The following is a 115,343-nucleotide window of genomic DNA, read 5'->3' as shown; positions in this document are numbered from 1 at the left end:
TTGATAGACAGGGGACCATCAAATTGCTCCACACCTTCGGTTAACAGGCAGATGCCGCAAGGAAGATCATCTTTCAAGGCGACCGCGAAAGAGTAGGGGACCAAATCTCCAAAATGTTCCAGCCAGGTAGACGTCCAGATAAATGAACTCATCAACGGAACATCTTCGAATTGTGCTTCCAAAGATTTCCACAACTTCAAGCAGTCCTCTTTCTGGTGGCTATCATACAGTCTGAGCGACAGCGAGTGAGCTGCATCAGGTGCGATGTTAACATCAGGGGTCATCTTCGTTTGTTGTTTCAGGTAGTCGATAGTTGTCATCAAATTACTCATGAATTTAAAAGTTCATCAGAAAAAGTTAAGTACTTAAAGATTTTGATCCAGCCCGGTTGAGAAGCATGGTTCCTTTTGCAAAGACAAACCAGGTGCCGATCAGGAATATACCCCCACCTGCGGCCACTCCCACTAATGTGTACCAGGAGTTTCGAATTTCGAAAAAATGGGGCAAGTAATAGGAGTATCCCAGTAGAACCAGCAACGGTGCCACGGTAGGTCCAATGGCAGTGCGTAGCAGTTGACTTGTAGTAATATTCAGCTTTTTCATGGCATAAGGCAGGATGATTCCCATCTCTGCAATCAGAATCGGAATCGCTGTTCCGAGTGCCACACCAACCAGCCCTAAGGATTGAATCAGGATCAATGATAAAATCAGGTTGGCAGCTGCTTCCCCCATATAGATCAATGAAGGGACTTTAACATTACCCATGCCATACAGGACTGATCGAAAAGTTGAAACTGGAAGAGCGATAATACGAGCTCCCAGCAGGATCATTAAAATTAAATGGCTTTGAGGATAACCGGGGCCGATCCAGGTCGTGATCAGTGTATTTCCAAAGAAATAGACACCAATGAAGAAACCGGTGACTAAAAGAAATGACAGGGAGACTCCGTTTAACACCAGTTTTTGTAGTGCGTGATGGTTGCCGTTTGCATGTAATTCGCCTGCGCGAGGCATGAAGACTTTACCGATTTGGGCAATGGGCATATTAATGAACTGTGTTAGACGCAATGCGATATAGTAGGGGACAATGGCTGCCGGGCTGAAGAAGATACCGATAAGAATAGAGTCGGTCGCTTCAATAAGAGTCCAGGCAATCGCATCGATAAAGGCATAGCCGCTGAAGGAGCCACATTCTTTGAGAATCGACCAGTCCATGTACTTGGGGCCGATGCGAAATGTTTTGACCTGACGAAAGGCAAAAAAGAGGTTCCCCAGATTCTCAACCAGCGTGACTGCGAAGAAAATCACGGCAATCGTAAGCAGTCCCCATTGTGCTTTCAGGAAGAGGACCGTCAGAATTAACCGCAGGATACCACCGGTCAGATTAACGCTGCGTTCGATGTCGAAGCGTTGAATTCCCATCAACACGCCACCAAATACACTACCCGCCAGACCCACGAAGACATTCAGGCCGAGAATAAGAATCACCATCCGTATTTCAAACAGCGAGATGGAACCCCAGTCGGATAGGTGGGGGGCCAGCCACGCGATAATTCCTGCTGTGATTATCGCCAGTAATCCCATTCCGAGATAGATCGCAAAGATGACATTGGAAACATGATTCAGCCGTTTCCAATCTTGTTTCGCATGATAATGGGCAACATATCGACTGATTGTCTGGCCAAAACCGAGATAGAGTAAGCCGGAGTAGCCGGCAATGGCGTTGATGAAAATCCAGCTTCCATATTGCGCATCACCCAGGATGTGCAAGACGTAAGGCATTAGAAATACGCCGATTAACAGGCTCACCCCATGGTTGAGCCAGTTAGCGATTAGATTCGTTTTAACCGATCGGCGTTGATTCATTTTCGGACTTTCAGACGTTCATTTCTCTGAGGGGTTAATGGGCAAAAATTCGGACAAATACAAACAGAGCCACTAATAATCCCAGACTGACGCCCACAAGGCGTAGCACATGTTGTTTGTTCCAGTAAATTAGCGGAGTCGGTTTTGCCAGACTGGCCCCTGCCAGATTCAAGTAGGCTGCGGATACCCCGACAATCATATAGGTCGGAACAACGTAGCAGCGTGATAAGGACATCATTCCGCCACACCAGGCAGCCAGAATGGCGCCAGCATAAGGCAGATAACGTTCCAGTTCTGAATTTCTGAAAATGGGTCTGCCATTGTTAGAACTCTGGTATCGTGCCAGACGATAGATCCCCAGGCCGGCAAAGAAAAAGCAACCGATAAACAGGGTGCCACCAAAGATTCCCAGTTCAGTAAAGGCATGTACGAAGGAGTTGTGAGCTGCCAGGCCTGCCAGATCGGAATACTCACCTTGACCGATCCCAAAGAACAAGTCGGGCGATTTCAATGCGGACAACCCCTCTCGCCAGAGTAGAATCCGGTCGTGTCCCGTTCCCGAGTTAAGATCAATATTTCCCTGACGTCCTGCGAGGACCGTCAGACCTGCCATGCCAACTACAGCGCAGGCAATGGCCGCTTTTTTCCCATATTTGGGGAGCACGAATACCATGCCGGCAATTCCCAATGTCAGCAATCCCCCTCGTGATCGCGTATAGATCAAGCCAATTCCCAGAACGATCATGCTCAAAATCCAGAAGAACCGGAGTGGACTGGCGGAGGGATCATTGAAAAAGTACAGGCAGAGAATGCCTGTGGTGACAATCAGGACCGATAAATCATTCGGGTCCTGGAAGATACCAGTGCCCCGCATACGGAAGACGCGCAGGGTTTCACCGGCATCGGAAACTCCATCACGGTCGCTGACGTGCTTAATGAATTCAAAATCAAAAAGACCCGAGTAATCGATTACGCAGAGCAGAACCATGAGGGAAGACGCGATAGCGACGGCTTTCAACAGGCCTTTTAAGCGTTGGGGTGAGTCGATAATCGAAACCAACAGCATGTAGTAGACTAATGTTTTTAGAAAGGCGATCGTAGATGTGCGGATTCCGTAAAAGTACATGTGCGAGGCATGTGAGAGTGCTACTGCGACCAAGATCCCAATCACGCATAACGTGATCGGCTGGCGTTTTAACATGGGCATTTGCAGTGTGCGTTTAATTTGATCGAGCGCAAGGAAAAATGAAGACACGATCAACACTTCATAAATCGGTAAATTGGCAAGGCCCGGGACCAGTTCTGCTGGTCGCAGAAACAGGGTGATATTAACTAATAAGAACAGGTAATAAGCGTTGTTCGGGGCCGAGGTACCGCCGATGATGGATGTCGGGGCTTGAGAACGACGTCTTGGAGAGCGGACGGCAGCAGGGGCGCGCAAAGTCTGACTGTGTGCCATCATCTGTTGATGATTGGCTTCACCGGCAGGACCTTGAGTCAGATTCGCTTCATTTGCCATTTAAATTTCAGTACTGTGAAAACAGTCTTTCTACGCTAAACGCGGGACAGTCCGGTTCCTGAGGCCGTATTCCCCGAATTTGTTTCAAAAAGTGCACTCTATTAAAAGATAGATCAGGAAACGGGGGCATGAGGGGCGAATTGAAGGTTTCCCATTCATTCCAGGCTGTAATAATTGCTATAACCGGCACGATGTATTGAGAACGGGGCAAAAGAAATGTATCCAGATCAAACGCAGCACGTTTGATCAATTGAATCCTCTTCGCTATCCCGTTATCTTCTCTGTCCTCGTGTATACGGTTTGCTTGAGGAAATTCTGGTTTAACTATTGAGAAGTGTGATGGCGACGCTGATTGAAATATCAAATGTGACAAAGAGTTATGGCGCTCAGGAATTGTTGAAAGAGGCATCCATTGCGCTCGCCGATGAGCAAAAAATCGGTTTTATTGGGCGAAATGGTGCCGGAAAATCGACATTATTGCGGATTCTGCTGGAACAAGAGACTGTCGATAGTGGCCAGATTATTCGGCATCCGAATCTACGGGTGGGTTACCTGCGTCAGCATGATCCGTTTCAACCTGGGGAAAGTGCCTTGGATTTTTTGATGCGGGACAGCGGTCAGCCGGACTGGAAATGCGGCACAGTGGCAGGGCAGTTCGAACTGAAAGGCCGCTTTCTGAATGGACCGGTCAAAGAACTGTCTGGTGGATGGCAGACGCGTGTCAAGCTGGCGGCTCTGCTGCTTCATGAACCGAATTTTCTGATGCTGGACGAACCGACAAACTTTTTGGATTTGAGAACTCAGTTGCTGCTGGAAGACTTCTTGAAAGATTATCGAGGGGCCTGTCTGGTCGTGTCTCACGACCGTTCATTCCTCAAAGCAATTTGCACGCAAACACTCGAACTCAGTCAAGGTAAGCTGACGTTGTATAATGGGAACGTGGATCAGTATCTTGAAAATCAGGAAATTCTCAAGGAACGCGATTCACGAACGAATGCGACGGTGATTGCGAAACGCCGGCAGCTCGAAACCTTCATTGCCAAAAATAAAGCGGGGGCAAATACGGCTTCACAGGCTCGGAGCAAAGAAAAACAGTTAGCACGTTTGACTCTAACTGAGATCGAAGGTGCGGAGTCCACGGTCAATATCATGATACCCCAAACAGAGAAACGCCAGGGGATCGCTTTAGGCTGCGAGAATCTGGCGATTGGGTATCCCGATTTACGCGTTGCCGAGAATATCACGCTCGAAATTGAGCATGGGGCACGCGCTGCGATTGTCGGGGATAATGGACAGGGAAAAACAACCTTCCTGCGTACGATCACGGATTCACTGCCCCCTTTAGATGGGAATCTGAAGTGGGGCTATCACTGCAATGTTGCCTGTTACGCGCAGCACGTCTATTCGTCTTTGCCAGATAATCAGACGATTCGCGATTATCTCGAACTGGAGTCCGCTCCCGGTACAACAACTCAGCAAATTCTCGCGGTTGCGGGCAGCTTTCTGTTTAAGGAACAGGCACTGGACAAAGCAATCAAAGTATTGAGCGGGGGCGAACGAGCCCGTTTGTGTCTGGCTGGGATTTTATTGGGTAAACATTCGATTTTGATTCTGGACGAGCCTGGTAACCACCTGGATGTCGAAACCGTGGAAGCATTAGGTAATGCGTTGGTGAAATTTCAGGGAACTGTGATTTTTACCAGCCACGATCGTCACTTTATGAGTAAAGTGGCCACCGATGTGATTGAGGTCGCCAATGGTAGCGTGAAAAGCTATGAAGGCGATTATGATGCGTATCTTTATCGTGTGAAAAAAGAAGTTGCCGACGGCCATCGCGAACAAAACCGGGCCTCAGTTGCAAAGCAGGAAGTGACGAGTTCCGGTCCCCGTGAAAAGGGGCTAGGGGGCAAAATCAAAAATGCGCGTAAAGAACTCTCTGCGATTGAACGCAAAATTGCGCAGCTGGATGAGAAACGCAACGGAATCAATGAGAAGTTCCTGAAAGCTACCAGCCCGGAAAATGCAGAAAAACTTCATGCGGAAATGCAGCCTCTGGTTGATGAAATCGGCGAACTGGAAATCCGCTGGATGGAGCTCTACGAGTTTCTGGAACAATAAACCGAAATTGGATTATGTGTTTTTCGGCGGTTTCCCATTGATCCAGGGGCCAGCCAGTTTCTGGTACTTGGGAGGTACCAGGGTGCTGCCTTTATCTCCGGCTGTCCAACCGGGAACGTGCCGCGGTTTACTGTGTGCTTGGGACATCTTTTCCCAATTCGCCGCCCAGCTTTGGTCTCCCTCGTTGACTTGTTTTGAGTCGCGATTGATCTGAAAGACTTTCCCGTTTCGATAGCTGAGGACTCCCAAATTGACCACCATGATAGCAGCCGCTCCTAACTCGGGAGAGTTATTGACCATCGAAGGATCACCGGCTTTGACGGCATCCAGGAAATTCTGGAAGTGCAGTAGATCCTGGTTGGGGACGCGTTCTGAAACGACTGCTTCTCGCTTCAAGGTACTGTCCTGAGTGACCTGGGAACGCTCTGGGATTAACTCATATGCCTGGTGACTTCCAAAAACGTTTTCATCAAATAAAACGGTGCCGTGATGTCCTCTGATCAGATGGCGAATAGGGACTGCAGTCGAAACCATGGTACTGGAAACGAGCCCTTGGACTCCTTCATGGAAGTCGGCAATAATCGATGCGACATCTGTTACTTCACGGTCGTCATATTCCAGAAAGATTCCACCTCCCCCGACAACACGTCCCGGGTACAATAAGCCGGTGGCTTTGAGCATGGCAGTTACGCGATGGACGAATAGATCGGAGTACATTCCGTAACCAAAGGGCCAATAACAGCGCCATTGACCGAACGTGGCCCGATCAAAGGGGAGATCAGGGGCGAGCCCTTCTTCGACACCCAGCCAACGTTTCCAGTCGACTGTCTTTGGCGTCATTTCTTTGGTGATCACATTATGACGAGACATCCCTCCCAGAGAATTACGAAAATATTCTGTTTGAAACTGGACAATTTTCCCGAGCTTTCCTTCATTCACTAGCGCCCGTACTTCATTCCAGATCGGCATGCTGGTGGATTGCACGCCCACCTGTACGACCAATCCCGATTTCTTCCAGGCATCGACAACATCCATCGCCTCAGAGATATGGTGCGTCATCGGTTTTTCACAATAGACGTGCTTGCCAGCTTTCAGGGAATCCAGAACCTGTTTGGCGTGCCAGTGATCGGGGGTGGCGATGCAGACCGCATCAATGTCTTTATCGTTTAACAAATCACGATAGTCTTGATACGCCTTTGGTGTCTGGCCGGTTTCTTGTTTGATGTAATCGACAGCTCGATCCCGGTGCACGGAATAGACATCATTGATCGCGGTGATGTCGAGATTCGCACCGTACTCTTTGCGAAGTTTCATTAGAGTCTTCACGTGCGATCCGAAACCGCGCCGGCCGGGACCTATCACACCGATGCGAATGCGTTCGTTTGACCGATAGGCTGAAGCGGGAGCGATTGCTGCTAATTGGCTGGCTGTGACAGTAGCGGCGGCTGAATGTTTGAGAAAAGTGCGGCGGCTTTCTTTTTTCTGGCTCATTTCTGCTCCTGCGTGAAATCTAAAATCAATGATTCAAAATTCTTTGATTTGAATGTTTTTATACTCCACATGACTGCCATGTCCCAGCAGGCCGATATGGCCGCGTTTGTTATGCAAACCGGGGTGTTTGGCAAGGACTTTTTCATCTTTGATGTCTGATAAGTCGGTTTTTAAAATTATGATTCCATTTACAATCACAGTGATCTCTGAACCGCGATAAATGATTTCTTCATGATTCCATTCGCCGACCGGTTTAAGTGCTCCTTTTTTCGCAGGGATCACATCGTAGACAGAGCCATGGTATTGTGTCGGCTTGAGTTTCTTAGGGTAGCCAACGTTGTCCAGTACTTGGATTTCGATCCCTTCATAAGCAGGACGCTGATCAACCAAAGGGCAGCGAATGGCGATTCCATTATTCGCTGCTTTTGTCAGCTTGAAATCGAATTGGAGACTGAAATCACCAAATTGCTTCTCTGTAAACAGGAATCCGCCACCATCTGCCGGACAGACGAGTTTGCCATCTTTAACATGATAGCCTTTCCGGTTGGCGCGTTTGAGCGTCCAGCCGGTCAGGTCCTGACCGTTGAACAAGGGGGTATATCCTGCCTGCGGTTGCTCTGCAAAAAGAGAATTGGCGTTAAACATTAGGCTGAAAACAACGGCGGAATAAAAAAGCGATCGCATGCGAACTTCCTCAATCGTCTGTTTTTGCAGGATATTTGGTACTTCCGGTCCTGATTAAGAGTCGTTGATGATGAAATTACTTCTTCTTACCGGTGGCCTGATTAATCAACACTCGCTGTCGGACTTTTTCCGAAACCGGTTTTCCTGCAAGAGCGTCTGCTTCCGTGAAGGTTGCCATCAGGATCTTTTTATCACCGGTACGAGAGTAATCGTAAATGATATAAATGGTGCCATCATCACTCTGAACACCATCTGGATAAGAGACTCCCGGTCGCTCGTCCAGAAGTAAGCCACCTTGCCAGGTTTTTCCATCATCGGTAGAAACATACGCGGTCAGGTCCCGGCGTGTTTTTCCATTTTTAGGATTGTGGCGTACCAACAATAAATTCCCTGAGTTCAATCTGCGAATGAAGAATCGGGCATTGATGTGAGGGATGGACGACTCTTTGCCCGTCGACCAGGTTTTCCCACCATCGGTGGAAATGGATTCGCCGATTCCATAACTGGTTCTGACCAGAGTCCAGAGACTGTTGTCTTTTCGTTCCACGACCATGTGCTCGTCAAAGGTGCGATGCGGTACATCAGTTTGGCCCAGCAGTTGAAACGATTTGCCTTTGTCTTTTGAGATGAAAATATTCCCGCCGCGTTCTTCCGGTAAGTCAAACTTATGCTCAATCGAATCTTTGGCCTTTTGTTTCCAAATCGCGACAGGCAGCAGCCAGTCTCCATTTGCAAGCACGGTTGGTTTATTCATCATGATGCCATTACATAGGCGTCGTGGTTCACTCCACTTGGGATTTTCTTTGTCTGGTTCATCGGTTGTAATCGCCCAGACACCACTGCGACCATCCCACCAGCGATAAGACTGTGCCCAGAAGACCCACAGCCGACCGCTGGGATCAAGCCAGGTCGCCGGGTCATATGCTCTGACAGGACCAGGGGGATCAATGACGAGTTTGGGGCCTGACCAGGTATTGCCATCATCGCCGCTGGTGACCAGCGTGACGTAGTTCAATTCCCCTTCGCCGGTGCCACCTGCATACCAGAGTGCCCAGAGGCGTCCGTTGGATGAACGTTCTAGCCCAGGAATGCCCTGGAACAACCGGGTGTCGTCCGCATATTCTTTACCGGGATTCGTGTTCACTGGAGGGGCGACCAGAGCCGGGTCTTTGTCTTCGGCGGAACAGAAATTCGTGTATCCGGGAAGTAGAGTGATTGTGATCAGTGAGAAAAATATCAGCGAGAGTGAGCGCACGGTGTAACCTCTTCGAAGATGCAATAATTTATATGGGTAAAAATAAGCTGGGGTGTTTGAGGGTCTCTTTGAGAAATGCTAACAAAAATCGAGATCTGAGGCGAGTATTTCCCATAAACTAAAAGAAATATGAAAATGTTTTCAGAATGACCGCGAATAGTAATCTAGCGCGCGGAAAGAACGGCTGGACAGACTGCCATTTCTGACCTAGAGTATTTTGTGTAGATTGATCAGCGGCGTAATTAACGAATATTTATCAAATCACCTGGATACAGTTCTTTTCTGAGACAGTACAGGTAACCACGAGGCAAGTCATGACGATACCAGAATTAATTATCTTACTGATTGTTGCCGGGCTTTGCGGAAGCATTGCACGGGGGCTGGCTGGAAATACGCGTGGAGGCTGCCTGGTTTCAATCGCATTGGGGTTCATAGGAGCACTCCTGGGAAGCAAAATTGCCGGGATGTTGGGACTCCCTGAAATATTTGCAATTTCTTTTGGTGGGAGAGATTATCCGATCCTCTGGTCCATCATTGGCGCAGCAATATTTGTCGCTGTGTTGGGGCTGCTGACAGGTCGTTCACGTTCTTAAATCCTGTAAGAGTTCAGTTTTAAGAAACGAGAAATACAACCTGAGACAGACAGCGACCGGCATTGCAGATTTCTGCTCTGTTGAACATACTATGGCACTGTTCGAATCATTCCCGACTAATACAGTCGGGTTTTTTTATATGAGTGTGATCGGAAGTCCTGTCGTATGTCGCTGATGAGTCTGAATGAAATTTCGTTTTCCTGGAGTGGTCCGCCGTTATTGGATGATCTCAGCCTGGAAATCAACGCAGGGGAGCGGATTGGTCTTTTAGGAAGAAATGGTGCCGGAAAATCCACGCTGATGAAAATCATCGCCGGCGAGCTTGACCCCGATGATGGTGAGATCAGACGTGATAAAGATCTGCGGATCGCCCGACTGGTCCAGGAAGTCCCTTCCGGTGGTGCACAGCGAATTCATGATATTGTCGCAGAGGCGGCGAAGCCTTATTTTGAGCATGATTGGGAAATTGATCATGCCGTCGAACGCATTATCTCGCGCATGAATTTAGACGGGGATACTACGTTCGAATCCTTGTCGTCAGGTATGAAACGTCGTGTGTTACTGGCACAATCGATTGTACAGTCTCCCGATATTCTATTACTGGACGAACCAACGAACCATCTGGATATTCCCGCGATCAAATGGCTGGAACAGTTTCTGCAATCCTATGAAGGCACTTTATTGTTTGTGACACACGACCGTATGTTTTTACAGACGCTGGCGACGCGTATCATCGAAATAGATCGCGGCCACATCTATGACTGGACCTGTGATTATGAAACATTTCTCAAACGTAAAGAAGCTTTTTTAGAATCGGAAGAAAAACAGAATGCGTTGTTTGATAAAAAATTAGCAGAGGAAGAGGTCTGGATCCGGCAGGGGATCAAAGCCAGACGGACTCGTAATGAGGGGCGAGTTCGTGCTCTGGAGAAAATGCGTAATGAACGGAGCCAGCGGCAAAGTAAAGTTGGCAATGTGCGTATGGCAGTTTCCAGTGCAGATCGATCAGGGCAACTGGTCATAGAAGCCAAGAATGTTTCATTTTCCTATGATCAGAAACCTGTGATTAAAGACTTTTCTACGTTGATTACTCGTGGCGACAAGATTGGGATCATCGGTCGAAACGGAGCTGGAAAAACCACGTTGCTCAAACTGCTACTGGGAGAACTCAAGCCAGATACAGGCACGATACGATTGGGGACCAATCTGGAAACCCTGTACTTCGATCAACTCAGAGAGCAGATAGATGAAGAAAAAACAGTCGTCGAAAATGTAGGAGAAGGGCTGGAGACACTGACGATTAATGGGAACCCGAAAAGTATCTATGGGTATCTACAAGATTTTCTATTCACGCCGGAACGTGCCCGCAGGCCAGCACGTTATCTTTCCGGTGGAGAACGGAATCGACTGTTGCTGGCAAAACTCTTCAAGCGGCCGACCAACTTAATGGTGCTCGACGAACCAACGAATGATCTGGATGCAGAAACACTGGAATTGCTGGAAGAATTAATCTGCAATCATACGGGAACACTATTGCTGGTAAGCCACGACCGGGCATTTCTGAATAATGTGGTGTCGGCGACTCTGGTGATTGAAGAGGGAGGGCATGTCAAAGAATATGCGGGCGGATATGATGATTATCTAATACAGTCAGCAAACAATCAGGATGCTCAAAAAAAAACGGTGGAATCAAACGCAAAGACAGACCAAGCATCCGAAATTAAAATAACAACAGTCAAGCTCACCTATAAAGAAGAGCGTGAGCTAGAGCAGATTCCGCAGCAAATCGAGAAACTGGAGCAGGAACAAACCGAATTGCATTCGACGATGGCGGCTCCTGAATTCTTTAAACAGCCCACTGAGGTGATTGCGGCATCAACCACGCGTAGCGAGGCGATTCAGAAGGAACTGGAAACATTGCTGGAACGCTGGGAAGAACTGGAAGCACGCGTCTCGTAAGAAGGAACCCGTCATGCGATTATTTGAAGGGACGCCCTTTGATCGTCCGCCTCGTTGTGAAAAATGTGATCAACTGGAAGAAGAATGCATCTGTCCTCCTGAGCCTCCTTTTCGGATACCGCCCGAACAGCAGACAGCTCGACTTTCTATTGAAAAACGTAAAAAGGGAAAACGAGTTACAGTGGTCCGCGGTTTACCGCTCGAAGGTAACGACCTTCCTGAATTATTGAAACAACTCAAATCCCAATGTGGTGCCGGTGGTTCGCTGCAGGGCGAGGAACTGGAAATTCAGGGAGAACAGTTAGACCGCGTACGTGAAGCACTGAAGACGATGGGTTTTCAGGTCAAAGGTTAAGTCTGGTTTGCACGACGACTTCTAAATCTCTGGTGCACTCTCGTAGGGAATTTCGACCGGATAGAAACCCTGCTTTCGTCGTTGATGATTGAGTTTTGCGAAATCATGTGTATGGATCGCGCGGGCTTCCACATTAAAAATGGAACCGGCAAAGGGTTCAAAGCTGGCACGAAAATGTGCCGAAGATTTGACCGCGATATAATTCATGGATTCGCATTCAATGCCCAGCGTTTTAGAGAAGGCAGGCCCGAAAGGTTGTTCTCGCGCAGTCACAACAACGACGGAAATGCCGCCTTGTTGAATCCAGGCAGAAGGGCCCATGTTTCCTGTCAGACCAGCGTACATCGGGCCGTCGTATTTGAATTTTCCTTCTGAGACCGCTTTGACTTCTGCTTTCATTTTGACTGGTGGACCTTGAATGGGATCAGACTTGCCTCCAACTTCGGCTTCAATGATTCCTCCGACCCCCGCCTTTTGTGCCAAAGCGACCACTTCAGGGTCAACAATGTATAAAATCAGCGCCTTGTCTAATTTCTGATCAAGGAATGTTTGTAGGATTTCTGTGGAATCGCCGGCGGTGCCGCCCCCGGTATTGTCGGCATGGTCGGCGAGAATAATAGGATGCTTACCGATTTCTTGACCTTTTTGAATCGCATCTTTGACGGAAAACGGAAGCTTGTACCAGCGTCGCCGTCGTTCCCAGATCCAAGTGCCGAATTCCTCGGCTGTTTTGTCTGCCAATTCCTGATCATTGTCGGCGACTACAATCAGGGAGGGCCCCACATCAGGGACGTCGGCCCAGGGAAAACCGGTTGAAACTGTTACACCCAGAATGCCGGGACGAGTTTCAATTTCATGCGCGTAATCCATGACCTCTTTCATCGGTTGATGTGCAGTCACCTGACAGGCCGTACTCCAGAAGAGCGGGATTTGGTATAGGGACATCACCGGTTTGACCTCACCATTGATAATCCGTACGATCAGTTCAGCTGCTTCCTGTCCCCGTTCATTCATGTCGATATGCGGGTAGGTATCGTATCCTAAAATTGCCGTTGCCTGTTCGACTCGAAGTTGTGAATGGTTTCCGTGCATGTCCGGCGTGACCAATATTGGGCGGTCATCCCCCAGGTATTCACGCACTTTGGAGATAAAATGTCCGTCTCCGTCTTCAATGCCATCGATGACCATCGCCCCGTGAAGATCAAGTAACACTCCGTCAACAGGACCACCTTTGTCTTCTGCCTGTTTGAGTCGTTGCAGGAATTCTTCCAGCAATCCATCGTAGGCCTTTCGCTCTATCAAGCCGCTTGGAAACGCAAAAGTCCAGAGTAAAGGAATCAATTCGAAACCATGTTTTTGGGCGCCATCGATAAAGCCACCGATACAGACATTCGCTCCTGGAAATGTTTCCATGATTTCCTGCCCACGGTATAAGCCTCGGTCATTGATAAAATCGTCAAGGGTTGTGGGAAGAGAAGAATAAGTGCTTGTTTCGTGAAGCACGCCGCCCGTTGCAATTCTCATGGTTGAAACTCCAGGAAAGTAATGTTGCCTATGAGCACAGGATTTCGCAGATCAGCATAGTAAGAATTAAGATAGGCAATCATTGTCAGAAAAGAAAGTCTTATTAAGAAATCGGATTCAGACTTCTCAGTGAGGCACTCATCCGCTATGTAAAGGGTTCTGCCCTTTTAAAATGATTACGTGCTGTCTGCCAACTCAAATTGGAATTGTTGATGAAAATTGCTATTGCGGGATGTGGAATTGCGGGTGCTGCCGCAGGGTATCTACTCGCCAGCCAAGGGCATGATATTACGATTTTTGAGCAGGCGGCGCAATGTGGCCCTATAGGCGCAGGGATACTCATTCAACCCATCGGACAAACGGTATTAAAGTCACTGGGAATATTCGAAGACATTGACAAGAAATCAGCCCGGTTAAATTGGATCGAAGCGCGAAAGCACAACGGAAAACGACTGATTCAACTGGAGTATCAACGCTTAGGCTGTGATTTATATGGACTGGGAGTCCATCGTGGTTTGTTATTTAGTGCGTTGCTGTCTTTGGCGAGACAGGCTGGAGCCGTGATTCAGGAAAACAGACGCATTACAGGTTATCAGGTTTTGCAGTCCGGAGTTTCTCTGGAACTGGAGTCAAAGGAGCCTACCGAAGTCTTTGATTTCATTATTGCAACAGACGGAGCCCGTTCCGGCTTACGAAATGCTTCTGGGATCAAACACCGTGGAGCAGAATACGAATACGGGGCTTTGTGGACGACCGGTGCCTGTAATGCTGTCCAAGATCGATTATTTCAGGTGGTTGATGGAACTAAAAAACTGGCGGGACTATTGCCGATAGGAAATGGTGAGTGCAGTTTCTTCTGGGGTCTGACTGCAGCTCAGTTTATGAAGTTTCAACAACAGGGGCTCGACGTCTGGAAAAAAGAAGTCTTGCAGCTTTGTCCACAGGCTGAAGAAATCGTTGCCCCAATTGCTTCGTTTAAGGACCTGACGTTTACCAATTATCGCAATGTGTCGATGCGGACCTTCTGGGCAGATCGCATTCTGTTTCTAGGAGATGCCGCTCATCCGACAAGCCCGCATCTGGGGCAGGGGGCTAATCTGGCACTGGAAGATGTGTGGACCTTCTCAGAATGTCTGAAAAAGGATCCCGATTTTCGTTCCGCCTGTATTGCTTACGAGAAGATGCGGAAAAATAAAATCCGCTATTATCAACGGATCACGGGTTGGTTGACGCCCTTCTTTCAATCTGAGGGAGTCGTGAAAGGTTGGGGCCGTGATCTATTCTTACCTGTGATGAGCCAGACTCCCATGCTGCGTGAGCAAATGCTGAAAACGTTATGTGGATTTAAAAGTGGTTGGCTCAGCAGCAAGATTGAATGAGGAGTATCATTGCTTTTATTTTCCAGACGCTCGTTTCAAGAACAGGTGAATTACGAAACCTAACGCGAGTCCGGTGCCAATCATGATCCAGAAGGGGTAGGGAGTCTGATACTTTTCGTAACCGTGACGAAAATTCGAGCCAAAAATGGTGCTTAAGGTGGCAATCGGGAAAAAGTAGGCAATCAATAAATTCAAACGATGGGACGAGAGTTCAATCCGAGCTGAAACCTTTGCCTGCTCTTCAGCCTGCTTTGCAACAACGTATTCCAGCGCATTCTTTGCATCCTGAATCAAGAGTTCTGCGATTCTTTCCAGGCGGTATGCGTTGTCACGAAAGTCGATCAGAAGTTTGTCTTTGGGAATTGCCTCGCGTGCGACTTGTAAAGCTTGTGTCATATGGCATAACGACCGATAAACTGGGCCAAGATGATTTAGCACTTCCAGATAATCGAGCGAGCTGGTTGCCTGGTCTACTTTTTCGTCAAATTCTTCCAGGATTTGCTGATGTTCATCCAGGTGTCGATTCAGCGCATCCGATCCCCCTTTGAATTCAGACGCGTGCCAGATAGCATTAGGTTCGCGCCAGAAAATACGGCCTTTGCGATACATGTCTTCCGGTTGTGGAGGTGCATGTAGAATAATGAGTAGATGTCCCTCCGCGACCATCGTACGTTGCCGACCAACCTGTTTGCCAAGACGATCGGTGAATTCTGTGGGAACATTCCAGGTGGCAGGCAATAGTGAAGATTCATGCATCTTTCGATCCAATTTCTTTTTCCATTAAATGGGAATTGCAATTCAGAGGTTTTTATTTGTAGTATGCCTCTTAAGCAAACGAAAGTGAATCGGGAGTTGACCAGATTCGCAGATTCTTCAAGACCTGCTTGTCTTGAATGAGACTGATATCTTAAAGGGAGAGCTGTGAGCGAATTAACTATGAGATGGATATGTCGAAAATATCTGATTTTGCTTTGTCCCGTAATCATCATTTCTGGTTGTAATTCGCCGCCCCCTCCTCCGAAGATGAAGCCACCATCGGTTACCGTCGCGGAACCTGTTCAAAAAACTGTGATTTTCAATCAGGATTTTACCGGAACCCTGGCTTCGGTAGCCTCAGTGGATATTCGGGCACGCGTCGATGGTATCTTGGAAAAAGTAGATTTTGCCCCCTCGGCTACTGTCAAGAAAGGTCAGCTGCTGTTTGAACTCCAGCGTGATCAATATCAAGCGGTTCTGGATAAAGCCAATGCGCAACTGGCGGCCAGCAATGCGCAGTTGAAAGATGCTCAAGTGACTCTGGAACGCAATGAGATCTTATTGAAAAAACAAGCGGTGACTCCCCAGGATGTGGATGATGCCGAAGCCGCGCGTGACAAAGCACAAGCGGCAGTGATGGGGGCGAAAGCCGAAATCGAACAGGCCATGATCAATCTGAATTACACTCGAATTCATGCACCGATTGCGGGAGAGATCAGTCGAACTCTGGTTGATGCAGGGAACCTGGTTGGTTCAAGCGAAAATACATTGCTGACCACAATCGTGACCATGGACCCGATTTACGTTTACTTTGATGCCAGCGAACGGCTGCTTTTGAATGCTCTCAAAAATAGAAAGAAACCTGACGAGAGGATTTCGCTTAAAGTTTACGTGGGGCTTTCTAATGAAGAAGGGTATCCTCATAAAGGTGTGTTAGATTATGCAGACAACAAGGTTGATCCGGGGACAGGTACGATTCAGCTACGAGCAATATTTAAAAACCCCAAGGGGCTGCTTTATCCCGGCGTGTATGTGCGCGTGCGAGTGCCCGGTAATCCGATCCCAGGGGCTCTGCTGGTGCATGATGTGGCTATCGGTACTGATCTGGCTGGCAAATATCTGCTGATTGTTGGCAAAGATAATATCGTGGAAAAACGCCAAGTTGAAATTGGTCAGGTACAAGATAACCTGCGTGTCGTGTTGAAAGGACTCAAGCCCGGCGAGAAATACATCTATGAAGGGCTGCAGCGAGCCCGTCCCGATCGTCCGGTTGTGATTAAGAATCAACCACCGAAGGGAGCAGCTCAACCGCAAAAACAAACTGGTCCTGCAACATCAGCCGGTGCCTCGAAACCTGAGAAAGCAAAGCTGAAACCGGTATCCACTTCCAAATAGCGGATGATTCCTTTGACGTTTCAACTGATTTCGATTTGTGTTTCTGATATTTTTTAACGAAACGGACGACGATGTTTTCCCGGTTTTTTATCTATCATCCGATCTTTGCCAGTGTCATTTCCATTGTGATTGCGATTGTCGGTGCGATAGCACTGCCTCTGTTACCGATAGAATTATATCCGGACATTACCCCGCCTACGGTTGCTGTGACTGCAACATATCGTGGTGCCGATGCGCAAGTGGTTGCGGATACGGTGGCAACCCCGATTGAAGAACAGGTTAACGGCGTCGAGAACATGCTCTACATGTCTTCGAGCAGTACAAGTGACGGCAATATGACATTGACGGTCACCTTTGATGTCGGCACCGATCTGGATATGGCGAACGTGCTGGTCCAGAACCGGGTAGCAATTGCGAATCCCACACTGCCAGAAGATGTGAAACGCGAAGGGGTGACGACCAAGAAGAAGTCCACCAATATGACTTTGGTGATCGCCTTAAATTCACCTGATGAAACCTTTGATGGCTTGTACCTCAGTAATTATGCATCAATCTACATCAACGATGAACTGAAGCGAATTAATGGCGTCAGTGATGTGAATGTGGTCAATGCGCTGGATTTCGGAATGCGAATCTGGCTGGATCCCAATCAGCTCGATACCCGCAACATCACTACAACCGATGTCGTGAACGCACTCCGGCAGCAGAACGTGCAGGTGGCTGCAGGACAAATTGGGCAGGAGCCGAGTCCTGTTGATCAGGACTTTCAATTGACTGTGACAACCCTGGGGCGTTTATCTGACCCTAAAGAATTTGCTGATATTATTATTAAGACCGGTGAAGAAGGGCAGATTACACAAATCAAAGATGTGGCCCGGGTCGAGCTGGGAGCCCAGAGTTATAATGGTTATTCACAGCTCGATGAAAAACCGGCTGCTCTGGTTGCCGTTTATCAGTTACCAGGGGCCAATGCGCTGAGTGTAGCTGATGAATGTCGAAAGGTATTGAAGCGACTGGAAGCGGATTTTCCCCAAGGGCTTGAATATTCAATTCCGTACGATTCCACAGAGTTCGTCACTGCCTCCATCGATGAGGTCGAGACTACTTTATATATCGCACTGTTTCTGGTCTTTGTCACGATTTTTGTCTTTTTGCAGGATTTCAGAGCGACACTGATTCCTGCAGTGACGATTCCCGTATCCCTTTTGGGAACCATGGCGGTCATGCTGGCGATGGGGTATACGATCAATACGCTCTCATTATTTGGGATTGTGCTGGTGATCGGGATCGTGGTTGATGATGCGATTGTGGTAGTCGAAAACGTGACCCGAATTCTGGATACGCAAAAATGTTCTCCTAAAAAGGCGACGGAACTTGCGATGCTTGAAATCACCGGCCCCGTGGTCGCAACCACACTCGTGTTGCTGGCCGTGTTTGTGCCTACGATGGTTTTACCGGGAATCACAGGTCGGCTGTATCGTCAGTTTGCTTTGACGATTTCGATTGCCACACTCTTTTCTTCCGTGTGTGCGTTGACGCTGAGCCCCGCGATGTGCGGAATATTGCTCCGACCGACGCAAGAAAGACGGGGGCTTTTCTTTCGTGGCTTCAACTGGTGCTTTGATCGTTCACTCAACATGTATATTAGTATGGTCAAGGTTTTTGTAAGACGCGCGTTTTTCATGATAATCCCGTTGCTTGTCATATTCGGAGCAACGGGCGTGGGGTTCGTGTCGGTACCAGGGGGCTTTTTACCCAATGAAGACCAGGGATATATTTTCATTAATACCCAGTTACCCGACGGGGCTTCATTAAGTCGGACCCGGGAAGTTCAAAACCGGATCAATAAAATTGCTGCAGCAACACCTGCCGTCACCCATGTGATTACGATGGGCGGCTTTTCAATGTTGAATAACTCAAATGCTTCTAATTATTCCACCACAATCATTGCTTTGGAAAACTGGGATAAACGGCAATCCCCGGAACTGCATGTCTTTGCTTTAGTCAAGCGCCTGCACGTGGAACTGGCACAGATCCAAGAGTCGATTGCCTTCCCGTTCATTCCTCCGGCGATTCAGGGGCTGGGCAATGCGGGGGGGTTCCAGATCCAGATTCAGGACAAGGATTCTGCTGGTTCTGATGTCCTGCAGATGGCGGTAACAGATGTAATGGATCAGGGAAATGCTGATCCGCTGCTGACAGGATTAAATACCAGTTTCAGTGCCACTGTGCCTCAAATTTATCTGGATATTGATCGTGAAAAAGCGATCAAAATGGGCGTCCCTCTCGATTCGATTTTTAATACGCTGCAAGCCGAACTAGGCTCCGCATATGTGAATGATTTCAACTTATTCAACCGTGTTTTCAAAGTGATGGTACAGGCCGAGGAAGACTATCGCAGTAAGGTTGATGATATCACCCGGCTCAAGGTACGTGATCGTCGGGGGAACATGGTACCTTTGCATACTCTGATCAAAGTCAATAATTCAGCGGGGCCACAGGAAGTCAATCATTATAACATGTACCCCACCGCTGCAGTCACCGGGAATCCAGCCGCGGGTTATAGTTCGGGACAAGCAATTACACGGATGGAGCAACTATCAGATGAAGTATTGCCGGAGGGCTTCGGTTATGAGTGGACGGGAATTGCGTATCAGCAGATAGCGGCCGGAAATATGGCGCCTTACATTTTTGCGATGGCGCTGATTTTCGTATATCTGTTTTTATGTGCTCAGTATGAAAGCTGGTCGATTCCACTGTCCGTGATTCTGTCTGTACCCTTGGGAATCTTCGGTGCGATCTTCGCCACAATGTTGCGCGGCTTTGACAATAATATCTATACACAGGTTGGATTTGTTCTGCTGATAGCACTGGCTAGTAAAAATGCGATTTTGATTGTCGAATTTGCCAAACTGCAACGCGAAGCAGGCAAATCGATTACGGATGCCGCGGTGGAAGCCTGTTTTCTGCGCTTCCGTCCGATTTTAATGACCGCCTTCAGTGCGATTTTAGGCGCAGTTCCATTAGCAGTTGCTTCTGGTGCGGGCGCTGCCAGCCGACAGGCACTGGGGACAGCGGTCGTTGCAGGATTGTCTGCAGCCACGTTTTTTGGTGTGGTCATGGTGCCGGTGATGTATGTGATCGTTCAGAAAATCAGTGAGTGGGTCTCAGGGAGTAAACCAGTAGTTCCTGATGAAGAGGGGACGGCCAGTTCCGCAACGCCAACAGCTTAAAGAATTAAAACAGAATCGTTCCTTAAGTGAAATTGCGCTGGCGACTGGCTTCATACAGCAGGATGCCTGCGGAAATCGCGACATTGAGTGATTCTGTGTTTCCCTGTTGTGGAATCCGGACCAGGTGAGAGCATTCATTAAGAAGCGTCTGACTGATTCCGCTGCCTTCATTACCAACGATGATCGCTGTTGGTTGTTGGAAATCATGACTTGGAAGAATCTCTGGCGCCTGCATTGCTGTGCCCACGATTGAAATGTTTGCTTCTTTCAAGTTACGACAAAATTGAACAAGGTCAGAGAGTTTTGCGATCGGGATACGGTTCACTGCACCAGCCGAGGTGCGGCAGACGAGGCTAGTGACTTCACATTGTTCATCTGTTCCGACGAAAATTCCATTTGCCCCCAAGACTTCGGCAGAGCGAACGATGGCACCAAAATTATAGGGGTCCTGAATTCGGTCCAAGATCAGAAACAGCGGCGCTGCGGTTTTTTGTTGAATCACTTCGGATGCAGAGGAATAGGGAAATGGTGCCATTTTTGCAATCATGCCTTGATGATCGCTGGCACGGCAATTTTGGCTGAGATCTTTGTCTGAAGCAATCACAACTGGAATTGAGAGTTGTTGTGCTCGTTCTTCAGCGGCCTGTTTTTCATCGGCTTGTAATCGTTCCGACAGGTGTAATTCCCAGATTTGCCAGAACCCGGCAGATAAGGTTTCCATCACTGCATTTCGACCCCAGATCCAGCATTTCTGATGGTTTCCCAATAAGGGCTTGCTTTTCTTTACTTTAGAAGGCTTTCCGACCATAGGAATTCTTTTAAAAGTTGATTATTCTATGAATGAGGTCTTACTCAACAAAAACAAGAGTGACTAATGTTGAGCAAGAGAGCCATTTCGTCTAGAAGTGGTTTTGTAAAATGGTGCGGTGCATTCAACTCGAATATCAGTATCAAACCGCTCCTGATACGTAATAGTGAATTAGTAACAGTTTATTACTGAAAATGACATAGAGGCGTTTATTTTGTCCGGAAATGAAGTCATATATAAACCATTCGAATGGGAACGATTGAGAATTGCGTCCCAGTTTAATGCACAATTGATGGATCATCTGCGTTCGTTTGTGAAAGCAGGAATTTCAACAGAAGAGATCAATCAAATTGTACACGATTATACCGTTTCGCATGGGCATACACCGGCAACCCTGGGGTATATGGGGTTCCCAAAAAGTTGCTGTATCAGCATCAATGAAGTGGTGTGTCATGGGATTCCTGATGATACCGTTCTCAAAGAGGGAGACATCGTCAATGTCGACATTACCAGCATCGTTGATGGCTGGTATGGAGATCAGTCGGAAACTTTTTTGATTGGCGATGTATCAGACGAGGCACGCAAGCTGGTGCAAGTGACATTTGATTCGCTGTTTCTGGCCATCAATGCACTTCACCCTGGATCCAGTGTGATCGAGATTGGTGAAGTAATCTACAACTACGCTACAGAATTGGGTTATGGCGTGGTTCGACAATATCAGGGGCATGGGATTGGCCGGGAATTTCATACCGATCCCGGTATCCCACATTATCCGGTTTCAGGATCAGAGCGAGATCTTCTGCTACCAGGCATGTGTTTTACGATTGAACCAATGCTGAATGCAGGCACTTGGAAGACTGTGGAAGATCGTAACGACGGATGGACTGTTCGCTCTAAAGACAACAAATTGTCGGCGCAGTTCGAACATACCCTTCTGATGACGGAAGCAGGTCCTGAAATATTGACATTGACCAAAGAGGGGCCTCAGCCCGGTCATCAATTTTAAGCCATCAGATTTTGGTGTGCTTGATCTTCCACTGCGTCCCAGAATTTGTCACATTGGTGAATTTTGCTTCTAAGCGAAATTTATATTTATTGTTGTTCTCTAGATCTTGTTGGCAGCACTGGCTTGCAACGACGCGAAAAAAACGGGTATCGTAGAAGATACGCAGACTCTTTCATTGCGCCTCGCATGTTTCTTTCCTCCAGAGAATCCAGTACGTGGAGCCAGCATGATTCGACAAGCCCTCCTGATAACACTCTCATTCCTGTTTCTTACCAGTTCACTCTTTGCCGAAGAAAAAAAGCTGGACTGGGTTCAAGTCACCGAAAAAGCGGGTTGGCAGGCGCGTGATTCCCAAGGCGAACTTGTCTTCAAGAATCAACTGTGGATATTTGGCGGCTGGTTCAATTCTTTTGAAGCGCCGCCACGTGATGTCTGGAATTCATCAGACGGGAAGAACTGGAAGCTTGTGACGAAACAGGCGCCGTGGATTCACAGCGATCTGCCGATGACGATCACCTTTAAAGACAAGATGTGGCTGATGGGAGGCTGGTATAACGGCCGGCTCAAAGGGCACTCGGCTGGAAATCAGGTCTGGTCTTCAGTGGATGGAAAACAATGGGGTCTAGTGACAAAGCAGGCTGCCTGGACGCCTCGCGCAGCAGCGGCACTTGTGGAATTTAAAGGGAAAATGTGGCTGCTGGGGGGGACCGAAAATTATTATTTTGGCGATGAAAAAAGTCTGAAGAATGATGTCTGGTCTTCTGCCGATGGGAAAACTTGGACGCGGGCGACAGAGAACGCCGGATGGTCACCGCGGGCCTATCATCAGGCCGCGGTGTTGAATGGAAAAATCTATGTCTTTGGAGGCGGTAATTATACGCCGGAATATCATGCGACCAATGATGTCTGGAGTTCTGAAGATGGCATTCACTGGAAGCAGGAAACAGCCAAAGCTCCCTGGCAGGAGCGCTTATGGTTTTCAACGGTGGTTTATCGAGACCGGATGTGGGTCATCGGAGGCTGGTCCAATAATCCTGCGAAAAATAAAAATGATGCCTGGTATTCACAGGACGGGAAGAACTGGACACAACTGAAATCGAATGTGGTCTGGAAAGCCCGTCATGAGCACTCGGCTTTTGTGTTCCAAGACAAGATTTGGTTAGCAGGCGGACATGCTCAGCCTCTCAATAGCGAAGTCTGGACGCTGGATGTTCCTAAGGATTGGTTCACAGACTCGAACAAAAAAGTCTCTTTACAGACGGGGCTGCCGAAAACGCTGGAAAAACTGAATTCGGCGAAACCCGTGAAGATTGTCTGTTTTGGAGATAGTGTCACCGGAGTTTATTACCACACAGGCAGCCGACGTGCTTACACCGATATGTTGGGGATTGCATTAAAGCAAGCGGTTCCTGTGGCAGACCTGACAATGGTCAATGCCGGTATCAGCGGGCATACGACGGTCAATGCGTTGGCACGGATTGACCGAGATGTCTTGAAGCAGCACTCCGATCTGGTCACGGTGATGTTTGGATTGAATGATATGACCCGAGTTCCATTGAAACAATTTAGAGAGAATTTGCACAAGATTATTCAACAATGCCGTGGGATCGGGGCAGAGGTGTTACTCTGCACGCCGAATGCTGTGATTACGACAAAGAGCCGTCCTGCAGAAAAGTTGGCTCAATATTGCAAAGTGATTAGAGAGGTCGGCCGGGAAATGCAGGTGCCGGTTTGCGACAATAACAAAGAACTCAATGCATTACGGGATCAAGATGCATTGGCGTGGCGGTTGATGATGAGTGATGAAATTCATCCGAATATGGCTGGCCACAAAAAAATGGCAGAGTTGATTGCCGAATCAATCACCGGAAAAGAGATTACTCTGGCTGAGGTCGAGCCACCAGTGTCAGCCATTCCACGTACGAAATCACTACTCAAACACAATCAGCCCATCCAAATCATCGCGATGCCACCATTAGACCAGATGATTCAATCGGCGATCAAAAAAATCGCTCCTCAAGCACAACTGCAAGTGACGAGTTGGAAGACGGAAGGAAAGACACGTCGACAAATCGAAGCCGATGCCAAAGCAATGATTCGTTCCCAAAGACCTGACTTGGTGCTTTTGGCGATTCCGCGAACAGCGAAAGCCGATTCACAGGAAGAATTCATTCACAGTTCTATCTGGACGATGAACTACTCGCTTAATTTCGGAAAGGGAGGCTGGGATTGTGTGGTCTTTCATCCAGACGTTTTTGACAGTGAAAATTCTGATGCCGTGTATGATCGACTCACGCGACAACTGGTCCGAGGGCAAGATTTGACACTTGTCGACCGGAAACCGAAGCAAACAGCAAACGCAGAAGCGATACTATTACAATGGTTGCATTCACAACTGGATTAAGAACATCACCAAGGGATGTTTGATGTGGATCTTGCAGCAATCTGATATATCTTTAGCAAGGCTTACCGGTGATGCAACAACTTTCGCTTGACTCATTCAACTATGAATTCAATCGTCTGCAGGAACCTCGATTAAGGATCGAATCGGGTGAAACGATTCGGGTCGAAACCGAAGATGCACTTTCGGGGCAGATTCGTAAGGCCGGCGATCATAGAGATAGAGCCAAAGTGCCGTTCAGTAACCCAGTGACCGGGCCTGTCTATGTAGCAGAGGCTGAGCCCGGTGATATGCTGGCGATCAGAATCGAAGCAATTGAGTCTCGCGATGGGCAATGTGCAACTTACACGGGCAATCCCAAACAACTCTGTCAATGGCTGGGGACGGATGTGCCGAGTGGGGCACACGTCTGCCCGATACACGACGGGTTTGTTTACTGGAGTGAGAACATCAAGATTCCGTATGTACCGATGCTGGGGTGTATTGGGACAACGCCTGCATATGGGATGCCCAGCACGATGCCAGCAGGCCCCCATGGCGGTAATATGGACATCAGAGAAGTGACTGTGGGAAACACGCTGTATCTACCGGTGTATGTAACTGGTGGCTTGCTCTATCTGGGGGATGCGCATGCGGCAATGGGGCAGGGAGAGCTGTCTGCGACGGGACTGGAGATGGCGGCTCAAACGACCTTGACCATTGACTTGGTGAAAGGGAACAAGATAGCCGGGCCACGAATTGAATCACCTGAAGAGATCATTACCGTCGCCAGTGGAACTCCAATGGAACGTGCTACCGCGGAGGCCTTTGCCCAGATGATTCTCTGGATGGAAGCCGATTATGGCTGGGATCGCTGGCGGGCCTATGATTTGCTGACCCATGTGGCGGAAATCTCAATGGGCTATTATGAAGGCGGTGGTCTGGCCGTTAAAATTGCAAAACAATATGTTGCGCATCCTTCCTGAGTTTCTCCTATAGCTCGTTTTCTTATTATGTATATTGCGGCTCACAGCATGATTTCTCATCAGTCACCGGAACCGGTTTAATGCTCATTGGATATGTCAGCGACGAAGATTATCGGGCTCTCTACGATGTGGCCATCGAGTTTCAAGCGGATGGTCAATTTTTCAGTACACGATCTACCGCTTCTGGAGCCGTGATTCTTGATCTTCCCGCCGGCGTGTATGAGGTGATCCTGCAGCACCGGGATTATTGCGCCAAACGAGTTCAAATTCAGGTTGAACCGGGGCAGGTTTATCAGTTTCGATTACTGTCAACAAAATTATATGGATTTGCCTGGCCTCGGTGTGTGAGCGCGGGGGAGTCTTCGGAGTTCCGCGTGCACTCGACTTCAGAATACAGTCTGGAATTGTGGCGGTATGGGAAAGAAAAAGAATACGTCCGGCGGATTGGCACGTTCAACGATCATGCACCGTTGGCGAATCTGCAGATTACACCTGACGGCGATTACACACGGAATGGCGTTGACTGGAACAACGTTGGTTATCGAACAGTTACTCAGAAACAAACCGTAGCCGCACCAGAACAGTCTGGCTTGTATATGTTCCATCTAAGTAATCAATCGGGAGATGTTTTCACCTATCCCTGGGTCGTTGCGCCAAAAACACCACAGTCTGATGTGGCAATTCTTGCCAGCGATCTCACCTGGAATGCGTACAACAGTTTCGGTGGGCGCAGTAATTATCTCAACCCGGAAGGACTGCCACCGACTCCCATCGTCAATAGTCGGCAGGAATTGAGGAGATACCTCAAACCTTCTTTCGGAGCCTATTATGTTGAAGAATATCCCCCTTTGTCACTGGAACGGCCTCAGCCATATTTACACATTGATCTGAACGAGCAACTCCGCGATCCCATTTACAGCCGGATGGGATGTGGTATGCTGCATTCGGAGTGGCGACTACTGGGTTGGATGGAAGAGCAGGGTGTTGCTTACGATTATTACAGTGAGTCCCAGTTTCATTTTGGCCAGCTTCCACTTGATGAGTACAAAGTCCTGATTCTGAGTTCGCATCCGGAATATTGGTCGAAACAGATGTATGACTGGCTAAAAACCTGGGTGTTTGAATCAGGAGGACGGTTGATTTATCTGGGAGGCAATGGCTTGAATTGTGAAGTCGAATTTCTAGACGACCATCGGGTCGTCTATCACAACACCGATTGCACTCAATGGTGCGGTTTGGCGATGGATCCGCCGATTCCGGAATCGGAGTCGACCTATGAAAGTCGTTATCACGCGCGACAGGAGTCCGAGGCCAATCTACTGGGTGTCGCATTCTCTTTCGCTGGTATTATGACTGGGGCGCCTTATAAGGTCATCGATGATCAGCACTGGTGTTTTGAGAGAACAGACTTAAAACAAGATGATCTGTTTGGCACGGAAAGCCAACATATGCGGATTCCGGGGGGCGCTTCCGGACATGAGACCGATAAAATCTCAGCCAGTTCACCGCCCGAAGTCCATCTGGTCGCGCAAGGAACGAACCCGGATCAGGGAGGCGCGGATATGGTTCATTTTGAGACCCCCTCGGGAGGAGAAGTCTTTTCTGTGGGCTCCATCTGCTGGATCACGTCGATGTTGGTGGATGAGAAGGTCTCACGCATTACTCGCAATGTCATCGACCGATTCTCAAATTCCTAAATCAACCACCGAAAACTAATCTACATTGAAATAAGAAGGCCTACCATGAATTCGATTCACCATTTGAGTGTAACACATTTGTTTATTTTATTTTCAATGTCACTGATCAGTGGTCCGGGGCTCGCAGGCATTGCTATGGCGGGGGAAAACAAAAAGGGGGCTACAGAAAGTTCTCCCCGTTCCATCCTCTGGGTTAAGCAGGCAGGAGGCAGTAAGCACGATAAAATTCGCGGCATCGCAGTTGATGGGGAAGGGAATTGCTTTGTGACAGGTGAGTTCACCGATCAGGCACAATTCGCTGACCAAAGTGTGATCAGTCAGGGAAAGATGGATTTTGTTCTTGCAAAATATAATCCCGAGGGGGAACTGCTCTGGCTGCAGACGGCGGGGGGAGCTGAGATTGATCGAGGGTATGCGGTAGCCGTCGATCAGGCGGGGAATTCTTATGTGACAGGTCACTTTCAGAGTCCTACATTGCAGATTGGAAATCAAACACTCAAAAATCGGGGAGACTATGATTATTTCATCGCAAAGTATGATCCAGCAGGAAAACTGCTCTGGGCGCATAGCGCAGGAGGGGCCGGATATGATTATGGACACGGCATTGCAGTGACACCAGAAGGAGACTGTTATGTCGCCGGTTCTTTTGCTGGCGAAGTCACATTTGGTGATTCCCAATCAAAAAATAAGCAGGGGCGTTCGCTGTTCGTTGCCAAATATGATACCGATGGAAAAGTGCTCTGGAGTAAGTTGGCCGGAGACGGACGCAGTCAGAGTGGGCATCAGATCGCTGTGGATCAAACTGGGAATTGTTATGTCTGCGGTTTTATCACAGGGCTAGTGGAACTGGACGGCCAAATGGTGGGGACGAATACCAAAGTGCAGGATATTGCACTGATAAAGTTGTCGCCGACCGGCAAGTTGGTCTGGTCCACTAACTCGGGGGGACAGGCGAATGGATTGAGCACGGGCGTCGCCGTTGATGCGCAGGGGAACTGCTATCTGACGGGGATGTTTAAAAATGAGGCAAAGTTTGGCAAAGTAACTCTTAAGAGCAAGGGGGCCTATGATATTTTTGTCGCCCGGATCAACGCCAATGGTACTCCCGCCTGGGCGTATTCCGGGGGAGGCGAAAAAATCGATTATGGCCTGGGTATCGCTGTCGATCGAGTTGGCAACTGTTATGTGACGGGGGAGTTTACCGATGATGTGAACTTCGTGGGAAAACACCTGACTCAGCTGGGAGGCCGGGATATTTTTGTCACGCGTTTCTCGCCAGAAGGAAAACTTGACTGGCTGGAAATGCTGGGAGGTGTTAAAAGTGATTTAAGTTATGCGATTGCCGTCGATCAAAATAACCATTGTTTCATTTCCGGGGCCTTTTCTCCAGCAACTCAGTTTCAGAGTCATCAGTTGAAAAGCCGTGGCAGCAACGACATCTTTTTAATTAAATTGAGCCAGTAATGATGAGAGTTCGTGTTTTAATATTTCTTTGTATTGTTACAGCCAATTTCTCGTCTGGTTTTGCACAATCCGTCGTTGAAAAACCAGTGATACAGCAATCACTGCGGGCGGGTGCACCTCTGGCCGAGACGCGGCGCAAGGCAATTAATGTGTTGCCGTTTCAGCGTCCATTGGATGCAAAGAAACTCAATAAATGGCTGAAGATCAGTTCTCAATGCACGATGGCAGAATTTGAACTGTTTCTATCGCCGTTCTCTGCAGCAGAACAAGAATTGCTGAAAGTGATTGAAGAAAAGCCAGCTCCGATTATCAATCGCTTACACTTTGAAAATCTGCGGCATGTGTTGAAAGAGAAGGCACTCGTCTCATTAAAAATTGAAGAAAGATTACAGCACGATCCCTTAAGCCATACAACGCCGGCCATTGAAAATATGCTGTACGGTGCTTTTGATGCGGTCTTTGCCAGCGTTGGGCCGCCGCATGGTTCACCCCGGTATGGTGATGTGATAATCCGCCTGAAAGATTCCGTGCGGGAAAATGGTTGGGCGACCCCATTCAGTGGTATGCACTTCATGTATGCGGTTCGCCATAAAGATGCTCGTAAAATGCAAGATATGCTGGCTGCTGGAAAGAAGTTGCCAGCTTCACCATATAATCCCCTGCATCTGGGGTTTGATGACCGTTTGCATTTTTCTCATTATGTGGTTACAGAAAAAAGTTGGAACAAGATGCTGGCCTATCAGGCAATTCTCGTGCATCGAAACCTTGATGATTCTCCCGCCAGTCAGAACGTTAAACAGCGATTTACCGATTTACTGACTGAGAAGGACCCACAAAAATTCTGGAGCCTGTATATTCCTACTCGGATCAAAAACGGAACACCAGAACAGGATGCCGAAAATATTCCGTTTGGATATCTGGAAGGCAAGTTCGACGATCAGATATCGATCGATTATTTCACGTCGATTGAAGTTCCGGCGGACAAACTGGCTGAAGTTCGCAGCTGGCCTGAAGCAAAACCATTTTTGCATTTGATTCGTGCCAAACCTGCAGGGACTCCCTAACTGTATCAGAATTGATTGCTACTATGATTAGAGTTACATTCTGTATGTAAGTTTAATATTAGTAAGAGGATAAGGGTGTCTGGTCAGTGCGCTAATTACATTTTCTTGCGCACATCATTCGACGATTTCGGCGAAAAGAACTTGCAACCTTGACAGTCCTGTCGACAGTCGACATTATTGCGGGCAGGCGATAATATCACTTTTTCTTTATGTAATGAGTTCCCATAATTGAAATCTCAGGCGGAGATGCTCATGAATGATGGCTTGCGATTGCTTTTAATCCCCGTGCTGCTGGTCTCAGCGTCCGTATACTCTCCCGCTGAGGAGTCAACTGATTTAATTCAAGCACGCTTTGCTTCGTTGCAGACTCAATTTCAAACCAGACAACAGGCGGTTCTTCAAAAGTATTGTAACCAATGCCATAGCGCATCCGAAAAGCAGGGAGAACTGGACCTTGCGCGATTTCAGACGGTGAATCAAATCCGGCAGGATGTTGTCCCCTGGCAGCGCGTGATGGAGATGCTGGATGATGGTGAAATGCCGCCGAAGGACGCAAAATCACAACCAACGCAGACAGAACTGCAATCGCTACGCAGTTGGGTCCAGTCCGTATTAGATACTGAAGCCAAAGCCAACGCCGGTGATCCAGGCCCTGTTGTATTACGGCGTTTAAACAATGCCGAGTATACCTATACGATTCAAGATTTAACTGGTGTTTCTCTGCAGCCTGCCAAAGAATTTCCGGTGGACAGTGCTGCCGGCGAGGGATTTACAAATGTGGGAAATTCGTTGGTGATGTCTCCGGCACTGGTTCAAAAATATCTTGAAGCAGCAAAGGGGATTGCAAAACACGCCGTGTTATTGCCCGATGGAATTGAGTTTTCCAATCAGACATCCCGTCAAGACTGGACGAATGAAAAACTGGCCGCGATTCGCAAATTTTATGCGCGGTTTACGGAGAGTCACAGTGGTACTGCGGTCAATTTGCAGGGAATCCGATTCGAAACAAATGGAGGCGGGGGGCTGCCTCTCGAAAAATATTTACGAGCGACGCTGCTAGAACGTGAAGCACTGCAGTCGGGAAAGAAAACAATTAGTGATGTCGCGCGCGAGCTTTCTTTGAACGAAAAATATTTACGTACACTTTGGACTTCGCTCAATGACACGGCTCCTTCACGTGTGCTCGATCTCATTCGGGCACAGTGGAAGACAGCGACACCTGATGATGTTTCCGCACTTGTAACAGCCATTGCACAGTGGCAGCAGGCACTCTGGCGATTAACAACGGTCGGACACATTGGTAAGCGTAATGGCCCTGTTGCCTGGCAGGTTCCCGTGCAACCCGTTGCCACGCAACAGGAGTTTCGCATCAAAATACCCGCAGGGAAAGTGAAAGAAGATCTTTCATTGTATCTGGTAACATCGACTGCCGGGGATGGAAACAAAGACGACTTTGCCGTCTGGGAAAAGGCACGATTTGTTGCGTCCGGCCAGCCCGATTTGCCTCTTCGCGATGTGAGGAAGGTTGTATCTGTTCTTTCGACTTACCGTGACAAGCTTCTGGAGAATACAGCAGCGAGCCTAAATGCAGCTATTGAAGCAGGGGAGTCGACAGATGAACGTCAACTGGATCTCCTGGCGCAGAAGCATGGAATGGATCGCGTGGTATTGAAAGCCTGGCTTTCCTATCTTGGAATGCATCAACAACCGGTTCGCATTGATTCCTATATTACCGGAAAAATAGAGCGGGCTCAAAATTACGATTTCATCCAAGGCTGGGTTGGTGAGAATGCGTTGAGTGTCGTTGGAAATTCTTCAGATCAGAGTGCACGAATTCCGGGCGAAGTCCAGCCGCACAGCATTGCCGTTCATCCCACTCCAAAATTACGCGTTGCGGTAGGTTGGAAAAGTCCCATTGCTGGTGCCGTTACGGTGACAGGACATGTGAAACGGGCGCATATTGGCTGTGGGAATGGGGTGACGTGGCGCCTCGTGCTTCATCGCGGCGGAACCCGTCAGTTACTTGCGTCCGGAACTGCTGATTCTGCAAAAGCAGCGGCGCTGGGACCATTTAAGAAGCTTGTCGTCCGACAGGGAGACCTGCTTTCTTTGAGCATTGGGCCACGTGATGGAAATCATTCTTGTGATTTAACTGCCATTGATTTAACAATCCTTTCTGAAAGCAATAGCAAAGCGAAATGGAACTTGGCTAAAGATGTGTCCCCCAAAATATTAGAGGGCAATCCTCACCCCGATCAGCAGGGAAATCAGGCTGTCTGGCATTTTTATAGTGAACCGGACGACGGCAAGTCGGAGGCCAGCATTCCCGTCGGTTCTTTACTGGCTCGATGGCAGGTAGCTCCCAGTGTTGAACTCAAGAAACAGTTGGCTAATCAGTTGCAGTCTCTCATTTCAAAAGGTCCGGGAGATTTGCCCGCTGATTCACCCGATGTCAAACTCTATCGGCAACTGACGTCACTGAATGGCCCGTTCTTTTCATCGGTCCGCGAACAATTACTGACGGATCCCCAAGCAGCCGCTGTTTCCGATTCGACTTCAAAGTATGGTCTGGATCCGTCTCTATTTGGAAAGCACCCACTTGGTCTGACAATCCCGCCTTCGGATCTGTGTGTACAGGCCCCCTCTATGCTGGAACTGGTTATTCCTGCTGACCTGGTAGAAGGTTACGAATTTGTCGTTACAGGAAGACTGCATGCGAAAACGAGTTCCCAAGGCACCGTTCAGCTGAAAGTTATGCAGGACAAGCCAGAGCAACTGGCGAGTCTGACTGCGGGTTCCATTAAACGAGCCGGTCGCAAATCAACCTGGTCCGATGGTGAGAAAGCGGTCATTCCTGTTTCACCAATCCTGGTTTCCGAAAACAGTAAAGTGAAACAACTGGTGCTGGCACAGTTTGATGAATTTCGTCAGTTGTTTCCAGTGGCGTTGTGTTACACAAAGATTGTACCCGTCGATGAAGTGGTGACGTTGACGTTATTCTATCGTGAGGATGATCATCTGCAGCGACTGATGTTGAATGAAGATCAAGTCGCGGAACTGAATAAGCTGTGGAATGACCTCCACTATGTCAGTCGTTCCCCACTCATTCAGGTTGATGCCTATGAACAGTTATGGCAGTTTGCGACACAGGATGCAGATCCCAGTGCATTCACACCGATGCGGAAAGGGATTCTGCAGCGTGCAAACGAGTTTAAAACGCTTCAATTAAAAACAGAACCTGTGCATGTGAATGCGGTGTTGGATTTTGCCGAGCAAGCGTGGAGACGTCCTTTGCTTTCTGTAGAGAGAGAGCAATTATCAGCGCTTTATAATCATTTTCGGGAGCTGGATCTTTCCCACGAAGAGGCGGTACAAATGCTGCTGGCGCGAGTGCTGGTTTCGCCAACGTTTCTGTACCGTAGCGAACAGGTTTCGCCGGGGACAAAACCGACATCGATCAGTGACTGGGAATTGGCATCGCGGTTGAGTTATTTTCTCTGGTCATCGTTACCAGACCTGGAACTAAGAAGTCTGGCTGCCCAGAACAAACTGCATCAACCCGAGATATTGCAGGCACAGGTACTGCGTATGCTGCATGATCCGAAGATGCGCCGCATGGCGATTGAGTTTGGCTGTCAGTGGTTACACATTCGAGACTTTGATCAGTTTGATGAAAAAAGTCAGCGGCATTTTCCGGAATTCAAAGATTTGCGAAGCGACATGTACGAAGAAGTGATTCGCTTCTTTACAAACATGTTTCAGCAGGATCGTTCCGTAATGGAAATTCTGGATGCCGATTACACCTTTGTGAATGAACGATTGGCAGGTTTTTATGGTCTGTCTGGCATGAAGCAAAAAAAGAAGTGGGAGCGGATCGAAGGAGTCAAGAAACAGTCGCGCGGTGGAATACTTGCGATGGCTGCGACACTATCGAAACAATCAGGTGCCTCGCGAACTAGTCCAATTTTACGCGGGAACTGGGTCTCGGAATTCCTGCTTGGTGAGAAACTCCCTCGACCTCCCAAGGATGTTCCTGTGCTTCCTGAAGAAGTCCCCAAGAACCTGACTGAGCGGCAATTGATTGAGCAGCACAGTTCTAACCCCGGTTGTGCGAAGTGCCATCAACGCATCGATGGGTTTGGATTTACTTTGGAGCAATTTGACAGTATTGGTCGGTTAAGAACTAAAGATACCGGCGGTCATAAGATTAATGTCTCGTCAGTGCTTCCCGATGGCACCAAGGTGAGTGGTGTTGACGGGTTGCGTGATTATCTGCTGACGACTCGCCGAGACGATTTTCTACGAACGTTTCATCGTCGACTGTTGGGCTATTCACTGGGCCGCTCGGTCCAACTTTCAGACGAACCGTTATTAGATGATGTTTTACAAAAAATGACTGAAAACGAGTATCGAATTTCGACAGCCATCCAGACGATCGTGTTGAGCCCACAGTTTCGCATGATTCGAGGTGCAGACCAAAAATATCTGAGCAGTATTTCTGGAACTGAATAACTCTTCCACGTCGGAAAGAATTCAGCTCTTTAGAATGATTAAAGAACATTTTACAAAACAATAACCTGTTTTCTAAAACCAAGGAGTAATTCCATGTCTGCTTATTTGACAACCAGGCGTACTATGCTGCGTGGACTCGGTGTTGCCATGTCTCTGCCCTGGTTGGAGTCACTACGGGTTTGGGGAGAAGAGGCAGGCACGACCTCCGTGAAGGGAGAGGCTCCTGTTCGTTTTGCTGCTCTTTTCTCTGGTAACGGATTTCATCGAGAACATTGGTGGGCCAAGGGGGCAGGGAAGTCGATGGAGCTTGGTCCTGTTTTGGAGCCGCTCACTGAGTTTCGTGAAAAGCTACTTTTCATTCGTGGTTTGTATAATGAACAAGCACTTAAAGGTAATATTCACAGTTCTCAAACCGGAAACATCCTGAGCGGGGCACCACTGGAATCAGGCGGGGGGATTCGAAGTGGCATCAGCATTGATCAACTGTTGGCGAAACATTACGGCCAGACAACAAAAGTACCCAGTCTGGTGTTGGGGTGTGAAAAATCGAATCCGTCCGTTCACAAAAATTATTCGATGTTGTATAGCAGTCATATTTCTTGGAGTTCGCCAACGTCGCCAACTCCACTGGAAGTCTATCCGGCACTCGCCTTTGATCGCCTGTTTCGACAGGATGCCAGCAAAAGCGATCAGAGTGTTCTGGATGCCGTGTTAACTGACGCTAAAGACCTGCGGCGTGGAATCAGCCGAAGCGATCGCCAGAAGCTCGATGAATATCTCAATTCCGTACGCGAAGTGGAACAACGCATCGAGCGTGCCGGCCAGCGGGGAGAACTGCAAGGCTGGCGGCCTGCACTCGAGAAACCAAATATTCCGCGCCCCGCTGATGGCATTCCACAGGATATTGCCGATCATATGCGGCTGATGTGTGATATTCTGGTACTCGCATTTCAAACTGATTCCACACGACTCTGTACATTGAAACTCAATAACGATCACTCCTCTCTGCGATTTCCTAACCTGGGTGTTGACTATATGATTCATCACCTGCTGTCGCATCAGGAGTCCGACGATTGGCTCAAGGTCAATCAGTTTTTCTTGAAGCAAGTTGCTTATGTGGCACGCAAGCTGGATGCAATTCAGGAAGGAAGCCGAACCGCATTAGATAACTCTATCATCATGTATTGCAGCAGCATGCTCACAGGCAGTCATGATGCAACCAAGTTGCCGGTTGTGATTCTCGGTCGGGGAGGCGGCAAACTGGAAACCGGTCGTGTGCTCGACTATCTCGACAAACCCAACCGCAAAATGTGTAGCTTGTATTTGTCGCTGATGGATAAGTGTGGCTTACATCTCGATCAGTTCGGCGATTCGACTGAACGACTCGCAGAAATATAAACAGGACATTTTAAATATGGAATCGAATGATTTGTCGAAGGGACGATCACCGCTCAAGACAAAGTTAAAACGTCAGACTTTAACACAAGCAGTCGAGACGCGGTTGCGCACGGAAATTATCCAGGGGCTTTATGAACCGGGGGCTATGTTAACGGAACCCGTTTTGGCGGCCGAGATGGGGGTGAGCCGATCACCCGTACGCGAGGCGCTGCTGATTCTAGAGCGAGACGGAATCGTTGAGTTTGACGATCGGGGGAGAACACATGTTACTTCGATGACGGCTGCCGACTTTGAAGATCTTTATTTTCTGCGGTTAGCGGTGGAACCCATGCTGGCGGTTCATGCAGCAGCGCGTGCGACGGAATCCGATTATGCTGCCTGGGAAGCGAATGTGGCAGCGATGGAAAACACGAACAGTGTTGCCGAAATCAGCCAGCTCGACATGGAATTTCATTCACTGATCGTCGAAGCCAGTCGACGGCCCCGGTTGATCGCGGCCTGGCGATCGTTACGTCCCTCTTTAGAATTATGGTTGGCTGCATTACATCGGAAACACGAACAATTGACGGGACGCGTAAGAGAGATTACGATCGAGAGTCATTTAGAGCTCATCAAAACCCTGCGTGCTGGAAAGGGTGAAGCGATTCGAGAAATGATTCAGAATCATATTCAAGGCTGGTATAAGTGGTTGCCGGAAATGGACGACCTGGCTTGAATGGATCGTTATGAAATTGGTTAGAGTGCGCTGTTTCTCTGTGGCGGAGATGTTTTCTTTTACGTCAGCAACTGTTTGACCACATTTCCGGAAACGTCGGTGAGACGGAAGTCGCGGCCCTGGAAGCGATAGGTCAGTTTCTCATGATCCAGGCCGAACAGGTGCAGGATGGTGGCGTGCAGATCGTGGACGTGGACGGGATCTTTTGTGACGCCCCAACCGATTTCATCGGTTTCGCCGATGACCTGGCCTCCTTTGATGCCGCCGCCTGCGAGCCACATACTAAAGGAATAGGGGTGATGGTCGCGCCCCGTGACGGTTTTGAGGTTGGCGCGGTTTTCTCCCAACGGCGTCCGTCCGAATTCGCCGCCCCAGACGACCAGTGTTTCATCGAGCAAACCCCGTCGCTTGAGATCTTTGAGTAACGCCGCGATCGGTTGATCGGAGATCTTCGTGTAACGATTCAAACCGCTGTCCAGCGAACTATGATGGTCCCAGGTTGATAAAAAGAGCGTGACAAACCGGACGCCGCGTTCGACCATGCGCCGGGCGAGCAGGCAATTTCGTGCATACGAACCTAGAAAACCGGATTGATTACTTTTCGCGGATTCCTCGCGTGTGACGCCGTATTCTTCTAAAGTTGCTTTGGTTTCGCCAGAGAGATCGAGTAACTCCGGTGCTGTCTGTTGCATTCGGAAGGCGAGCTCATAGGCTTTGATTCTGCTGGCGACTTCCGGGTTGCCAATCTGCTCAAATCGCAGGCCATTTAATTTGTTGATGGTCTCAAGGCTTCGCATCTGTGCTTCCGGCGTAATTTCCGGTGGATTGGCCAAATTCAGTACCGGGCTTCCCTGATTACGAAACAACGTGCCCGCGTATTGAGAAGGCAGAAAACCACTTGACCAACTGGATGCGCCGCCGGGCAAGCCGCGACCCAACGTTGCGAGGACCACATAGCCAGGTAAATTCTGTGATTCACTGCCTAGACCGTAGTTGAGCCACGAACCCAGTGTCGGTCGTCCCTGCAGGTCCGAACCACTGAGCATCATGAGTTGGCCGGGCAAGTGATTAAATTGTTCACAGTGCATCGAACGAATCAACGCGATGTCATCGACGCAGGTGCTGAGGTGAGGCAGCAGGTCTGATAGCTCCATGCCACATTCGCCATAACGTTTGAATGTGCGCGGGCTGCCCATGAGCCGTGCCGCTTCTTTCTGGATGAAGGCGAATTTAATGTCTTTCAGTAAAGACTCTGGCATCGGCTGACCGTCGAGTTCGTTCAACTTTGGTTTGGGGTCGAACAAGTCCATCTGGCTCGGTCCCCCTTCCATGAAGAGGTAGATGCAGCGTTTTGCACGTGGTGCAATATGCGCCAGTTGCTTCGGCACTTCGCCGGCGAGTAAGCCGTTGTCCTGCATCAGCGCAGCGAGCGCCACAGTTCCCAGACCGCTGGCACCGGTAGCAAAGAACCGTCGTCGGTTCAAAGCCGCATGCTCATTCTTATTGTTAGATGATGGGGGCAACATATTCAGTCTCGCGTGATAAATTCATCCAGATTCATGACGATCCGTGCGATTTGAATCAGGGCGGTAAGTTGGGGGTTCTCAGTTTGTTTTGTATCTTTATTTCTCTTGTCGGCTAATTGAAGCAGATCGGAATAGGCAGCGCTGAGATGGTTCTGTTCCTGTTCGCTGGCTGGCCTAGCAAGGCAGCGCATGAACATTTCCCGAACGGCCGCGGGGAAATTATCGGAATACCGTTCATACATCTGTTGTCCCAGTACCTGCGCGCTTTCAAAAAATAGGGGGCCGTTCAATAGTGTGAGTGCCTGAAGCGGTGTGTTAGAGCGTTCGCGGCGGCTGCAGGAAACGGTGGCATCGGGAGCGTCAAACGTCATCAGCATCGGATAGGGGACCGTTCGTTTAAAGACAATGTACATTCCACGCCGATAACGCGCGCTCCCCTGGGTGGCGGGCCATTTTACACTCCGTCCGACATCAGTGACGAATGCCGGCAGTGGCGGCCTGATCCCACGCCGTCCAATGGTTCGGTCCATTAACCCGCTGGCTGTCAGATGAATGTCGCGCACGATTTCGGCTTCGAGCCGATAGCTATTTTGTCTCCACAACAGCTGATTATTGATGTCTTGGGGGTTGGAACTGGCATTTGACGCTGAAGACATACGGTATGTAGTTGACATCACGATCAGACGTATCATCGCTTTGCGGCTCCATTCACGACTTTTATATTCCGAGGCGAGCCAGTCCAGAAGCAGTGGATGAGTGGGGGCTTCGCCTTTCGTTCCGAAATCGTTGGGAGTCGAAACAAGGCCTTGGCCAACTAAGTGTTGCCAGATGCGATTGACGGCCACTCGGGGTGTCAACGGATTATTATCCTGAAAGAGCCATTGGGCGAGATCAAGTCGATCGGGCGCCTGGTTTCGCGATGATAGATCGGGAAGCACGAAGGGCGTGCCAGGATTCACTTTTTCGCCGGGACGATTGTAAATGCCGCGAACATGGATAAAGGTGTCCCGCCTGTCCTTTGTTCGTTCCGTGAAAATGGGCGCCTTCGTCGCGGGGGGAGACGGCTTTGTCTGCAGGTGTTGATCCAGTTTGGAAGAGAGGTCTTTCCAACCTGCTTTTTTGATTTGATAAAAAGGAGAGAGGCGTTTCAGTTCGGACGATTTTTTGTGTTTGTTCAGGATACCGGTGATTTCGGTTTTTTGTTTCTCTGTAATACTGGTGTTTTCATACGCTGTTAATTCCGACAGAAGTTTTTGATACGCCGGTTCCCACTTTTGACGGGCCTGTTCGTATTCTAGGTCCTCCCAGGAATTCTTGACTTTGGCTGTGGTTTCATTAGCGTTATTGAAGAAGGCATAAATCTGGTAGAATTCTTTCTGAGAAATCGGATCGTGTTTATGATCGTGACATTCGGCACACCCAAATGTAAAACCGAGCCAGACCATGCCCGTCGTATTCACGCGGTCGACAATTTCTTTGGTGCGATACAATTCGAGATCGACGCCGGCTTCTGTGTTACTCAGTGTGTTTCGGTGAAAACCAGTCGCAATTTTCTGGGATAACGTTGGTTTTTCGAGCAGGTCTCCCCCCAGTTGCTGAATGGAAAACTGGTCAAAGGGCAAATCCTGATTGATGGCATCAATGACCCATTCACGATAGACCCAGGCATGCGGTCGGATGCTGTCTCCCAGGTAGCCATCACTGTCTGCATAGCGGGCGAGGTCCAGCCAGTAGCGGCCCCAACGTTCACCAAAATGAGGAGATGCTAATAGCTCATCCACCAGCCGTTCATAGGCAAGTGGATCTTCGTCGGATACAAACGATTCGACTTCCTCTGGTGAGGGGAGTAGGCCTACCAGGTCGAGATACAGTCGGCGAATGAGTATGCGGCGACTGGCTCCGGGAGCTGGTTTGAGTCCGTTTTTTTTATGTCGCGCCGCCACAAACGCATCGATCGGATTGCGGATTGGGAATTCTGCTGTTGGTTCGATGTCTGCAGGAACAGGGGGGCGATGAAGTGGCTTGAGTGACCATAGTACCGGTGGTTTAATTTCGAAGTCTGCAGGCCAGGCAGCGCCTGTCTTGATCCAGCCATGAATCGTCACCACCTCTGTTTCGGAAAGCGGTGGTTCGTCGCGAGGCATCTCAGCAGTTCCATCTGTTGGAGAAATCAAGTCAAACAGATAGCTGGCAGCCGGGTCACCCGGATCGATCGACGGGCCACTCTCGCCACCTTTTGCAGCAGCCTGAGCCGAGTGCAGTGAGAGTCCGCCTCGACGCACTCGATCATTGTGACAACTCAGACAGTGGCGTTGTAAGATTGGAGCAACATCACGGCGAAAGTCAACTGGTTCTGCACTGAAAGATGTTCCCACTGATATGATCAGCAGTGAGAATATTGCTGTTATGAAATTGGTGAGGAAGCTCTTGTCATTCATTTCGCAAACTGACTTTCAACCTGTGGGATTGAGCCGTCACTTGATCAAAATGGAAGATCGACGCGGATGGCTAAATATTGAAAAACGGTTTCGCTGGCAGACTGTCTTTTCCGGTAGTGGAATCAACCTTGATGAACTACTGATCTGATCTCAATCAGCGTATGGGTTATGCTAACAAGGAGAGAGTTTAAATTTTAACCCGGTGGCAACACAGAATACAAGCCTTTGATCAGCACAGTACCAGTGTTTTGTCACATGAGTATATCTGTTCTATCACAGGTTAATTTAAAGTGGAGAAATAATCTGAGTGCCCGGGTGGCTTTCAATAGCATCAATGATACAATTTTATTGTGAAAATTGGCTTCTGACTCATGCACTCAATCTCAAACCAATGAAACTCTGCTATGAAATCCATCCTGCTGCTGATTCCCGTTCTCTTTGCATTCTCCAGTCAACTTTATGCTGACGAGCGACCGAACATCGTTTTCTTCTTTGCGGACGATCAAACAACCAGCACGGTTGGCTGTTATGGCAATCAGGTTGTTCAGACTCCGAATATCGACGCATTGGCGGCACGTGGTACGCGATTTGAAAACGCTTATGTCAGTCAGGCAATCTGCTGGGTGAGTCGCACGACGATCCTTACCGGCCTCACGGGGCGAAGCTATGGGACTTCAGGGGCTCCGGAACAGGCGCGTCCCGATGCGGTAGAGACTTTGTATTCTGATATTCTGCGTCAAAACGGATATCGCACGGGCTACTTCGGAAAATGGCATGCCAAGATGCCGAAAGGATATAAAAGAGAAGCCCATTTTGATGAATTTGAAGCAATCAGCCGAAATCCTTATTATAAAAAACAACCTGATGGCAGCTTGCGGCATGAAACAGAGTTGATCGTCGATCGTGGTATTGAGTTTGTGAAATCACAACCGAAAGGCAAACCGTTCGCGTTGAACATGTGGTTTAATGCCTGCCACGCTGAGGACAGTGATCGGCGACCGGGAATTGGTCATTTTCCGTGGCCCCGCGCCGTTGATGGGATGTACGAAGACATTGTCATTGCACCGCCCCGTCTTGGTGACCCCGCGATTTTCAACGGGCAACCTGACTTTCTAAAAACGACGATCAACCGCGAGCGTTACTTCTGGCGCTGGAATACCGAGGGTAAATATCAGACAAACATGCGTGCATACTACCGAATGGTCAGTGGCATTGATGGTGCCATTGGACGATTCATGCAGGCACTGAAAGAGGCTGGTCTGGCTGACAATACAATCATCGTATATTCCGCTGACAATGGTTATTACATGGGGAATCGTGGTTTGGCGGGCAAGTGGTCCCATTACGAAGAAGCGATCAAGGTGCCTTTGATTGTGGCTGATCCACGTGTTCCACAAAAACAGCGTGGAAAGGTTACCAATGCGTCGGCGTTAAATCTGGATCTTCCGGCCACCTTTCTTGACTGGGCGGGAGTCAAAATTCCCGAACGATATCAGGGGCATAGTTTGAAGCCAATCGTAGAACAGGAAAAACCTGCCGATTGGCGAACAGAGACGTTCCACGAACATTTTGCAGTTCGCAGTCGCATTCCTGCCTATGAAGGTTTGCGCAACGAACAATTTAAATATGTGCGCTATTTTGACCATGAAAACCATGAATTTCTTCACGATCTGAAAAACGATCCTGATGAACTGGTCAATTTAGCGGGAGAACCTCAGCATGCAAAAACCTTGCAAGAGATGCGAAAGCGGACAACTGAACGTGTCGAAGAGCTGGGAGGCCCGCTTGATCCTCTTAAAGGGAAATTTACCGCATCGACGGCACCTCATCCGCAAGCCTCGGCGGCCGTCGGTGCCAGAGCTGACAAGGAGGGTTTCGTTCGGGTATTCGATGGTAAAACATTGCGTCACTGGGACGGCGATCGAAAGCACTGGTCAGTCGAAGAGGGTGCATTGACCGGAAAAACAGATGGTACGTTGAAAATGAATCATTTTATCACCTGGAAAGATTCGACGATTCGCAATTTTGATTTGCGTGTAAAAGTAAAGGTGACTGCCGGCGGAAACAGTGGCTTGCAGTATCGAGGCATGTCGCGGCCGGATCTTGGTTTGGACATTGTCACTGGTTATCAGTGTGATGTTGTTGCGAATAATCCGAACTACAACGGAATGCTGTATGAGGAACGCGGCCGTCGTATTCTGTCGCACACGGGAGAAAATGTGATTATTGCTCCGGATGGTCAACCGTGGGTTATCGAAAAAATGCCCGTCAAAACGTTTGCTCCCGACGAATGGCATGAATTCCGCGTGTTGGTAGAGGGGAATCACCACCAGCATTGGATCGATGGTCACAAAACAGCTAACCTGATTGACCTGGATGAAAAAGGTCGCGCTCTGGAAGGGGTTCTGGCGGTGCAGGTTCATGTGGGCCCTGCCATGAAAATTCAATACAAGGATTTCAAAATCAAGCATCTGCCCGATGAACTTCCCTTGGAACAGGCGAAAGACCACCCTATCCCGGCGGACGCCTATGGCGTACGACCTCAGGGGCGATTGCCGAAGAACTGGAAGCCGCCGATTTACAGTCAGCGCTGATTTTGAGGGCAGGGGAGTCAGTCACCCGGTTCAGGCTATGTCTGTCGAATCGGAGTTTATATTGATCAACTGAAGCAGGAAGACTCATTCCTGGATGCCACCAGCAGCGGTAAAGGTACAAGGATGTGCTGTTGGCGAGTATTGTTCTGAATTCTTCTGATCTGGATGAAGGAAGATTATGAATAACAGCAGCAATCCTGCAGATCGCTCTTTTTTTTCACCAAATTACCGTGGTGCCGGCGTGTTGTTATCTGTGACATCCTTGCCGTCTTCCTATGGGATTGGTGATTTTGGTTCAGAGGCACGAGACTGGATTGACCGGCTTCAAGCGGCAGGTCAATCCTGGTGGCAGATTCTACCACTGGGACCAACGGGATATGGTAACTCGCCTTATCAGCCTCTCTCTTCTTTCGCTGTCGACTGGCTTTTGATCAGTCCGGATGATCTGGTTGCGGACGGTTTATTACACAAGACTGATCTTTCTGGCATGTCTTTCACAGAATCCGCAGTGGACTTTGATGCCGTCCGATTGTTCAAACAACGTCTACTCGAAATTGTCGGGTCTCACTTTAGTGAAAGAGCTGCGTCAGAGCTGAAACACGCGTTCGAAACATTTTGTCAAGAACAGAAAGACTGGCTGGATGACTATGCCTTGTTTCAGGCACTTAAAGACAGGCATCACGGTGCCTGTTATCTCGAATGGCCGACCGAAGTTGTTCATCGGAATCCGGCCACTCTGGTGAAGGCACGGCAGGAACTGGCGAATGAAATGGATCAGGTGCGCCTGGCGCAGTTCCTGGTCTTTCGGCAATTGAAACGCATAAAGGAGTATGCTCACGACAGGGGAGTTAGTTTCATTGGTGATCTGCCATTTTTTGTTTCGCCTGATTCAAGTGATGTCTGGGCCAATCCGGAGCTATTTCTGCTCGATGATGAATTACGGCCCCGCTTTGTTGCTGGCGTGCCTCCTGATTATTTCAGCGACAAAGGGCAGTTCTGGGGCAACCCGGTTTATGACTGGGATGCTCTCCGTCAAACCGGTTACCGCTGGTGTATCGACCGCATCCGTGCTTTGCTGGCTCATGTGGATTTGATTCGTCTGGACCATTTTCGTGGCTTTGCAGCAGCCTGGCACATACCAAACGGGGCACCGAACGCTCGGGCAGGGCAATGGGTGCCTGGGCCGGGGCACGATTTTTTCAGTGCAGTCCAAAACGAACTCGGTTCGCTTCCCTTGATTGCCGAGGATTTGGGGATTATCACGCCAGATGTGACGATGCTCAGAGACGAGTTTCATCTACCGGGAATGCGCGTACTCCAGTTTGCTTTCGATGGCAATTCCGAGAATCCCTATCTGCCTCACAACTATGTTTCGAACACTGTTGTCTTTACTGGGACTCATGACAATAACACCACGCGCGGCTGGTATGAATCACTGACGAAGGATCAGCGGAAGGTCGTGTGTGAATCTCTGCAACGTCCTATACTGAAGAGTCGGGAAATATCGGCGGTCTTATTGGATCTGGCATGGTCGTCTGTTGCGACGCTCGCGGTGACTCCACTGCAGGATGTACTCAATCTGCGAGCAAACGCCCGAATGAATGTACCTGGTCGTGCAGGGGGGAATTGGCGCTGGCGATGTACTGCAGACATGCTATTTGATCCCGCCTTCACATGGCTGCGGGAATTGACGACAAATACGAATCGGTTACCTGTGATTCAATCAGTGGATAAAGTCTCGACGAATTCTGAGGATCTGAATGAAGGGAGCTGAAAAACATTCGATTCTTGATCAACTACAGTGGCAGGCTCCCTCTTTCAGTACCAGTTGTTATGAGAGTATTTGGTTATCAGGATTGTTTCCCTGGAAAGATGACGGAGTCCGACTGTAAGAGGAACAATCCTGATAAAATTTCTGGGGGTTCGGTTGCCTAATGAATTATCTTCCCACGGTTATGCTTGACTTGTGCATTCGCGTACGGCTGATTACTCGGAAGGGGGTGACTGCCCAATTTGTAGCGATAGCCAGACGGCTTGGAGACCCTTTGCGTACACTCAAAAAGTGTCAGCATAGCTTCCGAGTACTAGATTATATCGCAAGTACTGGTACCTGATGAGAGCTGGTCGCCCTTAGGCACGATTTGGGAGCAGGATGCGAGAGAAGCGATTCTGGGCGGCTCAGAGAGTAGTAATTATACACGGAAAATTTCAGAATAGCGGACCAAAAGTCGATCTTGTAAAGTACTTATATAAAATTGCTTAGGGGTGGGATGACAAGATTTGAACTTGCGACCTCTGCGTCCCGAACGCGTTGCGTTGGGCTGGCAAACCTTGAGACTGAATCAGCGATCGGTCAATTATTAGTAGTTAGTCATTATTGTTGTATAGATGCCTATGCCTCAATGTTAAACTTTGTCAGACAGAAAGCCATTCCGAGATAGAGACCGATCATCACCAAAGTTGATATCCCGAAGCTGGCACTGAAGCCGACTCCTTTCTTTAGTAAATATGGCAAGAGTAGAAAGAATGAGAGCGACGGCAGGACGAGCCAGAAAATATTCCTGGACAGCTCGGAGACTTTGTCTATACTCCCAGTGTCGATGTAGAGCCAGACCATGCCTAAGAAGGACACAAGCGGCAGAGAGGCAAGGACGCTGCCTAAGAGAGAGCTGCGTTTCGAGGTTTCCGATACAGCTACAACCAGTACCGCTGTCAAAGCAACTTTAAAGAAATAATACATGGTTTGTCTCCGGTCTCTCCGCGGTTGATACGTCTTGACTCATTTTTGTCTGAGCCTCCTGTGGCCACCGCAACCGTTTTACCGGAGGCGGCGACCTCAATGGAAACCATAATTATCATCAGACAGTTTATTCTTTGAACTCTCCTTGAGAGGGCTTGCCATCAACCTCACCAAGAACCGTGCCCTCAAAGTCGGCAACATTACCGATGCCAGGATCTGTGCCGACGAATTTCGTCGCCTTCCCGTCGGTTTCATCCTGGGGTACCAGCTTCACTGTCATGGGAGGAACTACTTTACCATCTTCGGTTTTTGTCTCTTTTGTGGTTAGCGTCAGCTCTTTGGCTGTAACCGCTACCGGTGTTTTCTCGTCGTTACCAATAAAAAGAATCATGCATTCATGCTTGGGATGATCCACTGTGAATTCGGCGTGATATTTTCCCAGATCAAACACCACCCCGCCATTTGGTCCTGAACCGTGTGGTGCATGTTCTTCGGTGCTGGTAATCTCATTCTGTTTTTCGGGCTGCTGTGCAGTTTCCGTTTTCGGAGCGTCGGTAGTGCCTTTGTCCGAGCAACCGGTGACGAGTAAAGCTGCCAACAGTAAGCCCAGCGATTTTGTGTACATCATTTCGTTTTCCTTTGCATGATAGAAATAGTTTACGTGTATTACATTCTTATACAGATCGCAGCAGTTCTTCATCAGAGCTTTTACTACGGACCAGTCGTTCGGCATCCTTCCCCGAAAATTTCCAGAATAATCCGGGATGAATAAAAAATTCGCAAAACGTTGAGGTTACCAGACCTCCCAAAATCACAGTGGCGACAGGGTATAAAATTTCTAGCCCTGGTTTATTACCACCCACCACAAGAGGAATCAAAGCAATACCGGCAGTCAATGCGGTCATCAGGACCGGAGCAAGTCTTTCCAAACTTCCCCGCAGTACCATGTTTTGACTAAACGCTTCCCCTTCTTCATCCATCAAATGAAAGTAGTGTGTCACTAACAGGATGCCGTTTCGAACAGAAATTCCTCCCAGGGAAACGAATCCTACCATGCTAGCCACGGTCAGAGTCTGGTTAGTTAATACTAGTGCAAAGACACCACCAATAAAAGCAGTCGGGATGGCGTTCAGAATTTGAAACGTGATCCGCGCTGACGGATAAAGCATCATGAGAACTATAAATATTCCAGCGACTGAAACTGCCGCCAGAATTGTGATCAGAAACGTAGCTGACCGTTGAGCTTCAAATTGCCCCCCAAACTCAACAAAGTAACCGGTTGGCAATGCGACCTGATCACGCACCCGTTCTTCAATTTCAAAGACTGCGCTGGCGAGGTCACGTCCTGAGACATTACAACGGATTGTTTGACGGCGTCTGACGTTTTCTCGGTTGATCAAATTTGGTCCACTGGCTGAACCTGGGAAGTTGGCCACTTCTCGCAAACGTATCTGCCCCCGCCCATCGGGAAGATCAATACGCAGTTCACCCAGATTATAGGGATCTGAGCGATACTGTTCGTTGAGTTTAATCACAAGATCAAATCGTCTCTGACCATCCAATACTTGAGAGACTGCTTCACCTTTAAGTGCAGTCTGTACGAAGTCGGCTACGTATTTCCGGCTCAGACCAAAGAAAGCCAGTTCATCCGGTTTCAGTACAACGTGTAACTCGTCTACCCGTTCCTGAGGGTCGATGATGGGAGGTGTCACACCAGGAATATCAGTGATCGCGTCGCGGACTTCTCCTGCCAACTCGCGCAGCTTGTCGAGGTCGTCTCCATACAGCTTAATCCCGACTTGCGCTTTGACTCCGGATAGCATATGGCTGATCAGGTGAGAAAGGGGTTGTTCCGCTTCAATCCCCACCCCTGGTACATTTGAGCGTAAATCAGAGAGTAGTGTGTCCAGAAACTCGTCCCGACCATGGTCTGAGTCTGGGTTCATCGTCAAAATGTATTCACCAACGTTGACTGGCTGAGCATGCTCATCCAGCTCTGCGCGACCGGTCCTGCGAAAAAAGTGCAATACGGGACCATTCGGATTTTCTGCAGACTTCTGCAGTTTGACAAGTTGCAAATCAATCAGTGAGGATGCTTCGTTCGATGCTTTCAGTGATGATCCGCCAGGTAAAGACACATTGATTTGTACGCTTCCCTCATCAAATTTGGGGAGGAAATCAGCTCCCAGCTTTGACAATTCCCAGACACTGTAGCCAACCAGTGCCCAGGTCAATACCAATAAGATTCCTGCTCGTCGCATACTGAATCGAATCAGGAAGCTCGCTCCCCATTTCAAAATCCGTAGTAAACGCCCATCCTGATGAGTATGAGTTGCCTTTGCTTGCGGCAGGAGATAGTAAGAGAGAACCGGTGTGACCGTCAGTGAGACCAGTAACGAAGCCAGGATGGAAACGATATAGGCCAATCCCAATGGGATAAACAGACGACCTTCCACGCCGGACAAAGCAAACAGAGGCATAAAGGCCAGGACGACGACTGCTGTACCAAAAATGATTGCCGAACGAATTTCCTTACTTGCTTCATACACGACCACAATGGCAGGTTTAGGGTTTGAACTCGTATTGTTTTCGCCTAAGCGTCGAAAGATATTTTCCACGTCTACAATGGCATCATCAACCAATTCGCCAATAGCAACTGCAATTCCTCCCAATGTCATTACGTTGATTGATAATTCTGTTCCAGACATGACCCCTACTATGCGGAATACCAGAGTTGTGATCACCAACGATAATGGAATGGCTGTCAACGTGATGAATGTTGTGCGAAAGTTCAGGAGAAACAAGAATAATACGATCACAACAAGAACAGCACCAATGACAAGTGCTTCTTCGACGTAGTAAATCCCTCGGTCAATAAAACTCTTGAGCTGGAATAGGCTGGTATTGATTACAATATCGGCAGGCAGCGTTGATTCTGCGTCACTCAGTGCTGCCATAACGTCGTCGGTCAGTTTTCTCGTGTCGGCATGCGGCTGTTTGACAATTGTAATAACAACCCCTGCATGTCCATCAATACTGGCGTCGCCTCGTTTTGGGGCAGGACCTTCCACGATTTGTGCCACCTGGTACAACAGTACGGCACGGTCTCCATTCATTTTGACTGGAGCTTTTCGGAGTTCTTCCAGGACATCGTTCGTCAGAGCACCAAGACGACCAATCACTCTCACAGAACGTTCTGTCTGACCACCGATGATGAACCCGCCACTGGCATTCAGGTTATTAGACTGGACGGCGGCCTCAACCTCCTGAAGTGAAACGTTATATTCTTGCAACTTGATGGGATCAACCAGGACCTGATACTGCTTCTCATCCCCCCCCATGACAATGATCTCTGCAATACCGGTCAGCTTCAGCAATCGCGGTCTGATTAACCAGTCCGCAGTGGTACGCAAATCCATTCGTTCTTCCAGGGGAGTCGGGAAGTTTACATCGTAGGACTGTTTATTCCAGACAAACGTCACTTCACGCCCGGGGCTTGTCTCATCCCATTTGGGATTCTCGACTTCAACCTTCTTCCACAAACTAAGATCGTTTCGATTCACCGGATTCCATACGGTCAGTTCAGGCCTCGCCTTATTTTCTGTGCGTTCTGCCAATAATCCCGTCTGCCCAACCGCAGTCAACTTTCCACCTTGTGGTCCCTTTCTGCGATGAATTCCAACATGCAGAATCTGCCCCATAATCGATGCCTGAGGAGTCATGATCGGACGAATGCCTGGTGGCATCGGAACATTTGCCAGGCGCTCTGACACAATCTGTCGAGCGTACCGAGGTTCCGTCTTCCAACTGAACTCGATGTAAATGACATTCATGCCCTGACTGGATTGACTGCGGACATCTTCGACCCCGTTGGCTCCCAGGATCGCTGTTTCTATTGGATAAGTAACCAGCGTTTCGACTTCTTCAGAAGACATGCCAGGACACTCTGTCAGAATCACGACCCGAGGTCGATCAAGGTCTGGAAATACATCGATCGGTAATGTTGTCGTTAAATATCCCCCATAGGCCAGGACAACGACACAGGCGGCAAGAACCAACGTTCGATGGGTCAGTGAGAGTCGGATGATTGAATTGAGCACGGTATTCCCCTAATTCCCTTCGTCTTCGTTCTTATGGAGACTGCCATCGGCGTGAATGTGGTAGCCTTCAGGCAAGTCATCGCCTGATGAGGACTTCAACATGCGATTTAACTGTTCGGCAGAACTCTGTACTACAAACGAACCAGGCATGAGTGATCCATCATTCGCAACGACGGTATAGCGTCGGTCTCGTTCCAGGACTCGAACCGCCTTGCGTTGAAACGTATTGACGTTCTGAGTAAAAACAAATGCTTCAGCCCCATCGCGGGCAACGGCATCCGTGGGAAGTACGAATACGTTTTCGAGCTTTTCGACCCGGATCAAGATGCGGACTTTATGACCTGGACGAAACCGCCAGAGTACCTGGGTCATTCCATCTTGTTTCACCACTCTAGATTGATTCTCTAACGCCATGCGGAAAGCAAAGGTACGATTAACCGGATCAATGACATTTGCCAGATGTTGAATCAGAAAAACCTGATTAACGGGGGGCCAGTCTGCTAGCGCGTTTTCCTGAAAGTCCACTTCAACTGGCCAACTGGCTTTAACACTTTGTTCAAGAAGTTGTGTTTCGTCTCGAAATGCCCGACCTTCTATTGCCAGCAGTTGATGATTTGCCAGCAAACACAACATTTGACCGGTTCTGACCTGTTGGCCTAGATCGATTTTGCATTCCTGAACTTCAAAGGAAGGGGGGGAGTCCCGTTTTACTTCCTCACCTGTCGCCTGCTGCGCGGCAGAGGTTCCCAATAGTTTGGATTCGCTAGCTTGAGAGGGAACGAAAATATTCAGCTCTTTGACGAAATTACCTGCAGCCACTTCGTTCAACTGATTCGGTGTAAAACTCCGACTGAGTAGTTCCTGACGGTATCCCTTGATTGCCACTTTTAATCGTGTGATTTCACTGGCGACTTCAATGATCCGGGCACCGGGGACTGCTCCTCCTGAAGATTCCAGGCGTTTCTTTTTTGCCTCAGCGAGTTTGATTTCTTGCGTATCTTTAAACAGTTTCGACTGGGTCTGCTGCAAAGACTCGCTAAGAATGCGAATCGTATAAAGTACTTCTCCGGGGCGGACTGTGTCACCTGGGAAATAATTCATTTTGTCGACCACACCGTCGACTGGAGAAATGATCCCTCGATCACTGCGGCCTGGCCGATCAACAACCATTCCCGGGACCTGTAGCGTTTTCCAATAAGTCTCGGGCAGAATAGATTTGACCTTCAAACCCAGATTGGCGATCGCCTGGTCTGAGAGGACGATCTTTTCTTTGGCTGAGTCTTTTTTATTGCCGGTCTTTTTCGATGAAGCCGCTGAACTGCTGGCTTCACCAGACTGGTTCTGTTCCAAAAGAGGCAACCAGCTTTCACGCAAAATAAATCCTGTTGCAATCAAAACAGTAATAGCGATTGCCAGGATGGGTTTCATTAATTGAAGAAGTACCTTCATGACTGTCCCTTTACAAGGCCACGGATCGGAGCTCTGAAGATCCGATTTCTTCGCGTCACGAGATCAGCTGAAATCAGAAAAAAATGTTTTCGACCTCAGAATGGATATTGAATCTGAAGAGCTTTTCGCAGCTTTACTGGAAAACAAACCAGCATGCATTGAGAAATTCATCGACGCCATAATACGAAGCAGGTCAGCAGCATGTTTGTCGAGAGACTGCCTGCACAGAAAGAGTACGCTTAAATCAAGAAAGCGTGATGGCGGACAAAGAGCGGGGTATCAGGACCTGGAGGCGCGCAGTCACGACTGTTCCATTCAGGCTTAGAATGGAACAGTGAGCAGGCCAGTGCATCTGTTCCAATAATGCTCCACTGAAAGAACAGTGAAAGATCTATTTTCAAAGTAGAACGCGAACCTGCAGTCAAGTCGGCACTGTTCAGATAAACGGCAGAGGAGTCATGATCAAACGGAGATTCCATCTGAGAAGAATTCTGCTTGTCACGATCAGAATGTGAGTCATTCTGATGTTCGTGGCTGTGAGTACCATGCTGATGAACATGCCCATGATGTTCGTCAACGGCAGATGAATTGACATGAATATGGGCGTGCAAGCCGTGTCCCGCAGGCTGGTTGCCTGTATGTGAGTGCCCGAATGTGACTGACTGAGTCAGCAGCACGAACGGGATCAAGATCAGGGATACGATTCTTCGATTCATACTCATGGTTTCGGTAGAAAACTTCGAAATGTTGAAATTATTCTAACGATCAGATTGCTAATGTCCAGACGGAACTATCAAAATGCTTTATCTACCTCATTTTGAGTCAATTGTTAAAACAGACAGGTCCTAAAAGTGGCTCCCTGTTAAAAAAGGATCACACAAAGTCTGAATACACTTGCTTAAGTGCTACGGAAACCTGCCAAGGCAGACTTGAGTTTCTGGCCTAAGCATCATCAGGCAAAAAGTTCAGCGTGCTCTCAGGCTCGATTTGGGAGCAGTTTGCTTTTTCGAATTGCCAGATCCAAGGAGACTTTTTTCGGTTTATCGGGAGCTGCTGGAAGTAGATGGGAGGCACGTCGTCAGGCTGGGTCAGGAGTCTCATGGATCTGCCCTGAGTCTGGTTACTGGTCTGGGACCTTTACAGCGATGTGGACTTCACCCGGAATAGTGGGCGCCTGCAGGAGAGTTCATACTCTCTGAGAGGGGGCCGGTATGCCCAGAAATGGTAAATCATCGTCTTCAAACCTCAAGTTATCGCGGCGCGTTTATTCTGAGGAATTCAAGCAGGATGCAGTGCGGGTGTTTGCTCAGAAGGATTATTCACGCGCTGAGGCTGCTCGGAGCCTGGGAGCCCACGTCAGCCAGATTCGTAAACGGAAAGAGAAATTCATGGCTCAGTCTCCTGTAAAGAAAGGAAATGAAACTTTTGCCTGCAAGAAAGGTTCTGTCAAACAAAGACAAGGACTTTCAACGGGCATCCGGATTCGTTGCCACTATAAAACAAAGTCATTGCTACCATCGATTCCAAGTCGAAGTGTCAATGAATTGCGATAACGTTTTTCATATGCACTCTCTTTGGAACAATAAAGCGAGTCAGCCCTTCGGTTCTCCAATCATCACACAGGTCAAACAAAAAACTCAAATACAAACACGACTGGAATTTCTGGGAAAAATCGCTTGAAGTGCATAGTAGTTTAAATGAACTGGACGTGAAGATTACTGACGTAGCTTTTCAGGTGAATTTGTAGCACATCGTGCTCAGCAAAGAAAAAGGCACCATTCCCTTGAAACAGAATCAAATTCACCATACTTCAGGCAAAAGCCCTCATAGAATAAACTTCCCATTCATCCCACCTTTAACCAAGAAACAATTGACTTTTGTCCCAGTGATTGTTTAGAGTGAAATCACTACTGAACAAATTTCCGAGATGTATACCACCCCTGTATTGAATACTCACACCTTATGCCGCCCCGGGAGAAGCTGTCGTGATGAAACCATTTCGATCTCAAATCACTTTGACTGCGTGCCTTATGTTAATGCTGATATGGACAAGTAATACAGGCTATGCACAGAACAGTCAAACCCTGATCGCCAAAACAAAGTCGCCAAACTATAAACACAACTTCAAGCACAAGATTCGCAGGTCTGCTCGCCTTGGGAATGATCTTGATAATTCAAGCCGCCCATCGAAAGATGCAACGACAAATCCGCTCAAAGATCGTCTGAAGTTCGAATTACTCACAGGCGGAAAATGGGTGACGCTCGACTCATCCAATCCCACTATCGAAACTACAAATCAGCCACTCAGAGTCTCATATGTTCCCTTAAAAGATTCTACTAAGACAGCAAAAGTGGATCTGATATTCCAAAAATATACTTCTAAACTCAACACTGAAAACAATAAAGCAACACTCTCGTTCGATCTCACCCCCTTTCTTTCACTCAAGAATGATGACGAATCGAGTATTCTGTCTTCAGAAGTAATCTCCAGACTACCAGATGGTATGTATGGCATCACGATTAGGCCAGGAAATGAGATTGATTTCTGGCTCAAAGTAACAGCCGTCCCTCCAGAGCCACCCATCATCAGTTCCATTGATACGCGGCTTGCAGAACAGGGAGAGCTGTCGCTCAAGCTGAAGAACATAGTCGTGGGTGATCAAATCAAACTATTTGTGAACGGCGAACCTGTGAAAACCGTTACCATCAGAAAAGATTCAAAGCTCGATTCCTGGCTTTCTTTTGGCAAGATACTTCCCCCTGGCTCTGCAACGATCACCGCCCAATTGAAGCGGGACAAGAAAGAAAGTGACTATTCATCAGCGGTCCAAGCAACTTCACGATCCACTGTGATCATGGCACGCAATACGGAAATGAACCTGGAAGACTTTAAAAACAAGCCAAAAAACAGCCGAGATGACGAGCGCCTGAAAGCCGTCACAGAGTTCGAATTTGTAACCAGCCTCTATTCAAAGAAGAAAAAGAAACGCGGACGCATGACCGCGCAAGAATTGGCCCAACTACTTGAAGCATTCAAAGAATCTCTTAAAAAAGAATTGAAGCAGGACCAAGATGCACAGACTCAAGAACTCCAAACGCAAATCAAATCGTTAGAAAACAAAATCACTTCCTTGCAGGGCCTGCTAACCACTCAGAATCAAACAAATATGAATCGTGATGCCGCTATTCAATTAAAACTCGACAACCTGAGTAACGATTTTAAAGTACTGAAAAAATGCTTGAAATACGAGTACTCAGGCTGGAGCGATGACCCGATTTTTGTCTGGCCTTCGCCAGATGCTATCAAGGATTCATACCTCAATAATCTGAATCAACTCACAATGCACCCGTTAGCTCTCCTGACCAGCACAATCGAAAAAAAATATAGTGCTCCAATTGCAAAAGCCTGTAATCAAACGGGACAATTTACCCTTGATATCACATTCAAAGCCATGGATTCCAATCAAGCGACAACCGAACTGATGAGAATTGTTTCGTTCTCCGAAAGTCCCCAAAAACGAAATTTCACTCTGGGGCAATTTAAGGACCAACTGGTATTTCGAATCCGGACAAACGGCACGCCTCCAGCCATGCCAAACACGCTTCCAGATGATCAAAATGGTCTGGGTAAAACGAGTGGGGGAGCTCAGGGAATTCACTTTTTTAAAGGATTGACAGCCGGAACTAATTATAATGCTGTGATCAGTTTTTACGATCAGAAACTCCATTTTTGGGTTACTCCACAATCACCGAATGATCAGTTAGTCAAGGAAGTCAAATACGACCACCCCATCTCAGCCTGGGATAATAATTATGAATTGATTCTCGGCAATGAACTCGCCGTAACTGATGGTAAAAGAAAATGGGGTGGCGAAATCCATTCCTTTTCGATCCGAGATCGAGGCGTCAAATTACCCAGGCCAGATGCCGATTGTTTCCAATGCTTATTTTCGAGCGTTACTCCCGCAGCAATAAATACAATTGCAGAGAGCTTACCTTCACCTCAATCATCGGACACATCCGACTCCGGTGACTTTGATCTTGAATCTTCCGTAAGCAAAACCATCGCGGTCAAGGAATTTGCCTTCCCGTTTCCGGCTTCGTTCCCTCTGCCACGCTATCATTACGATGGTAGCCCCATCGAAACTGAGGGGGCGGTCCTGGATCAAATGCGGTTAGCGATCGCCAAAAATGGGCGATATCAACTCGACTTCGAAACCCGAACGACAGTTCGGGCGGAAATCACGCTGCAACTGCTGGTGCAATTAGACAACGGCCAATGGTATCCTCTGACCATCCCCAAACAGACGATCGTCCCCACAGAGTATAAACGGGACCAGTCCGAATCAGCAAAATATGCCGAAAGCAAGTCCATTAAGGGCTATGCCCCCATTCTGGTCAATCGGAGTGGAGAGATCCGCGAGATCCGCCGTCGCGGCAATGCCATCTTTGGCACTCCGCCCTACATCAACTAAGTGACGATCGACAATCAGCCAGGCCATGAGTTCTATCAGTGATGATGGAACTCATGGCTTTTTTCATTGGTTCGTTGTTTATTATTACCGACAGTCACCATCACCTATTCTACCCATCTTCATTAACCGGAACCCTTAAGACCCGGATAATCGATACGCTTTAAAATATAGGAAGAATCAATAGGTGTAAATTTCAACCAGGACGATAAACAGACGTGTATAGAGATTTCACTTCAGCACTAGTGAATTTCAATCCAGATCTAAAACCTTCTCATTTTGAACAAGCATGGATGCCTCGTCATGAAGAAGTTTCTCGGTTTATTGTTGAATTGTATGGCTGTTTGCCTCTGCTCTGCCATCGGCATCGGAGCCGGCATGTACTGGATGCAGAACACCCAACAAAACAATTCCCCCGTGCCGGTAATCCAACAGGTGCAAGCTACGGGAACCGACCAATTCCCACAAGCACCCAATCTAATCAGCGTTTCCCCGGCACAAATGAAGCAAGTCACGCCGATTCCGACAACGGTAGCTCCTCGCAATCAGCGAGTTCAGCAAGTGGCTGTTCAAAGTAACGATGCTGTCGCCGACAAGAATCAAACCATCATAACCTTGAAAGTGGGTGACACAGAAATTGGTAAACTCAATCCCGATAAACCTGCCGGTACGCAGGTTCCCGCGGGAAAAGAATTTTATTTAACAGCGGATGAATTAACCAAAATTGAATTCACTGCGAAGAGACCTGATAACACTAGTAACATTACTAATATTACTGTTAATACTACGCCTGTATCCTCGATTAACGCTTCTGCTATGAGTGTAACTTGGAAACCTACTACTGCTTTATCTTTTTCAAACGGGCCTGTTGCATTAAGCATCGTACTCAAGATTGCAAACCTTCCTGCTGGAACACAAGTAGCAGACCAGACTTTCACTTTCAAACTGAACAACTACCCCATTCTGGAGTCAGTGAAAGTAACTTCTCCTACATCCGGTAGCCCGATCTCAATCACTGATGGCGGTGAATATTTTCTCCCAGGCCCCACAGCAAATCTTGAGGCTAAAATAACTGGCGAACAGATTGATTGCACACTGGCCTTATTTCGAAAATCAGGGACGACAGACCAGTTGATCAATAATCAGATAAATAAAAAACCCGCTGAGTTTGTTACCGCAGTTCGCTTTTTAATCACACAAACAGGTGATTACATCTTAAAACTCTCGCAGACAGGCAAACCACAGCCCTACAAAACTTTTGAATTCAAAATCAAAAACGTCATTCAAGATCAGCCGAACTATCCCAAAATCGAATCTGTCACCGATGTCGGTGTTTCACCTTCGCTTCCCATCCTCTACACCGCACCAAACTCCAACGCCAATGGAACTCCCTGCTATCTGCTTCGCAGTTCGAATTTGATACTCAATATTACGAAATCGAAAGACCGAACAGCCGTCTTCGAATCTCAGAAGATCGATTCGATTCCAGCGATTGCCAATCAATTCGGGTCAAAAATAAAAGCGGTCAAAGCCGAAGTCTCACCGACTGCAGAAACTTACACTCTTTCCGGATTGGAACATGGCATCTACCAGTTCCGGTTTAAAGACAGCTGGGTCAGTGAACCAGGCAAGGGTCAATCAAAAACGATTACCGTCATTATCCCCAGACCGGCTGGCTTCAATCCGCTGATTCCGGAAATCGCGTCTTACAAGAATCAAAAATATTCTGATCCCCAGACATTTTCGAACTCAAAAATCGATCTGTATAACGGGTATCTGGAATTAGCCGGCACCAAAGCCAGTCCGGACCGCGCGTTGAAATTTTTGCTCTTCAACGAAGATTCCGGCAAACTTCTGCCAGCAGCACCGCAGCAATTGAACGTAACCTATCAACCGGGGCAAAATGGTGCCTGGCAGGCAACTCTAAATATCAGTGCTATCATCAACAAGACTCCCACGACACTCTATCTCTTGCGTCAGGAAGGTGATCAGTTTGCATTTTCAAATCCTGTCACAATTAAACTTAATGCCCTTTCCTTAATGAGCGACTTTCAAGTGCAACTAAGCGCAATTGAAATCAAACCGGCAGAAGGAACTTCCCCTGATCTCACGAAAATTGTCAACTTGAACACGGACACTCCCAATATCGTCACTAACGACTCAAATGTAACCAACACACAGATTATCCTCTATTCTACCGCATCGAACTCGCCCCTTGGGTATGGGGAATTCGTCAACCAGAAAACTGTAAAACTGCTCAAGCCATTCTCCAACGGAAAACATCAACTCTATTTTAAAGCCTCTCAAGGGGAATACATCGCCCCCAATCGGAGCGAGACCTTCACGCTCAACATTCAGAAAGGCGGCTTGGAAGTGGTTGACGTTCAGCCCCCCAACTTCGGAACAGCTCCCGGCGTGGATAAGCTGAAAATCAAATTCTCACCCAAGAATCCTCTTAAATATATTGCAGATAAAATAATTGATGATCCTAAACTTAAAAAAACATTCCACCTCACTCGCAGTAAAGGAACAGGTAACTTCCTAAGTGGTGAAACGGTGACAATCACGGAGGGAGTCTACCAGTCCTACGACAACGCGGTGATTCTGACGGTCGAGAATATCCCTGCCGACATCTATCAGCTCGTGATTACAGGCAATGAGCTCGAAGACATTTTCGGCAACAAGCTAGAGGGGAACGATAAACAGCCTGGCACCAACTTTGTTCGCGTCTTGAATAAACCAGGTGGGGATTCCGCCTCTGCCAGTCGCTCTGCTTCACCGGCAGTACCCACAAGTAAATTTATAGAATATCATGAGTACGAAAAACGGGATCTCCCTGCAGATGGATTCAACCCTTCAGACAAAGTGGTCACCCGAGTCGCGCGGCTGTATTACTATCGCGATGCCCACCGGGTTGCACAGATTCTCAACTCGGAAGTTCAGTCGCTGAATCATAAAGGCTATCAGGAGGCCCAGCTGCAAGCCGATCAGGCCAGAGAATCCTACGAAGCAGCCGTCCTCAATCGCCGTCTGCAGGAAGAAAAAGCGATTCGCGCCTCAAAAGAACTGCGACAAAAAGAAAATGAATACCGCAATCAGCAACAGATTCTCAGCGGCCTGGTGCGTGAACGTGCCAACCCCGATATTGATGACACGACCAAAAACCAACTCGAGTCTGCCATCGACGATGCCCAGCGGGTCATGAACGACTTGCGCGGCGATATTTCGACACTCTCTTCTGAGATGAATACCGAAGACGACGAACTCAAAAAACTGGATCTGAAAGAAGACCAACTCAGCGCAGCATTGTTCCGCAGCGAATTGCGGGCAGAAAAAACAGATCTTTATACCATCGGAAATGGTGACCCCGAATCTTACGATGCCGTACGACAAGTCACCATTAAAGTCATCGGCGAAGGATTGATTCATCTGCGCGGGCCCATCAAAGGGGTCAACATCATCCGGACGATGATCAACCAGATCGATTCTCCCGTCGGGCAGGTTCGCATTGCGATGCACACCATCCAGGTCAACGGCGAAGATGCCAAACGCATGGAAAACGTCGCGGACCGGATTCAGAAATCAATCGACCAGAGCCGGTTCCTGACTGTACAATCCGCACAAATGTTGAGAAAAGCAATCGTGGCCGTCGCATCGGAAGTCGCCATCTCCACCTGTCAAGATGGATTCGCGATGACGCAGGAACAGCGCGACGAAAAATATCTCTACGCGTTCTTCGGTCGTGACTTCATTCAGGCATTGGAAGAAATGGATTCTGAATTCCTGCAGTCCGGGAACAAACTGCTCTCCATCCATTCCATGGACACCACCAGTCTCTCGTCTGCTCTGTTCGTGCTGGCTTTGGCCAAAAACGACATTCGGCAGCAGATCCTGGCACGTTTCTACGCCTCGGTGGAAACCGAACTCCCCAACGCGGAATGTCAGTTCCTCTACCAGGGTGGCCCCACCAAAGCAAACAAACATCCACATAAAATGAACCTGCTGGCACCGTATGCCAACTTCCAGTCCTTCCGGGGTTTCTTCGATCACGAAGTCATCGGCACCGATACTATGACGCCGCTCCAGCGCGAATTCGTACGCCTGGCACAAATTTTCAAAGCCCGATTGACCACCGAACGCGAACTCAACCTGCACGTCATGGAACGCGCCATGATCGAACAACGCGTCGGCAACTATCTGGAAGAACTGAAAGCAGCCAAAGAAAAAGAAGACCTGGAAGAACAGGCACTCGCCGAAGTACAGAAATCAGTGCAAAACAGCCAGATCAAAGTCATCCAAACCACAACCCGATTGCAGGCACGAATAGCAGAGATTAGTAATGAAAATGCCGCTGTCAGTGCAGACTTCGAATCATTTCAGGAAATCTTTGAAAATGTCGTGAATAACCTGCTCCAGGCCGCCTCTGGAGATTCTAGCATCGATATCAGGAATTTACCCACATCTAAAAAATTTGCATTGCTCCAGACTTTATTTCCGGTAAAGCAAGAAACCGGATCAACAAAATGGAGAACACTTGAAGATCGAATTTATGAAGTACTTAATGAATACTTCTCTAATAGCATGAAAAACGTCGTAGGAATAAAGTCAAGCCAATCAGTGAAGTCTCAGGAAGGCACTGAACCTTACAAGTCTTTTATTTCAAATTTAAAACAGTCACGTGGAGAATTTAAGTATGGAGGTAAGACATTCCAGTTCAACTTTTCAGAAAAAACAGGGGATGAAAAACGAAGAATGAAGAAAAAAGATGAATCAAACTATAAATTTGGTTTATCAAACCCTGCTGAATATGCTGAATTAGATCGGATCACCCAAGCTTATATTCAAAAGTCTCGAGAAGTGATTAATAAACTTGAATGGTATAACCAATCACCTGCAATGCAGGCAAAGTTAGACCAAGCTAAAAAATACCAACGTGAAATTGACTATGAAGAACGCGATTCATTCCGGGACATCCATCGAATTGCAACATCGTACTATTTGATAAAAGAAGTAAGCCAACATACAGCCTACACTTCTCGACAAATTGTGGAAAATGTTCAAGAAGTAAATGAACTACTCGGCAAAGCGGGAACGAATTCAGCAGGGATTCAAGAAGCATACTCGAAGTGGAGAGTCGTTAGCTCAAAAGTATTTTCATACTTGAAATCAGGAAACAAACAATACGAAGAGGCAGCCGAACTCTTTCAGGTCGTCGACAAATCATTCAACGAACTGTTTGAAGCGGGGCTGAAACTGAAGTTCGCTGAGCAGAATGCGAAAAACTCCCGCCTGTCGCTCGATCACAAAAAGTTCCTCGACATGCAAATCGACCAGACCGAGGATAAATTCATCGAACTGGTAGAAGGAACTCGGGCCCATACCGCCAACATCGATAACTATCTCAAGCGCATCGCGACCGCACTGGAAGACGATTTCAATACACAGTTCTATTATCCCGCGTTCAAGGAAGCCCGTGATGCCAGTCGCTACTGGAATGTTTCGTTCGGCTCGATGGAAACTTCCAGTATCCTGACCAATAACCGTTCTCTGGGTAAAGTGGCTCCCAAAGCCACGATCGAATTTGATCTTCCCAAACGGCAGTTGGCCATCATCGAAGGTATGAATATTGCCGAGGCATCCTTTAAAGAATATGGAGCTCTGGTGAATGATCCGACCTTCCTGGCGATCACTTCCATGAATGGGGGAGAAAACGTTCAGGGGGGATATACGATCAAGCCCGATTCGTTAGACAAACAGATCTTAGGACAACCAGGATCTCAAGGACAACGCTTCGGATCTGCTTTTGAAAACTTAATTCCGGACCCTGCCGTGTTCAAATTCGAAACCGGAACGGGCTTTACCGTTCGCCCCGTCATTCAGCCGGACGGTCAAGCGGTCGTCTTTGATCTGAACTATCTTTATCGTACCAACGTGCGGGAACCTGTTCGGGCGGACGAAAAACATCTGGGTCGGATCAAGGAACACTTCATCGATACCGATGTGCAACTGGGGAACTATGAACTCCGTGAAATCAGCCGCTTCGTGATCGCTCTAAAAGCCTCACGAACTGCGAATGGAGTTCCGCTCCTGTCGGACGTTCCCGGTGTGGGCGTTCTCTTCCGACCAACGCCGAGTGCTGAAAGCTCTCTGCAACAAAGTCAGATCATGAGTCAGGCCGTCATCTATCCGACCCTGTTTGATCTGATGGGTCTTCGCTGGGCTCCCGCTGTCGCCGATGTCGGCCCGCTGGAACTGTCCAACCGCGAGTTCATCTCCAAAGGCCGCGATCGCTTCCTGAAAAATCGCGTTTACGACTATGCTGGTTCTCAGGTCGATCAATTCCTGCAGATCAAAGAACCGGAACGACGCTCCGATCTTTACCGTTCCCAAGAAACCATTCCGGATGTCCATCCCAACGGATACATGGGGCCTGGGTTGAATCTCAAACGAAGTCACCTGCAGGAAAACTTCCAGCCTGAGCAACAAAATCCTTCCGAACGCTTTGTCCCCCGTTCCAACCCAGATGGCTTTAGAGACACTGACCGGGCGGTTCCGGTATTACCATCAGGTCCCGGCTTGAATTCACTGCCGCCGATCCCCTCGATAGAGTCCAATGAAACTTCAGCAATTCCGGTCCGGGATAACAGGGTTCAGCCAGCTTCCTGGACGGCCACAGATTTGTCTCCTCAACGAGAACCGACAATTGTGAGTCCGCAGCAGGAATCCCGTATTTCTTCACCCAGAAGGGTGATTAAGAACACGCTGAATCGTTCCGTTCCGACTCTTAATATACCAGAGAGATCAGCAACCAATCAACAAATTCAACAACCAAAAGCGGTACCGTCACAACCGAAACAGACCAGTATCTACAAACGGTCTGTCTCTCGAATTAAATCACTTTTCAGGAATTAAAATACTTCACTTGAATCGGTTCTTCTCACTCATAATCCATCAGATTGATTGAACATAAGAGTCTATAATGGTCATTAAATATATTGATAAGAAATCGCTGCTAAGGCTCAGCCTTGTGTGCATGGTGGTGGTTATGACAGGCACCGCATTCAGTGAATTGTTTCCCAAGCGTGTTCCAACCCGAACTTGTGGAATTCCCCATAATTATGATTACGACACACGCGCTACCTCTGCCCGCAGCCGCGTGGAATTAACGGAACAGATCATAGTTGCTGTCGAAGAGTTTGATACTGAAACAAATCAGATCCGCACCAAAACGAGAACGAGATATTTCCACCGCTCAGACCAGCTTCCCATAGTGATCCCTGCCGTACTGACTGAAACGGATTTTCGCTTTCAGGAAACCGGAGAATGGAATCTGGCAGTCAATGCGCACTTTAATCCCAGCCGGGGCGAGGCACTCACGGCGATTCAACAAGCACTCGGAAATCGACCCAATTTTCTGCATTACCTCAAAGGTAGCCGCTTTCACCTGGCAATTCGCTGTTACGCACGAGATGAGAAAAATCTGCAACGAAAATCGTTACTGGCGGCCCATAAAACCTCTTTGTTCTGGGTAAAAAGCGGAGAACCCGCTCCCCGACAGTTTACCAGCAACTGGGCTAAACCAAGTCAGTTTGAAAGAAATCTTCAGGAATATTACGACCGAATTAATCTCGTTGAAATGGAACTCTATTACGAGAAGTAAACTGCACAAATTCATTCAACATGCGAAACGTTCTATAAAAGTTTGAGGAAAGACGGATGTTCCTAAAAACGAAATTCACCTGTATTCTAAAAACAAATTTGATTCATGCCGGAATCATCTGGATCGTCCTGTTTCAAATCAATGCGACGGTCCATGCCGAGAAAAAAGCGCCTGTGCCAGCGACTCAGGAAATCGATGTCATCCTGCCCGGTGTCAGTTCCGACGGGATCCCGGCGGTGCTTGTGGAATCGGACGGAAGCAGCTCAAAAATTGAGATTCCTCCCACCGTCCTGGTTCACCGTTACTACTACACGGGAGACCGCAAGTTTCAAGGCCCTTACATTCCAGGCGGCCCTTCGATCGTTGTCGCAAATCATCCGAAGACAAAATGCCGTGTTTATGCGGATGTGCAACTTCTGCCCGGCGCTCCGGAAGTACTTTACTCAAAAGATATGATTGAATATCGCTACGGAAAAAGCCGCGTCCTCCTGTCATTCGCCCATGATGGCGGAGTGAAAGTCTCTTACAAGAATCATCTCCCGATTGGGACCACTTTCAAAAATGCGACGGCTGGAACAGCCAAAGCGACCGTGGGCGTTCTCAGTAAAACTGGCGTTCCCAAAACGACGTCACGCGTTTTCAGAACCGTGGGTGGCTACACCTACGACGCCGGGAAGTTTGTTGTCGGCAAGTCAAAACAACTGATCTCGAACACCCCTCTGTCAGGCCTGTTCATCAAAGATGAAGCAGATCTGGAGTATAGGGAGCGCAATCGAAAACTGGAGAGAGCGACTGAAAAGATTCTGCAAACAGGTGGCTCATTTCCGACAAACCGATAGTCTGATTCTTTAGTTCTTTTTTTAGAGATGTTTTTTACAAATTCTGATTTAGCTGCAAAGCTCATAGGTACCGATTTATGTAAAAAAAATTTAGAACATGATACCAAAACTGACAAGTTGTACTAAAAAACGAGCTTTATTTTGCAAAAACGTATAAGTTATAAGGGTACATATGACCTTGCCCCCCCTAACCTTGAGCCAGTTGGAACGTTAGAAATCAAAAGTGAACACCTTAAAATGTAACATAACAACTGCTATCGTCCATGGGGGCAGATTACATGTGGAGATTAACGTGTAAGCACCGGACAGAAAGCGTAGCGCTGCCGCCAGTCAGTTGAATTTAGAGAGGCGGGGATACTCCAGGCATCACATGCTAGAGCGCATCCCCTTTAACCATAGCGTCTCCCATTCTAATATACTCGGTCCAAATGGCCTTGGAGACGCTGCAGTAAAACTGGACACAGTCTAGTAATAATTAATGCTGGATCTTGAATCGCTGAAGAGTGTTTTCAGATAACGAAGCACTGTGAGCCTTTGGCCGTCAGGGGTAGATTTGGCCTGAAATAGGGATCCAAATCGTGTGCTGAAAACGAGCAAGATACTGGAAAGAAATCGAACGTGATTACCCGTTTTTTCCACAAAAAAGGTATCACCGGGAAAAATAAATTGAAAATCGGAGATTTCAAATGGGCGTAAGTATTTTTGAGAAAATAATTTAGCGGAAGTCGGGATGACAAGATTTGAACTTGCGACCTCTGCGTCCCGAACGCAGCGCTCTACCAGGCTGAGCCACATCCCGTTTTGAGTCTTATTCTAACAAGACGGAAAGTAGAATCAACGGAGCAGCGGGTGGTCCTATTCCCTCTTTTTGAACAATGCAATCTGATTACAGAGGCTCATTGTTCGCTTGATTTCAATGTCATGTCCCAGGTCCCCGTGCATTGATTTTTGCGGCATGGACACTGGGCTTAGATGCCGCTCTCGAACTAGTAGGGTTGTAGTACGGGAGCACCTGCTGTTGCCGGTTGCTCAGAAGGGAAATGAGCCGGATCGACGTTTACTGGTTCAGGATAAGCAGCCATAGCGGGGACTCCCAGCTGGACTGGTTGACCTGCGACGCCGGGGGCGACCAGCATTGATTGTGCTGCCATTGACTGACTTGAAATTGCTGATGCATGGCTCATCTGTGGGGCGTTCATCATGGCGATGGTACCTGATGACGCGCCGTTGGTGTAAGTGGGGAGGGGGTGAGTGTAACTGGCCTGTGCTGTGCGAGTTTGATAGCGGAACAAGCTGTTCCCGTTGCCAACCGGGCCATGCTCCCAACCTTTGGCCACAATGCGATTCTGAGAGCTGTTGGCTGAAGATGGTTTCTTGATAGAAGCGATTCTTGACTGGACCTGTGGTTGATACCACTCTGTATTCAGAGACTGCTGATACATGGCAAGTGCTTCATCTGAGCGGCCTGTCTGCTGATAAACCTGACCTAAATGTGCGAGAACTTTGGGGTGGTTTGGATCGACATTCGATGCAGCCTTTAATGATTGTTCGGCACCGTTAATATCACCAGACTGTTCGAGCAACCAAGCCATTTCCAGGTGAGATTCTGCGACATAGGGTTGAGTGTCCCGCCATGCAGTGATGTGTTGCACTGCTTCCTGTTGGCGGCCCTGAGTGATCATTAACTCTGCCAATCCATGGTGAGAAGGCTGATGCGAGGGATTCAAGCGTAGTGCGTTGCGGTAGGTCTGTTCGGCGCCCGCCAGATCGCCTTCCTTTTCCATGACGACGGCAAGGTTGTGGACATAGTCCGGATTGCCAGGATTATCAGCAATCGCACGGGTGAACGAGGCATGTGCTTGCGCGTATTCGCCACGTTGGTAGTATCCATTTCCCATTTCATTGCTGGCGACACCATGCATTGAATTGCAACCAGTCAATCCAAGTGTGCCCAGTGAAAATAAAATGGCCAAACTGCTGATAAGTGAAAATCTAATCCGAGTTGAGTGCATCGTGCACATCTCCATCGTTTGTAAGCATGCATTCAGAATCCGTTGCTGAATTTCACGCTGCCGGAAAAATGGTTTGGAGAGGTTTTAAAAGTTGAATTTGTATTTTTGATTATGAAATGAGAATGAGGAAGGTGTCGGGACGATATCAGTCCCCTGAATTTGCAGCAAGAGGAATTTGAGGATTTTTCGTTGAAAATCTGGTGTGAAGGGAAAAAATCATTACGCTGCTAAGTATCTTCTGAAATAGAAGATAGAGCTAATTTAATCAGCCTTGAGCTGGAGCGGACATGGGGGGCACAAGTTATTGTTGTGGCGGGCTGACTGGCTTAGTTGGAGGAGACGGGGGGACTTCTTTGGGTTCCAGTAATGCGCCATGCTTCTCGATTTGAGAAAACCAGCGTCGGGCTGTTGCGCGTCTTTGTGTTGGTGTGGCAATCGCAGAATAATCGATCTCACGGCCTGTCAGCTGATTGATATAGTTGAAGGCCAGTTCTCTAACGGCAACATGATTGTGTTCGAGCCATTCGACAAGTCTTCCTGAAATGAATCGATCTTGCGCGTCTGTAGTCTGGAATCCCCACAACAGACGTTCCATGATTTCTGCCATTTCGGGAGAAAACTGTTTTTGTAACGCCGCTTTCAGAAGTTCTCCGTTGTTTGGATCGCGTGGCAGCCAGTTTCGGATACCGTTAATCGCTGCGATACGGGACTCATGGTGGTCCACTTCGTCAAGCACTTTTACCAGTGCCTGATAGCGGTTTGTTAATGACAGTGATTTCGTGGCCAGATCAGAAATGTTGGGCTTTAAGTCTTTTGTAATTGCTGGCATGGTGAGGGAGACGAGTTGGTCGTCATTCAATTCTTTGACAAACGCGGCAGTTAACCGGCGTGAGAGATACGAATTGTCTTTGTAGTCCGGTTCAACCCAATGTGGAACACGTAAGGGTTTCTGTCGATCTGAGGGGTTGATGATACCGGCGGCGCGGTCTTTGGCTGAGAGCGACATCCACTGACCGGCATCAATGGTGTGAACTTTCCCTTTTCCATCGGAGAAACGAATCATTCCTGAGTAGGCATAGAGTGTGCCTGTATAATTATCGGGCCCCAGTGTTTCTCCCGGTTTGGTTGGCTTGACCGGGTTGATCTCAATTCCGCAAACACTGTCTCTGGTGACAAGTTCAATCCGCCAGAGTTCGTCATTTACCTTGATTGAGAGCGTGGGGCCAGCGGCATCTTTTGCATCATTCAGGCCTCGTGAGGCTTCAATGCGGAGTCGGCCTTCCTGTATCTGAAACCCCATGTCTGCGGCTTCATTTTTGCCGATATAAGTGACTGAAGTATCTGGCAGGAGAACAACTTTGCAGAATGCCTCGGGGATATTGATCCGTGCTGTAAACGGCTCGGGTGATGCGACTAGGGAGCCAACCTGAATTGGGCTGACTTTGGAGAGAATCACCCAATCATTTTTGTCTGCGAGTTCATGTTTTTTATCAACACGTGCCAGGAAGAACCCATCTTCTGATTCAATTTGGGCGGCTGGTGCCTGTTCGGCGATGTCTGCCAATTCGATTTTGGGTGGCTGTGGCGTTTTGGGTTTCTTATCGAGGTTTGTCATGGCGACTGTTTTTTTATCGGGAGCCGTCGCAGGGGGAGTGGGCGTCAGCGTTTCTCCATTCTTTGTGATTTTGGGGGTAGTTGAGGGTAAGTTCGTCACCGGTGGTTCTGTGGGGACGACTTTTGCTGTCGCACTATTTTCGGCATCAGCGGGTGGCGGTGCATCGAAAGCTGGGGGTTTGTTGTTCATTGCGACAGGCTGACTGCTGGGGCTGGAATTTACATCAGGCGTCTTTGGTGCCGGCTGTATTTCTGGCTGCACAGGAGTCGTCGGGGCTGGTGATTCTAAATCAGTGCTCGATTCTGGCTGTTTGGCGGTAGCTGAGAGATCGACTTCCTGGTTTTCAGGAAGGTTGCTTGCCAGTTGTGTTTGTGTATCACGGCCTGAGAAAAGTTCCGGGAAAAATGTCTCGTCTCCAAAGAAGAGACCTGCCCAGACGGCACCGGCGAGCAGGACCAGGAAGTAGGGAGTAAAGCGTTTCCAGAGGGGTTTGGTTTTGAGGTAATCAGGTATGCGGGAAGAAAATGGTTCTATGTCTTCTGCAGGGACGGTCTGTTGACTGCCCGGACTTTGATTTCTTAATGGAGAGGATGGTGTATGTTCTACTGGTTCAAAAGTGCTCTCGCTCTGGTCTGATTCATTGACGCTGGTAGTATCGAGGCTGTGGTCACTAGAAATCGGCCCCAGTGCATAAATACGTTCTCTGGTATTAGGGTTGATGGTTGCCGGTTCTCCCAGAACCAGTGTCAAAATTTGATGAGAGGCTGCTACTTCGACCAGATTCACATCGGAGTTCAAGCAGATTTTTTCCACGTCGGCCACACTTTCTGGTGAGAGTGTGTTGTCCAGATACTCGGCGATCGAATTTGGATCTGGGCTGGAGCCGGGGCCTTCCACTTCTGGTGCCGTCAGGCGACGCCGGCGCAAAACATCTTTGATTCTCTCAACAAGTGAGGAAGCGTAACTGCTTTCTTCCAGCTTCTGACCAATCTCTTTGATTTGAGTTGGCTCGAGAACATCGTCGAGATAAGCAATTAATGTTCGCAGTGTTAAACGCATGGGGCACCATCGTCTTTGAGTGTCTTATGGGAATCCGAGAAAAACGGCCTCTACCATAGTTAGTGACCTGGCAGGCTGCATTCCGTACAAAAAATGTCTTAAAATCCCAAAACTCGTGAACACAGTGCCTGTGCTATGCTTCGTAAGCTCTATCCAGGAAGTTGTTTAGGGCAATTAGTTCGCTTTGGGAGAGTTGGGTTTGTTTTTTTGTACGGTCTGTTGGTCCGGTCCCTGAATGATCAGCGGGACAAAGAGTTCGGGGAAGTCGGCGTCGTTTGTTTTGATGACAATCAGGCCATTGTGTTTTCCCGGGGGAACAATGTCTTCCACAATCACTTCCAGTTTTTGCTGACGCAGTCCGTCTTTCTGTTCCAGCTTGCCAAGTTCTACTTTGGCGTACTTAGAAGTGCTTTCTACGCTGATGATTTCAAAATCTTTGCCAGATCGATAATCGGAGACTGTTATTGGATGTGTTGTGCGGCCTGGTGTGAACTGGTAGATCACAAGCGCTTTGGGTTTCACGACGAGCCTACGGATGGGAAGTTCCAGTTTGAGCGTCAGTCGGGTTGTTCGCTCCTCGGAATCCTCATAGCGGAAATCAACGAAGTATTCTTTCTGACCAGGAGATTCGCCGGCAGTTTCCATCTTCAGTTGGAATTCTCCCGCTTCATTGGGAAGGTAGACCTTTTTTTGCAGTTGTGGGTTCAGGCAACCACAGCTGGGAATAAGTTCTTTAACCGTAACGGTATGCTCGCTGAGGTTTTTGAAGCGAAATCGTGCGCCGACAGTACGCGCCGTTTCTTTGACGAGTCCTGTATCAACCAGATACGTTTCAAATGCGAGAGCCGGTTTGGGTTTACCGGCGAGTGATGGTTGAACGCGTGAACCAGTCCAGTGGGCGAAGATAGCTGTGGCGAAGGGCAGAATAGCCAGACTGAGTAGGATGCGTCTGGTCCATTTTGAGTGTGTGATTTTATCGCGCATGGCTCGCGTGCCTGTAAAAGGTTGACCTGGTAACTTATTTTCCAAACTGTGCGTATCATTAGCACAATGCCGGGTTTAGGGCAAGACCTGCTTTCGTGTGCTTCCTGTTCCGAATCTCAAGTCTCCACTGTTGATTGGACATCGGAATTTCCTGCTGTTGATTTCAGACTACTCATTAAGAGCAATCCCAAAAGCATGATGCCGGCACCAACCCAATATGGGGATGTGATACTGCCCTGGATCGCGCCATTTTGGGTTCCCTTAAACAGAACGATCCCTGCCAGGGGACCGAGAATTCGGGCGAGAGCCGAGATACTCTGGCCGATTCCGAGCACGCCTCCCTGCTGATCTTCTGAGGTGTTTAAGGATAACAGTGATTGCAGTGAAGGGGTGGTTGCAGAAAAGCCAACGACCGAGATGGGCAGGACAGCATAGAGCAATATATACGATCCAGAGTTCCCGGCTACACCGATTAAGAGCAAGCCGATTACCATCAGAATGATCCCTGCCAGACCCATGCGATATTCGCCAACTTTGGGGATCAATCGTCTGACCAGAAATCCCTGGCTGAGTGTTAAGATGAACCCGATATAAGCGAAGATAAAAAAGTTACTGCGGGCAGCGAATCCCAGCTCTTGAGTCAGCAGGGAGAGTGTTGACTCAAATTGGGCAAAGGCAAATGTTGTCAAAAAGCTAGTGAGCAGAATTAAGCCAATGCGTGGTCGAGAAAGCGCATGTCGGAAGCTACTGACGTCGAACCAGTGGTGACGTTTTGCCAGTGATTTGGATGTTTGTTTATTGAGCGACTCCGGCAGCTTGAAGATGGAGAGTAGGGCGGCCATTCCGGAAAGAACACAGGCGACATAGCCGGGCGCTGCACTGGGCGTTGCGCCGGTTTCTGCCGAGACAAATGCCGCACCGATTAAAGGTCCAAAGGTGAAGCCGATTCCAAATGCCGCACCGATAAGCGCCATGCCTTTGCCGCGTTCTTTGGGGCCGGTAATGTCTGCGATGTATGCTTGTGCTGTGGGAATGGTAGCGCCGGCGATTCCGGCTCCAATGCGTGTGATGAATAGCCAGGATAATGCGCCGATGCCTAGAAATACGCCTTCTTTACCCAGCGACGTCGCGAAGCCGAACATGCCGTAAAACACAGTCGAGCCGACTAATCCCAGAATCAGAATCGGGCGACGGCCAACGCGGTCCGAAATGCGTCCCCAGATGGGGGCGAAGATAAATTGCATCGCAGAAAACGATGCCATCAACAGTCCCAGTGTGCCACCACTTGCTTCAAAGTGTTCTGCGTATCGAGGCAGTAATGGTAAGACGATTCCAAAACCAAGCAAATCGATAAAGACAGTTACAAAAATGAGAAACAGGCCTGCCTTGCGTCCTTCCGACACGTGGGTCCCCTTTGAACTTATGGTCTAGTGTAACTAAAAAGAAACAATGCCGAGGATGAGTTTCCTCGGCATTGCTGGATCATGATCGAATTAGACATTGAATACAATAGACAACGGTCAGGCTGTTTTGTCTGCAAAATCATCTTCCGGAGTGGCAGGATTTTCGGGGTCAAACCATTCCGGTTTGAATTCAATCCGAATCTTGTGTTTCATGGCCAGGTTGGAAGTCAGGGCCATGATCGCATCTGCCATCGCGACGGTTCCGTTGCACTTCAAGCCGCCTTCGTAAGGGCCGTTGAAGTTATTGGTACGGATACAGTGGGCGAAATGTTCCATTTCTTCGGTGTAGCCACGACTGATTTTGTCGCCAACCGCTTGATTGACATCCGAAGCGGCAGCAGAAGGGGCCGTCGTTTCGTAGGCGTCAAGAACCGGTCCGCTGCCATCACTGGAGTTAATGACCCACAGACGTTGGTCTGGTCCTCCACCGCCGGTGGAGGGGCTGGATTCCTTAAAGAGCAGCGCTTCTTTTTCAGTCTTCATGATCAGTGTACCACGGCTACCCAGGACGGTTTCTCCATAAGGTTCCCAGCGGTTGGTGTTGATCGATGAATAGGTCACGATGCAGATATCGCGTGGATTGGTTTCCGGATCATAATGAGGGCCGGGGAATTCGAAGGTGACATAAACGTGATCATCGATTTCACGATCGTCTTCCTGTTTATCCTTCGAGCCAATCCCTTTCACACCGTAGAAGTTTTTTCCGCCGTAACCTTGAACGGCCAGCGGATGAACTTTACCCAGAAAGATACTGCAGGCATCGAGCTGGTGGCTTCCGAGTTCGGCCATCAAGCCACCGCCCGTTTTGTTGTACAGACGCCAGTTGATCAACTCGTCCATGTTGTCGTAGCCGTACTCTGCGACTTTTTCGGCGAGTTCCTGTGTGTCTTCTTTGGGAACACTCTTGCGCCAGCTGTCGCGTCCCGGGAAGCTGTTATTGCGGTGCCATTGGGCACGAATATGTCGAATATCGCCGAGTTCACCTTGTTTGACGAGCTCGTTGGCATTCTCATAGAGCACGCTGTAATGACGTTGGTGACCGACGGCCAGCAGTAATTTCTTTTCGTTGGCTTTTTTGATGAGCTCTTTGCATTCGGTAATATTGTGGGCCATCAACTTTTCTGACAGAACATGTAAGCCAGCGTCGAGGGCCGCCATCGCAATGGGAGCGTGCTGACTCAGGGGAACAGCGATGATGACCGCTTCCAGACCGAGTTGTTCTTTAGCGGCGATTAGTTTTTTGTGATCGTCGAACTGTTTGATTTTTGAAGCTTTTTCCTGACCGAGTTTGTCGATCAGTCCCACGCGATGCTCATTGCCGTGTCCGTGAAATGCTTTGTGGCGGTTGGTAGGACGCAGGTCGGCGATCGCGACGATTTCCATGTATGCAGGGGGATGCTGCGTGATCAGCACGCTACCCTCATCACCGGTTCCAATGAATCCAACTTTGACTGGTTCGCCTTTGAGTTTTTCATACCCAAAATAAGCTGCTCCTAATCCGGTGCTCGCAGCAGCGGCTCCCACGATGAAATCACGCCGTGAAAACGCAACCGCTTCATTAAAATTGTCTTTGCCGATTTGTTCCTGTTCGGGAGTTAATTGCATATTTTTGCTCCTGATACGCAACGCGTATCGATTACCGGTAGGGAGGAATGATTTATTCAGTTATAGGTGGAAACAAGGCGGTTGTTAGATGTACCCTCGTTTCCTACGAAAATTTCCACTTAATCAGTGAGTTTACTTTGCCGATTTTTTCTTTTTATGGAAAAAGCGATATACCAGGCCGTCGATACCAAACCAAGTCCCTGTCGGCAGGGCGGCAATGGCCAGCAGGGCGATGACTTCGATCAGATTTTTATTAATGATAAAACTGTGTTCAGGTCCTGGTGCTTCAGGAACTCCCGGCCAGGGGGGCATGACCAGATAGAACGAGAACAACATGCCTGCAGCGCCGATGGCGGCGATTCTGGTTCCGAAGCCGACTAGAAGCAAGATTCCCAGGATTGTCAGGCTGGCAATGGTCATCATATTCACACGGTGGATTTGTGTGTCTTCGTGAGGGACGGGGCCAGCCGCAATTTGCTCTGGTGTGAGCAGTTTGTTGGCTTCGGTTTCCATTTCCTCTTCCATGGCGCGAATCGGATTGACCAGGTCGGCTTTCAACTTCTGGATCTCGGCCCAAAGTTTGTTGAGATGATCGACTTTAAATTGCTGGTCTGCCTGAGTCAGTTTTTCTTCGTAACGATCCAGGTTGATCTTGTATTGCTCAATCTTGCCGATTCGTTTGCCATCGATGGTGCCTTCCTGCTTGACGTTGATCTGGCCAGCCAGTTCCGGATTCCCTCGTAGCGATGCCTGCATTTGTTCAATGTAACTTAGGCGGGCAGAGCGGGCGTAGACCTTGTCCACAGCAACGTAAAATTCACGATCAAGGGCTGTTCCACCTTCGAGTTTTCCGTTAGGACCTTTTTTGACAGGCACCATGGATTGCAGGCGTTGTTTTTCCGCGGGAGTCAAGTGTTTCTCACCATCGACAATCAAGCGTTTTCTTTTTGCGTCGTATTTTACAACATTCCCCAGGCTGCCTCTAATTTTTACTTCTGGTGGGAGAGCACTGAGCTCCGCTGCAAAGGACGGGCTGCCAATGACCATCTGGTGCAGTTTTGCTTTCTGGGCATTGGTCAGATTCGGGTGGTGATTCAGGAACCGCTGTTCCCAGGCGAGCCACTTTGCTTTGACTTTGTCAGCATCCAGCCAGTTCAAGTCATTGGGGTCGCCGGTCATACTACGGAAGTGATCACGGAAGGGACCTTTGGCGTTATTCAGATAGCCGGCCGCCGTCCAGGGACGCGTGGAGCTCAGGCTATCTATTTTCCAGAGTCCCTCATAGAGCAGTTGCCAGCCGATTGCGAGTCGTAAAACAACAATAAACAGGATCGCGATCCCTGAGATTTTCTTTAGATCTTGCACTCGTAAACCCTCTGTTCGTTTAAGGGGATTTTAATGTTTTGTTTCGTATTGTCTGTATGTTAGGAACTCTTTTTTTCGTCTTCAACATCTGAATTTCAAATGCATGAAGTCGAACTACATCTGGAATGTCGTCCACGATCACATCACGTTTTCGTTGCTGTTGCGAGTCGCTCAAGCATTGAAGGTTAGTTTGCGTGTGTGTCTGTGATTTATTCTATCAAGAACATGATCTCTGGCGTGGAGCCCGGCAGAACTCTGACTGCCGATTCCGTACGCTTTGTTAAGAGCAGCTGAATCAACACCGAGATCGGAAACGTTCTATTAAGATTCCTTTATAACGACAAATCATTGTGACAACAATTGGTCGCGATCCAGGAACAGAAACTCATTCGGAATTCCGCGAATTACCGGGGAGAGTTTTCGGCCTTGGGAGGGTGGTGGAATTAAAATCGTACCGACTTCACTATGATTATCGCAATACTCCAGGGCTTTTTCGATACCGATTACGTAAAAAGCAGTCGAAAGTGCATCGGCTAACGCTGCATTAGGGGCGATAACCGTTACAGACAGCAGTTCTGAGACAGGCCAGCCGGTTCGAGGGTCCAAAATGTGGCCATAACGCTTTCCAGCGTGGCGAAAATGCTGTACTGAAGATCCGCTGGTCGACATGGACGTATTTTGCAGTAATACAGTTCCCAGACGCTGGTTTGTAAACAGCGGGTTTTTGATTCCGATGGGCCAGCCAGGAAGTTGATTGTGTGTGCCTCGGGCCAGAATACTGCTGAAACCACCATAAAACAGCCAGCTTTCGAGTTCTTGTTCTGTCAAAAACTGTCCAGCGACATCAAGGGCATAGCCTTTGCCGATGCCTCCCAGGTTGAGTTCATTTTCAGGCGAACGAAATTGAATGGTTTGAGCAGAGTTGTCGAATTGAAACTGGTCGATGCCGGTATGTTTGAGGCGATCGTCAATTTCCTGCTGAGAGGGGATGCGTCCCTGTTGTCTGCACTCTCTCCACAAAGCAATTAAAGGGCCGGATGAAGGATCGAAACCTTCTGCGGTATCCAGGCAAATTTGACGCGACTGATCAAGAATTTCGAACAGCCTGGAATCCATACCTGCAGGAGCAGCCGCAGCCTCGGCATTCACACGCGACATTTCGCTGTCGGTTCTGTAAACGGTCATCAGCTGCTCCAGCTCATGCAGCAAGTTCAGCGCATCCGAGGCGTGCATGACCTGCGAGCTGGGGCCGGGGTTCATGACGACAGCAAATTCGGTCGCCATGGCTCGTGTACTCAATCGAATTGTTGAGCCACCCGTCGGTGCCTCAAAGTCTTCCGTCACTTCATTCAGATAGTCCGCCAGATGGTCTCCGGCTCGCTCCGCGGCTTGCTTTAGAACGCGACCCGTCAGGAAATCACGACGATTGCTGTTCGTTTTTTTCTCAGACATAATCGCAGATTAAGGCCCTAGAAAAATGCCTGAACTTCAACGCTGGCGTGGCAGTCACTTGGAGCTGGCAAGTGACTGTTGCAGCCGGATTATTCCAGCTCAAGCAAAGGACGTAAAGTAAGGCACGGTTGCAGCCCGCTCTTTGATTTCAGACTCACTTTTCAGCAACTGTGCTAAGAAGTCATAGGTGCCAGAGATCAAGGCAGACCTGGCATTGTCGGGTAACGTACAATCGAATTCTTGATCACCGCAGCGGATTTTCATTGTTGAGAGGTTGACTGAGATCTCCTGGTCCGGATGGTCTTGAATTTCACGATTCAGAACTTCCAGTGTTTCGCGAGAGGCACAGACAGCGGGAACTCCCAGTGAGGTGCAGTTTCCGAAAAAGATTTCTGCGTAGGACTCGGCGATGATGGTTTTGATTCCCCAGCGAATCAGTGACTGGGGGGCATGTTCGCGAGATGAACCACAGCCGAAGTTGCGGCCGCCGAGTAGTATTGATGCATTTTGAAATTGTGGTTTATCAAAAGGATGGTCCGGATCTTGTATGCGGTCGTCTTCGAAGGCGTGTTCTCCCAGGCCATCAAAAGTAACGCAGCGTAAAAACCGTGCGGGGATAATTCGGTCTGTGTCGATATCATCCAGTAAGAGCGGGATACCAGTTCCGGTGATGCTTTCAATTTTTGTCATTTGTCTGTCTTTGTCGTTTTATAATAATTTGGTGTCTGTTGTTTTTGAATTCGAGAATTAAGCAGTCACTGCGTTTAGCATTTCTCGTACATCCGTCACGCAACCATTGATGGCGGCAGCGGCAACCATGGTGGGGCTCATCAGTAGTGTGCGTCCTGTCGGGCTGCCTTGTCTGCCTTTGAAATTCCGGTTACTGGACGAAGCACAGAGTTCGTTGCCGACCAGTTTATCCGGGTTCATTGCCAGGCACATGGAGCAGCCAGCTTCTCGCCATTCAAAGCCGGCATCCGAGAAAATTTTGTCGAGCCCTTCTTCAATGGCCTGTTTGCGAACGAGCTGTGAACCGGGAACGACCAATGCTTTGACATGTTCGGAAACATGACGTCCCTCGACAACTTTTGCAGCTTCTCTGAGGTCGGAAATCCGTGAATTTGTACAGGAGCCGATGAAAGCAACGTCGATTTTTTGCCCTTTGATCGGCTGGTTTTCTTCGAGATCCATGTACCGAAATGCTTCTTTGATCAGTGTTTGCTCGTCTTCTGGGTAGCTGGAAATGGGGGCCAGGCACTCGGATATCCCCACTGATTGGGCAGGAGTAATACCCCAGGTGACAGTCGGTTCGATATCTGCTGCATCGAATTCAACGACATCATCAAATTTTGCATCAGGGCCGGACGCCAAGCTGAGCCACCATTCGGCGGCTTTGTCGAATGCTGCTCCTTCTGGAGCGGAGGGGCGGCCTTTCAGGTAATCGACGGTGGTCTGGTCGGGGTTGATGTAACCACAGCGGGCTCCCCCTTCGATGCTCATGTTGCAGACCGTCATGCGTTCTTCCATCGACATGCGATCGAAGACATCACCGGCATACTCGTAGGCGTAGCCCACTCCGCCTTGGACGCCCAGCTTTCGAATAATGTAAAGTGTTACGTCTTTTGCGGTTACGCCTGGTCCGAGTTCGCCATTCACTTTGACCTGCCGTACTTTGGGACGCCCTAGAGCCATGGTCTGAGTTGCAAGGACATGAGCGACCTGGCTTGTCCCGATTCCCAGAGCAATTGAGCCAAATGCTCCATGGGTACTCGTATGGCTGTCACCGCAGACGATGGTCATGCCTGGCTGGGTCAGACCCTGCTCAGGTCCGACGACGTGGACGATTCCCTGGCGGATATCATCAACATCCAGCAGCGTGACGCCAAACTCACGACAGTTTTTTTCAATGGCTGACATCATCTGTTCTGCAAGATTGTCTGCGAAGGGGCGGGCCTGGTTTTGTGTCGGGACGATGTGGTCTACCGTCGCAATAGTCCGTTCGGGGAACAAAACTGTCAGGCCACGATCACGCAGCATCTCAAATGCCTGGGGGCTGGTGACTTCATGAATCAGGTGTAAGCCAATTAATAACTGGTCCTGGCCAGACTCAAGGGTTTTAACTGTGTGTAAGTCCCAAACTTTATCGAACAGGTTTTTTGTATTACTCATCTTTTTTTTTGTTTCGTTTTAACTCGAATTTTACTGACAGATGACGTTTCAATCGCGACGGTCGTTTATTGCTTAGGTCTATTTCAGGTGACACAGAGGTGGGCTAATTGGTCCCCTGTATACCTATGGCCATGTCTTCGGAGTAAGAAATCGCGACCAAGAACCTTACACAATTTGGTCCTCTAATATAAGGTATCCAAGCCTGCCAAATCCAAAAAACTGCAGTCAAGGATAGTGTGAATTCAAATAATCAGGAGAATCCATGCCCGGTACATTGCAGTAATTACTGATATTATTGCAAATTAGTCAGCAATTTGTTTAACATTGTAGGAATTTTGTAGAGTAAAAGGGGCAAGAATTTTAAAAAGGTGTGCTGGAACCGTTGTGTATTGTTCAGACAGCTTTTAAACTCCACGACTTGATGCAAGTTGTTGCCTCATCACAACTTTGCGAACACCAACATCAACAGGAGTGTAGGGCATTGGTCTTAACCTACTGTCGTTGTTCGGTTTAGGTTCCGGTTTTGCGCTCGTTTTCTGCCGAGGACGGGCTGGTTTGAGGCAGTGGTTTATTGATAGCGATTTAATTGAGACACCTGTTTTTTAGTGATTAGTAGTCTGGATATCAAAAGTGTTTGAGGGATTAACGTCCAATCTGAAAAATGCACTCAGCGGTCTTGCCCGTGGTGGGAAACTCACCGAAGGCAATATCCGTGATGGATTGCATGAGGTGCGCCAGGCATTGCTTGAAGCAGACGTTAATTACGAAATTGCCACCAGTTTCATCGAACGCGTGACCGAACAGGCGGTTGGTGAAAAAGTTCTCAAAGCGGTCCGACCTGATGAGCAGATCGTCGGAATTGTTCATCAGGAATTGATCAACCTGATGGGGCCGGTCGAACCTGGATTCACTTTCCGACCTTCCGGTATCACGGTCATCATGATGTGCGGTCTGCAGGGAAGTGGTAAAACCACAACCTGCGGAAAGCTGGCCCGGCTCTTAAAAGAGCAGGGGCGTAAGCCGATGCTGGTAGCAGCGGATTTACAACGTCCCGCGGCGATTGAGCAGTTGAAGGTCATCGCCGCTCAGGTTGATGTCCCCGTGTATACAGAAGCACCAGAAGGCAATAATGCCGTTAAGGTCTGTCAGAACGGGCTCAGTCAGGCTAAAAAACTAGGCAACGTTGATACGGTAATTCTCGATACAGCCGGTCGTCTGCACATTGACGAACAATTGATGCAGGAATTGGAGCAGGTTGAACGGAAGCTCCAGCCAGATCAGGTAATCTTCGCCTGTGACGCGATGACAGGGCAAGATGCAGTCAACAGTGCCAAAGCATTTAATGAGGCTTTGGAACTGGACGGCGTGATTCTGACAAAGCTGGATGGTGACACCCGCGGTGGTGCCGCCCTGACAGTCAAAGCGGTCACAGGCGTCCCCATCAAATTTATCGGTGTCGGGGAAGCACTGGATCGTCTGGAACCGTTTCATCCTGACCGGATGGCGGGACGTATTCTGGGAATGGGTGATGTCGTCTCACTGGTTGAGAAGGCGCAAGAGCAGTTTAACGAAGAGGAAGCTGCTGATCTCCAGACTCGGATGGCAGAGGGAAAATTCAGCCTGAACGACTTTCAGAAACAGATGGCAACCATTCGAAAAATGGGGCCGATGCGGGAGATCATGAAAATGATTCCTGGTATGGGCGGTCTTCTGGATACGAATCCGGATGTCGATCCTGGTTCTGAGATGAAGCGAATTGATGCGATTATCAGTTCGATGACGCCAGTGGAACGCGAAAACCCCGAGCTGATTGATCATAGCCGGCGTCGCCGGATTGCGATTGGGAGTGGATCTGATCCCTCGGATATCAGTCGGCTGGTGAAAGATTTTAATAACATGGCTGGTGTCATGCAGAAAATGGCCGGCATGGGCATGCGTGACAAGATGAAAGCCATGCGTGAGCTGTCTTCCGGTGGGATGATGGATCCCATGGGGGGCATGAGCAAACAAAAGGAACGCAGCAAACGCGGCGGTGACCCGATTAAGCTGCGAGAGAAAAAGAAAAAAGATAAAAAAGCAAAAAAGAAACAGCGTAAGAAGAACCGTTAGTCGGACTAATGGGGTCGATGGCTGTTTCGAAAATATTACAAATATTTGTATCTTCCATAAGATAAGAGTTCGTTTCCAAAAGGAGAAATTAGTGGCAGTTCGTATTCGTATGAAAAGAATGGGTCGTAAGCATCGTCCCTTCTATCGTATTTGTGTAATGGATTCACGCAAACAACGTGATGGTGCAGCAATTGAAGAAATCGGAACTTATGATACTTCCGTTGCTGACAAATCAAAGCGTGTCACAATCAACATGGAGCGTGTTGATTACTGGATGTCAGTCGGGGCGCAACCTTCTGACAATGTTGCTACGCTGATCAAAAAAGTGAAAAAGAACAAGTTCGGAACAGCGGCTGCGCCAGCACCTCTGATTGCTCCCAAAGAGCCCGAGCCGGAACCAGAACCAGAATCTTCGGAAGCAACGACGGAAGCTTCAGCCGAAGAAGGTACTGCTACTGAAGAAACCCCCTCAGAATAAGTTTCTGAGTCGATTCGTTATAGGACCGCTCTTTGAGAGAGCAAAATGCGATTTGATATTCTAACCTTGTTTCCCGAACTGTTTGATAGCTATCTTGAGCAGGGGTTGCTCAAGCGAGCGATTCAAAATCAAATAGTTGAGATTCAACGTTGGAATTTTCGAGACTGGGCAACAGACAAGCACGCCTCGGTAGATGACCGCCCTTATGGTGGCGGTCCGGGGATGTTGATTGGTTGTGATACGGTCTTTCAATGTGCCGAGCACGTTCGGGAAGAGGTTCCTGAGCCTGGCAAATTGATTATGCTGACTCCCCAGGGGAGAACGTTGAATCAGAGCCTGGCTCAAGAGCTAGCAAAAGAACCGCAACTCACATTGCTGTGCGGAAGATACGAAGGATTCGACGAACGAATCCGCATTGGCCTTGAGCCAATGGAAATATCGGCTGGTGACTTCATTACCAACGGAGGGGAAGTGCCAGCCATGTTGATTATTGAGACTGTAATCCGGTTGATTCCCGGAGTATTAGGCGATGAAAGCAGTGCCAAATACGATTCGTTTTCTGAATCGGGACTGCTGGAGTATCCTCAATACACGCGGCCTCAAAACTTTCGTGGAATGGAAGTTCCGGAAGTGTTATTAAGTGGAAATCATCAGGAGATTGCACGTTGGCGGCACGAACAGAGTTTGAAACGAACTCGCGAACGGCGTCGAGATCTTCTGACGGAATCGGAATCAAATTCAAGTTGAACTAAAATAATGTAAACAGTGCGTTTCAAGCTACCTTATCGGGTATTCGGGAAACGTCCTAAGAGGACATTGAGTCATGCAGGAATTATTGAAAAAGATAGAAGCATCTAGCCTTCGTGAAGAGCCACTTCAATTTGAAATCGGGGATACCGTTGATGTGCATACCCGAATTCAGGAAGGTGACAAGGAACGGATCCAGATTTTCAGTGGAGTCATCATTTCCCGACGTGCAAGTGGCACGCGTGAAAACTTCACAGTCCGGCGCATCATTGCTGGCGAAGGTGTGGAACGAATTTTTCCCGTCAATTCGCCCAAAATTGCGAAGTTGGACATCAAACGCCACGGTCGGGTCCGTCGGGCGAAACTTTATTACCTGCGTGATCGGGTTGGTAAAGCAACACGTCTGACCGAACGTCGTGCGAAAAAAGACGGAGAGTGAACTGTTGGAAACTCGCCAGAAGCACTGAGGACAATTCAGTGCTTCTGGGCCAGTCGTCTGGCGTGCAGTTTCTCCTTAATCTCGGCTTCCGTTTACGAGTAAATGCCTATGGTAGGTAAATGGTTTGGTAAGCTGCTGGGGGATCAGGGAGAACGTACTGCTATCCGGTTTCTGAAGCAGCAGGGGTATTCGATTGTAGCCCGACAGTATCGGACAGATCTGGGGGAAATCGATATCATCGCGCTGGACGGTGAGGTAATTGCTTTTATCGAAGTCAAAACTCGTAAAAGTAATTCCAAAGGAGAACCGTTTGAGGCGGTCACACAGAAGAAACAAATCCAACTGACCCGGCTGGCCAGCTCATTCCTGAAAAAACGTAAACTGCTTAGTCATCCCGCCCGATTTGATGTGATCTCAATACTCTGGCTCTCAGAAAAAGCGACTCCCGAGATACAGCATTTTCAGAATGCCTTCGAACCTTCAGGTGAGTTTCAGTTTTTTACTTAATCCGACTGGATTGTAAAACGCCACTGTTCCATCTACATTAACGTTGAATTGCTTTGTCATAACGTTTGTCACTGAAAGAATGAGACATGTCTGTTGAACAAAAAGCTGCTGAGTCAGGTCTGACTTTTGAACCGATTGAACCTGGGTACCTGAAGCTCTGTATTAAAACCGGCAATCTCTTGATGACTTCAGGTCATGTGAGTGATCAAAAAGGGCGGTTAGGAGAAAATGTCAGCCTGGAAGAAGGCGTTGCTGCTGCCCGTGATTGCGCTATCAAGATTTTACAATCCGTGCGACATGAGCATGGTACGCTAAATGGTCTGAAAGTGATTAAACTACTCGGGTGCGTGAATTCGACCCCTGATTTTACTGACCAGCACTTAGTCATCAATGGGGCCTCTGACCTGTTTCATGAATTGTTTGGGAAGACGGGAGATGGTTACCATGCCCGCAGTGCGCTCGGATTTGCTGCACTCCCAACCGGTGTTGCCGTGGAAATTGAAGCCATTTTTGAGATCATTGATGAGTAATTGTAGAACGAGTACAGGCACGTACTCGTTCATCGAAAAATGAGCTCTCAGGCCGGATAAACCTCAGAAATTGACAATTCTGGGAATTCGCTTGACAAAGTGACGTGTAAAGTGTGTAATACTAGTCGATTGGTATCGGTTAGGTACTAAATATAGTTGAAGGGGACCTCAATTGTATTCGTAGGCCTGATTTGATTTCACTCGAATCTGTGAAAAGGATTTCCAACCTGAAAGTACGGGAGTTTTTGCTCTCAGTCACACCCATGCTTTATTTTAAAGCACCTTCCTTAAGTTCTGTGGGCTCATTTTGCTGCAAAGCTTCGTCTTTGTGACAGCACGAGTTCAAAACAGGTATAGCCTTATAACTTGTTTAATTATTAGAGTTTAAGGGTTTTTTCTTTGGGTTTGAGATCGCTCTCAGATTTCTGGTTGTCTTTTTCCGATAATATAAGAGGAGAAGGAACTCAATTAAGTTGAAGTAGTGATTCTCAGAGTACTGCGCACATTAGTGTTAAGCTGAGAGTCTCAACAATCTTACAACTATAGTTTGAACAATGTCGTTAATGGACTTGCATTGTTTTTTGCTATAGGGGATTGAGGGTCAAGCTAAGATGGCTGGGTCAAATCAAACACGTGTGGTGATTTCCGGAATTGGAGTTGTTTCTCCAATTGGTATCGGAATTGATGCATTTTGGAAAAATATTTGTGCAGGAAAGTCGGGGATTGAGCGTCTTCAGACGTTTCCTAACTGCAATTTGCCTTCCAAACTGGCAGCAGAAGTCAAAGACTTTCAGCCAGAGATTCACCTGTATAACAAAAAATTTCTGAAGGTCATGTCGCGAGACATCCAACTTGGTGTTTCTGCCGCTTCAGATGCTGTTCGCGATGCCGGGATCAAAGAAGGCGTTGTCGATCCAGATCGTTTTGGTGTTTCTTTTGGTGCAGGCCATATCCCGACCACCCCAGATGAGCTGGTCGAAGCCGTCAAGCATTGCGCCAAACATGATTCCTTTGAATTTACCCGTTGGGGCGAGGATGTCATGGGGCAGATTACGCCTTTATGGATGCTCAGACAACTCCCTAATATGCCCGCTTGTCATATTTCAATCGAGCACAATGCGCAGGGCCCTAACAACACAATTACCAGTCAGGATTCTTCGGCTTTATTAGCCTTGTCCGAAGCGATGCGTTGGATTAAGCGTGGCGCCGTCGATTGTATGGTGGTTGGTGCCTGTACTTCGAATATCAATCCCCTTGACCTTTCTCGCAAGAATCTGATGGGTTTGTTGTCACCGGATGAAGATCCGAAACGCGCCTGTCGGCCTTTTGATCGCGATCGTGATGGCACGATACTCGGTGAAGGGGCTGCTGCATTTGTTGTTGAAAATTATGACCATGCTGTTCGTCGTGGTGCGGAAATTTATGCCGAAGTCATTGGCTTGGGAGCCGGCTGCGATGGCCGTCCTGTTTCTAAAAATAATCATCAAAATGAAACTGGATTAGTTCGGGCCATTGAATCAGCGATGCGACAGGCAAATTTGAAACCAAACCAACTCGGTCATATCAACGCTCATGGCAAGAGCACGAAGATTGATGATCAGGTTGAAGCCCGCGCTTATCACCGCCTGTTTGGTGATGAGGCAACGAAAATCCCGATCACGGCACTCAAAAGTTACTTCGGTCATTTTGATGCTGGTTCAGGGGCTGTCGAACTGGCGGCGAGTATTCTTTCACTACGCCACAATATGACTCCTGCGACGTTGAATTACGAAACTCCTGATCCATTGTGTAATCTCAATATTGTTCATGGCGAGGCCCGTCCTCTCACGATTCCGACTGCGATGTCTGTGAGTCGAACTGCATTTGGCCAAAGTGCTGCGGCTATTCTACGGGCCATCTGAGTTTCGCTTTTAAAGCGTTGCCGGTCTTCCATTTCTGTTTGCGCTTTTTTTGCGCGCTTTTTCATCTTCCCCTTGAGAACGTGATTAAATACGATCAGAATGATAGTTCGGGAAGGCTGCTGGAAACCTCTCTCAGTGCCATATTCCGTCACGAGAAATCGATTTCGCTCAACATATTCTCAGGAGATTCAGCCATGGCGACAGACGTTCTAGATTCGGTTGCAAGCATTCCTCAAATTCGGCAGACCCAACTTCTGATTAATGGAGAATGGCGCGATGCGTTGAGCGGAAAAACATTTGAGACAGTGAATCCTGCGACTGAAGAAGTTATTGCGAATGTGGCAGAAGGGGATGCGGCTGATATCGACTTGGCCGTTAAGGCAGCACGCACTGCATTTGAGTCGGGGCCGTGGTCCAAAATGGATGCCCGTGATCGTGGGCGGCTGATTTATCGACTGGCCGACTTGGTTGAAGAAAATATTGAAGAGCTGGCTGCTTTAGAGTCTCTCGATAATGGAAAGCCGATTCGTGACAGTCGCGCAGCAGATTTGCCGCTGGTGATTGATTGTCTGCGTTATTATGCAGGCTGGTCTGATAAGATTGAAGGAACCACGATTCCAATTCGGGGCAATCATTTTTGCTATACCCGTCGTGAGCCACTGGGAGTGGCAGGGCAGATTATTCCCTGGAACTTCCCCTTGTTGATGGTCGCCTGGAAATGGGCTCCCGCTTTGGCCGCGGGCTGTACCATCGTGATGAAACCTGCGGAACAAACGCCTCTCTCCTGTTTAAGATTGGCGGAGCTAACGATGGAAGCCGGTTTTCCTCCCGGCGTGATCAATGTTGTTCCGGGATACGGTCCGACGGCAGGCGCCGCGCTGGTCAAACATCCCGATGTGGATAAGATTGCATTTACCGGTGAAGATGCGACTGCCAAGATTATCATGGCCGATGCGGCGGCAACTTTGAAACGTTTGACATTCGAGTTGGGCGGGAAAAGCCCGAATGTCGTTTTTGCAGACTGTGATCTGGATGCAGCGGTTGCCGGTGCGGAATTCGGACTGTTCTTTAATCAAGGGCAGTGTTGCTGTGCCGGAAGCCGATTGTTTGTCGAAGAATCTGTGCATGAAGAATTTGTGGCCAAGATCGTTGCCAAGGCCGCTGCCCGTAAATTAGGTAATCCGCTTAATCCAGAGACGACTCAAGGGCCTCAGATTGATCAGGCGCAGATGGAAAAAATCTTGAGTTACATTCAGAAGGGGAATGAAGCAGGTGCTCAGTGTGTGACGGGGGGGACCCGGTTTGGAGACAAGGGTTATTTTGTGGAACCAACCGTCTTTGACAACGTCACGGATGAGATGCCCATCGCGACCGATGAAATCTTTGGGCCTGTGTTGAGTATTTTGCCCTTCAAAAATGTCGATGAGGTGATTTCCCGGGCGAATAATACGCACTTTGGTTTAGCGGCTGCTGTCTGGACCAGTGACGTGAAAAAAGCACATCTGATGGCGGATCGCATCAAGGCGGGGACTGTCTGGGTAAATTGCTACGATGTGTTTGATGCAGCTGCACCATTTGGTGGTTTCAAGCAGAGTGGGATCGGGCGTGAACTGGGGGCAGCAGGCCTTGCCAGTTATACGGAATTGAAAACGGTCACGATGAGTCTGGATTAAGTAGTTTCGATTGATCCGATCTGTTTTTGACAGAAAATCATAAATATTCCAAGCTCGAACTCACTGTCTCGTAGTGGTTTAGTCTCATTAATTTTATGATCTAGAATGGGATGTGAGGATCGACCGCGCAATATATTTTGCTATAATCGCCCCGTATTAGAAATCAATCACCTGGAACAGGAAGTTCGAATGGGCTCGTGGCATATCATATTTACACTGGGGATCTTTCTTGCTGCCGGTTTGGTATCGGGCACACTGGGGGAATTATTCCGTTTACCTAAGGTGACTGCCTATTTATTAATGGGCGTGATCCTGGGGCCGGCGATTTTTGATCTGATCCCGCATACACATATCGAAGAATTGAATCCTCTGACTGATCTGGCGATGGCGCTGGTCCTGTTCGGCTTGGGTAATCATTTTACGCTCTCTCGGCTGCGCCGATTATTTCATCGTGTACTCCCCCTGTCTGTGAGTGAGATACTCGCGACGTTTTTTCTTGTGTATGTTGGTTTGTTGCTGGTGGGGGAATCTGGTAGTGCTGCGATCCTGCTTGGCGCATTGGCGATTGCTACAGCCCCCGCGACTACCATTCTGGTGCTGAAAGAAATGGAGTCGGAAGGCCCGATTTCCGAGTACACGGGCATCCTGGTGGCGCTGAACAATTTAGTTTCCATCGTGGCATTTGAAATCATCTTTGTTGCCGTTTATTTTTTCCAAGGTGATAGTCAGCATACATCCGTATTTGCTCAACTGGGGCATCTGGGGCTGGATATCTTTGGTTCAATTTTCATCGGTATCTTCGGTGGGTTGATGATCAGTTATGGCAATGCGATTATCAAAGGCAGCCGCCGCATGATTATGCTGCTCGGGCTGATTGCATTGGCTTTGGGGCTCTGTCGTACCACGGGCCTGCCTTATATGCTGACCTTTCTGGCAATGGGATTTACCGTAGCGAATTCACTGGCTGAGGAAGAAGTGCCCAAGCTTGAGAAAGAGTTAAATCCACTGACCGGTTTTTTGTGTGTCCTGTTTTTCATCATTCATGGCGCGGAACTGGAACCGAAGCAGTTTATGGAAGCCGGCTTAGTTGGTTTCAGCTACATCATTCTGCGTTTGCTGGGAAAATATATTGGTATTCTGGTCCCTGCGAGAATGCGTGGTGAAGAACCGGAAGTCTCCCAATGGCTGGGGACCACGCTGTTTGCACAAGCCGGTGCCGCGATTGCACTCTCGGCGATTGCTGTCAGCCGAGATCCCGTATTGGGTGGGCATCTGCAGACAATTATCTTGGGCTCGGTTGTGTTTTTTGAAATCGTCGGGCCAATTATGATCCGCCAATCTGTGCTGCGGGCTGGTGAGGTTCCCTTGATTAATGCAATTCATCATACGGCTGGTGACCCGATCAGCGAATTTCAGGCAATGATCAGACGGTTCCTGGTTTCCTTCGGTCTGCTTTCCGAAATTGATCAGCCTCCTGACCAGATTCTGGTCGAGCAGTTGTATCGCAAGAATGTCAAAGGGATTTCACAGACCGCAACATTCAACGAGGTGATTTCTTTCATTGAGCATAGTCACGACAACACGTTCCCTGTCCTTGGACCTAATGAAGAAGTCGTGGGAGTAATCCGATATCAGGATCTGAGTAATACCTTGTTCGATCCCAAAATTGGTTCGCTTGTGAGGGCGGCAGACCTGGCAAATAATCTAGAAACAGTGGTCTATCCCGATGATTCTTTGGCGCGCGTGTGGACCAAATTCCGTGAGGGATCTTATGATTGTTTGCCCGTCGTGGCACGAGAGCAACCACATCGTATGCTGGGAGTCATTCGACGTTGGGAAATCCTCAAGTATTATATTAAAGGCCATCGTTCGGCTCAAAGTAATGATTCGAAGTAAATTCAGCTTATCTATGACTGGTAAGTGCTGACATCAGACCGACGTTTGCCACTCATCAGAAAAAAACTAAACTGAAACGATCAACAATTCAACACGTGAAGAATCTTACGAAATCACAGAGTTCAATAGAGGTACGTTAGTGGTGAAACGAGTTGCATTAATTACGGGAATCAATGGCCAGGATGGATATTACCTTTCTCGGTTTTTGAAAAGTAAGGACTATGAAGTTCATGGGATTACTTCCTGCAGTAAGCCGGGGATCGGCGAGCCTCCTCAGAATTGTTACTACTGTGATTTTGCGGAAGGTTCCAATCTGAATGAGATCATGGGGAAAGTGCAGCCGGATGAGGTCTATCATTTAGCAGCCCAGAGCCACGTGCGGCTATCGTTTGATATCCCTGTTTATACTGCGGAAGTCACTGGAGTAGGAACGCTTCGTCTGCTGGAAGCATTACGGTATTACGAGGAACAAAGCCAGAAGAAAATTCGCTTCTATCAGGCTTCTTCAAGCGAAATGTTTGGCAAGGTTGTTGAATCACCGCAAAGTGAAACGACTCCCTTTCATCCGCGCAGCCCCTATGCGTGCGCGAAGGTATTTTCCTATTGGCAGACGATTAATTACCGGGAATCGTATGGTATGTATGCCTGCAACGGGATTCTGTTCAACCACGAATCTCCCCGGCGCGGCGAAGCATTTGTGACGCGAAAAATCACTAAAGCGGTGGCACGGATCAAACTGGGGATGCAGGAAAAGTTGTTTCTGGGGAATATTGATGCCAAACGAGACTGGGGTTTTGCAGGTGACTATGTCGAAGCGATGTGGCTGATTTTGCAGCAGGATAAACCGGATGATTTTGTGATTGGTACGGGCGAGACGCATTCCGTCCGCGAATTTCTGGAAGCAGCCTTCGGTGCCGTTGATCTGGACTGGAAACAGTATGTTGAAATTGATCCCCAGTATTATCGCCCTGCAGAAGTCGAATTACTCTGTGCCGATCCGACCAAGGCACGCGAGAAACTGAATTGGGAACCGAAGGTTTCATTTAAAGAGTTAGCACAGTTGATGGTCGAGGCCGATATGAAGCTGACCCAGCAGGAGAAACTTCTGAACGACGTCGCTTCCTGAGCCCGAACACACTTTTTCTATTCCTACGCGGATTACCCCATGTCAGTTCGAAATGAAATAGAAGATCTTCGAAAGCAGCTTGAGCACCATAACCGGCTGTATTATCTCCAGGCAAAGCCAGAAATATCTGACCGAGAATATGATCGGTTGATGAAACGGCTGGAGAAACTAGAAGCCGAATATCCGGAATATGATTCTCCAGACAGTCCAACGAAAAAAGTCGGTGGCGCACCGATTGAAGGATTTCAGACGGTGCCCCATCGTCTGCCAATGCTGTCGATCGATAATATCTTCGAACAGGAAGGGCTGCGTGATTTTGAAACGCGGCTCTGCAAACTGCTTGATGAAGAGCAAGTTGAGTTAACGGCAGAATATAAAATTGATGGAGTCGCCGTTTCTTTGATTTATGAGAACGGTCTTTTGACACAAGGCGTGACCCGCGGCGACGGTCAGCAGGGGGATGATATCACGCACAATGTGAGGACGATCGGCGGGGTACCGTTGCGTCTTCAAACGGATAATCCACCGGAGTTGTTGGAAATCAGAGGCGAAGCCTATATCAGCAATTCCGATTTTCAGATTCTGAACGTGGAAATGCAGGAGCAGGGGAAAGAACCATTTGCCAATCCCCGAAATACGACGGCCGGCGGATTGAAACTGCTTGATCCTAAGTTATGTGCCAAGCGAAAAATTCGTTTTTTTGCGCATGGTTCTGGAGCCGTCGAAGGCGTTGACTATCAAACGCATATCAATTTTCTGGCAGCGATTCAGGAGATGGGAATTCCTGCCACGCCGAATGTGGAAGTGTTTCCAAATCTGGAAGCGACCCTGGAACATGTCCAGACGATGATGGATGATTTGCACACTCTTGATTTTGAAGTCGATGGCATTGTGCTGAAAGTCAATCAGTTTGATCAGCGGGAATTACTGGGCAATACTTCGAAAAGCCCTCGTTGGGTCGTGGCTTATAAATGGGAACGTTACGAAGCGGTCAGTAAAGTTGATTCGATTGTGTTTCAGGTTGGTAAAACGGGAACCGTCACTCCCGTCGCGAATCTGGAGCCGGTTCAAATTGCGGGGACCACGGTTTCCAGAGCCAGTCTGCATAATTATGATGAAATGGAACGACTGGGGATTCAGGTCGGTGACTGGGTGGTCGTTGAAAAAGCGGGGAAAATTATTCCGCATGTGGTTCGAGTTGAAGAGCACCTGCGCGATGGCACACAGCAGGAGCTGACGTTTCCGATCAAGTGTCCTGAATGCAAGACAACATTGGTCAAGGATGAAGGGGGCGTGTATATTCGCTGTCCCAATCCAAACTGTCCCGCCTCAGTGCGTGAAACCTTGCGCTATTATGCTTCGCGATCGGCAATGGACATTGAGGGAATGGGCATCAAGATGATTGAGCAGTTGCTTGATCAAGGACTCATCAAAGGACTGGCGGATGTCTATCGTCTTGATGAGCATTATGATCAATTGACCAATCTGGAACGGCAGGGCGAGAAGTCGATTGATAATCTATTGGCTGGAATAGAGAAATCCAAGCAGCAGCCACTCTGGCGATTGTTAACTGGTTTGAATATTCGGCATGTGGGAACCAGCAACGCACGGATTCTGGAGAAGCAGTTTGGAACAATTGATGAAATTAGCAGTCAGGGTGTAGAGGATCTGGCTGCGGTGGACGAAATCGGCCCCATTATTGCTGAGTCGGTGCATGCCTTTTTTCACTCCGATTTTGGTGTCAAACTGGTCGGCGAATTAAAAGAGCTGGGGTTGAATATGGGTAGCCCGGTAGAAAAAATCGAAAAGCCGGCAGGGATTTTCGATGGAAAGACTGTTGTTGTCACAGGCACATTATCACAATTTACACGCGATGAAGCGAAAGAACTGATTCAAAAGCATGGTGGTAAAGCGTCGGGAAGTGTCTCCGCGAAAACCGATTACCTGCTGGCAGGCGAAAAGGCGGGGAGTAAGTTAACGAAGGCGGAGTCGCTAAATGTGCCTGTACTGTCAGAGACCGAGTTCTTAACTATGTTGAACGAGTCGGTTTGAATCAGGGGCGTCATCCTGCTTCCGGGACTTTCTGCGTGAGGTTCATCTGACGCAGTCGTTCCAGCCGATGGTCAAGATTCGTTTCATTTTGATACTGCTGTTCCAGATCCCAGAGGTCCATGAAGACTCGGCCCTGTTTCAGGTTCAAACAGGTTTCGAGGGTCGTTTCGAGCGAAGCGAGTTGCGGCGGCGCAAACTGATCACTCTGCTGTAGTTGCTCAAGAAGTCCGTTACCGGACCGCGTGGGAATGACTGAGCAACATTCGACCCCCAGCGAAAAGGCATATTCCACTGAGCGAATCGCCCATTCCACGCCAGCCTGTTCATCCATGAATGGTGGTTTCAAAAGAATAAATGCTCTGATTGGAATGGAGTGATTTCGCAAAAAATCGACGGCCCTGGAAAAATCATCCAGCGTCATTCGTTTATTGAGCGACTGTAAAACATCTTTGTGGATCGTTTCCAACCCCAATGCGATTTCCAGTTCTCCGGTGATCATTTGCTGGAACTCGACGCAAATCTGATTACAAAGCAAAGGGTGATTTTCTACGATGACCCGATCAAAGTGCTGTGTCAGATCGGCAATGGTGGGGAGATCTTTTTGGGGAATGGCTTTCGGATCAAAAAAGTTTCCGCTGTTATACAATTTGATGTGACTGGCGGGAGAGAGTCGGGCGAGGGCATATTCAATCTGATGCGGGATCAGGCCGGGTTTGAGTGTTTCGTCCGTTGTATTTTTCCAGAGGTCACACATCAGACAATGGAAGGGGCACTCGCGATTGGTAAGAAAGATGGTTGAGACTTCTGTGAGAACTCCGTCTGCCGAATATTCTGTTTCGTTTAAAAAGGCATAGGGGATTTCGGGAGAAACCCGGTTTTTAGGGGGACGCGCTGCGAGGATCTGCTGATCGTTGAATACCGAAGTTGGGGGATTCATTTTGTCGGCCCCATTGCATGTGACAAAATATCAGAGCCCTGTTTCTTAATGCATCGGATGATGCAGGATGATTACGGTGATTGATAAAGAGAGAGTAGAGTCTCGCGATATACGTTTTCTGAGTCAGAAAAGATCGTGTTGAAGGTTTGGTCATTGAGACTGCCTTCCTGAAATCGCCGTTTAGGATAAACGGGCATCGACAAGCCGGTGACTTGTTTAATGCCTCTGCAGACGATATCACCTTTGAGTGCATAAAGTTTTTTATGGTCCCAGCCGGTCAGTTCGATGTAGGGGATCCCTTCGGCGACTTCGATTACATTCGGTAATGCATACGGGCTAAACCCTTGGAATCCGAGGCTGCGGGCGGGGGCATAGGTTCTGACATGGCCTCGACTTTGACCGCCGGAATAGGTGAGTGAATGCTTGACAGCTTCGACTCCCCAGCCTTCTTGGTAGAGCATCAGATTATTCAGGACGCTGCGAATGGTTAATTCGGGATTGGCTTCGATGGGGTAATCTTTCAGGTTCTCATCCCCACCATCGCCGTCGATCAAATGCTTCCATCGCGGATATAGTTCCCTGATCTTTTTGCACAAGGCATGCGCCATTGTTGCAGCCTCTACATCAAGCTGTTTGTAGTCTTCCAGAATTTTGATGGCTTCTTTATAGTCCAGGCAGCTTTGCGGAACTTCCAGTATCTCCAGAAACAGGCTGAGCTGCATCTGTTCCAGAAATTGCTGTGCCTGTCGGCAATCACTTCCTTCGCCATCAATGGAAAGCGAAAACGCTTTCAAACGAGACGGTGATTCGTTGCGCGCGATCAGTGCATGGTAGACCAACAGGAAAATAGCACCACTGTCGATCCCTCCAGAAAAGAGCACACCGATCGGCTCCATACGGGGAATCGTGTCCAGCCACTTATGGATCTCTTGAGAAACAGCACCAATGTACGCTTTCCCGATTTCGTCCAGTTGCGGCGAAAGTCTGTTGCGTGTGGGAGTGAAGTAGCGTGTTGTTTTGGGGTTGGGATCGGGGCAGCCGATCAATTGCAGTTCGAGAATATAATGCGCAGGCACCATCCTGGTATAAGAAGGGTGAAACTGGTCGTCGAGTCCTTCGGTTTTGAGGAACTCATAGATCTCGTCGATTCGCTCTGCGATGACCAAGCAAGGTCCTTCAGCACGTTTGGCGAGGAAGAACCGCATCGGTCTACCGATCGACCGCGCCATCCGAATTCGTGTTCCCTCTTTGTGGACGATTGCAAACTGGCCGTCGATTTCTCGTACTCGTTCGGGTAAACCACTTCCGACTCGTTCTGTTGCCTCTTCGGCAGACATGTTGAAGAGTAGATTTGCAGCAGGATCCAGTAAATTGACAAGTCGTTCCACATAATCTTGATGAATCATTAAATCTAATCTCTCGATTTAATCGAGTGGCCTGGGTTATTTAAGGGCGTGCAAAAAATTCTATGATTCCTTACGCAAAATGAAAACACAGTGCGAGTGATTCCTCAACATTTTGAAAGAAATTCAAATTCATATGTACGTGCCTGTCGATTGATATATTGCTGTCTGTGTCAGTTCTTTGAATAGGTGGCACGAAAAATGGTTCGATTAATTTGAACAGTAAGCTGGGGTTGAGAAAGGTATCTCGGTTTGATAGCTTCTACAAAACACATAGGAGGAACCTTATGAATAGAGACTTGTCTCAATTGAATTATTCACGACGTCAATTTCTGCAGGCAAGCGCGGCGGGCATTGGGGGAGGGATATCACTGCCTTGGTGGAGTCCATTGCAGGCGGGAATGACACAAAAAAACAACCCGCACTCGGTGGTGATGATCTACCTGCCAGGAGGGCCGACGCAATTTGAAACATTCGACCCGAAACCAGACTCACCCAGTGAGATTCGTGGTTCCTTCTCACCAACACAGACAAAAATTCCTGGAGTTCAGTTTTGTGAATTACTGCCTCGGTTATCAGCGATTGCAGACAAATTTTCTGTAGTCCGTACGCTGGTCGGTATGGAAAACCGGCATGAATCATTCCAATGTTATACCGGACGTGCCGGGGGGCGGAATGAAGATGGCGAACCTGCTGGGGGCTGGCCAGCCTTTGGCTCAATTGTTTCCGAACTGTTGGGGCCAGGCAAGCAGGGTGTCATTCCCTATGTCGATGCCGCCCCGAAGATGAGCTACGCTCCTTACAATAACAACGGGAGTCACTTGCAGGGTAATCCTTCGTGGCCTGGCTTTACCGGCTTTAACCATATTCCGTTTACACTGGAAGGGGAAGTCAAATCGGATCTGGTTTTGAATGGGATTGATATCGCGCGTTTAAATGAGCGCAGGTCATTGCTGGAATCATTTAAACACAGCCAGCAGGCATTCGATGTTGAGGGCCTGGATAACTTTCAGCAGCAGGCGTTTCAAATGCTGACATCGGGGCGTTTTGCAGAAGCCATGGACGTGGATCAAGAACCTCAGTCCGTGCGTGATCGATATGGTAAGTTACAAAAAACGGACCCGAGTTTTGGAGGGGCACCGCAAAGTCCTCAGCACTTGTTAATGGCGCGCAGGCTGGTCGAAGCAGGCGTGCGATGTGTGACCGTGGCATTTGGCGCCTGGGACTGGCATGCGAATCGGGAAGGTTCGATCGAATATTTATCGAAAAAGTATTTACCGGTATTCGATCAGGCGTTGGCCGTCTTTCTGCAGGATCTGGAAGAACGAGGCCTTTTTGACCAGACGACCGTGATCGTCTGGGGCGAATTTGGTCGGACTCCACGGATAAATGCCAAAGGGGGCCGCGATCATTGGCCTGGAACGCAGTCAGTTCTGATGGCTGGCGGTGGAATACAAGGCGGTCGGATTGTCGGTCAGACAGACCGGGTCGGCGGCGTGCCCCAGGATCGCCCGGTGCATGTACAGGAAGTCTTCGCAACACTGTTTAATAATCTGGGGATTAATACAGAAACCGCTCAAATTACGGATTTGTCAGGCCGCCCGCGTTATCTTGTCGACGATGGTCGACACCCGATCCGTGAATTATATTGAGTTCCCATCAGAACCAAGTCGCGCTGGAATCGGAGGATGGGACCCTTTCTGAAGTGCCATAGAATTGATTTTCGAATGGGAACTCACAGCCTGACGCGGTGAGATTCCTTGCATTAAGAAATTTTTAAGTAATTACTATAATAATGCTTATGGAATGTTAGCTGCGGTCGCTGCTGGGGAAACGTGTCGAGTGAGACCGTTGATTTTCCAGCAATATCTAATATACTGCTGACTAAGCTGAGCTTAAATATCACGCGCCAGGATTTCACTCAGAATTGCCCGATCTTGGTGCGCTCACAACTAGATCATCAAATACTCCTGATCTGTATTTACCAGAAGACCTGTAATTATGTTAAATAGCGAAGTACCTCGGATTTCTCCTCTCAGGTCACTCAAAGACCGTTCTGATAAGTCGGACGAACAATATCGTCAGGCACTGGGTCTCGATGAAAATGGGAACGCCACCTGCAATGAAGATCGTGATGAAATATTGCGGTATTTGAATTTGCAGTTAATCGCCAATGGTTATCCGGCTGCTCTGACAGACGCGGATCGTACCTTTGCTGATATCGCGAAAGGGTTGCTGGAAAATCATCGACAAAAAAATCGCTTGCTCGCGAATCATCGCTGTCCTGCTGATAAGCGGATCGAAGCATTTTTGCAATCGCATTTTCGTGATGTTGACGGATCTCAAGATCTGAAACTACCCGGTAAAACGTTGGTACTGGATCGGTTCGGACTGGCTCGGGAACTTTCGCTTCCTGTTGAGGACGATGAATTTGTCAGTGACCTGGTGCAATCGTATCGCGTGAAGAATGGCGTATTGCATAACCCCAAACATGATCGACGTACAACAGTCGGCACGTTTCACATTACCGAAGGGGGCTTGCCGATTGCGGGGGACAAACGGGCTGTTCCACGTGCGATATTCGTCAAAATGTTTCAGCATGCAATGAATCCTCCCCAGGAAATGAAACTGTTTCCCTTTACTTCAAAACAGGCTGAGCCTGCTTCCGGGTGGGCTTCACTCTTGTTACGCCCGATTGTGTGCCCTGAAGTCAAAGGAGTCACGCCGGAGAAGCGGATGGAAGTCCGCTTTTTTGCTCCTGGGACTCTAGTGAGCAACTTGGACTTTGTGGAATCCATTTTTGGAAACGCTGGCGATCCGTTTGTACCCGAAAATGATGCCGGGCTGGATGTGATGCACTGGACCGGACATACCGGCGCAGTGATTCTGGCACCCCATCTGACGACGTTTACAAAACGGGAACTCGGTCTGCCTCACTGGGATGATGCAACCGAACGTCAGCAGCGAGACAGCATGTGCTGGAAGTCGGAAGAGGAACTTTATAACGATGGTCTGGCATTCAAAATGACCTGCCGTACGGATGAGGGAGTCATCGTCACGCTCATTGCCGATAACTATTTTGGTTATTGTAAAAAAGAAGTGAAGACACAGATCAGCTATTCGGCCAATCTGCATGGGAATGCAGAAGAAGAGCACGCAGGAGGCGCGATTGCCTATCCCAGCTATAATTTGGGTGAAGGGTTTCAAGTCAATAGTGTGAAATACAATGGGCGCACTTTCGATGATGTAATGCGTGATTATGGCGACCATATTGATGGTCAGGCTGAGGGGTATGGAATTGACCGACAGTTTCCCGACCTGATCTACATCCCCGAGGATGCGTATGCGAGTCTGCCCGAACAATGCATTCGCTGGACCCGAGGCGGTAAGGAACATTCGATTCCGCTATTGCCGGGCCGCGTTTATATGGCTCCCTCTGGTTATCATCTGCGGATGGAAAAGCACCCGGCTGCTCCTTCTTGGAGAATTGTGGGAACCTCAGGGGAAGGGATCTTTTGTCACAAACCCTGTACGGTCTCCGGGGGTGGTAAGAGTGAAATCAGTAAATCGCTTTTGGATTATATGTTGTATGGTCCCGTGTTCGTGTCCAATTACGAAGAAGATATGGCATACGTCCGCGAAATTATTGAGAAAGACTATTCCGATCGCTGGCTGGAACCTTTGCCGGAAGGAGATCCAAAACGACGCGTGAGCCGGCGCGTACTGGATATGAACCGTTCGTTGGGAAGTGTCATCAAGCTGCTGACCCCTTCGCCGAATCATACTCCTGAATTCAATGAATGGCTGAATGCGATACCCGATCATATTCGCGCGTTGGTCTTTATTATCAAACGTATCTATTGGACGAGTTGGGGAGAAGACTGGGCTAGTCATTTTGGTGTTGATATTGTGAATGGCACACACGGCCATGAATTAAAATACCGAGAGCGGAAACTGGTCGGTACCTATTTACGGGTTGGTTTATTTTCTTTACTGGGCTGGCGAACATTCAAAGTTCGACAGGACTTTATTGCTTCGATGAAAATTCAGACGGAAGATGATATCAGTGCTTCCGTTGTGGTCCCGTCGCGTGCCTTGAATCACATGGCAGAAGGCGAAAATAATCCCAGTTGTAAATTTGTGATTAATAGCGAGTATCGCTTGTTCCAGCGCCCCGATGATGCAATCGTCAGAGGTCTGGACAAGCAGACGGAAGCCGATCTGTCTCGGCCGGGGAATTTCATTTCCAACTTTGAGCCACTTTCGATTCAGAAAGTGCGTGAGATGAGTAAATACGTGGTTGATTTTGATGCCTTCAGTCCACCGATGCAGGAAATGCTGCGGGCAGCAGAAGAGTCGAACAGCAGTTATGTTGTTTGTTCCGCGAACCCGCGTCAGATTGATGGAAAGCCGACCAAGAATCCACGCTATCTTCAAATTCGTCCCGATCTGGTCAAGCCGTTTTATACGTACATAACCAAAATGGCGACGCGTCTGTTTCGTGGTGTGCCTGCTGATGAACCGGTGCATAATCCTGTGAATGCCGTGATGGTGGGCCGACGTAACAATCCTCCTGATCGTGCAAAAGGAATTCGGAGTCTGGCCGTGTATTCTCCGATCCATTATCAGGAACTGCCCGAGCTGTTTATGGATTTCATTTGTTCGCTGACCGGAAAAAGTCCTTCCACAACGGGGGCTGGCAGCGAAGGGGCTTTGACCAAAGGACCGTTCAATGCTCTGCGGCCTGCCGCTGATCTGAATAGCGCACTGGTTGGATTCATTCTCACAGGTTATGCCGGTTTTTCGACGGCCGCCGGGCATATCGGTCCCAATGTGCGTGTTGATCATGATGTCAGCCTGTTGATCCCAGAGATCTGGTGCCGGATGCAACCGCAAGAACGCGACCCGAAATACTTAATCGAGGAAGGCCTGTTGGAGCCGCTCAAGGACTTTGAACACAACGGGACACAGATTCCAGCGAGTCGTTTAGGCTATCGTATTACGTACCAGTTCCTGCATCGCTTCTTTGGTCGCGTGTTTGATAATCCGGCTTCGGTCTTTGATGAGACGATCCTTAAGCCTGAAAAGCAGGATCTGGATTCGTTTGTGGACGGAATTCAGTATATCGCCGAGGCACAGCAGCGAGTTGCGTTGCAGTACTTCGAGGATGGTTCCTATGAAGAAGCCTGTCCCCCATTGCAGGCGATTCTCTCGATTATGGCGCATGGAAACTGGCAAGGACATACGATTCATGATGACGAGGTTCGCTCTCTGTTTACGCAGGAGTCACTACTCAAAAGTCAGTGGTATCAGGACCGCTTGGTTGCGCGTCAGGAACGTGAAACCGCGTTGCTCAAACGTCATTTGGAATATCTTGACCAGTTTGCCGTCCATCCCGGTTATGACAGGGAAGTGAAGCGGCTTAAGATTGCAGAACGGCGACAATGGATTGAAGATCAGCTGGCACATGTTTCCTCACCAGATTATCTGCAAGCGCTGGTGGGCATGATTGGTGCCGAACCAGCAAAAGATTTGAATCAGTAAGCCAGATAAAAATCAGGCCGCATGCTGTTTCGCTTTTTCGTTGATTTGCTAGAATGCATTCCTGATGCCGCGCGCCCCGGTCACAGCTCTGAGTGTCATTGTTTTACCAGAGGTGGTTTACATTGGTTCTGTTCCAAAGCGTAATATTAATCAATTCAGAATTGCTTCAGTGCTGTCATTTAGCAGGCTGGCACTGTGATTTTCAAAACTGTGATTTTCAAAATAGAGTATAGGTTTTAGAAGTATGTCTGATCGCTCCACTCGTATTGAAGCTCTCTATACAGCCATTCAGAAACGGATACTGATTCTGGATGGAGCGATGGGGACGATGATTCAGAACCATAAGCTCAAAGAGGCTGATTACCGGGGCGAACGCTTTTCCGACTATCATATGGATATTGCCGGCAACAACGATCTGCTCTCACTGACCCAGCCGCAGATTATCCAGGACATTCACCGTGAGTATCTGGAAGCGGGCGCGGATATTCTGGAGACGAACACGTTCAATGGGACGCAGTTGTCCCAAAGCGATTACGAAATGGAGTCGCTAGCTCACGAATTGAACCTGGCTTCTGCAAAGCTCGCACGAGCCGCTGCAGATGAAATGACAGCGCTCACACCAGACAAACCACGCTGGGTGGCTGGTGTTATAGGGCCGACAAGCCGTACCTGTTCGATTTCACCAGACGTGAATGATCCAGGCGCGCGGAATGTGACCTATGATGAGCTGGTCGAGAATTATCTGGAGTCGATTGATGGTCTGGTGAAGGGGGGCGTCGATCTGCTCTTGATCGAGACGATCTTTGATACGTTAAACGCCAAAGCAGCCGTGTTCGCCGTTTGGACCTATTTTCAGCGCGAAAATATCGAACTGCCGATCATGATCTCAGGAACGATCACTGATGCTTCCGGCCGTACGTTGTCGGGGCAGACGACTGAGGCATTCTGGAATTCACTGTCGCACGCCAAGCCATTTTCGATTGGGTTGAACTGTGCATTAGGGGCAGAGGAACTGCGACAGTATGTGAAGGAACTCTCCCGTGTGGCGGATACCTATGTGTCGGCTCATCCGAATGCCGGTCTACCGAATGAATTTGGCGAATACGATCAAAGTGCCGCTGAGATGGCAGAGATTGTCGATGAATTTGCCAGTAGCGGCTTTCTGAATATTCTGGGGGGATGTTGCGGGACGACCCCCGCACATATTAAAGCCATCGCCCAGGCGATGGAAAAGCATGCACCGCGCAAAGTACCTGAGATTGAACCGGCATTGCGTCTTTCCGGGTTAGAACCGTTCAATGTGACGAAAGACAGTCTGTTCGTGAATGTCGGCGAACGTTGTAATGTGACTGGCTCTGCTCGTTTCAAGCGGCTGATTAAAGATGACAATTACGATACCGCATTGGAAGTGGCATTGCAGCAGGTGCAAAACGGCGCCCATATAATGGACGTTAATATGGATGAAGGCATGCTGGATTCCGTGGCTGCCATGACGAGGTTTTTGAATCTGGTGGCGACCGAACCGGATATTGCCCGCGTACCCATAATGGTGGATTCTTCAAAATGGGAAGTCATTGTAGCGGGGCTCAAATGCATCCAGGGAAAGCCGATCGTCAACTCGATCAGTCTGAAAGAGGGCGAGGCTGAGTTCTTAGAACGAGCCCGCTTGTGCCAGCTTTACGGAGCTGCTGTGGTGGTGATGGCCTTTGATGAGGACGGGCAGGCCGATACGAAACAACGTAAGACTGAAATCTGTCAGCGATCGTATCAACTACTGCGGGAGAAGTTGGATTTTGCACCGCAGGATATCATTTTTGACCCGAACATCTTTGCTGTAGCTACCGGCATCGATGAGCATAACAACTATGCGGTCGATTTTATTGAAGCAACTGAATGGATTCGCCAAAACCTGCCTCATGCCAGTGTTTCCGGTGGCGTGTCGAACGTGTCTTTCTCTTTCCGGGGGAATAATGCGGTCCGCGAAGCCATTCATTCGGTGTTTCTCTATCATGCCATTCAAGCGGGCATGAATATGGGGATTGTGAATGCCAGCCAGTTGGCCGTCTATGATGACTTGCCAGCAAAACTGAAAAACGGAGTGGAAGATGTCATTCTGAACCGCACACCGGAGGGAACCGAAGCGTTACTGGAAATTGCCGAAGAGTATCGTGGTGATGGGACAGCGGGCTCTGGAAAAACAGAGGACTTGTCCTGGCGGGAATTGCCGGTGACGAAGCGGATCCAACATGCTTTAGTGAAAGGCATCTCGACCTACATCGTAGAAGACGCCGAGTTAGCACGTCAGGAATTGGCTCGGCCACTGGATGTGATTGAAGGCCCGTTGATGGACGGGATGAATGTGGTCGGGGACCTGTTTGGCGCGGGGAAGATGTTTCTGCCGCAGGTGGTGAAATCCGCGCGGGTCATGAAGCAGGCGGTGGCTTATCTGCAGCCGTATATCGAAGAAGAAAAGGACGAAGCGAGTAAACCCAACGGTCGGATTCTGATGGCGACTGTGAAAGGGGATGTGCATGATATCGGTAAAAATATTGTAGGCGTCGTCTTGCAGTGCAATAATTTTGAAGTGATCGATCTGGGAGTGATGGTTCCCTGCGAGACCATTTTGAAAACTGCCCTTGAAAAACAATGCGACATCATTGGCTTGTCCGGGCTGATTACTCCTTCATTGGATGAGATGGTGACAGTGGCCAGCGAAATGGAACGTCTGGAGATAGATCTGCCGTTAATGATCGGGGGGGCTACGACTTCGAAGGCGCATACGGCTGTCAAAGTTGAACCGCAGTACAAACGGAATCAGGTGGTATATGTATCCGATGCTTCGCGTGCGGTGGGAGTCGCTGCTGCATTAATCTCAGATGAACAGCGCGATGCTTATGTCGCGAAAATCAAAGAAGAGTACGTGACTGTTCGTGAACGCGTCGCCAATCGCAAACCACAGGGAACCCCCGTGCCATATGCGGATGCGGTGAAGCAGGGGGTGCAGATTGACTGGGAAGATTATACGCCACCCGTTCCCACGTTTACCGGCACAAAAGTACTCGATGAATACCCGCTGGAAAAGCTGGTTGAGTATATTGACTGGACTCCGTTCTTTATCAGTTGGGATCTGGTTGGAAAATATCCCAAAATTCTCAATGATGAAGTGGTGGGAGAAGCCGCGCGTGATTTATATGCAGGTGCGCAGGAGATGCTTAAGAAGATTGTTGACGAAAAATTACTAACCGCACGGGCCGTCATCGGATTCTGGCCTGCGAATCGGGTCAATGGGGATGATATCGAAGTTTATGAGGATACCAGTCGCGAGAAAGTGAATGCGCGCCTGCATCATGTTCGACAGCAGATCCGCAAACGAGGGCAGGAAGAGAAACCGCTGATGTCGCTGGCTGATTTTGTTGCTCCTAAAGAGAGTGGCAAGATCGATTACGTTGGTGGCTTTGCCGTCACTGCGGGGATCGGAGCAGAGGAACTGGCTAAGTCTTACGAAGAAGCACACGATGACTATAACAGCATCATGGTCAAGGCGCTTGCGGATCGTCTGGCAGAAGCGTTTGCCGAACACCTGCATGCCCGCGTCAGAAAAGAATTCTGGGGTTATAAACCCGACGAAGAAATTGACAATGAAGCGTTAATCAAAGAAGAATATAGCGGCATCCGTCCTGCCCCTGGATACCCCGCCTGCCCCGATCATACGGAAAAGGAGACACTGTTCAAGATGTTGGATGCCGAGAGTGAAATTGGTATCCAGTTGACCGAGCATTTTGCCATGTATCCGACGGCTGCCGTTTCGGGCTGGTATCTCTCTTACCCGGAGTCGCGTTATTTCCATACGGGGAAAATTGATAAAGATCAATTGGCTTCGCTGGCAGAGCGCAAGGGGATGAGCATGGACGAAATCACGCGCTGGTTGCGTCCAGTACTACTGCATGATAATTAAACGTACCCAATTGATGCTCATGATTTCTGAATTTGAATGCCGCGGGCGTGTGTCTGGTTGGGTTCCCATTGTTTGATTTCGGCCTCATCGGACTGCTGATCGTCAAAGTGCAAGATTCGGCCTAAGACAAACCAGAAATCTGAGAGGCGGTTGAGGTACTGAGGAACGGCGGGATTGATCGCTTCTTCAATTTCCCAGACTTGTATTTCAGCCTGACGAATCGTAGTTCGGATATCGTGTGAAATCACAACCGGCAGACTTCCCTGAGGCAGGATAAAGGAGTCCAGCGGTTCAAGGATCGGAGTGAGTTCTGCAATCAGTGCCGTCAGTTCTTCGACTTTCTCCATCGGAAAACGGGAGTTGCTTTCATCGTCGGTGATCGGGGTACTGATGTCGGACCCCAGATCGTATATTTCCTGCTGAAATGAATTGGCGAGCTGCGTCAGGTTAATCTGACATGTCATTTCTTCAGCCAGTTGCAGATGCAGGACATCCAGGTCACAGGCATCAATGAAATATCCTAGTTTCACAGCGACTTGTTCAATTTGTGCGAGTGCTTTAATCCGCGTGGAAGTTTTGGGAACACGCGAGCCATCATTCAGATAGGTTTCTCCCTGGTCACCGGTTTTAGTGACGATCATATTCAAATGGACTTTTCCTCGTTCCGACATGCTCTGGATCCTCAGATTGGATTGAATCTTGAATTATTGTCCCATCGCATAAGGCAGACAGACTGAAAGCCAGAAGTCACTGCAACAGACGCACATATCTAGTTTTAGCAAAAGATCCGGGGCAGGTAAGTGGCAGAACGGGAATCAGACGTCTGTTTTTTTAAAAACCGTTCTCTCCTGTTTGATTTCACAGGAAATCGAGGCTCAATCTGGCCGATGTAAGTACAGATCTGACTAAATTTGAGACTTTACAAGCCTGGGGCGAGACTATATACTCTCGTCCGAAGCCCAGTCCTTAAAGGAATTTCGGGCTTCTGGAGAGGTGGCAGAGTGGCCGATTGCACCGGTCTTGAAAACCGGCGTGCCGCAAGGTACCGGGGGTTCGAATCCCCCCCTCTCCGTTCACAATCAAAGCCGTTGATCTGTCACTGACAGTTCAACGGCTTTTTTATGTATGGTCTGTTCTCAGTCTCGATCAGTGGGGTTTGAGGGGCGTTTTTCGCCCCTTGGCTTTCATAGCAAGAGAAGCGGATGATGTTTATGGAAAACTCTTTGTCGTGGCAGGAATGTCAAATAGACGCTTCCAGGGGAATGGAAATCCCCCCGATTCATGACAATTTGATTTATGCTATGTCATTACACTTGGAAGAGCGTTATCTCACTCTGAATACGCAGTATCGAGAAATCAATACTCAAGAAGAACTAACTGACCTGCGAGTCATCAAAGTCCTTGCTCAGTACTTTGATGACATGCTCGCTCCGAGCATGCTCATGGACGTGTGTTGTGTGCCTATCAAATCGTTCCTTGACAGGTGGGAATGGCTATTTCTTATACGAGGAAAATACAATTGGCCTCTTGTTCCCTACGCAACGCTCCCTGAACTTGAATCGCGGTTAGAATCGCTCAAAATCAATGCATCTCAAGTGATGGGAACATGTGGATTAGATGGTTTCGTGTTCGCTGAAAATGTTTTCTATCGCACGCGCACTGCCCCCGAACAGTTCGGTTAAGATGAACCTCAAATGAAAACACTCTATGACAGATTATGATTCGCTTTATGGGTTCTAATCAGCTCGATCTAAAAGTGACTTTGAGTGTTTTCTTCGCCATTCCTTGCATCTTTCCCCAGATCTCTGAGGCCTTCGACACAGGCTAAGAAACGCCACTCACTGAGCACTGCGCGGCTTGGGTCTTGTCATATGCTGCATAGTTGAAAACTAGCTTTGTTTTTGCCTGGAGAACGCGTAGCAGTAGGAGAAAGTGGCAATTGTGTACTAGACATGCGTTGCATGGTTGATGGGGAGTTGCTAAAGTATTATGTTCACTTGGTTGTTGTTTGGCCAGATCAGGGTATCTCTAACAGACTGACCGGGTAAGAACCACCGGAGTACGAACTTATGATGGAAATGTTTTCGAAGGCGAGTCGACTTGGCATTATCTTGGGAATCCAGCTAGTCATTGGGGCTGGAACTGCAGAGGCGGCTGAGCAGATCTCGGTCTGGGAAGTCGTCACCACTTATCGTAAGCACCTGAATAATGGACGGCTCACTCTGATGTCGGATGGCAAGACCAGCAAGGGGCTTCCCTGGGCCTTAATCCGTGACACCGTTGACTTCGGCAAGCAGGGTAAAGCTTCGCCTCGTGCCGGCGGGACTTTTTATAAAGGGAACTGGGTTGGCGGCTGGAATATTGACGCCCGCGTCTTAATGAATGGCGTCACACTCAAATCCGAAATCGTCGCGCCCGCTGTGATGCCGAAGACTGCGGGGGAATCACTGATCGGCACCAAGCCGACGATTGCACTAAAGGACTCGATTGTCGACTTGTGGGAATTTGTGGCTGTCCTACCTGGAACGAACGTGTTCATCCGGCTGACATGCGACTTCACAACGAACAAGCTCGTAATGGACGGCGACCGCAAAATCGGGACTTACGAATTTCATGGTCCGACGGTGATCGTGACTTTCGTCGACCCACAATTCGGTCGAATCCCGTTTGTAGAGAGAACAGACAATGTCTTGACTGGAAAAGGGAAGCCGGTGAACCGCACGTATTGGAAGCTTCAGTTTACTCGTGTGCAACGACAGGCCGTCTATCGGTCAAAAGACGGCAAGGATCTGGTTCTCTACTCAAACAACCGAGTTCATTCCCCGCGTTATACGCCAGATTATAAGACGACATTTAATTGGTATTACAACATAGAGAAGGGGAAGCCAAAACTCTATATCCGGGGCCTCGGGACAAAACTAACCGCTGGCGGACGGGGGATAACCTGGTTTGGTGAAAACCTGGCTCTTATCGCGGGCCGCCCACCTGGGTAACGAATCGGGGCACCCGTCTAGAAGATTATTCCGTCATCACCTCTGCTGCAGAACGCCAGCGATGCCAGCAGAGAAAACCGCCGGTGATGTGTATCGACTCCCGACGGAGGCGGAATGGGAGTATGCGTGCCGTGCGGGAACAACCACGGAGTATTCTTTTGGCGATACCGATTCAGACCTGGGGGACTATGTATGGTACTTTAAAAACTCCGGTCAGAAAACTCATCATGTTGGTGAAAAGAAGCCTAATGCGTGGGATTGTACGACATGCATGGCAATGTCCTTGAGTGGTGCCAGGGTATCTATGGTCCCTATACGAGCGGTATCAAAACAGATCCGATAAGTTCCGCATCTGGCTCTAAGTGGGTGATTCGAGGTGGTGGCATCACCAATATCGCCAGCTACTGTCGTTCAGGGTACCGGGATGCTGCTGTGCCCGATGTTCACAATATCCGTTTTGGTTTCGAGTGGTCCGAATTTCTGGTACTCCATCCTCAGGAAATAAAGTGGGGCAGTGATCTTATTTTTCGAGAACTGCGCCCTATTTTCTCATTCTCAGTTACGTTCTCCGCTCGAGCTAAATTGCCTTCAAGCGTACCCACACAGAATGGGTGATGCTGGTTTCTTTATCACTGCTGACAAGCCAACAGTACCACCCAAACGGAGATGCTGATTTGTGTCTTTGTAGTGCATGTTTATCTGTGTGGGGTTGGATGATATCTGGTACGGTTTGATGGCGATTGGTTTGTTTCTGCTTGGTGCCATTTTTAACGGTAGCGAGCGCCGATCTACTCAGGGGAGTCAACAACCACAGTGTAGTTGCTGTGCTCGACCTGGTTGTCTTAACTGGGTTAATTCTATTTGTGATGCCTATCATCTTCAGGAGCGTGAGAGTGTCAATGGGGACTGGAATTAATGTCTTGCGAACGACAAGTGATATCTTGGGAAGGCTTGATGAAGTTGAACGAAGCTGGCGTGAAGTCCTGCGATGTCGTTTGATAACTGAGGTGCGGGCGAGCACTGGTTTGGAAAATCTTGCTGAAACGAGCAGGTTTTATAGTGCTGATATTTTCAGAAGTTCGGAAGCTTCAGCTGAACCAGTAGTGTTCTCGCGCGCGACGCAGGTAAGAGCACATTTTTTCAAACGGCAGGAAGGTGTCAAGACAAAAATGATCAGCGATTGGTGAGGCTTTGTTGCGTGTTCCTGGAGAGCTCAATAAATGTGACTCTTGGTCGGTCTCGCACTCATTCAGTATAACTCGTTTCTCCAGGGGCAATAATTCGGGAGACAAGTATGAAATCAGGGACTCTTTGTCATCGAAAGTTCATTTGCGCGTGTGCGGTTATCACTGGGTAGGATCCAGACAAATCAGTAGATCATCCAAGTGTCTAGCAGGTTTAAAAAACATGCTGGTAAGGATCGATTATACAAAGAAACCCACGTCGCTTATGCAAATTGTGAGCGTCGTTCTGAAGGAATATCGCAATGGGGCATGTTGTAAGGTTCTATTTAAAAGCCACTTAGGTGTTTCGTGGGGTGCATTACTGGATCGCCGTATTCAGGAAAACCTGTGATTGTGTTACTCATCGCTGATTCCTCTCTACCAGACAAATGGATCAAATTATATTTGTAGGTAAATACATATTGTAATGTCGCGAAGTTGCGATATAATGTGTTATAGACATTCAGGCCATCTGGATACTGAGTGGCTGCTCGTATTTGATTTACGCGAACACACGCTGTTTCAATAGAGTGGAATAATGGAATGACTACGATTTTGATCGGTTCACTGCTGATTGGTATCACGCTCGGCCTCTTGGGATCGGGAGGATCTGCGATTACGGTGCCGATATTGGTTTATTTGGTGGGACATGGGGCGAAAGAGTCGATTGCAGAATCGATGGCGATTGTCGGTTTAATCTCCATAGCCGCAGCGATTCCCTATGCGAATGCAAAACAGATTGACTGGCGGAGTGTGGCTTATTTTGGTCTGCCCGGCATGCTGGGAACATTCGTTGGTGCCTGGCTGGGCGGCCTGGCTGCGGAGGCGTTGCAGCTCGTTGTATTCGGTAGTGTTTTATTAGCGGCTGCATTCATTATGTTTCATCGATCTAAAGGTTCTGGGGCGACTCAGAGAACACCCGACGAGCAGGTTCATCGAGCACCGATCTGGCAAGTTGGTCTGGAAGGAATCGTCGTTGGTACTGTGACCGGTTTTGTGGGAGTGGGGGGCGGATTTCTGATTGTTCCGGCTCTGGTCATCTTAGGAAAGTTGCCGATGCGACTGGCGATCGGGACGAGCCTGGTCATCATCGTCATCAACGCCACTGTCGGCTTTGCCAAGTACGAGCACTTTTTATTGGCTCATGAAATGACGGTGAACTGGCAGACAATCATGGTCTTCACCTCCATTGGTGTCATCGGCAGTATTATTGGCCGCAAGATCAATGCTCGAATGAATCAACGCGTACTGCGGACCGTTTTTGCAGGGTTCCTGGTTCTGCTCGGCGGTTTCGTTATTTTTAATGAGGGCAGCAAGCTGGTTTCAGCAAAAGCACATACAGTGACGGAGATCAATTTCAAATCAACGACTGATGCTGATTTCAGAATCAGCCAACAGGGAATATAGGGAGAAACACGATGTTGCTGAAATATTTCTATGATCAAAAACTGGCGCATGCATCTTATCTGGTTGGTTGTCAGAAAACGAAAGAAGCGGTTGTCATCGATCCGGGCCGAGATGTTGAGCAATACCTGGAAATGGCACAACGTGAAGGGTTGAAACTGACTGCTGTGGCAGAGACTCATATCCATGCCGACTATGTTTCTGGTGCACGCGAACTGGCAGATCGAGTTGGTGCGAAACTGTACCTGTCTGATGAAGGTCCGGCAGAATGGAAGTATCTGTACGCATCGAATTACGATTCAGAGTTGGTTAAAGAGGGCGACACGTTCCAGATCGGAAATATTCAATTCAAAATCATGCATACGCCCGGTCATACTCCAGAGAGTATTTCGTTTCTGCTGACCGATCAGGGGGGCGGTGCGGATGAGCCAATGGGGATCTTCACGGGCGATTTTGTCTTTGTGGGTTCAATAGGTCGTCCGGATCTACTGGAAGAAGCAGCCGGGATTAAAGGGAGTGCGGAAGCAGGCGCACATCAACTGTATCACTCGGCAGAACGATTCAAACAACTTCCCGATTATCTGCAGGTGTGGCCTGCTCACGGGGCGGGAAGTGCCTGCGGAAAAGGTCTGGGAGCGATTCCATCCTCAACAGTGGGGTATGAAAAACGATTCAACCCGGCGCTGCAGTATGATAACGAAACTTCGTTCGTGAAGTACATCTTGGAGGATCAGCCGGAAGCGCCCAAGTATTTTGCGGTGATGAAACGCGTTAATAAAGAAGGCCCTCGTGTTTTGGGAGAGGCGGTGTTCCCGCCAGCTCTTGATTCAGGTCAGCTCTCATTGATTGCAAATGAGGCGCTGGTGATTGATCTTTCTCCCTCTGCGACATTTGCAGAGGCTCATGTACCGGGGACGATTAATATCCCCCTTTCGATGTTGGCTTCATGGGCAGGGTGGCTGGTAGATTATGAGCAGCCAGTCTATCTGATTGCAGAAGAGTCACAACTCTCTGAAACGATGCGTGTGCTGCATAAGATTGGCATCGATCAGGTACAAGGGGTATTTGAAAAAAAGAAAGTAGAGGAGGCCGGGTTGGCTTTAGAGCGATACGTTTCCGCGTCCCCCAGCGAACTGGCGCCACGCATTGTAGCGGGTGAGGTCAAATTGATTGACGTGAGATCGGACTCTGAGTGGAATGTCAGCCATATTCCTCAGGCGAAACATTTATTTCTGGGACATCTGGCTGATCAATTGGCTGGAGTTGATGTCAGTCAACCAGTGGTCGTGCAGTGCCAGAGTGCAGCACGTTCGGCGATCGCAGCCAGTATTATGCAGGCGTCTGGTTTTGACGTGATCAATCTCGCCGGTGGCTTCCAGGCCTGGAAAGAGGCGGGGCTAGCGACAACGACTACCGGAACTGTTGCGTGCGGATCGGCAGGCGGTTCAACCTGCTCTTAGGAGTGTAATAATGACTGACATTTTAATTTTACTGACGATATTGGCGACGTGGTTCATTCTCAATGTGTGGATACTGCCTCGGTTTGGGATGAAAACGTGCCTGAGTGGGTTTTGTAATATCGATTCACATATTAAGTCGCGTTCACAACAACTCAATGCAAAGTCTGATCTTGAATCCGTTCAGCCTGATGAAATTACTGGTTCGGACGTTTCACAAACGGGAGATTTCAAATGATTTCAGAAACCATTCATAAAACCGTTGAAAGTAGTCCGGCTCAAGATCGTCCCGGTTCTGTGCTGCATCATCAAGTGGTGATCGTAGGCGGGGGGACAGCTGGAATTACCGTGGCCGCGAAATTGACGAAGGGCTGGTTTAACGAAACCGACGTCGCCATCATCGATCCTGCCGACAATCATTATTACCAGCCAGCCTGGACGTTGGTGGGGGGCGGGGCATTTCGCAAAGAGGATACACGTCGCGATGAAGCTTCTGTGATCCCAAAGAAAGCAACCTGGATTCAGGATGCGGTCATTGAGTTCGATCCAGAGCGGAATCAGATTAAAACAAGAGACGGGCGAACGATTCAATATGACTTCCTGGTAGTCTGTGCTGGTATTCAAATTAACTGGGACGCCATCACTGGTTTGAAAGACAGTCTTGGCAAGGATGGAGTCTGTAGTAATTATTCGTTTGAATCGGTCGGCAGCACATGGGAAAATATTCGTAACTTCAAGGGGGGGACTGCTCTATTCACGCAACCCGCAACGGGGATTAAATGTGGTGGTGCACCGCAGAAAATCTGTTATCTGGCCGATGACTATTTTCGCCAGCAAGGCGTTCGGGATAAATCGCACGTGATTTTCGCATCTGGAAGCAGTACGATCTTTGCTGTTGAACGATATCGGAAGGTATTAGAAAAAGTGATCGAGCGCAAGGAAATTGATACTCGGTTTAATCAGAGCCTGGTCGCAATCTGCGCCGACACGAAAGAAGCGATCTTTCGACATACTGAGACAGGTGAAGAAGTCTCGATTCACTATGATATGATCCACGTAACGCCTCCGATGGGGCCGCCTGCGTTTATTGCGAAGAGCCCTTTGGCAGATGAAAAAGGCTGGGTCGATGTTGACAAGCATTCGCTACAACATGTGCGTTACTCTAATGTATTTGCACTGGGTGACAGCAGCAGTCTGCCGACGTCAAAAACGGGAGCCGCTATTCGAAAGCAATCGCCTGCTTTAGTCAAGAACCTGCAGGCATTGATGGCGGGGAAACCGCTGACTGCGAAGTACGACGGCTATACATCGTGTCCGTTGGTGACCGGTTACGGTAAGCTGGTTCTGGCGGAATTTGATTACGACAAGAACCCGGCCGAGACCTTTCCTTTCAGTCAAGCCAAGGAACGCTGGAGTATGTGGTTGCTGAAGAAGTATGTGTTGCCCGTTCTGTATTGGAAGGGCATGTTAAAAGGGCGAGCCTGACCGATTGCTGAAAACGCTTTAAAAAGAGTCACAACATAATAAAAGAATCAACGCGAAGGAATTGAAAGAATGAGTACAAAGCATCTGAGGAATGGAATGATGTTGCTTCTGGTTTGTGTGGTCGCAGGCACTGCTCTGGCCCAACGTGGGCCGGGGCGCGGTCCCGGACGTGGAAGAGGCGGACATGGTCAGGGGCAAGGCCATGACCGGGATCATCAAGACTTTCGTTTTCTGCTGACGAATCATCAGAAGATCCAGAGAACGGTTCAGGAACTGCCAAATGGCGTAAAAACACTTACAGAGTCGAATGATCCTCAAGTCGCTGCGAAAATCAAAGAGCATGTCTACTGGATGAAAGAGCGAATTGAAAAGAAGCAACCGATCCGGATGCGAGATCCGCTGTTCGCGGAACTATTCAAACATGCGGATCAGATTAAGATGGTATATGAGAAAACAGCGAAAGGGGTTCGAGTGACGGAAACATCGGACGATCCGTATATCGCTCAGTTGATTCAAGCACACGCGAAAGCCGTTTCGGGATTTGTAAAACGTGGTTTTCCAGAAGCGATGAAGAATCACCCCGTTCCCAATCTGAAGCAGACAACTCAGACCAAAAAAATGGAGTATCTCAATCCGGTGATCAAGGAGTATGGCAAGGTCATGCCACTTCCCGATGCAGCTCAACAGCCCCGTGATGGAAGCAAAATATGCGTCGACGTGACTAAAGGGGGAGATGCCAGTAAGTTGAATCCCGGTATTGAGAAGGTTGCGCGTTACGTTAATATTTATCAGGGAGCTGGTAAGTCGCCTGCCGAGGTGCAGATTGCGGTCGTTTTGCATGGTGATGCGACGCTCTGTGTGTTGAATGATGACGTCTACTCTCGACGTTTTGGGACCGAAGGGAATCCGAATTTGGAGTTATTGCACGAACTGCACGAAGCGGGCGTTGAGATCTATGTGTGCGGTCAATCTTTGATTAGCAAAAAAGGAAAGCCTGAAGACGTGGTGGTCTTTTCTGATGTTGCTGTTTCTGCATTGACATCCCTGGTCAATCTACAGACTGATGGCTACGCGTACGTTCCGCTGTTGAAGTAGGGGATACCCGTAAATTTATCTCAATGTGACGAGGACGAACGATTGCGATTGAAACCGTTTATATTCATCGGTTGTTATTTGGTTGGAGGTTTTCTGGTTGCTAACCTAGCTGCCCAGAATTCGAATGAGAAGAAAATGTATCCCGTTCCAGTGACCTTTCCTCCGGGTGAACTGGGAGGAATCGTCAAGCTGGGGCAGGAGCTTGTCGAGCAGACGAACGAGCACCCGCTCTCCAAGGCTTATGTTGGGAATGCTTTATCCTGTAGTTCCTGTCATCTCAAGGCGGGTACGGTTCCGCATGCGGCCAGTTTTCTGGGAACCGCTGCCGCTTATCCTGCCTGGTCGCCGCGAGAGAAACGGGTGATTACTTTGGAAGACCGCGTGTTGAACTGTTTTATGAGAAGCCAGAACGGAATCCGCCCCCCGAAAGGCAGCAAGGTATCGATTGCGATTACTACATATATTACGTGGCTTTCGACGGGGAACCGGATCAAAATGAACCCAGCAAAACCTCTGGGCCCGAATCATGTACGGCCGCTTAAGATCAAGCCGGAGCAGGCGAATGAGATACGCGGGGCAAGTCTATACAACAAGCAATGTGCAGACTGTCATGGCAAAGCAGGCCAGGGGACACCAGAGGGGCCGCCTGTATGGGGGGACAAGTCGTATAATGCGGGAGCCGGCTTTAGTCGCAATGATAAGCTGGCTGCCTGGCTCAAGGTGGCGATGCCGCTGGATGACGCGAATTTGACGGAACAGGATGCGCTGGATATTGCTGCCTTCATCAACTCACATCCGCGCCCCAAATTTGTACTCGAAGACCACTTACCAAAACCGAACAGGTTGGGAGTTTATGACTGGTAAGAATCACAGGCATCATGTTTGAACCGCTTGCAAATCTAACTATGTTGCAGGCGAACGCTGGTTTTGCCGAGAGTCACTCTACTTCCATCTGCTTTATTTTGCTGAGTTTATTTGCTGTTGTGTTCAGCTTTGGTTGAATTTTCATGAACAGGATAGAGCCAGTTTTGCAGTAACCAGCTTAAAGCCGGGATCATGACCCAAGTCATCAGCGGGACAGTGATGGTTGTTGTGATGGCGCTGCCAATCAGAAAGTGCAGCTCGCTGGTGAAGGGGCGGATTACATTGATGATTGGAATGATGGTCACATAAACGGCAATCCAGACAATGATTGCTATTTTGTATTTGGGGGGATGAAATGTCGAATGCTGGTCGTCGTGATGCGAAAACTCAAACCAGGTTTCCAGGCCCGTGTTATGAGTCACTGCAGGTGGGCAATGTTCGAGGGCGTGTAACCGGGAAACCCAATGTTCGCGCTCAGGAGAACTTTTCCAGTTGTCGAGATTTTTCTGTTTGTCAAAACGCAGGATAATCTGATAGGTTGGTTTCGAGCGGGATTCTTGTTTGAGAACAGTCGTTCCCATGTGGCCGGGAAATTTTAGCGATGCCTGGATCGTGCTGGTTAGGGTTTGTTCCCATTCTTTCTCGTTTCCGGAAGCAGGATGGGCGGTCACCAGCATTGTGACCGGATCAGTTATCATGGATTCCATGCAGCGGTTGCTTTCCTGAAATGTTGTAGATCTTTCAATCATCTAAGAATTCTCAAAGCGCATTAGTATCTTATCGCTGTGTTTGTGTTGAATAGAACAGATTGAGATGCCTGTTTTCTGCATTTTTGAAAAACAGGCTATAAAACACAGCAGTATAACACCTTATGTGTACCACGTTGTCAGCCTGTTTGGTCGCTGCTATTTCGGTTCGAAATTTCATCTATACAACTTCTAAATTATCTGATAATTGAGTCATACTTTCCCGATATATATAAAGGTAGTCAATGTATCAAGACTGCCTCTGAGGATGAGCGACTAAGGATTGTAAAAAGTGCATGAGTTGGGTGAAAGGATTCACATTAATGGACTGTGTGTCACATAAAAGTCTGTTTTCTCTGTTGTTACTTGGGTTACTCCAGGTGGGTTGTAGTTCCATGAATCATACCGAAGCGGGGGCCGCGAACGGCGCAGGCCTCGGTGCGATTACTGGTGCGATCATCGGCAGTCACTCGGGTAATGGTGGCGCTGGTGCATTAATCGGTGCGGCAACGGGTGGGCTGGCTGGTAGTCTGATTGGAAACGCAGAGGATGCACGGGAAGAACGCGACGTTGCCATCGCTCAGGCGAATCATGAGCGTATGGCGCGTGCTGCAATCAGAAATACTGATGTCATCCAAATGTCGCATAGTGGCGTGAGTGATACGGTGATTATGGGCGCCATTCGCAGTCAGGGAGGTGCCTTTGATCTGAGTCCGCAGACCATCATCTCGCTGAAGCAACAGGGGATCAGTGATCCCTTGATTGAATATATGCAGCAGCATAATTATGTTTCTGCCGCTGAGCCGATTATTGTGAAGCAGCGACCGACGACCGTAGTGACTCAGCCGTCAGTTGTGTATGTCACACCTCGTCCGCGGCGGCGTTATGTCCGACCTCATACAGGAATCCACGGTCATTTTCACTTTAAATGATTCGAGATCGCCATCTGGGCAGCATCCTTATTTTTCCAGTCGACTGTGAGCCATAAAATGGCTTGGCCATCCTGACTGCCGGTTGCAACATACCGGCCGTTGGGTGAGAAATCAACCGAAGTGACGCCTTGGGTGTGACTGCTGAGTG

General features: G+C 48.6%; 78 protein-coding genes and 2 tRNA genes (2 of these 80 cut by a window edge). 49 read left to right on the top strand and 31 right to left on the bottom strand.

Annotated features, from left to right (window positions below):
* The 3 genes in view from AAC022_RS04435 to AAC022_RS04425 are tightly spaced (at most 37 nt apart) and all read right to left on the bottom strand, a layout consistent with a single transcriptional unit that may run on beyond the window.
* Positions 1-320: the 5' end (the start) of a GNAT family N-acetyltransferase gene (locus tag AAC022_RS04435; RefSeq protein ID WP_339728396.1), read on the bottom strand. The gene continues 862 nt to the left of window position 1, outside the view; 320 of the gene's 1,182 nt are visible here — the first part of the coding sequence; it begins with the start codon at positions 318-320; its stop codon lies beyond the left edge, outside the window.
* A 37-nt stretch (positions 321-357) separates the two neighbouring features.
* Positions 358-1,866: an oligosaccharide flippase family protein gene (locus tag AAC022_RS04430; protein WP_339728394.1), complete on the bottom strand. Its 1,509-nt coding sequence runs from the start codon at positions 1,864-1,866 to the stop codon at positions 358-360.
* 34 nt (positions 1,867-1,900) lie between these two features.
* A complete protein-coding gene (locus tag AAC022_RS04425) occupies positions 1,901-3,385 on the bottom strand; it encodes an O-antigen ligase family protein (RefSeq protein ID WP_339728392.1) in 1,485 nt (494 codons plus the stop codon).
* A gap of 339 nt (positions 3,386-3,724) precedes the next feature.
* Here AAC022_RS04425 and AAC022_RS04420 point away from each other — a divergent pair, with 339 nt between their 5' ends.
* Positions 3,725-5,503 (top strand): ABC-F family ATP-binding cassette domain-containing protein, encoded by a 1,779-nt coding sequence (locus AAC022_RS04420; RefSeq protein WP_339728390.1) that lies wholly within the window; start codon positions 3,725-3,727, stop codon positions 5,501-5,503.
* Between the two features lie 12 nt (positions 5,504-5,515).
* Here AAC022_RS04420 and AAC022_RS04415 read toward each other — a convergent pair whose 3' ends face one another.
* The 3 genes from AAC022_RS04415 to AAC022_RS04405 form a co-directional block, all read right to left on the bottom strand.
* Positions 5,516-6,994, bottom strand: coding sequence for a Gfo/Idh/MocA family oxidoreductase (locus tag AAC022_RS04415; RefSeq protein ID WP_339728388.1), 1,479 nt, complete (start codon positions 6,992-6,994; stop codon positions 5,516-5,518).
* A 33-nt stretch (positions 6,995-7,027) separates the two neighbouring features.
* Positions 7,028-7,678 carry a DUF1080 domain-containing protein gene (locus AAC022_RS04410; RefSeq protein ID WP_339728386.1) on the bottom strand — a complete coding sequence of 217 codons (651 nt, stop codon included), beginning with the start codon at positions 7,676-7,678 and terminating at the stop codon, positions 7,028-7,030.
* Between the two features lie 76 nt (positions 7,679-7,754).
* Positions 7,755-8,933: a sialidase family protein gene (locus tag AAC022_RS04405; RefSeq protein WP_339728383.1), complete on the bottom strand. Its 1,179-nt coding sequence runs from the start codon at positions 8,931-8,933 to the stop codon at positions 7,755-7,757.
* Positions 8,934-9,247: 314 nt separating this feature from the next.
* Between AAC022_RS04405 and AAC022_RS04400 the strand changes: the two genes are divergently transcribed.
* The 3 genes from AAC022_RS04400 (at position 9,248) to AAC022_RS04390 (ending at position 11,840) form a co-directional block, all read left to right on the top strand.
* Positions 9,248-9,526: a hypothetical protein gene (locus tag AAC022_RS04400; RefSeq protein WP_339728380.1), complete on the top strand. Its 279-nt coding sequence runs from the start codon at positions 9,248-9,250 to the stop codon at positions 9,524-9,526.
* 165 nt (positions 9,527-9,691) lie between these two features.
* On the top strand, positions 9,692-11,485 hold the full coding sequence (locus AAC022_RS04395) for an ATP-binding cassette domain-containing protein (protein ID WP_339728379.1): 1,794 nt from the start codon (positions 9,692-9,694) through the stop codon (positions 11,483-11,485).
* 13 nt (positions 11,486-11,498) lie between these two features.
* Complete coding sequence (locus tag AAC022_RS04390) at positions 11,499-11,840, top strand: translation initiation factor (RefSeq protein ID WP_339728377.1); 342 nt, start codon at positions 11,499-11,501, stop codon at positions 11,838-11,840.
* Between the two features lie 21 nt (positions 11,841-11,861).
* Here AAC022_RS04390 and AAC022_RS04385 read toward each other — a convergent pair whose 3' ends face one another.
* The gene (locus tag AAC022_RS04385; protein WP_339728376.1) at positions 11,862-13,364 is read right to left on the bottom strand and encodes a M81 family metallopeptidase; all 1,503 of its coding nucleotides are present in this window, start codon (positions 13,362-13,364) and stop codon (positions 11,862-11,864) included.
* 212 nt (positions 13,365-13,576) lie between these two features.
* On the opposite strand from AAC022_RS04385, the gene AAC022_RS04380 reads away from it, so the two are divergent.
* Complete coding sequence (locus AAC022_RS04380; RefSeq protein WP_339728375.1) at positions 13,577-14,743, top strand: NAD(P)/FAD-dependent oxidoreductase; 1,167 nt, start codon at positions 13,577-13,579, stop codon at positions 14,741-14,743.
* A 15-nt stretch (positions 14,744-14,758) separates the two neighbouring features.
* Here the strand turns inward: AAC022_RS04380 and AAC022_RS04375 are convergent, their stop codons facing one another.
* Positions 14,759-15,499, bottom strand: a complete 741-nt coding sequence (locus AAC022_RS04375; protein ID WP_339728374.1) for a CorA family divalent cation transporter — start codon at positions 15,497-15,499, stop codon at positions 14,759-14,761.
* A 180-nt stretch (positions 15,500-15,679) separates the two neighbouring features.
* Between AAC022_RS04375 and AAC022_RS04370 the strand changes: the two genes are divergently transcribed.
* Positions 15,680-16,894: an efflux RND transporter periplasmic adaptor subunit gene (locus AAC022_RS04370; RefSeq protein WP_339728372.1), complete on the top strand. Its 1,215-nt coding sequence runs from the start codon at positions 15,680-15,682 to the stop codon at positions 16,892-16,894.
* A gap of 71 nt (positions 16,895-16,965) precedes the next feature.
* Positions 16,966-20,127, top strand: a complete 3,162-nt coding sequence (locus AAC022_RS04365) for a multidrug efflux RND transporter permease subunit (RefSeq protein ID WP_339728369.1) — start codon at positions 16,966-16,968, stop codon at positions 20,125-20,127.
* Positions 20,128-20,149: 22 nt separating this feature from the next.
* Here AAC022_RS04365 and rlmB read toward each other — a convergent pair whose 3' ends face one another.
* Entirely contained in the window at positions 20,150-20,935 is a 786-nt protein-coding gene (gene rlmB, locus AAC022_RS04360; RefSeq protein WP_339728367.1) for a 23S rRNA (guanosine(2251)-2'-O)-methyltransferase RlmB, read from the bottom strand.
* A 214-nt stretch (positions 20,936-21,149) separates the two neighbouring features.
* On the opposite strand from rlmB, the gene map reads away from it, so the two are divergent.
* From map to AAC022_RS04315, 9 genes are all read left to right on the top strand, one after another.
* A complete protein-coding gene (gene map / locus AAC022_RS04355) occupies positions 21,150-21,941 on the top strand; it encodes a type I methionyl aminopeptidase (RefSeq protein WP_339728364.1) in 792 nt (263 codons plus the stop codon).
* Positions 21,942-22,167: 226 nt separating this feature from the next.
* Positions 22,168-24,345, top strand: coding sequence for a GDSL-type esterase/lipase family protein (locus AAC022_RS04350; protein ID WP_339728362.1), 2,178 nt, complete (start codon positions 22,168-22,170; stop codon positions 24,343-24,345).
* A 71-nt stretch (positions 24,346-24,416) separates the two neighbouring features.
* Positions 24,417-25,307 (top strand): acetamidase/formamidase family protein, encoded by an 891-nt coding sequence (locus AAC022_RS04345; RefSeq protein WP_339728360.1) that lies wholly within the window; start codon positions 24,417-24,419, stop codon positions 25,305-25,307.
* A gap of 80 nt (positions 25,308-25,387) precedes the next feature.
* Entirely contained in the window at positions 25,388-27,004 is a 1,617-nt protein-coding gene (locus tag AAC022_RS04340) for a N,N-dimethylformamidase beta subunit family domain-containing protein (RefSeq protein ID WP_339728358.1), read from the top strand.
* A 45-nt stretch (positions 27,005-27,049) separates the two neighbouring features.
* Positions 27,050-28,468, top strand: coding sequence for an SBBP repeat-containing protein (locus tag AAC022_RS04335; protein WP_339728357.1), 1,419 nt, complete (start codon positions 27,050-27,052; stop codon positions 28,466-28,468).
* A gap of 86 nt (positions 28,469-28,554) precedes the next feature.
* Complete coding sequence (locus tag AAC022_RS04330; RefSeq protein ID WP_339728355.1) at positions 28,555-29,532, top strand: hypothetical protein; 978 nt, start codon at positions 28,555-28,557, stop codon at positions 29,530-29,532.
* 252 nt (positions 29,533-29,784) lie between these two features.
* Positions 29,785-34,044: a DUF1592 domain-containing protein gene (locus AAC022_RS04325; RefSeq protein ID WP_339728353.1), complete on the top strand. Its 4,260-nt coding sequence runs from the start codon at positions 29,785-29,787 to the stop codon at positions 34,042-34,044.
* Between the two features lie 93 nt (positions 34,045-34,137).
* Positions 34,138-35,442, top strand: coding sequence for a DUF1552 domain-containing protein (locus AAC022_RS04320; protein WP_339728350.1), 1,305 nt, complete (start codon positions 34,138-34,140; stop codon positions 35,440-35,442).
* A gap of 16 nt (positions 35,443-35,458) precedes the next feature.
* A complete protein-coding gene (locus tag AAC022_RS04315; RefSeq protein ID WP_339728348.1) occupies positions 35,459-36,157 on the top strand; it encodes a GntR family transcriptional regulator in 699 nt (232 codons plus the stop codon).
* 59 nt (positions 36,158-36,216) lie between these two features.
* Here AAC022_RS04315 and AAC022_RS04310 read toward each other — a convergent pair whose 3' ends face one another.
* On the bottom strand, positions 36,217-37,683 hold the full coding sequence (locus tag AAC022_RS04310; protein ID WP_339728346.1) for a DUF1501 domain-containing protein: 1,467 nt from the start codon (positions 37,681-37,683) through the stop codon (positions 36,217-36,219).
* A 2-nt stretch (positions 37,684-37,685) separates the two neighbouring features.
* Complete coding sequence (locus tag AAC022_RS04305) at positions 37,686-40,058, bottom strand: PSD1 and planctomycete cytochrome C domain-containing protein (RefSeq protein WP_339728343.1); 2,373 nt, start codon at positions 40,056-40,058, stop codon at positions 37,686-37,688.
* 52 nt (positions 40,059-40,110) lie between these two features.
* Here AAC022_RS04305 and AAC022_RS04300 point away from each other — a divergent pair, with 52 nt between their 5' ends.
* The 3 genes from AAC022_RS04300 to malQ all read left to right on the top strand — a co-directional run bounded on the left by AAC022_RS04300 (position 40,111) and on the right by malQ (position 44,489).
* Positions 40,111-40,269: a hypothetical protein gene (locus tag AAC022_RS04300; protein ID WP_339728341.1), complete on the top strand. Its 159-nt coding sequence runs from the start codon at positions 40,111-40,113 to the stop codon at positions 40,267-40,269.
* A 256-nt stretch (positions 40,270-40,525) separates the two neighbouring features.
* Positions 40,526-42,715, top strand: a complete 2,190-nt coding sequence (locus AAC022_RS04295) for a sulfatase-like hydrolase/transferase (RefSeq protein WP_339728339.1) — start codon at positions 40,526-40,528, stop codon at positions 42,713-42,715.
* 178 nt (positions 42,716-42,893) lie between these two features.
* Positions 42,894-44,489 carry a 4-alpha-glucanotransferase gene (gene malQ / locus AAC022_RS04290; protein ID WP_339728337.1) on the top strand — a complete coding sequence of 532 codons (1,596 nt, stop codon included), beginning with the start codon at positions 42,894-42,896 and terminating at the stop codon, positions 44,487-44,489.
* A gap of 618 nt (positions 44,490-45,107) precedes the next feature.
* Here malQ and AAC022_RS04285 read toward each other — a convergent pair.
* From AAC022_RS04285 to AAC022_RS04265, 5 genes are all read right to left on the bottom strand, one after another.
* Positions 45,108-45,455 carry a DUF3147 family protein gene (locus tag AAC022_RS04285; protein WP_339728334.1) on the bottom strand — a complete coding sequence of 116 codons (348 nt, stop codon included), beginning with the start codon at positions 45,453-45,455 and terminating at the stop codon, positions 45,108-45,110.
* 127 nt (positions 45,456-45,582) lie between these two features.
* Complete coding sequence (locus tag AAC022_RS04280; RefSeq protein ID WP_339728332.1) at positions 45,583-46,083, bottom strand: hypothetical protein; 501 nt, start codon at positions 46,081-46,083, stop codon at positions 45,583-45,585.
* 46 nt (positions 46,084-46,129) lie between these two features.
* The gene (locus tag AAC022_RS04275) at positions 46,130-49,555 is read right to left on the bottom strand and encodes an efflux RND transporter permease subunit (RefSeq protein WP_339728329.1); all 3,426 of its coding nucleotides are present in this window, start codon (positions 49,553-49,555) and stop codon (positions 46,130-46,132) included.
* Between the two features lie 9 nt (positions 49,556-49,564).
* Complete coding sequence (locus tag AAC022_RS04270) at positions 49,565-51,004, bottom strand: hypothetical protein (protein ID WP_339728326.1); 1,440 nt, start codon at positions 51,002-51,004, stop codon at positions 49,565-49,567.
* Between the two features lie 239 nt (positions 51,005-51,243).
* On the bottom strand, positions 51,244-51,720 hold the full coding sequence (locus AAC022_RS04265) for a hypothetical protein (RefSeq protein ID WP_339728324.1): 477 nt from the start codon (positions 51,718-51,720) through the stop codon (positions 51,244-51,246).
* 495 nt (positions 51,721-52,215) lie between these two features.
* Here AAC022_RS04265 and AAC022_RS04260 point away from each other — a divergent pair, with 495 nt between their 5' ends.
* From AAC022_RS04260 to AAC022_RS04240, 5 genes are all read left to right on the top strand, one after another.
* Positions 52,216-52,557 carry a transposase gene (locus AAC022_RS04260; RefSeq protein ID WP_339728322.1) on the top strand — a complete coding sequence of 114 codons (342 nt, stop codon included), beginning with the start codon at positions 52,216-52,218 and terminating at the stop codon, positions 52,555-52,557.
* A 435-nt stretch (positions 52,558-52,992) separates the two neighbouring features.
* Complete coding sequence (locus tag AAC022_RS04255) at positions 52,993-55,479, top strand: hypothetical protein (RefSeq protein WP_339728320.1); 2,487 nt, start codon at positions 52,993-52,995, stop codon at positions 55,477-55,479.
* 300 nt (positions 55,480-55,779) lie between these two features.
* Positions 55,780-62,388, top strand: a complete 6,609-nt coding sequence (locus AAC022_RS04250) for a hypothetical protein (RefSeq protein ID WP_339728318.1) — start codon at positions 55,780-55,782, stop codon at positions 62,386-62,388.
* Between the two features lie 67 nt (positions 62,389-62,455).
* Complete coding sequence (locus tag AAC022_RS04245) at positions 62,456-63,136, top strand: hypothetical protein (protein WP_339728315.1); 681 nt, start codon at positions 62,456-62,458, stop codon at positions 63,134-63,136.
* A gap of 56 nt (positions 63,137-63,192) precedes the next feature.
* The gene (locus AAC022_RS04240; RefSeq protein ID WP_339728312.1) at positions 63,193-63,975 is read left to right on the top strand and encodes a hypothetical protein; all 783 of its coding nucleotides are present in this window, start codon (positions 63,193-63,195) and stop codon (positions 63,973-63,975) included.
* A gap of 725 nt (positions 63,976-64,700) precedes the next feature.
* On the opposite strand, the gene AAC022_RS04235 is transcribed toward AAC022_RS04240, so the two are convergent.
* From AAC022_RS04235 to leuC, 10 genes are all read right to left on the bottom strand, one after another.
* Positions 64,701-64,774, bottom strand: a tRNA-Pro gene (locus AAC022_RS04235).
* 187 nt (positions 64,775-64,961) lie between these two features.
* Complete coding sequence (locus tag AAC022_RS04230) at positions 64,962-65,897, bottom strand: tetratricopeptide repeat protein (protein ID WP_339728309.1); 936 nt, start codon at positions 65,895-65,897, stop codon at positions 64,962-64,964.
* Between the two features lie 391 nt (positions 65,898-66,288).
* Positions 66,289-68,661: a hypothetical protein gene (locus tag AAC022_RS04225; protein WP_339728306.1), complete on the bottom strand. Its 2,373-nt coding sequence runs from the start codon at positions 68,659-68,661 to the stop codon at positions 66,289-66,291.
* Positions 68,662-68,835: 174 nt separating this feature from the next.
* Positions 68,836-69,645, bottom strand: a complete 810-nt coding sequence (locus AAC022_RS04220) for a DUF1573 domain-containing protein (protein ID WP_339728304.1) — start codon at positions 69,643-69,645, stop codon at positions 68,836-68,838.
* A 116-nt stretch (positions 69,646-69,761) separates the two neighbouring features.
* Positions 69,762-71,048: an MFS transporter gene (locus AAC022_RS04215; protein WP_339728302.1), complete on the bottom strand. Its 1,287-nt coding sequence runs from the start codon at positions 71,046-71,048 to the stop codon at positions 69,762-69,764.
* 117 nt (positions 71,049-71,165) lie between these two features.
* Positions 71,166-72,713 (bottom strand): Gfo/Idh/MocA family oxidoreductase, encoded by a 1,548-nt coding sequence (locus AAC022_RS04210; RefSeq protein ID WP_339728301.1) that lies wholly within the window; start codon positions 72,711-72,713, stop codon positions 71,166-71,168.
* 132 nt (positions 72,714-72,845) lie between these two features.
* Positions 72,846-74,078, bottom strand: a complete 1,233-nt coding sequence (locus tag AAC022_RS04205) for a DoxX family protein (RefSeq protein ID WP_339728298.1) — start codon at positions 74,076-74,078, stop codon at positions 72,846-72,848.
* Between the two features lie 345 nt (positions 74,079-74,423).
* Entirely contained in the window at positions 74,424-75,530 is a 1,107-nt protein-coding gene (locus AAC022_RS04200) for an FAD:protein FMN transferase (RefSeq protein ID WP_339728295.1), read from the bottom strand.
* Positions 75,531-75,629: 99 nt separating this feature from the next.
* Positions 75,630-76,220 (bottom strand): 3-isopropylmalate dehydratase small subunit, encoded by a 591-nt coding sequence (gene leuD, locus AAC022_RS04195; RefSeq protein WP_339728294.1) that lies wholly within the window; start codon positions 76,218-76,220, stop codon positions 75,630-75,632.
* Positions 76,221-76,277: 57 nt separating this feature from the next.
* Entirely contained in the window at positions 76,278-77,699 is a 1,422-nt protein-coding gene (gene leuC, locus AAC022_RS04190) for a 3-isopropylmalate dehydratase large subunit (protein WP_339728292.1), read from the bottom strand.
* Positions 77,700-78,329: 630 nt separating this feature from the next.
* Between leuC and ffh the strand changes: the two genes are divergently transcribed.
* The 11 genes from ffh (at position 78,330) to ligA (ending at position 91,157) form a co-directional block, all read left to right on the top strand.
* The gene (gene ffh, locus AAC022_RS04185) at positions 78,330-79,808 is read left to right on the top strand and encodes a signal recognition particle protein (protein WP_339728290.1); all 1,479 of its coding nucleotides are present in this window, start codon (positions 78,330-78,332) and stop codon (positions 79,806-79,808) included.
* A 91-nt stretch (positions 79,809-79,899) separates the two neighbouring features.
* Complete coding sequence (gene rpsP, locus AAC022_RS04180) at positions 79,900-80,286, top strand: 30S ribosomal protein S16 (protein WP_339728288.1); 387 nt, start codon at positions 79,900-79,902, stop codon at positions 80,284-80,286.
* A gap of 45 nt (positions 80,287-80,331) precedes the next feature.
* The gene (gene trmD / locus AAC022_RS04175; RefSeq protein WP_339728286.1) at positions 80,332-81,033 is read left to right on the top strand and encodes a tRNA (guanosine(37)-N1)-methyltransferase TrmD; all 702 of its coding nucleotides are present in this window, start codon (positions 80,332-80,334) and stop codon (positions 81,031-81,033) included.
* A 76-nt stretch (positions 81,034-81,109) separates the two neighbouring features.
* Positions 81,110-81,472 carry a 50S ribosomal protein L19 gene (gene rplS / locus AAC022_RS04170; RefSeq protein ID WP_339728284.1) on the top strand — a complete coding sequence of 121 codons (363 nt, stop codon included), beginning with the start codon at positions 81,110-81,112 and terminating at the stop codon, positions 81,470-81,472.
* Positions 81,473-81,580: 108 nt separating this feature from the next.
* The gene (locus tag AAC022_RS04165) at positions 81,581-81,979 is read left to right on the top strand and encodes a YraN family protein (RefSeq protein ID WP_339728282.1); all 399 of its coding nucleotides are present in this window, start codon (positions 81,581-81,583) and stop codon (positions 81,977-81,979) included.
* Between the two features lie 86 nt (positions 81,980-82,065).
* Complete coding sequence (locus tag AAC022_RS04160) at positions 82,066-82,509, top strand: RidA family protein (protein WP_339728281.1); 444 nt, start codon at positions 82,066-82,068, stop codon at positions 82,507-82,509.
* Positions 82,510-83,120: 611 nt separating this feature from the next.
* Complete coding sequence (locus AAC022_RS04155) at positions 83,121-84,410, top strand: beta-ketoacyl-[acyl-carrier-protein] synthase family protein (RefSeq protein ID WP_339728279.1); 1,290 nt, start codon at positions 83,121-83,123, stop codon at positions 84,408-84,410.
* Positions 84,411-84,604: 194 nt separating this feature from the next.
* Positions 84,605-86,083, top strand: a complete 1,479-nt coding sequence (locus AAC022_RS04150; protein WP_339728277.1) for an aldehyde dehydrogenase family protein — start codon at positions 84,605-84,607, stop codon at positions 86,081-86,083.
* 189 nt (positions 86,084-86,272) lie between these two features.
* A complete protein-coding gene (locus AAC022_RS04145; protein ID WP_339728275.1) occupies positions 86,273-87,979 on the top strand; it encodes a cation:proton antiporter in 1,707 nt (568 codons plus the stop codon).
* A gap of 142 nt (positions 87,980-88,121) precedes the next feature.
* Positions 88,122-89,105 (top strand): GDP-mannose 4,6-dehydratase, encoded by a 984-nt coding sequence (gene gmd / locus AAC022_RS04140; RefSeq protein WP_339728273.1) that lies wholly within the window; start codon positions 88,122-88,124, stop codon positions 89,103-89,105.
* Between the two features lie 39 nt (positions 89,106-89,144).
* Positions 89,145-91,157: an NAD-dependent DNA ligase LigA gene (ligA, locus tag AAC022_RS04135; RefSeq protein WP_339728271.1), complete on the top strand. Its 2,013-nt coding sequence runs from the start codon at positions 89,145-89,147 to the stop codon at positions 91,155-91,157.
* 10 nt (positions 91,158-91,167) lie between these two features.
* On the opposite strand, the gene AAC022_RS04130 is transcribed toward ligA, so the two are convergent.
* Both AAC022_RS04130 and AAC022_RS04125 read right to left on the bottom strand, forming a co-directional pair.
* A complete protein-coding gene (locus AAC022_RS04130) occupies positions 91,168-92,094 on the bottom strand; it encodes a radical SAM protein (RefSeq protein ID WP_339728269.1) in 927 nt (308 codons plus the stop codon).
* 71 nt (positions 92,095-92,165) lie between these two features.
* Positions 92,166-93,500 (bottom strand): asparagine synthase-related protein, encoded by a 1,335-nt coding sequence (locus AAC022_RS04125; RefSeq protein ID WP_339728267.1) that lies wholly within the window; start codon positions 93,498-93,500, stop codon positions 92,166-92,168.
* A 284-nt stretch (positions 93,501-93,784) separates the two neighbouring features.
* On the opposite strand from AAC022_RS04125, the gene AAC022_RS04120 reads away from it, so the two are divergent.
* From AAC022_RS04120 to metH, 3 genes are all read left to right on the top strand, one after another.
* Complete coding sequence (locus AAC022_RS04120) at positions 93,785-95,149, top strand: DUF1501 domain-containing protein (RefSeq protein WP_339728265.1); 1,365 nt, start codon at positions 93,785-93,787, stop codon at positions 95,147-95,149.
* A 349-nt stretch (positions 95,150-95,498) separates the two neighbouring features.
* Positions 95,499-99,041, top strand: a complete 3,543-nt coding sequence (locus AAC022_RS04115) for a hypothetical protein (RefSeq protein WP_339728263.1) — start codon at positions 95,499-95,501, stop codon at positions 99,039-99,041.
* A 244-nt stretch (positions 99,042-99,285) separates the two neighbouring features.
* Positions 99,286-102,996, top strand: a complete 3,711-nt coding sequence (gene metH, locus AAC022_RS04110; RefSeq protein ID WP_339728261.1) for a methionine synthase — start codon at positions 99,286-99,288, stop codon at positions 102,994-102,996.
* A gap of 17 nt (positions 102,997-103,013) precedes the next feature.
* Here metH and AAC022_RS04105 read toward each other — a convergent pair whose 3' ends face one another.
* Positions 103,014-103,667: an ATP:cob(I)alamin adenosyltransferase gene (locus tag AAC022_RS04105; protein WP_339728259.1), complete on the bottom strand. Its 654-nt coding sequence runs from the start codon at positions 103,665-103,667 to the stop codon at positions 103,014-103,016.
* Positions 103,668-103,983: 316 nt separating this feature from the next.
* Between AAC022_RS04105 and AAC022_RS04100 the strand changes: the two genes are divergently transcribed.
* From AAC022_RS04100 to AAC022_RS04055, 10 genes are all read left to right on the top strand, one after another.
* Positions 103,984-104,068 (top strand) — tRNA-Ser (locus AAC022_RS04100).
* Positions 104,069-104,198: 130 nt separating this feature from the next.
* The gene (locus AAC022_RS04095; protein ID WP_339728256.1) at positions 104,199-104,678 is read left to right on the top strand and encodes a hypothetical protein; all 480 of its coding nucleotides are present in this window, start codon (positions 104,199-104,201) and stop codon (positions 104,676-104,678) included.
* A gap of 387 nt (positions 104,679-105,065) precedes the next feature.
* Positions 105,066-105,989 carry a hypothetical protein gene (locus AAC022_RS04090; RefSeq protein WP_339728253.1) on the top strand — a complete coding sequence of 308 codons (924 nt, stop codon included), beginning with the start codon at positions 105,066-105,068 and terminating at the stop codon, positions 105,987-105,989.
* Positions 105,990-106,050: 61 nt separating this feature from the next.
* On the top strand, positions 106,051-106,332 hold the full coding sequence (locus tag AAC022_RS04085) for an SUMF1/EgtB/PvdO family nonheme iron enzyme (protein ID WP_339728250.1): 282 nt from the start codon (positions 106,051-106,053) through the stop codon (positions 106,330-106,332).
* 577 nt (positions 106,333-106,909) lie between these two features.
* Positions 106,910-107,176 carry a hypothetical protein gene (locus tag AAC022_RS04080; RefSeq protein ID WP_339728249.1) on the top strand — a complete coding sequence of 89 codons (267 nt, stop codon included), beginning with the start codon at positions 106,910-106,912 and terminating at the stop codon, positions 107,174-107,176.
* A 579-nt stretch (positions 107,177-107,755) separates the two neighbouring features.
* The gene (locus AAC022_RS04075; protein ID WP_339728246.1) at positions 107,756-108,619 is read left to right on the top strand and encodes a sulfite exporter TauE/SafE family protein; all 864 of its coding nucleotides are present in this window, start codon (positions 107,756-107,758) and stop codon (positions 108,617-108,619) included.
* Between the two features lie 11 nt (positions 108,620-108,630).
* Entirely contained in the window at positions 108,631-110,076 is a 1,446-nt protein-coding gene (locus tag AAC022_RS04070) for an MBL fold metallo-hydrolase (RefSeq protein WP_339728244.1), read from the top strand.
* Between the two features lie 231 nt (positions 110,077-110,307).
* Positions 110,308-111,558 carry an FAD/NAD(P)-binding oxidoreductase gene (locus AAC022_RS04065; RefSeq protein ID WP_339728242.1) on the top strand — a complete coding sequence of 417 codons (1,251 nt, stop codon included), beginning with the start codon at positions 110,308-110,310 and terminating at the stop codon, positions 111,556-111,558.
* Between the two features lie 69 nt (positions 111,559-111,627).
* Positions 111,628-112,653 carry a DsrE family protein gene (locus tag AAC022_RS04060; protein WP_339728240.1) on the top strand — a complete coding sequence of 342 codons (1,026 nt, stop codon included), beginning with the start codon at positions 111,628-111,630 and terminating at the stop codon, positions 112,651-112,653.
* Positions 112,654-112,788: 135 nt separating this feature from the next.
* The gene (locus AAC022_RS04055) at positions 112,789-113,517 is read left to right on the top strand and encodes a c-type cytochrome (RefSeq protein ID WP_339728238.1); all 729 of its coding nucleotides are present in this window, start codon (positions 112,789-112,791) and stop codon (positions 113,515-113,517) included.
* 107 nt (positions 113,518-113,624) lie between these two features.
* On the opposite strand, the gene AAC022_RS04050 is transcribed toward AAC022_RS04055, so the two are convergent.
* Positions 113,625-114,224, bottom strand: coding sequence for an antibiotic biosynthesis monooxygenase (locus AAC022_RS04050; RefSeq protein ID WP_339728236.1), 600 nt, complete (start codon positions 114,222-114,224; stop codon positions 113,625-113,627).
* Between the two features lie 362 nt (positions 114,225-114,586).
* On the opposite strand from AAC022_RS04050, the gene AAC022_RS04045 reads away from it, so the two are divergent.
* Positions 114,587-115,195, top strand: a complete 609-nt coding sequence (locus tag AAC022_RS04045) for a glycine zipper domain-containing protein (protein WP_339728235.1) — start codon at positions 114,587-114,589, stop codon at positions 115,193-115,195.
* Here the strand turns inward: AAC022_RS04045 and AAC022_RS04040 are convergent.
* Positions 115,183-115,343, bottom strand: partial view of a protein kinase gene (locus AAC022_RS04040; RefSeq protein WP_339728234.1) — the 3' end only. 4,999 nt of this gene lie beyond the right edge of the window; the window shows 161 of its 5,160 coding nt (coding positions 5,000-5,160); the start codon falls outside the window, past its right edge; it ends in the stop codon at positions 115,183-115,185. The genes AAC022_RS04045 and AAC022_RS04040 overlap by 13 nt on opposite strands.

This window comes from uncultured Gimesia sp. (assembly GCF_963976445.1).
Lineage (GTDB): Bacteria > Planctomycetota > Planctomycetia > Planctomycetales > Planctomycetaceae > Gimesia.
The sequence above is the reverse complement of the archived record's forward strand: the minus strand, read 5'-3'. Positions and strand labels throughout refer to the sequence as shown.

Bases quoted from the DNA above. Each gene is read 5' to 3' on its own strand.
- AAC022_RS04430 (WP_339728394.1), bottom strand. From the start codon at position 1,866: ATGAATCAACGCCGATCGGTTAAAACGAATCTAATCGCTAACTGGCTC.
- AAC022_RS04425 (WP_339728392.1), bottom strand. From the start codon at position 3,385: ATGGCAAATGAAGCGAATCTGACTCAAGGTCCTGCCGGTGAAGCCAAT.
- AAC022_RS04420 (WP_339728390.1), top strand. From the start codon at position 3,725: ATGGCGACGCTGATTGAAATATCAAATGTGACAAAGAGTTATGGCGCT.
- AAC022_RS04415 (WP_339728388.1), bottom strand. From the start codon at position 6,994: ATGAGCCAGAAAAAAGAAAGCCGCCGCACTTTTCTCAAACATTCAGCC.
- AAC022_RS04410 (WP_339728386.1), bottom strand. From the start codon at position 7,678: ATGCGATCGCTTTTTTATTCCGCCGTTGTTTTCAGCCTAATGTTTAAC.
- AAC022_RS04400 (WP_339728380.1), top strand. From the start codon at position 9,248: ATGACGATACCAGAATTAATTATCTTACTGATTGTTGCCGGGCTTTGC.
- AAC022_RS04395 (WP_339728379.1), top strand. From the start codon at position 9,692: ATGTCGCTGATGAGTCTGAATGAAATTTCGTTTTCCTGGAGTGGTCCG.
- AAC022_RS04390 (WP_339728377.1), top strand. From the start codon at position 11,499: ATGCGATTATTTGAAGGGACGCCCTTTGATCGTCCGCCTCGTTGTGAA.
- AAC022_RS04385 (WP_339728376.1), bottom strand. From the start codon at position 13,364: ATGAGAATTGCAACGGGCGGCGTGCTTCACGAAACAAGCACTTATTCT.
- AAC022_RS04380 (WP_339728375.1), top strand. From the start codon at position 13,577: ATGAAAATTGCTATTGCGGGATGTGGAATTGCGGGTGCTGCCGCAGGG.
- AAC022_RS04375 (WP_339728374.1), bottom strand. From the start codon at position 15,499: ATGCATGAATCTTCACTATTGCCTGCCACCTGGAATGTTCCCACAGAA.
- AAC022_RS04370 (WP_339728372.1), top strand. From the start codon at position 15,680: ATGAGATGGATATGTCGAAAATATCTGATTTTGCTTTGTCCCGTAATC.
- AAC022_RS04365 (WP_339728369.1), top strand. From the start codon at position 16,966: ATGTTTTCCCGGTTTTTTATCTATCATCCGATCTTTGCCAGTGTCATT.
- rlmB (WP_339728367.1), bottom strand. From the start codon at position 20,935: ATGGTCGGAAAGCCTTCTAAAGTAAAGAAAAGCAAGCCCTTATTGGGA.
- AAC022_RS04350 (WP_339728362.1), top strand. From the start codon at position 22,168: ATGATTCGACAAGCCCTCCTGATAACACTCTCATTCCTGTTTCTTACC.
- AAC022_RS04345 (WP_339728360.1), top strand. From the start codon at position 24,417: ATGCAACAACTTTCGCTTGACTCATTCAACTATGAATTCAATCGTCTG.
- AAC022_RS04340 (WP_339728358.1), top strand. From the start codon at position 25,388: ATGCTCATTGGATATGTCAGCGACGAAGATTATCGGGCTCTCTACGAT.
- AAC022_RS04335 (WP_339728357.1), top strand. From the start codon at position 27,050: ATGAATTCGATTCACCATTTGAGTGTAACACATTTGTTTATTTTATTT.
- AAC022_RS04325 (WP_339728353.1), top strand. From the start codon at position 29,785: ATGAATGATGGCTTGCGATTGCTTTTAATCCCCGTGCTGCTGGTCTCA.
- AAC022_RS04320 (WP_339728350.1), top strand. From the start codon at position 34,138: ATGTCTGCTTATTTGACAACCAGGCGTACTATGCTGCGTGGACTCGGT.
- AAC022_RS04315 (WP_339728348.1), top strand. From the start codon at position 35,459: ATGGAATCGAATGATTTGTCGAAGGGACGATCACCGCTCAAGACAAAG.
- AAC022_RS04310 (WP_339728346.1), bottom strand. From the start codon at position 37,683: ATGTTGCCCCCATCATCTAACAATAAGAATGAGCATGCGGCTTTGAAC.
- AAC022_RS04295 (WP_339728339.1), top strand. From the start codon at position 40,526: ATGAAATCCATCCTGCTGCTGATTCCCGTTCTCTTTGCATTCTCCAGT.
- malQ (WP_339728337.1), top strand. From the start codon at position 42,894: ATGAATAACAGCAGCAATCCTGCAGATCGCTCTTTTTTTTCACCAAAT.
- AAC022_RS04285 (WP_339728334.1), bottom strand. From the start codon at position 45,455: ATGTATTATTTCTTTAAAGTTGCTTTGACAGCGGTACTGGTTGTAGCT.
- AAC022_RS04280 (WP_339728332.1), bottom strand. From the start codon at position 46,083: ATGATGTACACAAAATCGCTGGGCTTACTGTTGGCAGCTTTACTCGTC.
- AAC022_RS04270 (WP_339728326.1), bottom strand. From the start codon at position 51,004: ATGAAGGTACTTCTTCAATTAATGAAACCCATCCTGGCAATCGCTATT.
- AAC022_RS04265 (WP_339728324.1), bottom strand. From the start codon at position 51,720: ATGAATCGAAGAATCGTATCCCTGATCTTGATCCCGTTCGTGCTGCTG.
- AAC022_RS04260 (WP_339728322.1), top strand. From the start codon at position 52,216: ATGCCCAGAAATGGTAAATCATCGTCTTCAAACCTCAAGTTATCGCGG.
- AAC022_RS04255 (WP_339728320.1), top strand. From the start codon at position 52,993: ATGAAACCATTTCGATCTCAAATCACTTTGACTGCGTGCCTTATGTTA.
- AAC022_RS04250 (WP_339728318.1), top strand. From the start codon at position 55,780: ATGAAGAAGTTTCTCGGTTTATTGTTGAATTGTATGGCTGTTTGCCTC.
- AAC022_RS04245 (WP_339728315.1), top strand. From the start codon at position 62,456: ATGGTCATTAAATATATTGATAAGAAATCGCTGCTAAGGCTCAGCCTT.
- AAC022_RS04240 (WP_339728312.1), top strand. From the start codon at position 63,193: ATGTTCCTAAAAACGAAATTCACCTGTATTCTAAAAACAAATTTGATT.
- AAC022_RS04230 (WP_339728309.1), bottom strand. From the start codon at position 65,897: ATGCATGGTGTCGCCAGCAATGAAATGGGAAATGGATACTACCAACGT.
- AAC022_RS04225 (WP_339728306.1), bottom strand. From the start codon at position 68,661: ATGCGTTTAACACTGCGAACATTAATTGCTTATCTCGACGATGTTCTC.
- AAC022_RS04220 (WP_339728304.1), bottom strand. From the start codon at position 69,645: ATGCGCGATAAAATCACACACTCAAAATGGACCAGACGCATCCTACTC.
- AAC022_RS04210 (WP_339728301.1), bottom strand. From the start codon at position 72,713: ATGCAATTAACTCCCGAACAGGAACAAATCGGCAAAGACAATTTTAAT.
- AAC022_RS04200 (WP_339728295.1), bottom strand. From the start codon at position 75,530: ATGTCTGAGAAAAAAACGAACAGCAATCGTCGTGATTTCCTGACGGGT.
- leuD (WP_339728294.1), bottom strand. From the start codon at position 76,220: ATGACAAAAATTGAAAGCATCACCGGAACTGGTATCCCGCTCTTACTG.
- leuC (WP_339728292.1), bottom strand. From the start codon at position 77,699: ATGAGTAATACAAAAAACCTGTTCGATAAAGTTTGGGACTTACACACA.
- trmD (WP_339728286.1), top strand. From the start codon at position 80,332: ATGCGATTTGATATTCTAACCTTGTTTCCCGAACTGTTTGATAGCTAT.
- rplS (WP_339728284.1), top strand. From the start codon at position 81,110: ATGCAGGAATTATTGAAAAAGATAGAAGCATCTAGCCTTCGTGAAGAG.
- AAC022_RS04165 (WP_339728282.1), top strand. From the start codon at position 81,581: ATGGTAGGTAAATGGTTTGGTAAGCTGCTGGGGGATCAGGGAGAACGT.
- AAC022_RS04160 (WP_339728281.1), top strand. From the start codon at position 82,066: ATGTCTGTTGAACAAAAAGCTGCTGAGTCAGGTCTGACTTTTGAACCG.
- AAC022_RS04155 (WP_339728279.1), top strand. From the start codon at position 83,121: ATGGCTGGGTCAAATCAAACACGTGTGGTGATTTCCGGAATTGGAGTT.
- AAC022_RS04150 (WP_339728277.1), top strand. From the start codon at position 84,605: ATGGCGACAGACGTTCTAGATTCGGTTGCAAGCATTCCTCAAATTCGG.
- AAC022_RS04145 (WP_339728275.1), top strand. From the start codon at position 86,273: ATGGGCTCGTGGCATATCATATTTACACTGGGGATCTTTCTTGCTGCC.
- ligA (WP_339728271.1), top strand. From the start codon at position 89,145: ATGTCAGTTCGAAATGAAATAGAAGATCTTCGAAAGCAGCTTGAGCAC.
- AAC022_RS04130 (WP_339728269.1), bottom strand. From the start codon at position 92,094: ATGAATCCCCCAACTTCGGTATTCAACGATCAGCAGATCCTCGCAGCG.
- AAC022_RS04125 (WP_339728267.1), bottom strand. From the start codon at position 93,500: ATGATTCATCAAGATTATGTGGAACGACTTGTCAATTTACTGGATCCT.
- AAC022_RS04120 (WP_339728265.1), top strand. From the start codon at position 93,785: ATGAATAGAGACTTGTCTCAATTGAATTATTCACGACGTCAATTTCTG.
- AAC022_RS04115 (WP_339728263.1), top strand. From the start codon at position 95,499: ATGTTAAATAGCGAAGTACCTCGGATTTCTCCTCTCAGGTCACTCAAA.
- metH (WP_339728261.1), top strand. From the start codon at position 99,286: ATGTCTGATCGCTCCACTCGTATTGAAGCTCTCTATACAGCCATTCAG.
- AAC022_RS04105 (WP_339728259.1), bottom strand. From the start codon at position 103,667: ATGTCGGAACGAGGAAAAGTCCATTTGAATATGATCGTCACTAAAACC.
- AAC022_RS04095 (WP_339728256.1), top strand. From the start codon at position 104,199: ATGATGTTTATGGAAAACTCTTTGTCGTGGCAGGAATGTCAAATAGAC.
- AAC022_RS04090 (WP_339728253.1), top strand. From the start codon at position 105,066: ATGATGGAAATGTTTTCGAAGGCGAGTCGACTTGGCATTATCTTGGGA.
- AAC022_RS04085 (WP_339728250.1), top strand. From the start codon at position 106,051: ATGCCAGCAGAGAAAACCGCCGGTGATGTGTATCGACTCCCGACGGAG.
- AAC022_RS04075 (WP_339728246.1), top strand. From the start codon at position 107,756: ATGACTACGATTTTGATCGGTTCACTGCTGATTGGTATCACGCTCGGC.
- AAC022_RS04070 (WP_339728244.1), top strand. From the start codon at position 108,631: ATGTTGCTGAAATATTTCTATGATCAAAAACTGGCGCATGCATCTTAT.
- AAC022_RS04065 (WP_339728242.1), top strand. From the start codon at position 110,308: ATGATTTCAGAAACCATTCATAAAACCGTTGAAAGTAGTCCGGCTCAA.
- AAC022_RS04060 (WP_339728240.1), top strand. From the start codon at position 111,628: ATGAGTACAAAGCATCTGAGGAATGGAATGATGTTGCTTCTGGTTTGT.
- AAC022_RS04055 (WP_339728238.1), top strand. From the start codon at position 112,789: ATGTATCCCGTTCCAGTGACCTTTCCTCCGGGTGAACTGGGAGGAATC.
- AAC022_RS04050 (WP_339728236.1), bottom strand. From the start codon at position 114,224: ATGGAATCCATGATAACTGATCCGGTCACAATGCTGGTGACCGCCCAT.
- AAC022_RS04045 (WP_339728235.1), top strand. From the start codon at position 114,587: ATGGACTGTGTGTCACATAAAAGTCTGTTTTCTCTGTTGTTACTTGGG.